The organism is Shewanella sp. MM_2022_3 (genome assembly GCF_022557375.1).
Taxonomy (GTDB): domain Bacteria; phylum Pseudomonadota; class Gammaproteobacteria; order Enterobacterales; family Shewanellaceae; genus Shewanella; species Shewanella xiamenensis.
Window position 1 is genome coordinate 57,672 of sequence record NZ_JAKZGV010000004.1, and the last position, 115,343, is coordinate 173,014.

General features: G+C 47.0%; 105 protein-coding genes (2 of these 105 cut by a window edge). 49 read left to right on the forward strand and 56 right to left on the reverse strand.

Annotated elements, in window-relative coordinates; genetic code table 11:
• From MMG82_RS03855 to MMG82_RS03870, 4 genes are all read left to right on the forward strand, one after another.
• Positions 1-229 carry the 3' end of an efflux RND transporter periplasmic adaptor subunit gene (locus tag MMG82_RS03855; protein WP_037423834.1) on the forward strand. The gene continues 920 nt to the left of window position 1, outside the view, so the window shows 229 of its 1,149 coding nt (coding positions 921-1,149); the start codon falls outside the window, past its left edge; it ends in the stop codon at positions 227-229.
• A 9-nt stretch (positions 230-238) separates the two neighbouring features.
• Positions 239-3,373: an efflux RND transporter permease subunit gene (locus MMG82_RS03860; protein WP_047535559.1), complete on the forward strand. Its 3,135-nt coding sequence runs from the start codon at positions 239-241 to the stop codon at positions 3,371-3,373.
• 134 nt (positions 3,374-3,507) lie between these two features.
• Positions 3,508-3,783: a hypothetical protein gene (locus MMG82_RS03865; RefSeq protein ID WP_172590706.1), complete on the forward strand. Its 276-nt coding sequence runs from the start codon at positions 3,508-3,510 to the stop codon at positions 3,781-3,783.
• A gap of 32 nt (positions 3,784-3,815) precedes the next feature.
• Positions 3,816-4,136, forward strand: a complete 321-nt coding sequence (locus MMG82_RS03870; RefSeq protein WP_229777818.1) for a hypothetical protein — start codon at positions 3,816-3,818, stop codon at positions 4,134-4,136.
• 97 nt (positions 4,137-4,233) lie between these two features.
• On the opposite strand, the gene MMG82_RS03875 is transcribed toward MMG82_RS03870, so the two are convergent.
• Positions 4,234-5,841, reverse strand: a complete 1,608-nt coding sequence (locus MMG82_RS03875) for an AbgT family transporter (RefSeq protein WP_241406487.1) — start codon at positions 5,839-5,841, stop codon at positions 4,234-4,236.
• 477 nt (positions 5,842-6,318) lie between these two features.
• On the opposite strand from MMG82_RS03875, the gene MMG82_RS03880 reads away from it, so the two are divergent.
• The 3 genes from MMG82_RS03880 to MMG82_RS03890 are packed head-to-tail and all read left to right on the forward strand — an operon-like array spanning position 6,319 to position 8,684.
• Positions 6,319-6,885, forward strand: a complete 567-nt coding sequence (locus MMG82_RS03880) for a LemA family protein (protein WP_037423819.1) — start codon at positions 6,319-6,321, stop codon at positions 6,883-6,885.
• Between the two features lie 48 nt (positions 6,886-6,933).
• Positions 6,934-7,962 (forward strand): DUF3137 domain-containing protein, encoded by a 1,029-nt coding sequence (locus MMG82_RS03885; RefSeq protein WP_172588792.1) that lies wholly within the window; start codon positions 6,934-6,936, stop codon positions 7,960-7,962.
• Positions 7,962-8,684, forward strand: a complete 723-nt coding sequence (locus tag MMG82_RS03890) for a lytic transglycosylase domain-containing protein (RefSeq protein WP_037423814.1) — start codon at positions 7,962-7,964, stop codon at positions 8,682-8,684. Before MMG82_RS03885 ends, MMG82_RS03890 begins: the two co-directional genes overlap by 1 nt.
• Positions 8,685-8,795: 111 nt before the next feature.
• Here MMG82_RS03890 and rlmJ read toward each other — a convergent pair whose 3' ends face one another.
• Together rlmJ and MMG82_RS03900 are read right to left on the reverse strand one after the other, a co-directional pair.
• Complete coding sequence (gene rlmJ, locus MMG82_RS03895) at positions 8,796-9,641, reverse strand: 23S rRNA (adenine(2030)-N(6))-methyltransferase RlmJ (protein WP_172590705.1); 846 nt, start codon at positions 9,639-9,641, stop codon at positions 8,796-8,798.
• Between the two features lie 92 nt (positions 9,642-9,733).
• On the reverse strand, positions 9,734-11,998 hold the full coding sequence (locus MMG82_RS03900; protein ID WP_241406488.1) for an EAL domain-containing protein: 2,265 nt from the start codon (positions 11,996-11,998) through the stop codon (positions 9,734-9,736).
• 271 nt (positions 11,999-12,269) lie between these two features.
• Here MMG82_RS03900 and MMG82_RS03905 point away from each other — a divergent pair, with 271 nt between their 5' ends.
• Positions 12,270-13,016, forward strand: coding sequence for a class I SAM-dependent methyltransferase (locus MMG82_RS03905; RefSeq protein WP_241406528.1), 747 nt, complete (start codon positions 12,270-12,272; stop codon positions 13,014-13,016).
• Positions 13,017-13,129: 113 nt separating this feature from the next.
• Positions 13,130-13,702, forward strand: a complete 573-nt coding sequence (locus MMG82_RS03910; RefSeq protein WP_241406489.1) for a hypothetical protein — start codon at positions 13,130-13,132, stop codon at positions 13,700-13,702.
• A 125-nt stretch (positions 13,703-13,827) separates the two neighbouring features.
• On the opposite strand, the gene cyoE (MMG82_RS03915) is transcribed toward MMG82_RS03910, so the two are convergent.
• From cyoE (MMG82_RS03915) to MMG82_RS03940, 6 genes are all read right to left on the reverse strand, one after another.
• Entirely contained in the window at positions 13,828-14,760 is a 933-nt protein-coding gene (gene cyoE, locus MMG82_RS03915) for a heme o synthase (RefSeq protein WP_241406490.1), read from the reverse strand.
• Between the two features lie 13 nt (positions 14,761-14,773).
• Positions 14,774-15,115, reverse strand: coding sequence for a cytochrome o ubiquinol oxidase subunit IV (gene cyoD, locus MMG82_RS03920; protein ID WP_241406491.1), 342 nt, complete (start codon positions 15,113-15,115; stop codon positions 14,774-14,776).
• Entirely contained in the window at positions 15,115-15,735 is a 621-nt protein-coding gene (gene cyoC, locus MMG82_RS03925; protein WP_241406492.1) for a cytochrome o ubiquinol oxidase subunit III, read from the reverse strand. Before cyoC ends, cyoD begins: the two co-directional genes overlap by 1 nt.
• Before the next feature lies 1 nt (position 15,736).
• Positions 15,737-17,716 (reverse strand): cytochrome o ubiquinol oxidase subunit I, encoded by a 1,980-nt coding sequence (gene cyoB, locus MMG82_RS03930; protein WP_241406493.1) that lies wholly within the window; start codon positions 17,714-17,716, stop codon positions 15,737-15,739.
• A gap of 2 nt (positions 17,717-17,718) precedes the next feature.
• Positions 17,719-18,747: a ubiquinol oxidase subunit II gene (cyoA, locus tag MMG82_RS03935; protein WP_241406494.1), complete on the reverse strand. Its 1,029-nt coding sequence runs from the start codon at positions 18,745-18,747 to the stop codon at positions 17,719-17,721.
• Positions 18,748-18,935: 188 nt separating this feature from the next.
• A complete protein-coding gene (locus tag MMG82_RS03940; protein WP_050991325.1) occupies positions 18,936-19,256 on the reverse strand; it encodes a hypothetical protein in 321 nt (106 codons plus the stop codon).
• A 664-nt stretch (positions 19,257-19,920) separates the two neighbouring features.
• Between MMG82_RS03940 and MMG82_RS03945 the strand changes: the two genes are divergently transcribed.
• Positions 19,921-23,505, forward strand: coding sequence for an EAL domain-containing protein (locus MMG82_RS03945; protein ID WP_342204192.1), 3,585 nt, complete (start codon positions 19,921-19,923; stop codon positions 23,503-23,505).
• Between the two features lie 74 nt (positions 23,506-23,579).
• Positions 23,580-24,056, forward strand: a complete 477-nt coding sequence (locus tag MMG82_RS03950; protein ID WP_241406496.1) for a cytoplasmic protein — start codon at positions 23,580-23,582, stop codon at positions 24,054-24,056.
• Between the two features lie 60 nt (positions 24,057-24,116).
• Here MMG82_RS03950 and MMG82_RS03955 read toward each other — a convergent pair whose 3' ends face one another.
• The 4 genes from MMG82_RS03955 to MMG82_RS03970 all read right to left on the reverse strand — a co-directional run bounded on the left by MMG82_RS03955 (position 24,117) and on the right by MMG82_RS03970 (position 28,128).
• Positions 24,117-25,622 (reverse strand): DUF3300 domain-containing protein, encoded by a 1,506-nt coding sequence (locus tag MMG82_RS03955; RefSeq protein ID WP_241406497.1) that lies wholly within the window; start codon positions 25,620-25,622, stop codon positions 24,117-24,119.
• A 149-nt stretch (positions 25,623-25,771) separates the two neighbouring features.
• Positions 25,772-27,136 carry an ATP-binding protein gene (locus tag MMG82_RS03960; protein WP_037427407.1) on the reverse strand — a complete coding sequence of 455 codons (1,365 nt, stop codon included), beginning with the start codon at positions 27,134-27,136 and terminating at the stop codon, positions 25,772-25,774.
• Positions 27,129-27,824 (reverse strand): response regulator transcription factor, encoded by a 696-nt coding sequence (locus MMG82_RS03965; RefSeq protein ID WP_047535591.1) that lies wholly within the window; start codon positions 27,822-27,824, stop codon positions 27,129-27,131. Before MMG82_RS03965 ends, MMG82_RS03960 begins: the two co-directional genes overlap by 8 nt.
• A gap of 1 nt (position 27,825) precedes the next feature.
• On the reverse strand, positions 27,826-28,128 hold the full coding sequence (locus MMG82_RS03970) for a PepSY domain-containing protein (RefSeq protein WP_241406498.1): 303 nt from the start codon (positions 28,126-28,128) through the stop codon (positions 27,826-27,828).
• 360 nt (positions 28,129-28,488) lie between these two features.
• Between MMG82_RS03970 and MMG82_RS03975 the strand changes: the two genes are divergently transcribed.
• From MMG82_RS03975 to MMG82_RS03990, 4 genes are all read left to right on the forward strand, one after another.
• Complete coding sequence (locus tag MMG82_RS03975; RefSeq protein ID WP_069453963.1) at positions 28,489-29,409, forward strand: choice-of-anchor H family protein; 921 nt, start codon at positions 28,489-28,491, stop codon at positions 29,407-29,409.
• Between the two features lie 308 nt (positions 29,410-29,717).
• The gene (locus MMG82_RS03980) at positions 29,718-30,647 is read left to right on the forward strand and encodes a DUF4238 domain-containing protein (RefSeq protein ID WP_069453964.1); all 930 of its coding nucleotides are present in this window, start codon (positions 29,718-29,720) and stop codon (positions 30,645-30,647) included.
• A gap of 183 nt (positions 30,648-30,830) precedes the next feature.
• Entirely contained in the window at positions 30,831-31,418 is a 588-nt protein-coding gene (locus MMG82_RS03985) for a hypothetical protein (RefSeq protein WP_241406499.1), read from the forward strand.
• A 90-nt stretch (positions 31,419-31,508) separates the two neighbouring features.
• Positions 31,509-31,985 carry a peroxiredoxin gene (locus MMG82_RS03990; RefSeq protein WP_037423763.1) on the forward strand — a complete coding sequence of 159 codons (477 nt, stop codon included), beginning with the start codon at positions 31,509-31,511 and terminating at the stop codon, positions 31,983-31,985.
• A gap of 108 nt (positions 31,986-32,093) precedes the next feature.
• Here MMG82_RS03990 and MMG82_RS03995 read toward each other — a convergent pair whose 3' ends face one another.
• The 3 genes from MMG82_RS03995 to MMG82_RS04005 form a co-directional block, all read right to left on the reverse strand.
• Complete coding sequence (locus MMG82_RS03995; RefSeq protein WP_037423760.1) at positions 32,094-32,483, reverse strand: NirD/YgiW/YdeI family stress tolerance protein; 390 nt, start codon at positions 32,481-32,483, stop codon at positions 32,094-32,096.
• A gap of 90 nt (positions 32,484-32,573) precedes the next feature.
• Positions 32,574-33,866 (reverse strand): HAMP domain-containing histidine kinase, encoded by a 1,293-nt coding sequence (locus tag MMG82_RS04000; RefSeq protein WP_241406500.1) that lies wholly within the window; start codon positions 33,864-33,866, stop codon positions 32,574-32,576.
• Positions 33,838-34,506, reverse strand: coding sequence for a response regulator transcription factor (locus MMG82_RS04005; protein WP_055646990.1), 669 nt, complete (start codon positions 34,504-34,506; stop codon positions 33,838-33,840). The genes MMG82_RS04000 and MMG82_RS04005 overlap by 29 nt, the downstream gene beginning before the upstream one ends.
• A gap of 89 nt (positions 34,507-34,595) precedes the next feature.
• Between MMG82_RS04005 and MMG82_RS04010 the strand changes: the two genes are divergently transcribed.
• Positions 34,596-35,873, forward strand: a complete 1,278-nt coding sequence (locus MMG82_RS04010; RefSeq protein ID WP_241406501.1) for a DUF5666 domain-containing protein — start codon at positions 34,596-34,598, stop codon at positions 35,871-35,873.
• 83 nt (positions 35,874-35,956) lie between these two features.
• On the opposite strand, the gene MMG82_RS04015 is transcribed toward MMG82_RS04010, so the two are convergent.
• The 3 genes from MMG82_RS04015 to ompR all read right to left on the reverse strand — a co-directional run bounded on the left by MMG82_RS04015 (position 35,957) and on the right by ompR (position 40,132).
• Entirely contained in the window at positions 35,957-37,933 is a 1,977-nt protein-coding gene (locus MMG82_RS04015; protein ID WP_047535604.1) for a methyl-accepting chemotaxis protein, read from the reverse strand.
• A gap of 116 nt (positions 37,934-38,049) precedes the next feature.
• A complete protein-coding gene (envZ, locus tag MMG82_RS04020; RefSeq protein WP_037423745.1) occupies positions 38,050-39,366 on the reverse strand; it encodes a two-component system sensor histidine kinase EnvZ in 1,317 nt (438 codons plus the stop codon).
• Between the two features lie 40 nt (positions 39,367-39,406).
• On the reverse strand, positions 39,407-40,132 hold the full coding sequence (gene ompR, locus MMG82_RS04025) for a two-component system response regulator OmpR (RefSeq protein ID WP_037423742.1): 726 nt from the start codon (positions 40,130-40,132) through the stop codon (positions 39,407-39,409).
• A gap of 375 nt (positions 40,133-40,507) precedes the next feature.
• Here ompR and greB point away from each other — a divergent pair, with 375 nt between their 5' ends.
• From greB to MMG82_RS04040, 3 genes are all read left to right on the forward strand, one after another.
• Positions 40,508-41,023 carry a transcription elongation factor GreB gene (gene greB, locus MMG82_RS04030; protein WP_037427391.1) on the forward strand — a complete coding sequence of 172 codons (516 nt, stop codon included), beginning with the start codon at positions 40,508-40,510 and terminating at the stop codon, positions 41,021-41,023.
• Positions 41,024-41,152: 129 nt separating this feature from the next.
• A complete protein-coding gene (locus tag MMG82_RS04035) occupies positions 41,153-43,519 on the forward strand; it encodes a Tex family protein (RefSeq protein WP_055646993.1) in 2,367 nt (788 codons plus the stop codon).
• 215 nt (positions 43,520-43,734) lie between these two features.
• A complete protein-coding gene (locus tag MMG82_RS04040) occupies positions 43,735-45,708 on the forward strand; it encodes an LTA synthase family protein (RefSeq protein ID WP_047537842.1) in 1,974 nt (657 codons plus the stop codon).
• Between the two features lie 57 nt (positions 45,709-45,765).
• Here MMG82_RS04040 and MMG82_RS04045 read toward each other — a convergent pair whose 3' ends face one another.
• Both MMG82_RS04045 and bioH read right to left on the reverse strand, forming a co-directional pair.
• Positions 45,766-46,320: a hypothetical protein gene (locus MMG82_RS04045; protein ID WP_047537845.1), complete on the reverse strand. Its 555-nt coding sequence runs from the start codon at positions 46,318-46,320 to the stop codon at positions 45,766-45,768.
• A gap of 61 nt (positions 46,321-46,381) precedes the next feature.
• Positions 46,382-47,173: a pimeloyl-ACP methyl ester esterase BioH gene (gene bioH / locus MMG82_RS04050; RefSeq protein WP_241406502.1), complete on the reverse strand. Its 792-nt coding sequence runs from the start codon at positions 47,171-47,173 to the stop codon at positions 46,382-46,384.
• 25 nt (positions 47,174-47,198) lie between these two features.
• Between bioH and MMG82_RS04055 the strand changes: the two genes are divergently transcribed.
• The 7 genes from MMG82_RS04055 to nfuA all read left to right on the forward strand — a co-directional run bounded on the left by MMG82_RS04055 (position 47,199) and on the right by nfuA (position 54,425).
• On the forward strand, positions 47,199-47,987 hold the full coding sequence (locus MMG82_RS04055) for a ComF family protein (protein WP_241406503.1): 789 nt from the start codon (positions 47,199-47,201) through the stop codon (positions 47,985-47,987).
• A gap of 171 nt (positions 47,988-48,158) precedes the next feature.
• Positions 48,159-48,905, forward strand: coding sequence for a helix-turn-helix transcriptional regulator (locus tag MMG82_RS04060; RefSeq protein ID WP_241406504.1), 747 nt, complete (start codon positions 48,159-48,161; stop codon positions 48,903-48,905).
• Positions 48,906-48,907: 2 nt separating this feature from the next.
• Positions 48,908-49,585 carry a response regulator transcription factor gene (locus tag MMG82_RS04065; RefSeq protein WP_088586358.1) on the forward strand — a complete coding sequence of 226 codons (678 nt, stop codon included), beginning with the start codon at positions 48,908-48,910 and terminating at the stop codon, positions 49,583-49,585.
• Positions 49,572-50,816, forward strand: a complete 1,245-nt coding sequence (locus MMG82_RS04070) for a HAMP domain-containing histidine kinase (protein WP_241406505.1) — start codon at positions 49,572-49,574, stop codon at positions 50,814-50,816. The genes MMG82_RS04065 and MMG82_RS04070 overlap by 14 nt, the downstream gene beginning before the upstream one ends.
• Positions 50,817-50,989: 173 nt before the next feature.
• A complete protein-coding gene (locus MMG82_RS04075) occupies positions 50,990-51,754 on the forward strand; it encodes an outer membrane protein OmpK (protein WP_241406506.1) in 765 nt (254 codons plus the stop codon).
• A gap of 92 nt (positions 51,755-51,846) precedes the next feature.
• On the forward strand, positions 51,847-53,595 hold the full coding sequence (urdA, locus tag MMG82_RS04080; RefSeq protein WP_241406507.1) for a urocanate reductase: 1,749 nt from the start codon (positions 51,847-51,849) through the stop codon (positions 53,593-53,595).
• Between the two features lie 251 nt (positions 53,596-53,846).
• A complete protein-coding gene (gene nfuA, locus MMG82_RS04085) occupies positions 53,847-54,425 on the forward strand; it encodes a Fe-S biogenesis protein NfuA (RefSeq protein WP_037423725.1) in 579 nt (192 codons plus the stop codon).
• A gap of 67 nt (positions 54,426-54,492) precedes the next feature.
• Here nfuA and MMG82_RS04090 read toward each other — a convergent pair whose 3' ends face one another.
• Both MMG82_RS04090 and MMG82_RS04095 read right to left on the reverse strand, forming a co-directional pair.
• Entirely contained in the window at positions 54,493-56,430 is a 1,938-nt protein-coding gene (locus tag MMG82_RS04090) for a S9 family peptidase (protein ID WP_144345314.1), read from the reverse strand.
• 77 nt (positions 56,431-56,507) lie between these two features.
• Complete coding sequence (locus MMG82_RS04095) at positions 56,508-57,875, reverse strand: MATE family efflux transporter (protein WP_241406508.1); 1,368 nt, start codon at positions 57,873-57,875, stop codon at positions 56,508-56,510.
• Positions 57,876-57,897: 22 nt separating this feature from the next.
• Here MMG82_RS04095 and MMG82_RS04100 point away from each other — a divergent pair, with 22 nt between their 5' ends.
• Complete coding sequence (locus MMG82_RS04100) at positions 57,898-58,944, forward strand: polysaccharide deacetylase family protein (RefSeq protein WP_241406509.1); 1,047 nt, start codon at positions 57,898-57,900, stop codon at positions 58,942-58,944.
• 14 nt (positions 58,945-58,958) lie between these two features.
• Here the strand turns inward: MMG82_RS04100 and MMG82_RS04105 are convergent, their stop codons facing one another.
• The 5 genes from MMG82_RS04105 to MMG82_RS04125 form a co-directional block, all read right to left on the reverse strand.
• Positions 58,959-59,588: an SCO family protein gene (locus MMG82_RS04105; protein WP_241406529.1), complete on the reverse strand. Its 630-nt coding sequence runs from the start codon at positions 59,586-59,588 to the stop codon at positions 58,959-58,961.
• 60 nt (positions 59,589-59,648) lie between these two features.
• The gene (gene cyoE / locus MMG82_RS04110; RefSeq protein WP_241406510.1) at positions 59,649-60,551 is read right to left on the reverse strand and encodes a heme o synthase; all 903 of its coding nucleotides are present in this window, start codon (positions 60,549-60,551) and stop codon (positions 59,649-59,651) included.
• A gap of 2 nt (positions 60,552-60,553) precedes the next feature.
• Positions 60,554-61,627: a COX15/CtaA family protein gene (locus tag MMG82_RS04115; protein WP_169547261.1), complete on the reverse strand. Its 1,074-nt coding sequence runs from the start codon at positions 61,625-61,627 to the stop codon at positions 60,554-60,556.
• Complete coding sequence (locus MMG82_RS04120) at positions 61,627-62,172, reverse strand: hypothetical protein (protein WP_169547260.1); 546 nt, start codon at positions 62,170-62,172, stop codon at positions 61,627-61,629. Before MMG82_RS04120 ends, MMG82_RS04115 begins: the two co-directional genes overlap by 1 nt.
• A 67-nt stretch (positions 62,173-62,239) precedes the next feature.
• On the reverse strand, positions 62,240-63,151 hold the full coding sequence (locus MMG82_RS04125; RefSeq protein WP_241406511.1) for an SURF1 family protein: 912 nt from the start codon (positions 63,149-63,151) through the stop codon (positions 62,240-62,242).
• Between MMG82_RS04125 and MMG82_RS04130 the strand changes: the two genes are divergently transcribed.
• Positions 63,096-63,326 carry a DUF2909 family protein gene (locus tag MMG82_RS04130; RefSeq protein WP_047537887.1) on the forward strand — a complete coding sequence of 77 codons (231 nt, stop codon included), beginning with the start codon at positions 63,096-63,098 and terminating at the stop codon, positions 63,324-63,326. The genes MMG82_RS04125 and MMG82_RS04130 overlap by 56 nt on opposite strands.
• A 28-nt stretch (positions 63,327-63,354) precedes the next feature.
• Here MMG82_RS04130 and MMG82_RS04135 read toward each other — a convergent pair whose 3' ends face one another.
• From MMG82_RS04135 to lexA, 6 genes are all read right to left on the reverse strand, one after another.
• Entirely contained in the window at positions 63,355-64,230 is an 876-nt protein-coding gene (locus MMG82_RS04135; RefSeq protein WP_241406512.1) for a cytochrome c oxidase subunit 3, read from the reverse strand.
• The gene (locus tag MMG82_RS04140) at positions 64,227-64,808 is read right to left on the reverse strand and encodes a cytochrome c oxidase assembly protein (RefSeq protein WP_241406513.1); all 582 of its coding nucleotides are present in this window, start codon (positions 64,806-64,808) and stop codon (positions 64,227-64,229) included. Before MMG82_RS04140 ends, MMG82_RS04135 begins: the two co-directional genes overlap by 4 nt.
• A gap of 1 nt (position 64,809) precedes the next feature.
• The gene (gene ctaD, locus MMG82_RS04145) at positions 64,810-66,402 is read right to left on the reverse strand and encodes a cytochrome c oxidase subunit I (protein ID WP_144345306.1); all 1,593 of its coding nucleotides are present in this window, start codon (positions 66,400-66,402) and stop codon (positions 64,810-64,812) included.
• 9 nt (positions 66,403-66,411) lie between these two features.
• Positions 66,412-67,953, reverse strand: a complete 1,542-nt coding sequence (gene coxB / locus MMG82_RS04150; protein WP_047537899.1) for a cytochrome c oxidase subunit II — start codon at positions 67,951-67,953, stop codon at positions 66,412-66,414.
• 405 nt (positions 67,954-68,358) lie between these two features.
• A complete protein-coding gene (locus MMG82_RS04155; protein ID WP_037423689.1) occupies positions 68,359-68,871 on the reverse strand; it encodes a SulA-like leucine-rich domain-containing protein in 513 nt (170 codons plus the stop codon).
• Positions 68,868-69,488 carry a transcriptional repressor LexA gene (lexA, locus tag MMG82_RS04160; protein WP_037423686.1) on the reverse strand — a complete coding sequence of 207 codons (621 nt, stop codon included), beginning with the start codon at positions 69,486-69,488 and terminating at the stop codon, positions 68,868-68,870. The genes MMG82_RS04155 and lexA overlap by 4 nt, the downstream gene beginning before the upstream one ends.
• A 285-nt stretch (positions 69,489-69,773) precedes the next feature.
• Between lexA and plsB the strand changes: the two genes are divergently transcribed.
• From plsB to MMG82_RS04175, 3 genes are all read left to right on the forward strand, one after another.
• A complete protein-coding gene (gene plsB / locus MMG82_RS04165; RefSeq protein WP_037423683.1) occupies positions 69,774-72,197 on the forward strand; it encodes a glycerol-3-phosphate 1-O-acyltransferase PlsB in 2,424 nt (807 codons plus the stop codon).
• Complete coding sequence (gene mtr / locus MMG82_RS04170; protein ID WP_037423680.1) at positions 72,197-73,453, forward strand: tryptophan permease; 1,257 nt, start codon at positions 72,197-72,199, stop codon at positions 73,451-73,453. The genes plsB and mtr overlap by 1 nt, the downstream gene beginning before the upstream one ends.
• Before the next feature lie 132 nt (positions 73,454-73,585).
• Complete coding sequence (locus MMG82_RS04175; RefSeq protein WP_037423677.1) at positions 73,586-74,368, forward strand: VOC family protein; 783 nt, start codon at positions 73,586-73,588, stop codon at positions 74,366-74,368.
• Between the two features lie 233 nt (positions 74,369-74,601).
• On the opposite strand, the gene MMG82_RS04180 is transcribed toward MMG82_RS04175, so the two are convergent.
• A complete protein-coding gene (locus tag MMG82_RS04180) occupies positions 74,602-75,771 on the reverse strand; it encodes a ribonuclease T2 (RefSeq protein ID WP_347154260.1) in 1,170 nt (389 codons plus the stop codon).
• Positions 75,772-75,960: 189 nt separating this feature from the next.
• On the opposite strand from MMG82_RS04180, the gene MMG82_RS04185 reads away from it, so the two are divergent.
• The gene (locus tag MMG82_RS04185) at positions 75,961-77,535 is read left to right on the forward strand and encodes a hypothetical protein (protein ID WP_055647314.1); all 1,575 of its coding nucleotides are present in this window, start codon (positions 75,961-75,963) and stop codon (positions 77,533-77,535) included.
• A gap of 72 nt (positions 77,536-77,607) precedes the next feature.
• Here MMG82_RS04185 and MMG82_RS04190 read toward each other — a convergent pair whose 3' ends face one another.
• From MMG82_RS04190 to MMG82_RS04215, 6 genes are all read right to left on the reverse strand, one after another.
• Positions 77,608-80,751, reverse strand: coding sequence for a CusA/CzcA family heavy metal efflux RND transporter (locus tag MMG82_RS04190; RefSeq protein WP_241406515.1), 3,144 nt, complete (start codon positions 80,749-80,751; stop codon positions 77,608-77,610).
• Between the two features lie 9 nt (positions 80,752-80,760).
• Positions 80,761-82,251 carry an efflux RND transporter periplasmic adaptor subunit gene (locus MMG82_RS04195; RefSeq protein WP_241406516.1) on the reverse strand — a complete coding sequence of 497 codons (1,491 nt, stop codon included), beginning with the start codon at positions 82,249-82,251 and terminating at the stop codon, positions 80,761-80,763.
• A 21-nt stretch (positions 82,252-82,272) separates the two neighbouring features.
• Positions 82,273-82,533, reverse strand: coding sequence for a heavy metal-binding domain-containing protein (locus tag MMG82_RS04200; protein WP_047537912.1), 261 nt, complete (start codon positions 82,531-82,533; stop codon positions 82,273-82,275).
• A gap of 218 nt (positions 82,534-82,751) precedes the next feature.
• Complete coding sequence (locus MMG82_RS04205) at positions 82,752-83,192, reverse strand: hypothetical protein (protein ID WP_047537915.1); 441 nt, start codon at positions 83,190-83,192, stop codon at positions 82,752-82,754.
• 107 nt (positions 83,193-83,299) lie between these two features.
• Complete coding sequence (locus MMG82_RS04210) at positions 83,300-83,755, reverse strand: DUF2057 family protein (RefSeq protein WP_047537918.1); 456 nt, start codon at positions 83,753-83,755, stop codon at positions 83,300-83,302.
• 90 nt (positions 83,756-83,845) lie between these two features.
• Entirely contained in the window at positions 83,846-84,208 is a 363-nt protein-coding gene (locus MMG82_RS04215; RefSeq protein WP_047537921.1) for a hypothetical protein, read from the reverse strand.
• 410 nt (positions 84,209-84,618) lie between these two features.
• Here MMG82_RS04215 and cymA point away from each other — a divergent pair, with 410 nt between their 5' ends.
• Positions 84,619-85,182, forward strand: a complete 564-nt coding sequence (cymA, locus tag MMG82_RS04220) for a NapC/NirT family cytochrome c CymA (RefSeq protein WP_037423641.1) — start codon at positions 84,619-84,621, stop codon at positions 85,180-85,182.
• Between the two features lie 68 nt (positions 85,183-85,250).
• Here the strand turns inward: cymA and MMG82_RS04225 are convergent, their stop codons facing one another.
• On the reverse strand, positions 85,251-85,787 hold the full coding sequence (locus tag MMG82_RS04225; protein WP_047537925.1) for a cysteine hydrolase family protein: 537 nt from the start codon (positions 85,785-85,787) through the stop codon (positions 85,251-85,253).
• An 84-nt stretch (positions 85,788-85,871) separates the two neighbouring features.
• Here MMG82_RS04225 and MMG82_RS04230 point away from each other — a divergent pair, with 84 nt between their 5' ends.
• Positions 85,872-86,885, forward strand: a complete 1,014-nt coding sequence (locus tag MMG82_RS04230) for a helix-turn-helix domain-containing protein (protein WP_052184073.1) — start codon at positions 85,872-85,874, stop codon at positions 86,883-86,885.
• Here the strand turns inward: MMG82_RS04230 and MMG82_RS04235 are convergent.
• A complete protein-coding gene (locus MMG82_RS04235) occupies positions 86,842-87,114 on the reverse strand; it encodes a DUF1145 domain-containing protein (RefSeq protein ID WP_047537927.1) in 273 nt (90 codons plus the stop codon). The genes MMG82_RS04230 and MMG82_RS04235 overlap by 44 nt on opposite strands.
• Position 87,115: 1 nt before the next feature.
• Positions 87,116-87,763 (reverse strand): 16S rRNA (guanine(966)-N(2))-methyltransferase RsmD, encoded by a 648-nt coding sequence (rsmD, locus tag MMG82_RS04240; RefSeq protein ID WP_047537931.1) that lies wholly within the window; start codon positions 87,761-87,763, stop codon positions 87,116-87,118.
• Positions 87,764-87,976: 213 nt separating this feature from the next.
• Between rsmD and ftsY the strand changes: the two genes are divergently transcribed.
• The 4 genes from ftsY to rpoH all read left to right on the forward strand — a co-directional run bounded on the left by ftsY (position 87,977) and on the right by rpoH (position 92,327).
• On the forward strand, positions 87,977-89,572 hold the full coding sequence (gene ftsY, locus MMG82_RS04245; RefSeq protein WP_241406517.1) for a signal recognition particle-docking protein FtsY: 1,596 nt from the start codon (positions 87,977-87,979) through the stop codon (positions 89,570-89,572).
• A 3-nt stretch (positions 89,573-89,575) separates the two neighbouring features.
• A complete protein-coding gene (gene ftsE, locus MMG82_RS04250; protein ID WP_037423627.1) occupies positions 89,576-90,277 on the forward strand; it encodes a cell division ATP-binding protein FtsE in 702 nt (233 codons plus the stop codon).
• Positions 90,274-91,239, forward strand: coding sequence for a permease-like cell division protein FtsX (gene ftsX / locus MMG82_RS04255; protein WP_047537939.1), 966 nt, complete (start codon positions 90,274-90,276; stop codon positions 91,237-91,239). Before ftsE ends, ftsX begins: the two co-directional genes overlap by 4 nt.
• Positions 91,240-91,469: 230 nt before the next feature.
• Positions 91,470-92,327 (forward strand): RNA polymerase sigma factor RpoH, encoded by an 858-nt coding sequence (gene rpoH / locus MMG82_RS04260; RefSeq protein ID WP_047537943.1) that lies wholly within the window; start codon positions 91,470-91,472, stop codon positions 92,325-92,327.
• Positions 92,328-92,395: 68 nt separating this feature from the next.
• Here the strand turns inward: rpoH and menE are convergent, their stop codons facing one another.
• The 5 genes from menE to MMG82_RS04285 all read right to left on the reverse strand — a co-directional run bounded on the left by menE (position 92,396) and on the right by MMG82_RS04285 (position 98,659).
• On the reverse strand, positions 92,396-93,886 hold the full coding sequence (gene menE / locus MMG82_RS04265) for an o-succinylbenzoate--CoA ligase (RefSeq protein ID WP_241406518.1): 1,491 nt from the start codon (positions 93,884-93,886) through the stop codon (positions 92,396-92,398).
• Between the two features lie 6 nt (positions 93,887-93,892).
• On the reverse strand, positions 93,893-94,942 hold the full coding sequence (gene menC / locus MMG82_RS04270) for an o-succinylbenzoate synthase (protein WP_241406519.1): 1,050 nt from the start codon (positions 94,940-94,942) through the stop codon (positions 93,893-93,895).
• A 50-nt stretch (positions 94,943-94,992) separates the two neighbouring features.
• A complete protein-coding gene (gene menH / locus MMG82_RS04275; protein ID WP_241406530.1) occupies positions 94,993-95,793 on the reverse strand; it encodes a 2-succinyl-6-hydroxy-2,4-cyclohexadiene-1-carboxylate synthase in 801 nt (266 codons plus the stop codon).
• Entirely contained in the window at positions 95,793-97,514 is a 1,722-nt protein-coding gene (gene menD / locus MMG82_RS04280) for a 2-succinyl-5-enolpyruvyl-6-hydroxy-3-cyclohexene-1-carboxylic-acid synthase (protein ID WP_037423610.1), read from the reverse strand. Before menD ends, menH begins: the two co-directional genes overlap by 1 nt.
• A 176-nt stretch (positions 97,515-97,690) precedes the next feature.
• A complete protein-coding gene (locus tag MMG82_RS04285; protein WP_037423608.1) occupies positions 97,691-98,659 on the reverse strand; it encodes a LysR family transcriptional regulator in 969 nt (322 codons plus the stop codon).
• A gap of 412 nt (positions 98,660-99,071) precedes the next feature.
• Here MMG82_RS04285 and MMG82_RS04290 point away from each other — a divergent pair, with 412 nt between their 5' ends.
• The 4 genes from MMG82_RS04290 (at position 99,072) to nrfD (ending at position 101,719) form a co-directional block, all read left to right on the forward strand.
• Positions 99,072-99,548 (forward strand): DUF2726 domain-containing protein, encoded by a 477-nt coding sequence (locus MMG82_RS04290; protein WP_037423607.1) that lies wholly within the window; start codon positions 99,072-99,074, stop codon positions 99,546-99,548.
• Positions 99,549-99,625: 77 nt separating this feature from the next.
• Positions 99,626-100,090: a nitrite reductase gene (locus tag MMG82_RS04295; protein WP_037423605.1), complete on the forward strand. Its 465-nt coding sequence runs from the start codon at positions 99,626-99,628 to the stop codon at positions 100,088-100,090.
• A gap of 4 nt (positions 100,091-100,094) precedes the next feature.
• Positions 100,095-100,781 (forward strand): 4Fe-4S dicluster domain-containing protein, encoded by a 687-nt coding sequence (locus MMG82_RS04300; RefSeq protein ID WP_047537960.1) that lies wholly within the window; start codon positions 100,095-100,097, stop codon positions 100,779-100,781.
• Positions 100,778-101,719, forward strand: a complete 942-nt coding sequence (nrfD, locus tag MMG82_RS04305; protein ID WP_047537963.1) for a cytochrome c nitrite reductase subunit NrfD — start codon at positions 100,778-100,780, stop codon at positions 101,717-101,719. The genes MMG82_RS04300 and nrfD overlap by 4 nt, the downstream gene beginning before the upstream one ends.
• 268 nt (positions 101,720-101,987) lie before the next feature.
• Here nrfD and MMG82_RS04310 read toward each other — a convergent pair whose 3' ends face one another.
• Complete coding sequence (locus MMG82_RS04310) at positions 101,988-102,419, reverse strand: Lrp/AsnC family transcriptional regulator (protein WP_037423593.1); 432 nt, start codon at positions 102,417-102,419, stop codon at positions 101,988-101,990.
• A 211-nt stretch (positions 102,420-102,630) separates the two neighbouring features.
• Between MMG82_RS04310 and yjeH the strand changes: the two genes are divergently transcribed.
• Entirely contained in the window at positions 102,631-103,899 is a 1,269-nt protein-coding gene (gene yjeH / locus MMG82_RS04315) for an L-methionine/branched-chain amino acid transporter (RefSeq protein WP_241406520.1), read from the forward strand.
• Between the two features lie 65 nt (positions 103,900-103,964).
• Here the strand turns inward: yjeH and MMG82_RS04320 are convergent, their stop codons facing one another.
• Positions 103,965-104,576, reverse strand: a complete 612-nt coding sequence (locus MMG82_RS04320; RefSeq protein ID WP_144345289.1) for an energy transducer TonB — start codon at positions 104,574-104,576, stop codon at positions 103,965-103,967.
• Positions 104,577-104,893: 317 nt separating this feature from the next.
• Between MMG82_RS04320 and MMG82_RS04325 the strand changes: the two genes are divergently transcribed.
• Positions 104,894-105,718 (forward strand): HDOD domain-containing protein, encoded by an 825-nt coding sequence (locus MMG82_RS04325; RefSeq protein WP_037423586.1) that lies wholly within the window; start codon positions 104,894-104,896, stop codon positions 105,716-105,718.
• Between the two features lie 89 nt (positions 105,719-105,807).
• Here MMG82_RS04325 and MMG82_RS04330 read toward each other — a convergent pair whose 3' ends face one another.
• Positions 105,808-106,266 (reverse strand): TerB family tellurite resistance protein, encoded by a 459-nt coding sequence (locus tag MMG82_RS04330; protein ID WP_037423583.1) that lies wholly within the window; start codon positions 106,264-106,266, stop codon positions 105,808-105,810.
• Positions 106,267-106,360: 94 nt separating this feature from the next.
• The gene (locus MMG82_RS04335; protein WP_047537971.1) at positions 106,361-106,888 is read right to left on the reverse strand and encodes a DUF2780 domain-containing protein; all 528 of its coding nucleotides are present in this window, start codon (positions 106,886-106,888) and stop codon (positions 106,361-106,363) included.
• Between the two features lie 190 nt (positions 106,889-107,078).
• On the opposite strand from MMG82_RS04335, the gene MMG82_RS04340 reads away from it, so the two are divergent.
• Complete coding sequence (locus tag MMG82_RS04340) at positions 107,079-107,786, forward strand: hypothetical protein (RefSeq protein WP_037423577.1); 708 nt, start codon at positions 107,079-107,081, stop codon at positions 107,784-107,786.
• A 36-nt stretch (positions 107,787-107,822) separates the two neighbouring features.
• Positions 107,823-109,277 (forward strand): DUF4145 domain-containing protein, encoded by a 1,455-nt coding sequence (locus tag MMG82_RS04345; protein WP_047537974.1) that lies wholly within the window; start codon positions 107,823-107,825, stop codon positions 109,275-109,277.
• Positions 109,278-109,279: 2 nt separating this feature from the next.
• Here MMG82_RS04345 and MMG82_RS04350 read toward each other — a convergent pair whose 3' ends face one another.
• Positions 109,280-109,630: a hypothetical protein gene (locus MMG82_RS04350; protein ID WP_037426678.1), complete on the reverse strand. Its 351-nt coding sequence runs from the start codon at positions 109,628-109,630 to the stop codon at positions 109,280-109,282.
• Positions 109,631-110,073: 443 nt separating this feature from the next.
• Here MMG82_RS04350 and MMG82_RS04355 point away from each other — a divergent pair, with 443 nt between their 5' ends.
• Entirely contained in the window at positions 110,074-111,945 is a 1,872-nt protein-coding gene (locus MMG82_RS04355; protein WP_047537977.1) for a methyl-accepting chemotaxis protein, read from the forward strand.
• Between the two features lie 62 nt (positions 111,946-112,007).
• Here MMG82_RS04355 and MMG82_RS04360 read toward each other — a convergent pair whose 3' ends face one another.
• Positions 112,008-112,973 carry a LysR family transcriptional regulator gene (locus MMG82_RS04360; RefSeq protein ID WP_047537980.1) on the reverse strand — a complete coding sequence of 322 codons (966 nt, stop codon included), beginning with the start codon at positions 112,971-112,973 and terminating at the stop codon, positions 112,008-112,010.
• Between the two features lie 115 nt (positions 112,974-113,088).
• On the opposite strand from MMG82_RS04360, the gene MMG82_RS04365 reads away from it, so the two are divergent.
• Both MMG82_RS04365 and MMG82_RS04370 read left to right on the forward strand, forming a co-directional pair.
• Entirely contained in the window at positions 113,089-114,297 is a 1,209-nt protein-coding gene (locus tag MMG82_RS04365) for a multidrug effflux MFS transporter (RefSeq protein ID WP_037423563.1), read from the forward strand.
• Between the two features lie 125 nt (positions 114,298-114,422).
• Entirely contained in the window at positions 114,423-115,016 is a 594-nt protein-coding gene (locus tag MMG82_RS04370; protein WP_172591312.1) for a tRNA-uridine aminocarboxypropyltransferase, read from the forward strand.
• 299 nt (positions 115,017-115,315) lie between these two features.
• Here the strand turns inward: MMG82_RS04370 and pdgA are convergent, their stop codons facing one another.
• On the reverse strand, positions 115,316-115,343 hold the 3' portion of the coding sequence (pdgA, locus tag MMG82_RS04375) for a diguanylate cyclase PdgA (RefSeq protein WP_088586315.1). It continues 2,090 nt past the right edge of the window; the window shows 28 of its 2,118 coding nt (coding positions 2,091-2,118); the start codon falls outside the window, past its right edge — the gene reads right to left on this strand; it ends in the stop codon at positions 115,316-115,318.

Sequence of the window (115,343 nt, forward strand, 5' to 3'; positions counted from 1 at the left end):
GCAAAAAGCCATTACCCGTAACGCTAAGGGTCAGGCCGTGGCGATGGTGGTGAACGATCAAGGTCTAGTGGAAGCAAAAATTGTTACCACAGCGGAAGTTATCGACAATCAATGGCGTATTACTGCTGGTTTAGAAGCGGGCGATAAGTTGATTGTGGAAGGATTACAAAAGATCCGTCCAGGTGCACCAGTCACCACCAAAGTTATTTCTGAAACCCAAGCAAAATAGGGCATAGCTATGGCACGTTTTTTTATTGATCGTCCCATCTTTGCGTGGGTGATCGCCTTAATCATTATGTTGGCGGGGATTTTATCGATCCGATCCCTGCCAGTCTCGCAGTACCCCAGTATTGCGCCACCGACAGTAGTGATCAGTGCGAACTATCCAGGTGCATCGGCCAAAATCGTTGAAGACTCAGTAACTCAGGTGATTGAGCAACGTATGAAGGGTATCGACCACCTACGTTATATCGCTTCAACCAGTGATAGCTTTGGTAACGCATCGATTACCTTAACCTTTAACGCTGAGGCCGATCCGGATATCGCGCAGGTTCAGGTACAAAACAAGTTACAGGGCGCAATGACCTTGTTACCACAAGAGGTTCAATCTCAAGGGGTTAACGTTAACAAGTCAAGCTCTGGCTTCCTTATGGTATTGGGCTTCGTATCGACCGACGGTTCTTTGGACAAGGGCGACATCGCCGACTATGTGGGCGCTAACATCCAAGATCCTATGAGCCGTGTACCGGGCGTGGGTGAAATTCAGATTTTCGGTGCTCAGTACGCGATGCGTATATGGTTAGACCCGCTGAAACTGACTCAATATAACCTCACTAGCTTAGATGTGGTGAGTGCTATCCGCGCGCAAAACGCACAGGTATCTGCTGGTCAACTCGGTGGTACGCCATCACTGCCAGGACAAGAGCTAAACGCGACCGTATCGGCACAGAGTCGTCTGCAAACGCCAGAACAATTCCGCAAGATTATTCTTAAATCCGATACGTCGGGTGCGAACGTGTTCTTGGGTGATGTGGCGCGTGTCGAGTTGGGTTCAGAAAGTTATGCCGTAGAGTCTCTGTATAACGGTAAACCTGCCTCGGGTATTGCGATTAAGCTGGCAACCGGTGCTAACGCCTTAGATACGGCGGCAGCGGTTCGCGCTAAAGTGGAAGAGTTGCGTCCCTTCTTCCCTGCTGGGTTAGATGTGGTTTACCCCTACGATACAACGCCATTCGTTGATAAATCGATTGAAGGCGTAGTCCACACTCTGCTTGAAGCGATCGTACTGGTGTTCGTCATCATGTACCTCTTCCTGCAGAACTTCCGTGCGACTTTAATTCCAACAATTGCAGTACCTGTGGTATTGCTGGGTACCTTTGCGATTCTGTCGGCAACGGGCTTCTCCATCAACACCCTCACCATGTTTGCAATGGTACTGGCGATTGGTCTACTCGTGGACGACGCGATTGTGGTGGTTGAAAACGTTGAGCGGGTGATGGCCGAAGAGGGCTTAAGTCCACTCGAAGCGACCCGTAAGTCGATGGATCAAATTACTGGCGCGTTAGTCGGTATCGGTCTGACCTTGTCTGCGGTATTCGTACCTATGGCGTTTATGTCGGGTTCTACTGGGGTAATTTACCGTCAGTTCTCGATCACTATCGTTTCTGCGATGGCGCTGTCTGTGCTGGTGGCCTTGATTTTAACCCCCGCACTCTGTGCGACGATGCTCAAACCGTTGAAGAAGGGTCATGGCCATATCGAAACGGGTTTCTTCGGTTGGTTTAACCGTGGTTTCGATCGCTTAACGAACCGTTACGAATCGAGCGTGGCTGGCATTGTGAAGCGTGGCTTCAGGGTCATGATGATTTACGCTGCATTAGTGGTGGCAGTGGGCTGGATTTTCATGCGCATGCCAACGGCATTCTTACCAGACGAAGACCAAGGTATCTTGTTCACGCAGGCAATTTTGCCAACCAACTCTACCCAAGAAAGCACCATGAAAGTGTTAGAGAAAGTCTCTGATCACTTTATGGCTGAAGAAGGCGTAAGGTCGGTATTTAGCGTGGCGGGCTTCAGTTTTGCGGGTCAAGGCCAGAACATGGGTATTGCCTTCGTTGGCTTGAAGGATTGGTCAGAGCGTGAAGCGCCAGGTATGGATGTTCAATCCATTGCTGGCCGCGCTATGGGTGTATTCAGCCAAATGAAAGAAGCCTTCGTATTCGCCTTCGTACCGCCAGCTGTAATCGAGTTGGGTACGGCCAATGGTTTCGATATGTACCTGCAAGATAAAAACGGCCAAGGTCACGATAAGTTAGTGGCGGCGCGTAATCAATTGCTGGGTATGGCAGCTCAAAATCCAAACCTTGTGGGGGTTCGCCCTAATGGCCAGGAAGATGCGCCAATTTATCAATTGCACATTGATCATGCTAAGTTGAGCGCATTAGGCGTTGAGATTGCTAACGTTAACAGTGTGTTGGCAACGGCTTGGGGTGGTTCTTATGTTAACGACTTTATCGACCGAGGCCGTGTTAAAAAGGTATTTGTGCAAGGTGATGCTCAATACCGTATGCAGCCAGAAGACCTAGACACTTGGTATGTGCGTAACAACAAGGGCGATATGGTGCCGTTTTCAGCCTTTGCGACAGGTTCTTGGGAATACGGCTCACCACGTCTAGAACGTTTTAACGGTTTACCTGCGGTGAATATTCAAGGCGCAACAGCACCTGGCTTTAGTACTGGTGCGGCCATGAATATTATGGAAGACCTAGTTAAACAGTTACCACCGGGCTTTGGCATCGAGTGGAACGGCTTATCCTATGAGGAGCGTTTATCGGGTAACCAAGCGCCTGCGCTATATGCGTTGTCGATTCTGGTGGTTTTCCTCGTATTGGCTGCACTGTATGAGAGCTGGTCAGTTCCGTTTGCGGTAATCCTAGTGGTTCCGCTAGGTATTATCGGTGCCCTGCTGGCGATGAATGGCCGTGGCTTGCCAAACGACGTGTTCTTCCAAGTAGGTCTGCTGACGACTGTTGGCTTGGCAACCAAGAACGCCATCTTGATTGTGGAATTTGCGAAAGAGTTCTACGAGAAAGGGGCGGGTCTGGTTGAAGCGACGTTACATGCTGTACGTGTGCGTTTGCGTCCGATTCTGATGACATCGCTCGCGTTTGGTTTAGGGGTTGTGCCGTTAGCCATTAGTACGGGTGTAGGTTCAGGTAGCCAGAATGCCATCGGTACTGGTGTACTTGGCGGTATGATGAGTTCGACGTTCTTAGGTATCTTCTTCGTGCCACTGTTCTTCGTTATTGTTGAGCGGATCTTTAGTAAGCGAGAGAGAAAAGCGAAAGACGAAAAGCCAACATCGGCGGAGTAATCTAACACTTTAATCAAAGCCCTGTATTTACAGGGCTTTTTGTTGGGCGAAAAATATTATCGTTATAAGGATGGATAGCTACCTTGAATCAATTCGGGCATATTAAATGAGTCAAGATAAAAAGGGAGCAGGTGATGTCGGCAGTCAGTAAGGATCAATTAATCAAATTAGAGGCATCTCTCGCAAAGGGAAAGTGGTATTTCATCTTGGTGATTGGCGTACTGTATTGGGGGAGTGTGACGTCACTTTTGGTGGCGGGGTTTCAATACTTCACCGCTGAGACGCCATTTTGGCAGGCAATGAAAGTCGCACTATATATTTATCCCGCGAGCGGCGTGCTATTTGGTTGGACGCTATGGATGCAGTTAAATCACAGAAGAGATAAACTGCGCGGCAAATGTTGTCCATAATCAATACATAGCGCTGGCGTAGGAGCAAAATCGTGTCATCGGTGAGCAGTCTTATCACTAAGCAACTTGTCGTAGCGATGATTTGCCATGCTATCGCTATTGGCATTTTGGCCTATGGTGCTTATGAGTTTTATCTTAAGCAGCTTGTCGTCCCCGAGCTCATCCGTAGTGTTGCCGTAGCGGTATTTTTTATCGGCATGGGACTCGAACCCAATATGTTTTTTACACCGTTAAGTCAGGTCATGACCCAAGCCGACGATAAGTCGCCTAAGTCGAAATTACAAACGATGGTATTTAACTTTGGGGTTTTCTTACTGATTTGTGGCTTTTTAATGGAATGGTTGTACGACTAGCCCGTTAAATCTGTCCATGAAAAAGGCGCCGAGACTAGCTGCGACGCCCTAATCAACCTCGCGAAAGTTAAACTTGTGCTTCAGGCATCACTCGTGCCTAAGGCGTATAGTAAGTTGCTGCCCCTGGCCCTACTGGTAAACCAAAACCGAATACCCACAGAAAGAAAAACGCCGTCCAGCCGATGAAGAACACTAAGGTATAAGGCAACATAGTGGCGATCAGTGTGCCTATGCCGAGGTTTTTCTGATAGCGACAGGCCACCGCTAAAATCAATCCGAAATAACTCATCATTGGCGTGATTAAGTTAGTTACCGAATCCCCAATACGGTAGGCCGCTTGAATGGTTTCGGGCGCATAGCCAACTAACATCAGCATGGGCACAAAAATGGGCGCGGTAATGGCCCACTGTGCTGAAGCACTGCCCAGCATTAGGTTGATAAAGCCGCACAGCATAATAAAAAACAGGAACAGGATTGGCCCTGTTAACCCTATGGATTGCAAGGCATCTGCGCCCAGCACGGCTAACACGGCGCCGAGATTACTCCAGTTAAAGAAGGCCACAAATTGTGCCGCAAAGAACACCAGTACTATATACAGTCCCATTGTACTCATACTGTGCGACATGGCATTGATAACGTCTTTATCGTTTTTAATGCTGCCAACGAGCTTGCCGTAGACAAAACCCGGGATTGCAAAACAGATAAAGATAAAGGCGACGATGCCTTTGAGGAAGGGTGAGCCCGAAACCAGACCGGTTTTAGGATCGCGCAGTGGTGCACCCTCTGGCACGACTGACAGCGCAAGGATTACCGCTAGCACCAGCATAGATAACCCCGCCCACTTGAGGCCGCGTTTTTCCAGCTCAGTGATATTGCCCATGGATTGATGCACGCTTTCATCGGCATCATCTCCCTGATACTTGCCCAGTTTCGGCTCGACAATTTTCTCGGTTACAAAGGCGCCGAGGAAAGTGATCACAAAGGTCGAGACAAACATAAAGTACCAGTTAACCTCAGGGCCGACGTTGTAGTCGGGGTCGATCATCCGCGCCGCCGCTTCAGTTATGCCCGATAACAGTGGATCGACAGTACCGAGCAGCAGATTTGCGCTGTATCCCCCTGATACTCCTGCAAATGCCGCGGCTAAGCCTGCTAACGGATGACGGCCTAAGGAATGAAAAATCATCGCCGCCATGGGAATTAATACCACATACCCAAGCTCTGCCGCGGTGTTTGACATAATTCCCGCAAACACGATAGTCACTGTCACTAAACGCTTAGATGCACCCATAACGAGTGCGCGCATGGCGGCGGATAATAGTCCTGAACGCTCGGCGATACCCACACCCAGTAGGGCAACCAGAACCGTGCCCAAGGGGGTAAAACCGGTAAAGTTAGTGACCAAGTTGGACACTATCATCCGCAAGCCTTCGGCATTCATCAGGCTGACCACATGGATAAGTCCATCGGCACCTCGGCCGTGGGCGCCCTCGGGGCGTGGATCGGCCACCGTCAACTCAAAGTAGCCAGCAATGCCAGACACCAGAATCACGGCGACACAAAATAGAGCAAACAGGGTAATAGGGTGTGGCAATAAATTACCTAACCGTTCGACAATATTCAGAAAGCGTACAAACCAGCCACTTGAGCTGATGTCATGTGGGGGCTGTGTCTTTATGGGAATATGATTGGATTTCAAACTCATGCCTTGCCTCTGTCGACCTTTGCTAGCGCATTTTTTATCCGTGAGCTGAATCGATGCGGCGTGACTTGGCTGAGGAGCCTCTCGCTCAAGTGATTGGATTAACGCTAAGGTAAAAGTGAAAAAATTGGCCGAAAAGTATGATGCTTGTGCTTTAAATAAAACTTAAATGTGGCTAGAGCAGTATGTAGGCAGATTTTGGATAAAAAAATGGACTCACGGGGAGTCCAGTATTCACGAGCAAAAAGGTTGCTCTAAACGTTGTGCAAATTAACTATAGCTTAGTTTTTCTGTATCCAAGCTGAATGTTTTCAATCAATTCGGGTTTAATCTTGTCACAAAAAATCTTGGGTCAGATGCTCTTACCTGTGCAGTAAAAGATAACATTTCATTGCACTAGCTAACGCTTTAGATGAAATTCTTGCTTATTTATGGTTAGCTGTAGCCATTAAAAACAATAATAAACACTAAGGATGGAAGATGGACAAACTGTTACTGGGATTAGCGCTGATTTTTATCGTGACCTATCTTTGGTATGTCAGCCTAGTCAAAAAGCGCAATACCGCCCTTGAGGCTCTGTCGGGGATCGATGTGCAGTTGGCTAAACGCGCCGATCTCGTGCCCAATATCCTCAAAATCGCCAAGCGATTTATGGATCATGAAAAGTCATTGCTCACTGAAATTACTGAGCTACGCACGCAATTAACCCGTCATTACAACAAGACTGACCCCAATGCGGTTAAAGAGCATATTGCACAAGCCGAGCAATTAAACGACAAAATGGCTACCTTGATGGTTAATGTTGAAAACTATCCCGAGCTGAAGTCCGACAACACTATGCTTGAAGCCATGCAAACCTATAACGAGGTCGAAGCACATATTTCGGCGGCTCGTCGTTTCTATAACTCAGCGGTGTCGGAGTTAAATACAGCCGTTGAAATTTTTCCTGGGTCGATTATTGCGTCAATGGCTAAGATTAAAGTGATGCCATTTTATGAAGTCAGTGAGGCATCTAAAGCACCAATAGACGCCGCAGATTATCTGTAATCTTTAATATTTGCGGGGGCAAAATGCCCCCGTAAAATAACGATCTCAATGAATATACTCACCTTTATCTTGGGTAGTCCCATCAAGGCCCAGCGACAGACGGTAAAACTGTCGGCAGAGCCTGCGGATAGGGAGTCGCTGCAACAGTATTATGATTCCCACCTTGCACCGCTTGCTGCCCGTTATGAAACCAAGCGCGTAGCAAGCCTGAAGGCAACACGTCAACGCTTGTATCTCAGTTTAGTGATTGTTGCAGGGCTCGTACTATTAACGATATTGGGACATAGCCGTGGGCTGGTGTTGTTTCCGCTACCAATCATTGCACTACTGTTATTAGGTTTTTGGAGTTTTACCCCGACAAGGCAGTTTACGCGTCAAGTGCAGCAAGAAATCTATCCCATCATGTTTAAGTATTTTGGTGAAGACTTTATCTACAATCGCGAGATGCGCCTTGATATAAATCGGCTCTCGGCGGCAAAAGTCTTACCTCATTACGACAAGGTGAGTTTTGGTGACTATATTCACGGTCAATACAAAGGCGTAGAACTAATCGTCAATGAGTTAACCCTGACCAAAGATGTGCGAGTGGAAGAGTGGGACGGTAATAAACGCAGAACCGTAACCCGCACTGAAACCCGTTTTCGCGGCACTGTGGTCGAGCTCAGTAGTCACAAGCAGTTTATCGGCCATACCGTGGTATTAAAGGATCGTGGCGGATTAGCGAATTTCTTATCCGACAGTCATTCGGGGCTGCAAAGAGTGCGACTAGAAGACCCCTTGTTTGAAAAAGAGTTTGATGTGTTTTCAACAGATCAAATTGAATCACGTTATTTGCTCAACACCGCTTTTATGGAGCGATTACAGCAACTGGCAAAGGTCTTTGCTGGTGATATCCAATGTGCCTTCTTTCGCAACCGGCTGATCCTATTTTTGCCCAATCGTAGGAGTCGTTTCCAAATGCGCTCTATCTTTGATAGTGCGAATTTTTCGACAGAATTTAGCCAGTTAAACCGTGAGATGAAGCAACTCTTTGCTATTATTGAAATACTTAAACTAAACGAATACACGGGACTTTGATGATAGCAATGCACCAACCACCTACTTACCTTAAGTCGATTGCGCTATATGGGCTCGGCTTATTGTTAACTTGGGGGAGCTTTGCAACCGTGTTCGCCGAAGAGGTCAAACCGACTAAGCCGCGCATTGTGGCGCGCTATTCTGACAGTGGCATCGTCAGCGCGGAAGGCCAAGAAAAATTTAAGGTTTATCAATATCAACAGGCCAATGGCGTAACGGTTTTTACCGATAAAGCGCCATCGAGCAGCGATTACCAGATCCTACTGTACGATTGCTTTGCTTGTCGCCCAGACTCGACTATCGATTGGAATGGTATTCGGTTGTTTACCCGTAATTACGAGAGTTTAATCAGCCGCGCGGCCCATAAACATCGGTTAGATCCTGCACTTATCCGTGCGGTTATCCATGCTGAGTCAGCATTTAATGCTAGAGCGATATCCCGCTCGGGGGCTATGGGGTTAATGCAATTGATGCCCGAAACCGCCAAAGAGATGGGTGTGACTAATGCCTTTTTGCCAGAGGAGAATATTCTCGGTGGCAGTAAGTATTTGGCGCAAATGCTAAAACAGTTCAATGGGGATATTGCGCTGGCCTGTGCGGCCTATAATGCTGGGCCTACAACTGTGACTCAGTACAACGGTATTCCGCCCTATCCAGAAACCCAAGCCTACGTAGAACGGGTGCAAATTCTGCTCAAGCGTTACCGCAGCACTAAGGTATAAGGTTCGCTGTAACTATCGATATTCTGCTTTAACAACAAACGCAGCGGGACAAGTAAAGTATCCGCTGCGCTATGTTGCAGCTTCATAATGTTGAAGCCAATCTGGCTGAGCTTATTCGCCAACTTCCCATTTTACGCTGACATGACCATCTGCTTGGCCTAAGGTTTTACCTAAGTAATCGAGCACTTCGGTTGCAATTTCATCCAGTTGCCAAGGTGGATTGATCACCCATAGTCCTGCGGCTGTCATGCCAAACTCGTTAGAATCGGGCTTGATGGCTTGCTCGATACGCAGTTGGCGCTTAATACCGCTAGTGGCTAAGCGGGAGAGCATTTCTTCTGTTTGCGCGCGGTTGACTACCGGATACCAGATCATAAATACGCCCGTGGCAAAGCGTTTGTGCGCCTTGATTAACGTGTCGGCCACTGTTTGATAGTCGGTCTTAATCTCATAACTGGGGTCAACAAGTACCAGTGCGCGGCGCTCTAGTGGCGGTACTGCGGCAATCAGCCCTTTTAAGCCATCGCCTTTAATCACTTTAACTTGCTTATCTTGTTCGAAATACTCATCCAGTAGCAGATGATCGGTACCGTGCAGCTCGTGTAGCAGCATACGATCCTTTGGCCCAAGATCCATATCGATAAAGGCTGGCGAACCTGGGTAAAAGTTCAGTTCTTCTGGATTGTCTTCATTAAAATGACGCACCGCATCTATATAATCTTGCAAGGATTTGGGCAGATCGGTTTTGTCCCACAGTTTTGCTACCCCGTCGAGATATTCACCTGTCTTTTGGGCAAACTCATCCGTTAACGCATAACCGCCTGCACCCGCATGGGTGTCGATATACACGAGCGGTTTGTCTTTTTTATGCATTAACTGCAAGGTTTGCAGCAACATAGCGTGTTTCAGCACATCGGCATAATTGCCGGCGTGATAACCGTGACGGTAACTTAACATGGGGGATCCTAGTTATTTGCAAACAAAGCAAAGGGAGGCAAATGCATGTCGGCAATTATACCTAGGATGCCCTATGGCGTAAAATTAATGCCTCACTTCGCCCGTTTTTTATGAGCTAGCCAATGTGAAGGGGTTTGCATCTGGAAGGTTTTTAGCCAAAGCCCAGCGGGGGCAGGTTTACCAAATAAGTAACCTTGAAACTGTTCACACCCTAGTGCGGTCAGTTGCATTAATTGCGTTTCGGTTTCGATCCCCTCTGCAATGACATTCAGATTTAAACTTTTAGCTAATAAAATTGCGGCGTTGACAATTTGAGTATGGCGCTCGCTAATACCTAGCTGACTCACAAAGTAACGGTCGATCTTAATGGTGTCGGCACTGATATCGATTAACTGGCTTAGTGACGCATGGCCAGTGCCAAAATCGTCAATCGCAATGGATACGCCCATACGAGCAAGAGTGTTTAAACGTCTGCCAGTTTCTTTATATGTTGAAAATACTGAAGTTTCTGTAATTTCAATTTCTAATAATGGGATGAGTTCAGGATGATTCATATAGGTTTGGATCAAGACTTTAAAGAAGCGATCCGACAGTATATCTTGCCCTGACAAGTTGAAAGCTATCCTGACCATAGGGACATTTTTTGGCCAAGAGCGGATCAGTTGGAGTAACTGTCTAAGCACTTTCATCGCAAAAATCGCCTGTAATTGTGACGACTCTATAATGGGGATAAAGGTGCTTGGCATGATCATGCTGCCGTCTTTATCGAACATTCTGGCGAGCGCTTCAAAGCTGACAATATGGCCATCGGCTAACACTTTTGGCTGTAGCCACATTTCGAGTCGGTTGTGTTTTAATGCATCGCGGATTTTGCTTTCTTGCGAGGAGGCTTCAAGTAAATTGTTAATCAAACCAACGTAATACACCATAACCGGGGTGGTTTGGGTGGTTTGTTTAATGGCAATCAAGCACTGCTCGGCGGCTTGCTGTGGCGCGGATTTATGGCCTGAACTGCAGCCAACGCGGCACTCTAAATGGTAGTCAATCTGTTGTTCTTGCTTAAGTTTTAAACTTGTTGGAATGCGAAGACGTAATTGCGGTGCGAGCGTCTCTGGCGAGATGAGTGGCTGTTCGGTAAATTCCAGGGCAAAGGATGCTCCTCTAAAGCGATATATTTTTGCTTGATGGCCGAAGCGCTCTTTAAGCTCTAAGGCAAAGGCTTTTAGGATAGCGTCCCCGACACTTATTCCAAAAGCAGCGTTGATTTGGCTCAGATTATCAATCTTAACCAAAGCTACCGTCATTTCTTGGTGGGCCACACTTGGCGTCGGGTTATACCAGTGGTTCTCGTTGGGTAAGCCCGTGACTAAATCATAAAAATGGGTGCTGATATGGTGTTTTTTGAGCCGATTAACTTCGAGCTCGTGGTTGGCCTGTGCCGTGATATCGTGGCAGTGAAATAGCAGAGTATCGTGGTGCTCTAATGACGCTTTTTGCAGGAGATATCGGCTGCTGTCATTATTTTTTAGACGGGTCTGAAATGATGCTGCAAGTAAATTAACGCTAGTGTCTTCGCTCAGTTCAAAAATATCACAGAGACGGGTGCAGTTGAGTTGGACATTCGCGGCGATATCTTTGGCAGCATTGTTTAGATTGAGGATCGTGCCCTCTTCATTGCAGAAGAAAGACGCTGTGCCATTGTTGTCAAATATTTCAGCATATTGGTCTAGGGTGCGTTGCAGTGCTTTTTGATGCCTAATCATCTGCTGTGCATGGATTTTTTGAGTTTTTAACAACCGCATTGCCGATAAGGGGATGCAGATATTAAAAAACATAAACAGCAGCCCGTTGAGATAGGCGTGGGTCGCGGGCAGGCTAATATCTACATCGACAATGGGCGGAAGGTTTTGGTTACGCAGCAACAATAAAAAAGGCAACACATTGAAGCACATCATCCAGCAGGCGACTTTTCTGCCAAACAAAAAGAGTGCCATTAAAGGCAGCGTGTACAGAAAAGTAATACCCGCCTGCGACAAATTGAAATTTGGCACAAACAATAAGATAGACAAACAGGCTGCAACCACCATTACCAGTAAGCTGATAGAACTCGCCAGTAAATATTTGCGCGTAAACCATAAGGCAAGAAATAGCACAGTTAAAAAACTGACCGTAATGCCAATAATAAAACTGAGGTTTAGCTGATAGGCGATCAACGAACTATGCAGCACTATGCTGGTGGTCAGAACGGCGCCACTCAGCAAAATAATCCGCAATAAACTGGTTTTTAATATGGTTCTATCGGGGTTTAAAAAATCTTGCTCCCTGATAAACAAAAAACCTTTCAGCCAGTTAAGCAAAGATTGTCCTTATTCCATACGGAAGTCGCTAAGGTTGACTGGGGATAAGACATATAACATAAATCGCTTAATTGTTACACAAATAGATTATAACCTCTATAAATCAGTAGATTACAATGTGATTCATGTTTGAGCTTATGTCGGATGAGTTAGACAAATTGACCAATAAGCAGAAACTCGTAAATGGGGGGATTTGCTTGCATGTTCATCAAGGCGGTTCTTTGGCATAATGGCCGCAATTTCTCCCCGTTAAACAGTGATCCCTTTGTCTATTCCAGTCTTTTTTAATCAGCAATTTCCAACTCTTGTGGACATCTGTGCCCGCTGGCAACTGGTGTTTGATGCCGATGCGCCATTCGAATTGCGTTTTGAATCAGACACCTTGACGCTACATAAGCGTGATGAGCCTAAGCTCGATGGCATAGTAGTGGATTTTGTGACTGGCGCGGTTGCCCATAGACGCAAGTTTGGTGGCGGTCGTGGGCAGTCGATAGCTAAGGCTGTCGGGTTAAAGCAGGGCGTTACGCCAAAAGTTGTCGATGGCACTGCGGGCCTCGGCCGCGATGCCTTTGTGCTGGCAAGTTTGGGCTGCACTGTGACTATGGTAGAGCGCCATCCTGTGGTGGCCGCATTATTAGAAGATGGCCTGCGCCGTGCCTATCAAGATGCCGAAATCGGCGACTGGATGCGTGAACGTATGCAGCTTTTCCATGGTTCCAGCCTCGAAGCACTCGCAAAATTGGAGCAAGAGGTCGATGTCGTCTACCTCGACCCAATGTATCCTCACCGCGACAAATCGGCCTTAGTTAAAAAGGAAATGCGGGTCTTTCAAACCTTAGTCGGTGCAGACCTCGACGCCGATGGATTGCTCGCCCCCGCCATGGCCCTAGCCAGTAAGCGTGTGGTGGTGAAGCGCCCCGATTATGCCGAAGATCTCGCCGGTGTTAAGCCCAGTATGGTTATAGAGACCAAGAAAAACCGCTTCGATGTCTATGTGAAATCGGCAATGAAGTCGTAAGTTCCATTCGTTTTTTATTCGATTGAAATCATTTAACTATTTGATGTGACTAATTTTGTGCATTCTTGGCGGATTGCACAATCTTATTTGTGCTTTATATAAAAGGAAATATTATGAAGTTAAAGACAATATCTGTCTTATTAATGTCCTCAGTTTTAACGGCTTGTGCAACTAGTGGCTATAAAGTTGCTTCAGGAAAGGAAACCGCCTCGCTTCGTGTTTTATCGACTGACAGCGCTAATACGTCTGTATGGATTGATAACACTGAAGGTTGTATCAAGCATAATTTCATTCGAGGTGGTGAAATTGCTGTATTGGGTATGAAAGCGAATTTATTGGCTGATCGCCAAGCTGGACGAAAAATCGGGATGCCATTGTATCGTTCTGATGTCCATGAAAAGCAACAAACTGAGTTAAAAGTAGAGGCGGGAGTGCCGCTTTCTTTCTATTTTGCTGGTGTATGGGTTGACGGCGCTAACACGCGAATTGATGGTTATACCTATTGTGTGAAAAAAGTCAGTTTTACGCCCAAAGCTGGAGCAAATTACGAAGCTCAGTATTTTGTGGATAAGATTAATGGAAAAGATCAGTGCACAATTAAACTGTTTGATATTGTTGAGGATAAAGGTAATTTTGTTAAGACCGAAGATCCAAACTATCAACTGATCACTGAGATCTGCAACTAGACATCATAAAGTCTGTGTATAACTGCGACGATGCTTTCATCGAGACTGCATGGTGCTTTCAAAAATGTTCTAATAAAAAAGCGCTAACCTAGGTTAGCGCTTTTGTTTTTGAATAAAGGTTATGTTTATCGCACTAAGGTAAACAGTGGGGTTTGACTGACCGCTTGAAAATCCAGCGCCATGGTTACACTGAGTGCTGTGATGGTAATAATTGAAAAACCAAACACTTGTCTGGCCCAACGTGGCATATCCACATCTTGACGATAACCTTTGAGGGCCATAGTTAGCCACCAGAGGCTGGTGGCACAGGTCACGGCCATAAAGGCTGTGCCTGTGTAACCTGCAAGTGGCAGCATGGTGCTGACCAAGGCGAACACTGCGATATAGAGCACTATATGGTGCTTCGCCTTGGCCATCCCTTCGGCGACGGGCAGCACGGGGATCTTCGCGGCTGCATAGTCATTAAAGCGGAAAATCGCGATGGCGTAGGAGTGTGGCATCTGCCAGAGACTGAACATCAGCAATAAAATCACTGCGCCCATATCCATTTGCCCCGTCACGCTGCAATAGCCCACCACGGGCGGTACTGCGCCCGAAAAGCTGCCGACTAAGGTGCCGTAAACCGAGTTTCGCTTCATATAGAGGCTATAAATCCCGACATAAACGACATAACCAATCGCGGCAAACAGCAGGGCTAAGGCATTGGTGAACAAGGCTAAGATGCCAAATCCAAGCACGCCTAAGGCGATGCCAAACAGCAAGACATGGCTTAGGGGGATTGCGCCCGTGACGGTGACGCGTTTGCAGGTGCGCTGCATTTTGGCGTCAATATCACGGTCAATACAGTTATTAATCGCACAGCCTGAGGCGACGACTAAGGATAATCCCACTAAGCTTGCCAGCATCAAGACCAGATCCACATCGCCCTTCGCGGCCAATAGGAAGCCGCCAGCAACGGAAATCAGATTCCCGAAAATGATGCCAGGCTTAGTCACCTGCACATACCCTTTGAAGCGTGCTTTCCATTGCGTCGATGTCAATCTAGCTTGTGTGTTCATTTGCTGTGTCTCGTTACATCATCAAAGCGTTAGCTTCGAGAATGATCCATACCGACAAGCCAACCACCATCACGATGATCAGTGTGGTAAATAGGAAGGAGAAGGTGTTGATCTTGCCTTCCTTAGAGAAGTCCAAGTGCAGGAAGTACTTAAGGTGTACCAAAATCTGCACCAGTGCCGTGACAACGACGATGGCGAGCGTCGTCGATTGCTCGAAGTGATGGGTCATTACCGCCCAGAATGGGATGGCAGTTAACACCACTGACAGCACAAAACCGACTAAGTAGGACTTGATGCTGGCGGCCAGATCGTCTGCGCCATGGCTATGGTCATGTGATTGAGTATGTGCGCCCATTACAGTGCTCCCAATAAGTACACAACGGTGAATACGCAAATCCACACGATGTCGAGGAAATGCCAGAACAAGCTTAAGCAGCTCAAGCGAGTGATGCTGCGGTTACCTAAGCCAGTTTTAGCGACTTCAATCATCATGATCGCCATCCAAATTAACCCCGCGGTCACGTGCAAGCCGTGCATGCCCACTAAGGTGAAGAAAGATGACAGGAAGGCGCTGCGTTGTGGGCCGTTGCCATGTTCGATCAGGTGATGGAACTCATAGACTTCCATGCCGATAAACACACAGCCCAGTGCAAAGGTAATGGCTAACCAAGTGAGGGTCGCCGCTTTGTTGTGGCGCTTAGCGAAAATCAAGACAAAGCCATAGGTAATACTACTGAGCAGCAGGGCTGCGGTTTCGATCAGCACAAAGTCCAGTTCGAAAATATCTTTACCCGATACACCGCCGTCGGTGTTCATATAGAGCACGGCATAGGTAGCGAATACCGATGCAAACAGGATGCAGTCGGTCATCAGGTAGAGCCAAAAACCAAACAGGGTGTTGCCACCCGTATCATGGTGTTCGTGGTGCTCCTCGGCGTGAGCAACTTCTAAATCAGCTGGGATTGCAACACTCATATCAGCCCCTTACTACATTGTTTAAGTGAGCATTTTCAATGCGTGCCACTTCATCGGGTTGAACGTAATAGTCGACATCGTTGTTATAAGCACGGAATAAGAACACGATAAACGCGCCCACCATGCCCACAATCGCGAGCCACAGAATGTGCCAAATTGCAGCAAAACCAGCGGCAGTAATCCCCAGCGCCATTAAGATACCGCTCGGGGTATTCTTCGGCATATGGATTGGCTGATAGTGTTTTTGGCGTTGATAGGCGGTGCCTTTTTCTTTCGCATCGGTAAAGGCATCGATATCAGACACTTGTGGCAACTTAGCAAAGTTGTAGAACTGTGGTGGTGATGCGGTTGACCATTCCAGCGTGTGGCCATTCCATGGGTCGCTCGTGGTGTCACGGTTTTGGTCGCGGTCACGGATACTCACGTACAGTTGCACGAATTGCAGAATGATACCGACCATGATGATGCAAGCACCCACGGCAGCGATATAGATCCACAGGTTCCATGCTGGGTTATCAATGTGGTTGATACGGCGAGTCATACCCATAAAACCGAGTACATACAGCGGCATAAAGGCCACGTAGAAACCAATCTGCCAGCACCAGAATGACGCTTTACCTAAACGCTCATTTAAGTGGAAACCCGTCGCTTTCGGGAACCAGTAAGCAAAACCGGCTAAGTAACCGAACACGGCACCACCGATAATGGTGTTATGGAAGTGAGCGATCAGGAACAAGCTGTTGTGCAGTACGTAGTCGGCACCAGGTACGGCTAATAGTACGCCTGTCATACCACCAATGGTGAAAGTCACCATAAAGCCTAAGGTCCACAGCACTGGCACTGTTAAGCGCAGGCGGCCGCGGTAAATGGTGAACAACCAGTTAAACAGTTTTACCCCAGTAGGGACTGCAATCACCATGGTCATCACACCGAAGAAGGCGTTGACGTTGGCGCTCGAGCCCATGGTAAAGAAGTGGTGTAACCACACGATAAAGCCGAGGATCGAAATCGCGCCACTGGCCCATACCATGGAGGAATAGCCAAACAGACGCTTAGAGGTAAAGGTTGAAATCACATCCGAGAAGATACCGAACGCAGGTAGAATCAGGATGTACACTTCAGGGTGACCCCAAGCCCAGAACAGGTTGATATACATCATGGCGTTACCACCACCATCATTGGTGAAGAAGTGGAAACCCATGTAGCGATCGAGTGTTAACAGCGCTAAAACCGCGGTCAGGATCGGGAACGACGCCACGATCAGGATGTTGGCCCAAGTACAAGTCCAAGTGAAGATAGGCATTTGCATCAGCTTCATGCCTGGAGCACGCATCTTAAGCACGGTCGCGATAAAATTGACCCCAGTTAAGGTTGTCCCTATCCCCGAAATCTGCAGCGCCCAGATATAGTAGTCGACCCCAACGCCCGGACTGTAAGCTAGTTCAGACAACGGCGGGTAAGCTACCCAACCGGTACGGGCGAATTCACCTAAACCCAATGAAATATTGATCAGCACGGCACCAGACGCGGTTAACCAGAAGCTGAGGTTGTTCAAGAAGGGGAAGGCAACGTCGCGGGCACCGATTTGCAGTGGCAGCACTAAGTTCATTAGACCGATCATAAATGGCATCGCCATAAAGATAATCATGATCACGCCGTGGGCAGTGAAGATTTGGTCGTAATGTTCAGGCGGCAGATAACCTGCGGCGCCATTGGTGGCTAGAGCCTGTTGGGTACGCATCATGATGGCGTCGGAAAAACCGCGGATCAACATGATGAATGCAAGCACTATGTACATGATACCGAGGCGTTTATGGTCAACCGAGGTTAACCAGTCGTGCCAAAGCACGCCCCATTTTTTGTGTTTAGTGATCAAGGCTGCGACGTACAGGCCTATCACGGCAACAACCGCAAGGGTCACCATGATGATAGGCTCATGATACGGGATCGCATCTAAGCTTAATTTACCGAGAAAAGACATGATTACTCCGCCTCCACTTGGTGAGTGGATGAGTGTTCTGTTGATGAAGTGTCAGAATGGGTTGAGCCTTCCATGTCGGCCATCTTCTGGTCGCTCGCCATATGCGTCATATCGTGGTGCATGCCAGCCATATTGTGGTCGGCACTCATGTGTTCCATGCCTTCATGGCCTGCCATGTGCTCGTTTGAGTCCATGTGCATGTATTGCATAACGATTTGATCGAACATGCCGTGACTCACTGAGCCAAAGTATTCAACAGGATTGTTTTCACTCTTCTGTGCTAAGGCTTGGTAAGTCGCAGAGTCTAAGGTCTTAGTCGCCTGTTGTTTTGCCTTGGCTACCCAAGCATCGAAGTCGGCGGCTGTTGGCGTGGCAATGGCTTTAAACTTCATGCCTGCAAAACCTGCGCCGCTATAGTTAGCGGAAATACCGTCATAGGTACCGGGTTCGTTGGCAATCAGGTGCAACTTAGTCGTCATCCCAGCCATTGAGTAGATTTGGCTACCTAACTGCGGGATAAAGAAAGAGTTCATGGCGGTATCAGAGGTGATCTTAAAGTTCACCGGTACGTTCGCTGGGAAAGCCAGTTCGTTTACCGATGCAACACCTTGTTCTGGATAGATAAACAACCATTTCCAGTCCATAGAAACCACTTCAACCGTAATCGGCTTGGCCTGGTGTTCGAGTGGTTTGTAAGGGTCGAGATCATGGGTCGAGCCCCAGGTAATCACCCCTAGAATCACGACGATTACTATCGGCACAATCCAAACCACGGTTTCAATCGCGCTTGAATGGGACCATTTAGGGGCGTAAACCTCCTGATCTCGGCCATCACGGTATTTCCATGCGAAGAACAAGGTCATAAAGATCACGGGGATAACCACAATCAGCATGAGTAGGGTAGCGATGATGATCAGGTGCTTTTCATCGGCACCGATCTGGCCCTTGGGATCCAATACGCCGCCATCACAGCCTGCGAGCATCAGGGCAAGCGCCGCGAATGCTACTTTACTTAAATTTCGAATTAACAAAGGAAGATTCCTCTAACCCTAAGGTTTACAACTCTGCCCTGAGAGATTGGCAGTAGCATTGAGCGGCGTTATCCGAAGGCAAATCCGAAAGTGGCTCGAGCGCGGCACAAAAATGCCTGCCACCCCAATGCAAGATCGAGGATCGACTTTCAGCGCTTAATGCTAAATTTGAATTTTAAAACAGAGGGTTACAATGGTGGGGCGCGACAACCGTGCGCAAGATGCTCGAGGGATTTTAGCCTTGGGGGTGCTAAAAACAGGGCAGCATTAGTTAAATCTAAGCTGTTGAAAAACTTGAAGCCATTGTCGAACAAATTCCACAATTGCTTAATAATCTGGGGATTGAGCAGCAAAATGCTCAGCAGCGTGGCGCCGAAGAACTCGATTAAAAAGCCATCACTTAGGGTGATTAATTCGCCAATATCGATGCAGCCGCCGACCATCACTGACACTAAGTCAGCTGCGGGCAGCACAAACAGTAACCCAAAAAGCAGGGCTAAGTTTGTCATACTGAAGTGGGAGAACCTCGCAACGAGATTCAATCCTTCAGCGCAAAATTGGCTGAGTGCGAATTTCAATTAACAGGTCCGGCGTTGAGCGAGAAGAATTGTTGGCTGAATAAAAATTCAAGCTGCAACTTTTTTGTGCGGGCGGGAGGATAACAAGAAGCGGGGATTGATTGAAAGTAGATCTAGGTCACAAAAGGGCTTTTGCATTAAAAAAACCTTAATTGAAACCATGACTAAACATTGTGGTTACATATTTAACTAAAAACAAACTGATTTCACTCACATTCTGTGTGGAAAATGTGATGGCGATATGTAAATGTCTTGGCTTTACTGTGAGTCGTTTTGCGCGCTTATTTGCCGAGTTGGTTGTTTATACTTTCTGATTTTAGTGATGCCTTGCCGATATTCAATGCTGAATCCTACAATAAAGCATAGCTATCACCCTAGGGTGTTTTGTGGCAGTTTAACTGGTTAGACAGCGTAAAAATAATTTTTACATCATGGTACCGCTTTGGTTTTCAGCCCCCAATGAGCTAACGGTTTGACTACTCTTGAGATTGATTTGTAGATTAAGGCATTATGGGCCCATTCTGATTATCAACCCAATTAATACAAGGGATTAAATATCAACGCATTTGCGCACTATTTTAAGGTCAATTTATTCATAGCCTTAGCCTACTTTATTGTCGGTAAAATGGGTTTGATGATTGCCTTACCTCCCGGATATTCTGCGGCAATTTGGCCTGCGGCAGGGATCGCAATCGCTGCTTGTCTTTTATGGAAAGCATATGCGCCTTGGATTGGGGTTTTTATAGGGGCATTGCTGATTAATATTAATATTGGTGGGCAACTACATCTCGGTTGGTTGCCCGTCAGTATTGCCTTGGGAACGTTACTACAGACCATTATTTCTGCTCGAATTATTCGATACATCGATCCTTTACTGACCTTTGATAAACCAGAAACTGTTATAAAATCAATGGTTAGTCTCAGTGCTGGTTGTATTATTGCCTCTCTATTGGGTAATGCTGCACTTGCTGTTTACGGCATGATTCCAAGTTCGGATCTCGTTACCAGTATGCTCAATTGGTGGATGGGCGATTTCCTCGGAGCGGTCATTTTTATCCCGCTAACCATATTAGTGTTTGATAGGCGACCCATTTGGCGCTCAAGGCGGATTCAAACAGGACTACCTTTGGTGATTGGTTTTTTACTTTGCGTGGGGATTTATTATTACGCAGATATGAACCAGCGGCAGCAACTGCAGGATAAGTTTCAAATTCAATCCAATGCGATTATCAGTAGTGTGGAAACTTTTCAGGGAACCAATCTACAACAATTAGTTGCCCTTGCCAGCCTGTTTGATAACAGTGAAATAGTCACGGAAGATGAATTTATTCAGTTCGGTAAACGTAATCGACTCCAATTAGATGGCTTCAAGGCTTGGGCTTGGTCACCATTGATTGCGGCGAGCGATAAACAGAGTTTTGAGTCTGCAACCACAGCTGAGCTGGGGCGACCTTTCAATATCAAATATTTAGAGGGGGGCAAACCAAACGCCGACGGCTGGCTTGTGCCTGTTAAGTATGTGCAACCTATGTATAGCAGTCGCGCCGTACTTGGATTAGATCTCAACAGCGAGTCTGCGAGGGCGGCAGCCATAGCAAAAGGGAGATCAACGCTTGCGCCGGTGATCACAGGCAAAATCCAATTAGCTGAAGATCCTCATGGCCTTGGAGGCACGCTACTATTGGTGCCTTCTTTCGATCGCGTCGGTAACATTAAAGGATTTTGTTCGGCGGTGATCGATATCCAAAGCATCATCAATAAAGTCGAACAGGTAAAAGGTTTGCATTGGCGGCTAATGGATATGAGTGCTGATGGAGCATTGCTCTATGCGAATAGTCAGAAAGAATTTCCTACCTTTTCTGGTAAGTTACATAGCGATAAAACAGGCCAATACTATCAGGCTCACTTAACGCTTGCCGATAGGCAATGGCATATTGTGATTTACGAGTCGTATGCTCAACTGATGGGTGAATCTTACAGTCTGTCACTGTTGCTATTACTTTTAGCCTTTATCACCTGTGCCGTTGTGAGTGGTGTGACATTAATCTCTTCCGGTGAGCGTCATCGGATTGAGGATAAAGTGGCAGAAAAAACTATGGCACTTTCGAAGGAGATTGCGCGTAATCAAGCATTTCAAGCCACCCTCGTCGAGAGCGAAGAAAAATACCGTAACCTATTCGATAAGGCACCCGTTGGCCATGTGTTAAAACGTCTTGAGGATGGGCACTTTGTCGCCATTAACCAAGCATTTACTGAAATTACGGGCTACACACTAGAGGAGCTTCAGGCGCTTGATCCTTGGGATCTTACCCCGATTCGTTACCAAGTGACTGAGGCTGAGCAGCTCGAACGCCTCAAGCAAACACGCCGTTATGGTCCTTATCAGAAGCACTATCGGCATAAAGACGGACAGCTAGTCGCCGTCAGACTGAATGGCTCCTTAGTGGCCGCAGCTAATGGTGAGCCGCTTATCCTGTTTATTGTGGAAGATATTACCGCGCAAGAGCGCACTATTGCCCGAGTTAACTTGCTGGCACAGGTATTCCAGCAAAGTGGGGAAGGTATCACTATTATTGATGCCAATGATGTCATCGTGGATGTTAATAGCGCCTTTAGCCAAATTACTGGTTACTCAAGGGATGAAATCATAGGTAAAAACTGTCGTTTTATTGAAGCCGCTCGAACCGATAAAAACATTGATGCTCAAGTGCGAGCCGCGCTTGAGCAAACGGGGTTTTGGCAAGGAGAAGTGTGGGATCGCCACAAAGATGGCTATGATTTCCCGAAATGGCTGATGATGTCTGTGGTTCGCGACGAAACTGGGGCAATCAGCCATTACATCGGCAGTTTTACCGATATCAGCGAACGCAAGGTGAATGAGGAACGCATTCACTTCTTAGCGCATCATGATTCCTTAACTTTGCTACCGAATCGTTTGAGTCTGCAATCGCGTTTGGAGATGGTTTTTCAGGAGGCTTTTGTCAGCCAAACCCAGATTGCCGTAATGTTTATCGATATGGATCATTTCAAAAATATTAACGACACCCTGGGACATCATGTCGGCGATATGTTGTTGCTCGAAGTGGCGCGGCGCTTAAAGAGTATTGTAAGCAGTGACGATATCGTCGCGCGCTTAGGCGGTGATGAATTTGTCGTGGTGTTGTCCGATACGGATCACGATAGCGTCGCTAAGGTGGCGGAAGCCTTGCGCAGCGGTTTGAATCAAGTCTACATCATAGATAACAAGCCCCTACATTCATCACCTAGCATAGGCATCAGCCTGTTCCCAACCGATGGTGACAGTGTTGAGGCATTGATGAAAAATGCCGATATGGCCATGTACCGCGCCAAGGCGGCGGGACGAAACAACTATCAGTTTTTCACCGCTGCAATGAATACCTTAGTGACTGAGCGCCAGCAAATTGAAACTGGGCTCAGGCAAGCCATTGCCCGTGATGAGTTACTGCTGCATTATCAGCCGCAGATCGATATCAACACCGGACAAATGGTGAGTGTTGAGGCGTTGATCCGCTGGCAGCATCCCGAATTGGGATTGGTTGCTCCCGATCGCTTTATTCCTATTGCCGAGGAGATCGACATGATTATCCCCATCGGCCAATGGGTATTAGAGCAAGCACTCGCACAACTGGCGCAGTGGCGTAAAAAGGGCGCGAAAGACTTGCGAATGGCGGTTAATCTGTCGGCGCATCAACTGCGTAAAGAGACCATAGTTGCTGATATTATCAATGTGTTAGCTCAATATGATCTTGGCAAGGGAGCATTGGAGCTTGAGATCACTGAAAGTGTCGCCATGCAGTATCCTGAGCAAAATGCCAAGTTGCTGGCCGAGTTGCGTCAATATGGGATTGAATTGGCAATTGATGATTTTGGCACCGGCTATTCGTCACTCTCGTACTTGAAGTTGCTGCCCTTAGATCGGCTTAAGCTGGACCGTTCCTTTGTCAAGGATATTGAAAATGATCCAAACGATGCGGCAATCAGCGCGGCCACGATTTCGATGTCCCATGAACTAGGATTAACCGTGGTGGCTGAAGGGGTGGAAAACGAGGCACAACTGGTGTTGCTCTCGAGCATGGGTTGCGATCTGGTGCAGGGATATTATTTCAGTAAACCCTTATCTGCGGATGATTGTTTACGTTTTATTGAACGCAATTTTTAGGCCGTTTTTTATCCATTTAGCACTATACTTGAGTCAGTCTGGCGATAGGACATGGATACATTAAGGACAGCGCTATGCAAGTTATCTTCACTAAAGGTTCGACCCGTTACGCTCAATTACGTTGTGTTCGCATGGATGGTAGTGCCACACAAACTCAGATGCCTGAGCAGGGGATTGCTCCCCACGATATGATTCACTACGTCGTTGAAAAACGCCTGCGTATTCAAGGCGCTTTTTTCGCGCAAATACGTGCTGGTGCCGATATCAATTTCACCCTTGAGCATAACGAAGCTTCTTTAGCGGTTGCTGATAAAACCGAAATTTGGCAAACCGAATCGATCGTCGAAGCATTGCAATCTCTGCTATGGTCTGCTGATACGCCTAGCTATGCGGGATTTATCTATTTACTCGAGCAGGCTTGCAGCAATCGAAAATTAGCCGTGCCTGAGATTTCACAATCTGATTTTGAACATATTCTCAACGAGATAATGGATCTTACCATCGAGTGGCAAGGCATGGGTGAAGGCCAGTCCTTGACCCTAAAGTTTTAACGACTGAGTTATCAATAAGAGCGCGAATCTTCGCGCTCTTTTGCTATATTTGATCTTTGCTTATTCCCGGTGGCGACGTTCTTGGCTCTGAGTTGAGCGGCCTTGATTACGCTCCACACTGCGTGATGCTTGCATATTTTGGCGGGGTTCGCTCTGCCTTACTCTCGTATCTTCCCGTTGTCTTGGCTGTGCTTGACGGGGTTGCTCCATACGTTGCGGTTCGGAGCGTCTCACCTCGGGGCGCGTTTCCTGTCTTTGTGGCTGAGTGCGAGTCTCGACGTTACGCGGCTGCTGGTCTCGACTCTGGTACTGCCTTTGTGAGATATCCTTAGCTTGTTCCCGCGATGCCTTAGCCTGCATTTGCCTTACCTGATTATCATTGCGGGCATTGTCGTTACGCTCTTTTTGGTAACCTTCCCTTTTGGTTTGCGCCGAGTTCGTCGGTGCCACGCGGCGCTCTTTTAACTCGGCTTGGGTATTTTGAAAGCTGGGCGCCCGCTCGCGGCTATAGTTATTGTCGCGGCTTAAGTTATTGCCTCTATCCTTATCATGGCTTTTATCATAGCCCTTGCTGTCTCGGTTATAACGTGTGTCTTGGTGTTCCCTTGATTTCGAGTACTGGCTGGTAAAGTGCTGGCTGCTGCCACTGGAGTGGGAGTCGCGGCCACGGAACTTGCTGTCAGCGTAGTAGCGTTCTTTTACCACGGGATTATGGTAAACCACGCCACGTCTGTGCTCGGGTTTATGCTTCCAAGGTTGAGCGCCATGGCTGACCGAGTATCTTTCCCGTGGACGATAATGGTGGGAGTGATGGTGATCTATCACGACGACTTTATGGCGATGCCAATGAAATGAGCTAAAGAAGTAGTTAAAGGAAATATGGATCCCAGGCGACCAGTAAAAGTAGCTATGGCTTGGGCGGTAAGGGTAGCCAACATAGCCGCCAAACTCCCAATATACTGGCGGATAGGCCACGCCCCAACGCCAAGTACCGTAAACTACGCGGGGGTCATAATAGGGCACATACACTACTTCGCGGCGTACAGGCTCGATGATGATCTGGTTATTGGCGCGAGTTACCGCCATATTCTCCATATTGGCTAAACTGTTGGCTTTATCCGCCTGTTGTCTGAGTGATTGAATACCGTCCATCACTTGCGCCTCATCGGCCAAGAAGGCTTCGCCAAGCCTTTGGGTCCAATCCAAATCTTCGCTCATTTTCTGTAAGACATTGGGGAAAGCCATGAGTGCTTTAACACTCGGGTCCCAGTCCTTGTCTTCGGTGCGAGACATAACTTGATCAGTCGACAACTTAGGATGATCTTCCAACCAACGTTGCGCTTGTACTACTTCGAGTGGATAGGTTGAGGCGATCAAAATATGGCTCAACAAACTATCGGGATAGAGGGCAATGGGCGCAAGCATCTGCTCGAGTTCGGCTTGGCTCAGTGAAGCACTTGAACCTTGGCTAACGGATACGCCCGCAGCTTGCGTCGGCGCGGTGAAAGGCAGAGCAACTAAAGCCGCCGATAACACTAGCCATTTCCATCGATATAATCTGTTCATGGTTCGCTCCAATAATCCTATTTGCGGATGTTATTGGCATCATAGGCGCGTGAATATGAACATAAGCTGAAAGTATATTGTGCGGCAAAAGCGTGTTGTAGATTTATTTTCTTACCAATAAAACGATATATGGCATTGAAAATAAAAGATTAAGCAGAATGGGTAAAGTTAACGGTAAACTTGGCGCCACCTAAATTTTCTGAGCGGGAAACAGAAATTCGACCATTATAGCTATCCACTAAATCGCGGACAATCGCTAAACCTATGCCGTTACCTTGATGATAGGAATCGGCGCGGATCCCGCGCTCAAAGATTTGCGTTTGCAGGGTTTCGCTGATCCCTGGGCCGTCATCTTCGATACAAAGTTGCAATTGATAAGCATCGCCGGTGACGGTTAATTTGACCGTTGATTTGGCGGCTTTGCAGGCATTGTCGAGTAAGTTACCTAAAATCTCGGTGAGATCGGCTTCATCGCCCTTAAAAACCGCTTGTTCAGCGATTTCGCCACCGAGGTTAATTTGCGGTTCTCGATAAATCTTGGCTAAGGTGCGTAGCAGTTTATTGGCCACCTCATCAACCTTAATCCCTAAATGCCATGAGGCGGCCGCCGCAGTTTGGGCGCGTTTAAGCTGGTGGCTGATGATGCGACTGATGTTAGACACTTGCTCACTCGAGGCTTCACTTAAATCCACCTGACTTTTAATCACCGCCAGTGGTGTTTTGAGGCTATGAGCTAAATCCGCAAGGGCGTTGCGGTAGCGCTTACGCTGGGTTTGTTCGGTATTGAGCAAGATATTGAGCTGCCTCGCCACCGCTTGTAACTCGCTGGGGTACTGGCTGCTCAGCTGGGTTGATTTACCTTGTTCCACATCGTGCAGCTCTTGGGTAAAGCGTGCCAGTGGTCTAATGGTCCAAATCAACCAGCTCAGCTGAAATATCAGCATCACGAGAATTAAGATCAGTAACCAAGTCCAAAGCTGTTGATTAAATTGAGCTATCTGCTGCTGAAATTCATGTTCATCTTTAATGATATGGACAGTCACTGGCACATTTTCATTCAGGCTGGCAAAGCTCACACTAAAGCTATAGATAAGGTGTGGCGCGCCCGCGAGGTCGATTTGATCGAAGGCACTTTGGCCCGTTGGCGGAATGGTGAACTGTGCTGGTGGCGTGATGCCCATAAAGGATTGCGAATGCCAGACGATGCTCTGTTTATGCTCCGCATCTTCGGTGGTGGCTATGGCATAGAGGCCTGATTGAATAAGGTTAAAGCGGTTCTCGAGCACTAACTCAGGGATAAAAATCCGTTTGTTTTCGACTTCAGTCACCGCTAATACTGAATATACATAGGCACTTAGCTCATTTTTAGCGGCACTCTTTACCTGTTCAGCAAAGGCATCATTGAGGGCGACCCCAATCAGCGGCAGCAGCACTAATATAAACAACAGCGCACTGAGGACGAGCCGAGTCTTTAAGGAGTTGAGCAACTGCCAGGCAAGCGCGCGCTTACTCATCAGTACCTTGCTCAGGAGCAATGACTCTTAAGCGATAGCCTTGGCCGCGCAGGGTTTCGATTAGATTGTATTGGTTATCGGGGTCGAGCTTTTTGCGTAAACGGCGGATAAAGACTTCGATGACGTTAGAGTCGAGGTCAAAATCCTGATCATAAATATGTTCGGTGAGTGCTGTTTTAGATTTCACTTCACCTTGATGCAGCATAAAGATCTCAAATAGCTTGTATTCAGAGCCGCTTAGCGTGACGAGTTCGTCCCCTTTGCGGACCTCTAAGCTACTGGTATTTAAACTAAAGGGGCCGTTAGTGATGATTGGGCTTGCCTTACCTGCCGAGCGGCGGATCAAGGCTTTGAGCCGAGCCACTAATTCTTCGGGATGAAAGGGCTTAGTGAGATAATCGTCGGCACCAGCATCGAGGCCTTCGACTTTATCTTGCCAGCTGTCGCGCGCGGTTAAAATTAAGATCGGGAAAGCGCGCTCTTTTTGGCGAATGCGGCGGATAAGGCTAATACCGTCGAGTTTAGGTAAACCGACATCGATAATGGCGGCGTCATAGTTATATTCAACGGCTTGAAACAAGCCCTCTTCGCCGTCACTGGCGGCATCAATGCTGTAATGGGCATCAAGCAAGTGTTGTTTTAAGTTGGCTTGCAGTGCTAAGTCGTCTTCAACGAGTAAGAGTCGCATATTAATTCCTCGACACGCGTCCTGTAGCGGCATCCACCGAAACTGAAAAAACCTGGCCATCATTATTGAGGATTTTGACTCTATAGCCCGAGACGCTCGACTGCACGCTGAGCACTTTACCTCGATATTGACGCTGTGCCATAGCCACGGCTTGGTCTGGACTATTCACCACAAGGCGGCGCTGCTCATTCTTAACGCCTTGGTCGCGCGATTGATTGCGATCATCGTGTTTATCATTGCCCGCTATGCAACCAAAGGAGGCACATAAACAAGCGACTAGGGTCAGTGTCAAACCAAGTTTCATATCTGTTACCCGTACAGGTTCGGCGATCTTAAGTAAGTGGCGAGCTTGATAGCTTATCGAGTCGACTAAGAATACCTCATCACCATAACAAACACATAGAGATCAGCCAATTGGTAAACACAATTCCTTTAAAATTCACTGTGATTCGTGAGATTTTATCGAGTTAATCCTCATCGAACCTCTTTACATATCAGGAGTCATATCCTGTGACATATTAGTAGTGTTAACCACAGCAGATGAATTAAGGCTGAACAGCATTGTTGCTCTGAAATAGAGCAGATTTTAATGTTCAGCTTATGTTCACCTTGAGTGCCCTCTAATGTCACCAATTTGAGCGGATTATCCAATGGGGTATTCAAGATGAACACAGTGAAACAACAAGTTATCGCAACCACGACGTATGTGAAGGCTGTGGTATTGGCCAGTGCATTTCTGGCATCGACAATGGTGAGCGCGCAGCCGAGCGACGAGTCAAACTTGGCGCCCTTTAGTGCAGCGAGTATTGGTATGATGAAAAAGACCGATGCCGAGCAAGCCGTCAAGCAAGAGCAGCAAGCCTTAAGCCTATTGCAACAGTCGGCTCCCGCCCAAAGTGTAGCGGAAGCTACTGCCGCTGCGGTTAAATCGCTGGCGCCGTCCTTCTCGGCACAAGGTGCGAATGTTCAGCGAGTACAATTGATGGGTGCAACCCCCATGACTCGCGAACAAGTGATCGCCAAACATACGAGTCAGCCGATCCCCAGTTCAAGCGCCGCCACAGAAGATCCCTATCGCGCCCCTATTTATCACAGCTTTGCGATTTTTGATGCCAGCAGCCGTTTGTTTGAAGACTTTGATTACGATGGGTTTTATCAAACCTTTAGCGTAACCTTCGATGTGGATGTGTTTGGCGCATATCTTAATGAGCGCGCCGACCTGTTTGCCGAGTTATACCTCAGTCGTAACGGTGGCCCTTGGGTGCATTACTACACCACGGACGTGTTTACCATCTACGGTGACTCGACTCAGGATGATTACGAAGTACTGACGACCCTCTACACTGGCTATCAAACGGATCACTACGATGTATTAATCGATGTCTATGAGGTTGGTTATAGCGATATTGTTGCGACCATTAGCGCCGATGATACCGATGGCTTATATGCCTTGCCGCTAGAAAGTCGTGATCGCGATAGCTCTGGTGAGGTCATTATTGTCGAAGAAGGCGGTGCTGTTTCTTTCTTTGCTCTGCTTGGCCTAGGACTGTTGGCGGTACTGCGTAAACGTGAAGAGTTTATTTAAGATTTGATTTTGATATGCAATTTGACTGAGTTTATCAAAGGCCATACTGACTATGCACGCAGAGTAAGAAGTCGGTCTCACCCTAACAAGGCAGCGTATCCATCGATACGCTGCTTTTTTATTTCAAAATGCACACCGCAAAACAAACAGCAATCATGCATTTGCGCACTTTCTACCCAGAATGATTTTTGCTATTGTGGAAATCAAAATTTAAATCAGTGAGTTGTGAATAATTTTGCCGAGTGTTTGGGGTGAGATTAGCCGTATGAACATGATAGAAATCGTTATTCTATTTATCGGAGTAGCCAGTGACAAAGAACAAACCTCTTTCTCATTATGTGCCAAAGTTTAGCAACAAGTACTGGGCAGATGAGTCGAACTTCATGTCCTACTTTTGGTGTGATTACACCTCATCAGTAAAGAAAGAATCCAGAGGCAAAAAACAATGGGGTCGAATGAGAGGTTTATATACTTGGGCAGTTGAAAATGCCCTCGATAAAGATCTAGAAACTAAAGTTGCTCCACTCTATGAAAAGCTAATCACTTATAACGAATTAAATAAAGATGAGCGGTTTTTATGGTCACAATTTATTTTGTCTCAATTGGTTAGAACTCCTAGTTACATTAAATATGAAAAGAAGTTGGTCGAATTAACAGGTGTGAAATCAGAGCCAATTTGCGATCGAGTGGGTTGCCAAGAATGTCTAGATTTGAACTTTGTAGCTAATAGAAACTGGTTGCTATTAAAAACCCATTGTGATGACTATTTAGTCAGAACTGATAATCCTGTTTTGCAAACGGGGTTTATTGAACTACCTAATAGCTACATTATCTACCCTCTAACGCCTCATTTATGTTTCGTTGCTACGCCAATGAGTGATAATTGGAACCCGTTGGAGTTTAATACTAACCCAACTATCGGTTACGAAATGCCCAAAGGATGGGCTCATATGGTGAATTTTTATCTTGCTAAATCTGCTTATCGTTCACTGATACTAAGCCCTGAACATGCCGGTGTCATTTCAGATATAATGTTTACGGATATATTAGGTTCATATACTCAGCCACCTTTTTCGCTACACGTTACAGAACAAGAGTTTGCTGACTCAGCTTTTGATAGTATCAGGCGAATAATGTCTATTACTGACGAGTATGATTATCCCGATTGGGAAATCGAAAGGTTAACCCCTAATTATCCAGAGAATACAATTGAAGAAGAAATTGGACATTCATCCTAAAGTGAATACTTTGCTGCGTCGATTTTTCGACTATGATATTGCCAAGTTTTTTAAATACACCTATTCAAGCCACTTTAGCCTGAGTAAGTTGTAGGTAAATCGAAAGTGTATTATGTGCTTGTTTTATCTTGGGTACTCTAATTTATTTTGGCGGACGTAAAATTTAGAAGCATGGAGTTTGCTTTGATTAAAAAATGGATATTACTCTCTTTTTGCTTTTCCCTTATGTCTTGCGGATATAAGGGGGATGGGGATTTTAAATCATATGGTTATTGGCCACTTATCACGTACGAGCTTACTTTGCCAGATTTTCCTTTTGAGACTGGATCAAAGCATAAGTTTGATTTAAAAGGTTATAAGTCTCATGAAACTTCGACTATAAGTATCGAGCTATTCAGTAATAATGAACATGATTTTGCTGAACTTGATACCGAAGTTGAGCTTAAAATTGTAAATGATTTAGGCGTTACCTTTTTTTACAGGAAATCTCCTTTAAATGCTCATTTCAAAAGGATGCAAGAACTTAAAGAAGCATCATGGGCTAATGAATATGAGTGGAATGGAAGATATAGCTATAAAAACCAAGATGTGAGTGATCGAGCTGTACCGTTTTCATCAATTGAAATGCCAGCTAAAACAAAAAGTATGCGATATTTTAATTTCTTTCCTAGTGATGCTGGTTCACTAAGCCTCACTATAAATATTGGTAGCGTTCCGTCACAGTTTGAGGATTTGAAGGTAAGAATCAATCTATCGTCTGGTTGGAAGTAGCAATGGTCAATCCCCCCTTTTTCTCTCGGTGTTTATCCTGTCGGATTCGGGCTAGTATGGGCGAGTTACGTTAACTAAAGGAAGAGAGACATGATTGCTCAAGGTCAAAAATTACCAGCGGCGACGTTAAGCCAATTAACAAAAGATGGCATGGTAAATCATCAAGTTACCGAGCTGTTTGCGGGTAAAAAAGTGGTGTTATTTGCAGTGCCTGGTGCTTTCACACCAACCTGTTCTGAAGCGCATTTGCCCGGTTATGTGGTGCTGGCCGATCAGTTTAAAGCCAAAGGCGTTGATTTAATTGCCTGCGTATCGGTAAACGATGCCTTTGTGATGAAAGCGTGGGGCGAAGCGCAAAATGCGTCTGAACTACTGATGTTAGCCGATGGCGATGCCAGCTTTACTAAGGCGCTCGGATTAGAGATGGATACCGCTGGCTTTGGTGGTGTACGTTCACAACGTTATGCGATGATTATCGATGATGGCGTGGTGACGTTACTGAATGTAGAAGCACCTAAGTCATTTGAAGTGAGTAAAGCCGAAGTGGTGTTGGCGGCTTTAAGTTAAGATAAGCGGATGCCCCTGAACTTATGGGGCTGATGTGTCGCTTGCTTGAGCGAGAACAATAGCCAGCCTAGATGAGGCTGGCTTTTTTATTCGGGCTTTTTTATACGGTTATTGAACGAGTTGAATGCTGTCGGCATCGATAGTGACTTCTGACCAGTCCTTATCCACTTCACCGCGAATAATGACTTGGGTTTCAGGCGTGACGGTATGTCCGAGCCACAGATCATCGTCAATTTCAATTTTAATCTCTCCCGTGCTGTCACGGAAAATATAATCATCGTGGCCAATTGAAGACATGATATGGCCGGTTAACTCCACTTGAGTGTCATCGCTGGCATTGAGCGCACTGACGACATCATGAATGATTTGCCGTGCACTAGGGCCTTGAAAGCCGCCACGTAATTGGGGTTCGCCCGTTGTTGGTTGAAATCCAGCTTGGCTGCACAAGGCACTCAATGACAATGTGATTGCTAACATGCTTAAGGTGATTTTATTCATCTAAATGTCCTCTTTCTAATCTTACGCCGCTGGGCGACTCATCTGCGGCGAGTATCATGCCAAGACGAGCGTGAAGCAGTTGTGAAGAATTTAAGCGGATTCATTTAGATGCTGTTGTGGCTCGCCGTTATCCATAAATTGGATTGTTGCCAGATAGTCATTCCCTAGGCTTTGGGCCGAAAAGTGCCACCCCATGCGCTCGCTTATCCGTTCAATAATAATCAAACCACAGCCATAGCCCGTGGGCTCGGCGCTGTGGTGGCTAAGCGGATTTTTTATGGTTAGTTGATTGTTATTCAGCGTGATTTCAATATCGCCACTGCTGTAGTTAAAGGCATTTTTAATTAAGTTGCCTATCACTATGTTCACAAAACTCACCGGTGCGCAAATGGCGGTATTTTCGTTAACGCTGAGCTGATAGCGGATTTCGTGTTTGGCAAAATGCTGCGCCATTTCACTTAATAGCTGCGTAAGGCGTGCGGCTAAATCAATTTGATCATAGTGTTGCGATTCAATTTGTTCCTTGCCTAATAACAAAAAGGTTTCGGTGAGGGTTTTCATCTGTTGTCCTGCGTAATCAATGCGGGCAATGGCTTTGTTGGCGATCCGCTGCTGGGCTTCGTTCCCGTTGTTTGGCAGTTTTTTAAGTAATTCTGTCGAGCCTTGGATCACCATAATGGGCGTGCGCAGTTCATGGGAGGCAAAGCGGCTAAACTCCTGCTCCCGAGTAAAATAGGCGGCAATTTTGGCTTTATTTTCCAGTAGTGTTTGTTCGATATGGCGGGTTTCACGGTAGGGTGTGCTAGGGATAAAGCTTGGCTCCTCTGGCGTCAGCGCATTGATTTTGCGTTCAATTTCAAAAAATGGTGCCGATAGTAGCCGCACAAAATATAAGCCATAGGCCATGATGAACAGCAGTAAACCTACCCCGAAGAAGGATATCAAAATATGCAGCCTGTCCTCATACCCATCGAGAAAGTCATCCGCATCATCCTTATACACCACATACAATAAACCTTGCCCTGATGGGTGCGGCGAAATCAAAAAGTGCTTATCTTCGGCGCCCAATTGGTGCTCATAAAAACCCGTTTGTTGATAAGCTTGCAGCCATTGCGGCACAAACTCTTTGCTCCAATAGGTGGTGAGTTCGTGGATATCGGGGAGCTGAGCTTTATCGCCAAATCGTTGATAGTTTTTTTGGTATTCGCGGGTTTCGGTCGCCAGTTTGTGTTCAAGGCTGATGACCTCAATTTGTTCTTCGGCGATATAAATCAAACCCCAGAAAATCGCGAACATTAGGCTCGTTAGCACTAAAAACGTTAGGCGAATTTTTTTGTATAAGCTCGGTAATGGCTTAGGGGAGGAGTCGGTAACCTTGGCCATGAATCGTCTCTAGTTTGGAATCTGTAAAGCCCTTATCCAATGCACTACGCAGGCCGTAAATATGGCTACGAAGCGCGTCGCTACAGGGGGCTTCGTCACCCCAAACCGCATCGATAACTTGTTCTTTACTCACAATGGCGGGGGCATGTTTGAGCAGTAGCGTCAAAATCGTGCGTTGGATTTTACTCAGCTTGATTTCCTTACCCGCGCGGCATGCTTGTTGCGTTGCGACATTTAAGCTGATTTCACCAAAGCGCAATATGCCTACATCTAAACGCGGCCCGCGGTTATGCAGTGACCGTAGGCGCAAACACAGTTCTTCCATGGCGAAGGGTTTATTTAAAAAGTCATCACCGCCCGAGGTAAAGGAGTCAATTTTGTCCTGCAGGCTATCTCTGGCGGTTAAAAACAAAATCGGCGTATTACAGAACAGCTCTTCGCGCAGTTTTTTGACCGTACGAATACCGTCTAATTTGGGCATCATAATATCCATAATGATCACGTCATAATGGTTTTGCTGTATTAAATTGATGGCGCTTTCACCGTGATAGGCGCAGTCAGCAATAATGCCTTCGAGGGTTAAATAGTCCATGATTGTTTCTATAACATCATGATTGTCATCAACAATTAATACTTTCATTCGTTATCTTCATTTCTTCACGTTTGCTTGACGTTTCCCATACTAAGATGCCAGCCGTTGATTTAACAAGGTAAATAAGGGAGAAAAAAATGAATAAGCACTTAGTAGGTATTAGCGCATTACTATTAACCGCTTGTGGTGGCGACGGTTCATCAACGGATGTGACGCCACCTCCCGCGAATTTACCCGCTAAAGTGATGGGGACTGTGACTCAAGTGTCCGCAGACCATCAACAGATCACTGTGAATGGATACAAGATTAATATCGCCAATGCAGATATTCGTTATCAACAACAACCACTGGATGCCAAAGCTATTCAAGTGGGGATGCGCCTAGATTTGGTTAACCAAGGTCAGCAGGCTAAAACGGTTGCTGTCGATCCTGCGCTGGTTGGTGAAATCAGTGCCATCAATCAAAATAATATTACGGTCAATGGCATACAGTTAGCCGTTGCATCAGCTAGCCAATATAAAAAGGGCGATTGGGTAGCGGTAAATGGCTACCCCACCGTGGTCGGACAATGGCAGGTAGAGTCGATTAACCTTTTCCCAAATCTCGCAATTGCTGAAATTGAAGGTCGAGTAACAGAGCTTGATCCTGTTGCGCAGCAATTCCGCCTGGGCTCAGCCTTGATCGATTACGCTGGTATCACCCCAAAGGGTCAACTCACCGAAGGTGTGTGGGTTGAGGTTGAAGGTCAACAGGATGGCGCCGTATTTAAGGCCCATGAAGTCGACGTAGAAGATGCGAGTGATGTGCCGACATTCAACGAGATGGAGTTAGAGGGCACAGTGACTTGGGTTAACCAAGACAAGAGCCAGTTTGAGCTTAATAGCCGCACACGACTCTATGTGACTGAACAGACTCAATTTGAAGATGGTAATCGCACCAATTTGCTGGAAGGTAAGCGCCTAGAGGTGGATATTCAATCTACTGCGCAGGGCCTGTGGGCCAAAGAGGTCGACTTTGAAAGTTCAGATGCGGGTGGTCCATTACCCGATTTAGGCAACAAGTTTGAGCTTGAAGGGCGAGCGACGCTCGATAGCAATAACCAGCTACAAATCAATGGCTTTACCTTTATTATCGACGCGAGAACCCAGTTTGATGATGGCTTAACCCTTGCAACCCTTGATCAAAAATGGCTGCAAATTGAAGGTGTTGAATTAGCCGATGGCCAATGGCTAGTGAAGGAAATTGATCTTGAACAGCAGAGTAATGAACTGGAGTTAACCGGAAAGGTGAGCCAGAACAGTCTGTGGGGTTACCATGCTAGTGATGCCTCATTAGCAACCTTTGATGGTAAATGGGTTAATGTGGAATGTCAGTTTGATGGCATGCAAATCCACAGTTGCCGCATTGACGACTAATGCTCGTTAACGACTAACGCTCGTTAACCCCTGCAAATGGCAGCGAGATTGATCTCTTGCTGCCATTTTTTATGTGCTTAAGCTTAAGCCGCGCGCATTGGCACGACACGACTGTCGGCAATACCTAAACTGGTTTCGATATTTTCCACGCTTTGCTGCACTTCTTGGGCGATGACTTCGCTCTGCTGCGAACTGGTTTGCGCTTGGTCTTTCAGGTTATCCATGCTGCGAACAAATTCATCGAGGTAATCCACCTGTTCCTTGGCGTTGAGCGAGCCTTGTTTGGCGGTATTGGCCATTTCACTCGCTTGATTTTGTACGGTTTGTGCCATTTGCCATAGGCTCTGTGCCCGCTGTTTTTGGCTATCGGTCGCTTGGGCAATGCCATCGACACTCTCGCCGAGAGCAAGGTTAGATTGGGTGAGCTGATGCAGGATTTTCACAATTTCATTTAACGATACCTGAGTTCGTTGGCTAAGGCTGCGCACCTCATCGGCGACCACGGCAAAACCGCGACCTTGCTCGCCTGCACGGGCGGCTTCGATAGCGGCATTAAGTGCCAGTAAATTAGTTTGCTCGGCGATATTGCCAATTACATCAATGATTTTTGCCACATCTGCCACTGAGTTATTCAGGCTTTCGAGCGAGGCATGGCAAAGGCCAACCGCCGTTTGGGTTTGCTCTGTGGCACTCAGTACCGCTTCGGCCTCGGCTTGGCTCGACTGCATTTGGCGCATGGTTTCGACCGCACTCTGCTCGACTAGAGCCGAGGTATGACTGACCTCATTGGCGAGGCTACGGATATGCTCGGTTTGCGACTGCGTGTCGGCGACTATGGTCTGAGTGTGTTCGGTGTGCTGCGACAGTTGAGTAATGCGCGCGACCAACTGACTTAAGGATTGAGAAACCTTAGTCATTTGTTGGCGTTGGAGTTCATCTTCCTGTTCAAAACGATGCAGTAGCTGATTAAAATGCCCTGCAATTTGGCCGGTTTCGCAGCGGCGATTGATGTCCAAACGTTCACGGCTGTTGGACTCGCTTAATTGCATAAAGGCTTGATTGAGGCGTTTAAGGGGTTTAACCACGCGGTTCTGTTGCAGGATTAAATAGCCGATCGCAAATAGCGCCATAATCGAAACCATTGCATAAAGAATGACTTGTAACTCATATTTGAGCTGTTGGTTTTTGGCGGCCTGTGCCTCACCGAGGGCAATGAGCTGCTGTTCAACTCTGCCAATCGCTTGAATTAATTGCGCTTGCATCTCCTGATTGGCTTGCAGCAATTGGTGGGTGTTGGCGACTTCTTTATTGTATCGATTGGCAAGGCTTAACAGCTCGTTGCGATCATTTTCGCCCACTTCAATTTGCTGCGGCTCACTTGCGCCGAGGGCAAATTCATCGGCTTCCTGTTGTTCATATACACCGATTAATGGCAGGGCGTTGAGTTGATCGCGCCATTGGTTAAGCGCTTTACTGGTGCTGTCGAGAATATTCTTAAGTTGCTGGTTTTTATCAATGAGATAGCCATCGGTAAGCTGCGACAGTTGATAAACAATACTGGGAAAGTCACGGCTTAATTGCAAATATTGCTCGGCTATTGCTGCATTAACGGCTAAGCCTTTGTCGGCATAGCTACCAAGCCTACGGTTATAGTCGAGCATTTCGGATTCTGCGTGAGCCAGCAGTTGTCTTGGGTTACCTGCTAGTTTGCCCGCCGCGCGGTATTTAGTGTCTAAGTCTTGAATGAATTGATTCAGGCCGGCCTGTAATTCCTCATCGGCATTACCTGATGCGGCAAGGTTGAGTTCGCTGAGTTGGTTTTTGATTTTGCTCAGCTTGGCTTTGGCTTCTTCGAGTTGGGTCGCGTTGCCGCTGGTTAAATAGCCATCAAGATCGCGGCGAACGCCTACGAGAAAGTCCTGTTGCAGGCCTTGGAGTACTTGGGTTTGTTGCTCAATCTGCTGTCTTTGATCGCTACTCCAAAGTACTACTGCTGCTAATAATCCCGCAAGCAATAACAACAGCGCCGAAGCAGTACGTGACAAGGTCGAAATCTTCATGATGCAATCTTCATTGGAAACTTAAGGTAAGTTAACTGCCTAAAGTTTATGAATTTCGCGTGACATAAATATGACAGAACCAATCAAATGTCAGCGTTGTCATTATGATTTTGGGATTATTCTAGCGGTAGCCAAACTTGGGCTTTTAAACCGCCTGCGGCGCGATTCGAGAGGGTAATTTGGCCTTGGTGGCGGTCGATAATCCGTTTGATGATGGCGAGCCCAAGCCCTGAGCCGACACTGCCTCTGGCAATATCACCTTGGGTAAAAGGTTGAAACAGTGTAGGAATTTGTGATTCATCTATCCCTGGGCCATTATCTTCAACGCTAAAGCCTATGCGTTTGCCGTCAAATTGCGAGCTTATCCGCACCCAGCCGGAGCCATAACGAAAGGCGTTTTCAACTAAGTTGCTCAACACCCGCTTAATCGCCAGCCCTTGAAATAAGGCCTCGGGGCAATCGCTCAGCACGACTTCAATTTCACCGTCGCGGTTGGCTTCGGCCTGGGCAATATCTTGAATGAGTTTATTAATTTGCCCGAGCTCGCGGCTGGCTTCCTGATCTTGGCGAATATAGGCAATAAATTGGCTGATAATGGCATCCATATCTTCAATATCGTTGACGATACCGTCTTTAAGATATTGATCTTCTTCAACCATCATCTCAGAGGCAAGGCGGATGCGGGTCAGCGGCGTGCGCAAATCGTGGGAAATACCCGCCATCAACAGTGCACGATCTTGCTCTAGCTGCTTCATGCTATGGGCCATCTGGTTAAAGGCGTTGGTCACTTCCACCAGTTCGCTGGAGCCTTTAAGCGGCAAAGGATCGGGAAACTCGCCACGGGACACCGAGATCGCGGCTTTTTGTAAGCGCCTTAATGGTCTGTTTTGCTGGCGAGCAAACCACCATCCGCCGGCAACACTGAGTGCACCGATCACCATCAAGTACAAGGTCAGTGGCGACAAGTCGGAAACATTTTGCCCAATCAGCGGCACTTTAATCCACACAGACGGCGCCTGCGGTGGGCGGATCCAAATTTGCAAAACACTGCCGTGGGTGACACGGACTTCGGCATCGCCACCGAGATATTCTGACATCTGTGATGACCAAAAACCGTAGTAGGTGGCTTGTTCGATGCCCGCTTCACGGGCTTGCTGTTGGTTATACACCTTCATACCATCGTCGCGGACTTTGGCATTGAGCGCATCGACTATGGTTAAGTGCTCGCGGCCGATATCGACACCATCGACAAATAACAGATTGATTTGGCGGGCAATTAACTGGTTAATTTGTTGATAGCTGGGTTTTAACACATACACTGCGACAGTGACATAGGACACCAGCTGATTGATCAGCAGCAAACAACCAATCAGCAGTACCGTTTGACTAAAGGCGCTGCGCGGAAGGAGTCGCTGCCACCACTTAAGTTTCATAGTCGTGCCAAAAAAGCGTCAACAACAGGCCAAAAGCAGCTCATCGACGGGCGGCACCGTCGGGCACAAATACATAGCCTAATCCCCACACGGTTTGAATGTAGCGCGGATTAGCGGGGTCTTTTTCAATTAAGCGCCGTAGACGCGATACCTGCACGTCAATCGAGCGCTCGAGCGCCGAATAATCACGACCACGGGCGAGGTTCATCAGTTTGTCCCGCGATAACGGTTCGCGTGGATGGGTAACTAACACTTTTAATACCGCAAATTCGCCACTGGTCAGCGCGATGGCCTCATCACCGTGGTACATCTCACGGGTAGCTAGGTCGAGTGAAAACTCACCAAAGCTAATTTCGGCTTCTTGCTGCGCGGGCGCGCCGGGCACATCCTGAATTTGGCGGCGCATCACCGCTTTAATCCGCGCCAATAATTCCCGCGGGTTAAAGGGTTTTGGCAGATAATCATCGGCACCGAGTTCTAAGCCGATAATGCGGTCGACCTCATCGCCTTTGGCGGTGAGCATCACAATCGGAATGGTGCTGCCCTGTTGACGCAGACGACGGCAGATAGATAAGCCATCTTCCCCGGGCAACATCAGATCGAGCACAATCAAATGAAAGTTTTCTCGCTCCAGTAAACGGTCCATCTGCTCAGCATTGGCCGCACTGCGTACCTGATAGCCTTGCTCCATCAGGTAACGCTCGAGTAGTGCTCGTAGGCGCATATCATCATCGACAACGAGGATTTTCGAGGTTTCTTGTCCCATGGGATGTCCTTAAATTGCTCGGATTATTGCTTTTATTTTTTATGCCGTCATACAACAAAGATTAACTGGCTGAAATTGAAAACGAATCTGCCAAGAATGCGCTTAATATAGCTGGATTCAATCTGAGCGACTAGCTCATGATGCAAGCCAACGACGGTCGAATGCGACAAATTGCCAACTCATGTTAATACTAAGCAAATGAAATTGCATGGGAATCGTTGAATATATTCACTATACATATGAAATTGTAACTAAATTGGCATTTCTGGCAGCGGTGCTTTTTGCTAGTCCTTAACTTTGGCGGCGACTCTGAGTATCATCAGTGCTATGCCTGTTTAAAATTATGCTCGTTTTAGTTAACTATAGAGTCTTAACATGAAAGCGCATTTGATCACCCGCCAAGGCTGGATGACCTTAGATAAAGAATTAAAATACCTGTGGAAGGAATATCGCCCGCAGATCACCCTCAAAGTGCAAGAGGCTGCCGCGCAGGGCGATCGAAGTGAAAATGCGGATTACACTTACAACAAAAGGCTTTTGCGTCAAATAGATAGTCGTGTTCGCTATTTGGTTAAGCGCCTCGAAGAACTCAAAATTGTCGACTATTCTCCGCAGCAGGAAGGCAAAATTTACTTTGGCGCTTGGTTTGAGCTTGAAAACGACGCGGGTGAGCGCGTGCGTTATCGGATTGTCGGTAAAGATGAGCTCGATACTAAACTGGGTTATATCACTATTGATTCCCCCATGGCACGGGCGCTTATCGGCAAACAAGTTGATGATGAAGTGGTGGTGCAAACGCCCTCTGGCCCAAAGACATGGTATATCAACGAAATCCGTTATACGCCGTTCGACACCTTGCTTGACTCGGCGCTCGCGGACGAGGGGGAATAAACCTCGCGAGATCAAACTCTCGGCGATTTTCAGCGGCAAATCGCTCGCATCATATGAAACAACGACTGCGCCTGTGGTATCTTGGGCGCAATTAGGATTAATCAAACCGTTAGGCACGATACTTTATTTATGCAGACTATTGCCCAAATTATTGCTCAGGAACTCAATGTTCGTGAGCATCAAGTCACTGCCACCATAGATTTGCTCGACAATGGTGCCACTGTTCCCTTCGTCGCCCGTTATCGTAAAGAGGCGACTGGTGGTTTAGACGACACCCAGTTACGTACGCTGTACACCCGTTTAGGTTATTTGCGTGAATTGAATGACAGACGTCAGGTGATTTTATCCAGCATTCAAGCGCAGGGTAAATTAACGCCTGAGCTGCAACGGGAAATCGAAGGCGCCGATAGTAAAACGCGTCTCGAGGATCTGTATCTTCCCTTCAAACCTAAGCGTCGCACTAAGGGCCAAATTGCCATTGAAGCGGGATTAGAGCCGCTGGTCGAAACCTTGTTAGCGGATCGCAATGCCGATATTGAAGCATTGGCTGCGGGTTATCTGAATCTAGAAGCGGGTTTTGCCGACACCAAAGCGGTATTGGAAGGTGCCCGTTATATCCTGATGGAGCGCTACGCCGAAGATGCGGAATTACTGCGTAAAGTTCGCGAACATTTAAGCCAAAACAGTGTGTTAGAGAGCCGTGTTATCGCCGGCAAAGAGAAGGAAGGCGCGAAGTTTCGCGATTATTTCGAGCACAACGAACCTTTGGCCAAAGTGCCATCTCACCGCGCCTTAGCTATGCTCCGTGGCCGTAATGAAGGCTTCCTGTCATTATCGATGAATGCCGATCCCGGTGCAGAGGCGGGTCAAGGCAGTTACTGTGAAGTCATTATTAGTGAGCATTTAGGCTTAAAGCTGGGCGATAGCAGTGTGGATCAGTGGCTCAAAACGGTCGTTACTGCCACATGGCGAATTAAAATTGCCCTGCAAATGGAAACCGAGTTTATCTCGCAAATGCGTGAGCGCGCCGAAGCGGAAGCCATTAACGTATTTGCCCGTAACTTGGGTGATTTACTGATGGCCGCGCCAGCGGGCGCCAAGGCAACCATGGGCCTAGACCCAGGTCTACGTACTGGCGTTAAAGTCGCCGTGGTGGATAACACGGGTAAGTTGGTGGCACACACCACGATTTTCCCCCATGCACCACAGAATTTATGGGACAAGTCGATTCGTACCCTCGCCAACTTAGTGCAAATGCATAAGGTAGAGTTAATCGCGATTGGTAACGGCACCGCCTCCCGTGAAACCGATAAATTAGCGGCTGAGTTGATCGCCAGCCTCAAGGACAGCCAACCACAGCTGACCAAAGTGATGGTGAGCGAAGCGGGCGCCTCGGTGTATTCCGCATCAGAACTGGCGGCATTAGAATTCCCTGAGCTAGACGTTTCGATTCGCGGTGCGGTCTCAATTGCCCGTCGTTTACAGGACCCCTTAGCGGAACTGGTGAAGATTGAGCCTAAGTCTATCGGCGTTGGTCAATATCAACACGATGTGAGTCAAAGCCAGCTTTCTAGCTCGCTCGAAGCCGTGGTCGAGGATTGTGTAAACGGTGTAGGCGTGGACTTAAACATGGCGTCTGTGCCTTTGCTATCGCAAGTTGCAGGTTTAAATAAAACCTTGGCCAAAAACGTGGTGGATTACCGCGATGCCAACGGCGCCTTCAAAAATCGTAAAGAGCTGTTAAAAGTACCGCGTTTAGGCCCTAAAGCCTTTGAGCAAGCCGCAGGCTTTTTACGTATTCGTGACGGCGATAATCCATTAGATATGTCAGCGGTTCACCCGGAAGCCTATTCGCTGGTCGAAACGATTGCCAAGACCAAACAAGTCGATGTGGCGAGCCTTATTGGCAATTCAGAATTATTACGCAACATCAAACCGCAGGAGTTTACGACTCCTGAGTTTGGTCTGCCGACAGTGACCGACATCCTTAGCGAGCTGGATAAACCTGGCCGTGACCCCCGTGGCGAGTTTAAAACCGCTAAGTTTAAAGATGGGGTTGAAGAGCTTAAGGATCTCAAGCCTGAGATGATCCTCGAAGGCGTTGTCACCAACGTGACTAACTTTGGTGCCTTTGTGGATATCGGCGTGCACCAAGATGGTTTAGTGCATATCTCGTCATTAACCGACAAATTTATTACTGATCCCCATACCGTGGTCAAAGCGGGTGATGTGGTAAAAGTGAAGGTGATGGAAGTGGATGTGGAGCGCCGCCGAATTGGCCTGAGTATGCGTCTGGATGAGGCGATTGATCAGAGTAAGTCGCAAACTCGCACGCCAGTGCAGGGTAAGCATCAGGGTAACAAACCGAATCAGCACAAAGCGTCACAGCACAAATCATCACAACCTCAGTCTGGGCGGTCAGCACCCAAGCCAGCCCCTGTCAATGCGGCGATGGGCAATGCCTTTGCTGATGCTTTCGCTAAGCTGAAAAAGTAAGTCATCTCGATGTGACTCGGGCATTAGCATGTGCCCGAGTCGACATTTTTTACCCCTCAATCACAAAATTGTTGCATGTTTGCTACGACAGGTAATATAAAGGCGGCAATTTAATGCAACCTTAAGCCAGATCGGTTGTCATATAGCAACTTCTGGTAATTTTTCAAATTGACACTCCAAAGCTGAGTGTGCGTTTAATGTTTTTGGGGTAATACATGCAGTCAGGTTTATCTGCTGGTGGACGCAAGGGCGCCCACGGGCCCTTTCGCGTCATTCTTATTTTCAGTCTGTTAGTACTGGCTATTGCTACCGCTAGCCGAATCGGTTTAGGCCTGTGGCAGGGCGAACGTGTAGCCGCTGTTGACGGTTGGTCGCATTTGTTGCTGCAAGGTATTCGTGTCGATATTGCAACCCTATGTTGGTTATGGGGTGTGGCTGCTTTAGGTACGGCGATATTTTCGGGCGATCATTTGATTGGCCGAGCATGGCAATGGATTCTGCGTTTATGGCTAACCATAGGCCTCTGGACTATCTTATTCCTCGAAGTGTCGACGCCCGCCTTTATTGAGGAATATGGCATTCGCCCTAATCGTTTGTATGTGGAGTATTTGATTTATCCCAAAGAAGTGCTGTCGATGCTGTGGGCGGGACGCAAGCTTGAGCTGATTTTTTCTGTGGTGCTGAGTATCGCAACCCTATGGGGCGGCTGGGTATTGAGCGGTAAGTTGTGTAAAAACCTGCGTTTCCCCCGTTGGTATTGGCGCCCGGTGTTAGCCGTGCTGGTTATCATTTTGACCCTATTGGGTGCGCGTTCAACCTTAGGTCATAGACCGATTAACCCTGCGATGGTGGCATTTGCCGATGATCCATTAGTAAACTCCTTAGTGATTAACTCCGCTTATTCTTTAGTATTTGCGATCAAACAAATGGGCAGTGAGGAAGATGCTTCTAAGGTGTATGGCTCCTTGGACAAAGATGAGATTATCAAGGTCATTAGGCAGGAGAGCGGTCGCCCTGAGAGTGCGTTTACCTCAAATGAACTTCCCTCTCTGAGCTTTAACCAAGCCAGTTATACCGGAAAGCCTAAAAATTTAGTGATCCTGCTGCAAGAAAGTCTGGGAGCCCGTTTTGTGGGGAGTTTAGGTGGTTTGCCGTTAACGCCAAATATCGATGCCCTCTCACAGGAAGGCTGGTATTTCGATAATCTCTACGCCACTGGCACACGCTCTGTGCGCGGAATTGAAGCTGTTACGACTGGTTTTACCCCTACGCCAGCCCGTGCGGTGGTGAAATTAGGCAAGAGCCAGACGGGTTTCTTCAGTATCGCTGAATTGTTAAAAAATCACGGCTATACCACCCAATTTATCTATGGTGGTGAGAGCCATTTTGACAATATGCGTAGCTTCTTCCTCGGGAATGGTTTTAGCGACATTATCGATCAGAAGGATTATAAATCTCCTGCGTTTGTCGGCTCTTGGGGTGCTTCTGATGAAGATTTAATGCGTAAGGCAAATAGTGAGTTTGAGCGTCTGCATAGCGAAGGTAAACCGTTCTTTAGTTTAGTGTTTAGCTCGAGTAACCACGATCCATTCGAATTTCCCGATGGCCGTATTGAGCTGTATGAGCAACCAAAACAAACCCGTAATAACGCGGCAAAATATGCCGATTATGCGATTGGTGAGTTCTTTAAGCTGGCCAAAAATGCCGACTACTGGAAGGACACCGTCTTTATTGTGGTAGCTGACCATGACAGTCGAGTCGGTGGTGCGGATCTGGTGCCAGTATCGCGTTTCCGTATTCCTGGGTTAATCCTTGGGGATAATGTTGCACCAAAACGCGATCACCGTATCGTGAGTCAAATCGACTTACCGCCAACCTTGTTATCTTTGATTGGTATTTCAGACTCTTACCCTATGTTAGGGCGTGACTTAACTCAGGTCAGCGATGATTGGCCTGGACGTGCACTGATGCAATACGACAAAAATTTTGCGTTGATGGAAGGCAAGGATGTGGTGATCCTGCAGCCAGAGAAAGCGGCGCAAGGTTTCCAATATGATGAAAAAACTGAGCACTTAACGCCTTATGCGCCAGCGGCGCAGGCGCTGGAGAAAAAGGCCTTAAGTTGGGCTCTGTGGGGCAGCCTAGCCTACCAGCAAGAGCTGTATCGCTCGGGTAACTTGAGCAAATAACCGCATAAAAAATGCCGCTTAATCAGCGGCATTTTTATTTCTACACGCCATAACCCATCAAATCCATGACGACATGGCGGGCTCGGCCTCTGGTTGAGTCTGTTGCGCATAATATTGGCTAATACGTTGCCCAACTTGTTGATAAAACTGAGGTGACTCCCCTTGTATAGGTTGACGAGCGGCGCTGGTATTGGTTTTTGCATTAGTATTTGTTGGCGGAGTATTGTTTTGGCCAACCTTTAAGCGAATATCCTTGCGTTGCAAGGCCGCAGGACCTCGGACTGGCACCCTAAGCGTTTTAGGAAGTGCGCGATCAGCAGCCACAACTGGAGCTTGTTTTTCTTGCTGTTGTTGACTCTGTTGCTGCGAGGATTGCTGTTGCTGCTGCTTTTGTTGAACTTGTTGCTGATTTTGCTCAAGTAATCGAGCCTGTTGCTGAGCTTGGTCAGCAGTACGTTCATTTTGCGGGTTAAAGGCGCGTTCTTCATGGCCTTTAGTCGCAGCCTGAGGTGGGATTACCACTGGTTTTAGCTGATTGTCGACCCGAGCCGAGTCCGTCGCGACATTCGTGGTCGCTAGCGGAACTTGGGGGTAGTTACTGACAAGCAGCATGAAAAATTCCTTGTAGCCTTAATGGTTAAATACTAGCCACTAATTGCACAAAGATAAAGCATTAGTCCTTGAATTGTGCCAACCAAGGTAAGAGTGCTTGTAAGAATTCTTGCCTATGTGACACGAATGGCGCGTGGGATGCTTTGGCGAGCATCACATCGGTGATGTGGCTTGCTGTTGGCATTTTAGGTTGGACGCGTTTGGGCACGAGTCCATCAAGCCTGCCCCAAATCCGTAGCCAAGGTTGGTTGATGCTCGATAACTGCGGTCTCAGATCAACTTGATTCAGCATATCAAGGCCTTGAGTTAATGCCGCAGCATCGGGAAGTGGGCGAGCTAAGACTAAATCCCGTAGCTGTTTGATATCGTCTTTGGCAGTTTCACTGCCCATGGCCTGAATTGCTAAGAAGCGCTCAATGGTTTTTGGTAAATTTTGCCCAAGCTGTTCGCCAAACATACTGAGTACTTGTGGCGGGATACCGGGCCATGCTTCTTCCTCCCTTGCCATAAAACAGGGCGAGGACGCGATAGTTATTAATCCTCTGACATGGGAGGGATAGCTTATGGCGGCTTGAGTGGCGACTAATCCGCCTAGTGACCAGCCAGCCCAAATTGCATTGGCGGGCAAGGCATTGATCAACGCATCGACCCAAGTCGATAAATCGCCCGCTATCGGTTGGCTTAAGCCAAAACCCGGCAGATCGACATAGTGCACTCTATACTCAGACAGTTGCTCATGCAGCGGCGTAAACACGGCGCTATTAACCCCCCAACCGTGGATCATCACCAGATCTGGCCCTTGGCCAATGGTTTCGATATGGAGTGGATGATGAGTAGACGTTGTAGCGTTCACTAAAATACCTCAAATAGGATGTTGTATGTCGGGCGATAGCAAATGGATTTGGTCGCAACAGGGGGCGAAGCTATTACGCTTAGTCTCGCATTGGGTGCATCGTTGCTTGGCAGGCAGTTTACCTAACCGCTGCTTACTGTGCCACCAATCCCTAAATTCAACGGAAGCAGGATTTTGCCAGGTATGCCTGCAAACTGGCTTGTATCACAGCCCCATTTGCTTAGGTTGCGGCAAATCCATGCAACTTGAGCTGGAATATTGTGGTCAATGCCAAAAGCATCAGCCGCGAAAAGTCATCGCTCCTTGTAGTTATCATCAAGGCTTTGGCCCTTGGATAGCCGCTATCAAATATCAGGGACAACTTGCCGCCTTACCCCTATTGTGCCAAGCCTTAGTGGCGCGCGTTGGTCAGCTTGAACAGCAAGGATTAATCACTCTACCACAGGCCATAGTACCAGTACCTTTACACCCCAACCGATTAAGGCAACGCGGATTTAATCAAGCTTGGCTCATCGCACATGAATTATCGAAGCAGCTCTCGCTCCCTCTGATCAGTGACGGATTGGTTCGGTTGCAAGATACCCGCCCACAAGCTGGACTCAATGGCGCGCAGCGGCGACGAAATCTACAGGATGCCTTTGATTTAAATGCCGATTTTGCCTATCAACGGATTGCGTTAGTGGATGATGTGGTGACGACAGGCACGACGGTTGCGGAAATCGCCCGTTTATTTGAAGCGCGATACGTGCATGTTCAAATATGGTGTCTTGCACGAGCCGAAGCGCCAGGCTTGTTGGAGGCAATCGACTTATAGTTAGCAAAGATCGTTGCAGTTTAGCGTTACGAACGTCAAAACTATGTCAAAAAAACGGGATGTAAAAAATAACTTTTAGTTTTGAGATCAAATGTAAGTATATGTATCTATAAGTTTTGTTTGTTGCTTGTATTGAGATACCTTCTAATCATATTTTGTTTGGGGGTATTTATGGACGCTAAACGGGCGCTATCAAATGCCAATACGGCATCGACATTACAAGACGTTATTCAAGCGATAAGTACTGCTTTGAAACCGCACGGTTTTAGTGGATTCTGGTTTCAAGGGGTCGCACATTGTGCGTATGAAAACTATCACTTTCCAAAAGAAACCAACCTGTTCTCGCAAGCCTCGCTGCGTAAACCCACTGCCAGCGTAGCTTCATCCCCAAAAGTTGCCCAATTGCAGCGTTTTTATTTAAGTCAGATTGCCGCTAGTGACTTTAATTTTGGTTTTTCGTTAGATACATCAAAATCTTATATGTATCGCTTGTCGTGTGAGAAAAGTGACAAGGCCCGCCGACTTTTCAATAAACACCATATTCAGACCGTATTAAGTTGGCCCGTTGGATGCCATAGCAATCGACATTGGGTGGGTCGCTTTATCCTGCTGAGTCATCTGGATGATTCGGATATCCAATTAACGGATTTGAGCGCGACCTTAAAGGATGCCCAAAACAAGCTATTTGAATGTAATAAGTCATTGTTTAATCCGTTTCTTCAAAGTTCTCTACTGAAAGATAATGCGAGAGATATCTTAGTTATGGTCGCAAACGGCCTGCAGAATGATGAAATTTCAATCCAGCTCCCGATAAGTATTAGGGGAGTTGAATACCATATGGAATCAATGCGTAGGAAGTTTGGGGCGACGAATCGAGCAAACTTAATTCATCTCGCCCATCAATATGAGTTGATCTAAATATGTTGGTATTACTGGTTGAAGACAATCGGCTTCTTTCTAACAACATCATCCAATATCTTGAATTGAGTGGCATAGAGTGTGATTACGCGTTCAACCTAGCGCAAGCCGAAATATTGATCAGCCAGCAGCAGTTTGACGCCATTATTCTCGATCTTAATTTACCGGATGGTGATGGCATTGAGGCGTGTGAACGCTGGAAAGCACAGTGCATTCCCTCACCAGTAATCATGTTAACTGCACGTAGTAGTCTGAATGATCGCTTGAGTGGTTTTGCTGTTGGCGCGGACGATTATTTAGTCAAACCCTTTGCGATGGAGGAGCTGGTCGCGCGGCTAAAGGTGGTTGCCCAGCGTCGTCCCGCGCCCCAAAGGTTGGCTATTGGTGACCTAGAAATCGATTTTGCAAACCACATGGTGTATCGGCAAGGGCAACTGCTGGTTTTGTCTAAAACCGGATGGCAGATCCTGGCTTTATTAGCGCGTCGTAGTCCAGAAACCGTGAGTAGAGAAGAGATTGAGCGAATGCTTTGGCCCGACTGTGCACCAGATAGTGACAGCTTGCGCAGCCATATTCATCTTTTGCGCCGAGTGATCGATCGCCCCTTTGAGCGGCAAATATTACATACAATTCGTGGCGTTGGCTTAAGCCTTAGGGATGACATCAATGCAAGCGCCTAAATTTAGCCTTAAGCGTAGCTATCAAGTGTGGGGAGTGATTTTTCTATTAATAACCTTAGGCGTGAATAGTTTTATCCCGCTTTGCATGATGTGTGCAGGTATGATTTCTATGCATGAAGTCACAATGCATAATGCAGGGCAAGCAGCCGAAGCATTACTGAAGGTGGCGCAGCCAACTCAGCAACCATTACAGCATCAGCCGATTCTAAAAACCGATAACTTAACCGTCTATTCTCATTGGCTAGATATTCCGCCACACATTCGTGAGTTAAGTCACAATGAAGTCTTAACAGATGCGAGCAAAATTCGCTATGAGCATGCAGAAGGCCCCATTGTTAACGCGCTGAGTGTGTACTACCCCCAAGCTGGCCAGCCGCTCTACGTTTGGCTGCAGTTTAGTGTTACCCATGACTTGCAATTTGCCCCTAAAAACATGACGGCCATTTTGCTGCTAGTGCTGATAACCTTCTGTGCCAGTGCAAGCTTAGCGTTTTATATGCAAAGCAAAGTGATTACGCCTGTGCATCAAATTAGCCATGCGATTAAGCAGCATGACTGGGAAGCCGGAGGCAAACTGAGTTTGCCGCAACAAGAATATGCTGAATTAAAAGCTATTGTTGATGCTTTAGATAACTCGATTTTACAGCTTCAAGAGGCTCAGCAACGCGAACTTAATTTTTTACGCTTTGCTAGCCATGAGTTAAGAACGCCAGTTGCCATATGCCAATCTTCATTCGAAATCCTCGCATTACAACAAGGTGAGCTTACAGGGCCAACGCTGTATGCTTCCCAAGCGACCAATCAAATGAAGTCACTTATTGAAACCTTACTGTGGTTGACTAATAAAGAGTGTTCCAGCTTAGAAAAGGAAAACGTCGCGTTATCGCCTTTACTTGCCAGTATTATCGATGAGCAGCAACGGGTTCATGGTCATGAGCAAAAAATTCAATTATTTTCTGACGATACTTGTTTGCCCGTTCAACTTCATCCGCTAAAAATAATATTAAGCAATTTATTAAGGAATAGTATTGAGCATGGTGGGATGGATATTAGCATTACTCAAGATGGTTATTATGTAGAAATAACTAATTCCTATAATAGTAATGGTCACCATGGATTTGGTTTAGGACTTTTACTGGTGAAGCGCCTCGCAAATCAACTGGGTTGGATTTTTACTAGCTCATCTAAAAATAATTTATTTGTCGCTAGATTGGAAATATCTAACAGTTAAATAATAGGAGCTGTAAATTTACTGCATTAAACCACACACTTTTAAAAGTCAAAAGCACCGTCGTGCTTAGATCACATAGTCATCATATTATTCGTAGTAACGTTATTATATAAAGTTTACTGGTTGGCAGGTATTTAAAAATACTTCCTAGAATACATGGTTGAGAGGGTTCTATGTGTACAAAAAGTGTGGCATCTATTTTAGTTAGTACAATAGTATTTAGTGGTTCAGTATGTGCTGATGTGAATAAAACTAGCGTGGATTTAGGTTATAAGTTTTATACCAGTGACGCCAAACATGATAACCCAGGTGTTTTTAATCAGCCTTTTGTAAAATTGAATCATTTGGGAATTGCTGATTGGGGGACTTACTTTGCTAATCTTAAGCTCGAAAATCCTGCTGAAATCGCGGAAAATCAGAAGCACCTTGATGGCAAAACTACCATTAAGTCATTATTGATACTTGAAAATAAGCTCGGAGAATCGCAGTTCAACTTTTGGACTCAGAACTTTATCTCTGCGAGTGAAACGCTAGTTGAAGATAATCTTTATTTAGGTGTTACCCATAATGCGAAAATTCAAAATCTATCACTCAACTATGGGGTCGGTTTAAATTATACCATAGGTAGCTTTTCCCCTACCTCTGAGAAGTTTAACGACCTGTCAGGTTATGCAGTAGTTTTAAATGCAAAGTATCCGTTTGAATTACTAGGGTTTAAACATAGCTTAAGTTTGAATTATGAGGCGCAAATTGATAGAGATAAAGCGCATCAAGCATTATTTTCATATGACAGCTATGGCCATCAGATAATCACAACATTACAAACAAGCCTCACTGATTCAATTTTTTCAAAAATATATGTCACTCATTATGATAGCTGGGGTTCACAATATAATGATGGGATTGAATACGGTGTATCTGTTGGTTATCAGTTTTAACGGTTTGTCAAATAGATTGAATTTTTAATAAGTAGAATATCATTTAATTTGGTGTTGTTCTATTTTTCATCAAAAATAATAAGGGAATTGTAATGCAATATAAAAAATCCATCATTGGTATTGCTGTCACTGCAACAGTAATTATTGCTGGCTGTCAAGTGACCCATAAAATAGTAAAAAGCCAGGGAACTGCTCAAGGTAAGCATGGCGAAGTGCAGGTCGAAACCACATTTAAAGACGGACATATTGTTGCGATTGATGTACTCAAGCAAAAGGAAAATAAAGTCCTTGCTGGCGCCGTATTTAAAGATGTTAAACAGGCAATTATTGATAATAACTCTATCGAGGTTGACGGTATTGCTGGCGCCACCGTAACGTCTAAAGCGCTTAAAGAAGCCGTGGGGAAAAGTATTGAAGCCGCGGGAGTTACTCTTGTTGCAACGGCTTCTGCTAAGAAAAGTGAGGCGTTAACCCCTGCAGAATATACCTATGATGTGGTGATTATTGGCTCGGGTGGAGCAGGTTTTAGCGCGGGTTTAGAGGCGAAAGCTGCGGGTCGCTCCGCTGTTATTATTGAAAAAATGCCAATTATTGGCGGTAACTCATTGATCTCTGGTGCTGAGATGAATGTGGCCGGTAGTTGGGTGCAAAAAAATATGGGGATTACCGATAGCAAAGAGCTGTTTATCAGCGACACGCTAAAAGGTGGCGATTTCAAAGGTGATCCAGAAATGGTTAAAACCATGGTCGATAATGCCGTCGGTGCAGCAGAATGGCTAAGGGACTACGTCAAAGTAGAATTCTACCCAGATCAATTATTTCAGTTTGGTGGACACAGCGTTAAACGGGCATTAATCCCTAAAGGTCACACTGGGGCTGAGGTCATTAGTAAGTTTTCGATTAAAGCTGATGAAGTCAGTTTACCGATCCATACCAATACTAAGGCTGAAAAGTTAATCCAAGATCAAACGGGTCGCATTGTGGGTGTAGAAGCGACACATAATGGCAAAACCATCACTTACCATGCTAAACGCGGTGTTGTGATTGCGACGGGTGGCTTCTCCTCTAATATGGAGATGCGTAAGAAATACAATCCAGAACTCGACGAGCGCTATGGTAGTACAGGCCATGCGGGCGGCACTGGTGATGGCATTGTAATGGCAGAGAAAATTCACGCAGCGGCTAAAAACATGGGATATATCCAGTCATATCCTATTTGTAGCCCAACCTCGGGCGCGATTGCCTTGATTGCAGACTCTCGTTTTTTTGGTGCGGTGCTAATCAACCAGAAGGGTGAGCGTTTTGTTGAGGAATTGGAGCGCCGAGATGTGATTTCACAGGCCATTCTAGCCCAGCCTGGCCGCTATACTTATGTGCTTTGGAATCAAGATATTGAAAACGTTGCCCATACAGTTGAAATGCATCAAGGTGAACTGAAGGAATTCACCAAAGACGGGCTAATGTACAAGGTCGATACCCTAGAAGAAGCCGCTAAAGTCTTTAATATTCCTGAAGATAAGCTGTTATCAACGATTAAAGACGTTAATCACTATGCCGCAACAGGAAAGGATGAGGCCTTTAATCATCGCTCAGGATTAGTCGATTTAAGTAAAGGACCTTATTGGATTTTAAAAGCGACACCTTCTGTGCACCATACGATGGGCGGCCTTGTGGTTGATACACGTACTCGTGTACTGGATGAACAAGGAAAGGTGATCCCGGGCTTGTTTGCTGCGGGTGAAGTGACGGGTTTAACCCACGGAACCAATCGTCTCGGTGGTAATGCTTATACAGATATCATTGTTTTTGGCCGTATCGCGGGACAAGAAGCTGCAAAATAATTTGTCTTTTATAGGATCTTTTTAGCGACTCAATTGAGTCGCTTTTCTTTTTATTAATGCTTGTTTACTCATGCATAATGCTGATGTTTAAGTGTTATTTATAAATTGCTAAATAAGGCTTGAATCGTGATCACTATGGCAAAAATCCATAAACTTGCGCCCAAGGGGACTACAAAGCGCGAGTGACTAGGAGTATCATACGGCTAATTCTTACTAAAACACTCAGGTATCCCCTGACGGAGCTGGTTTCCATGATTACGATTTCCGATGCGGCTCAAGCCCATTTTGTAAAGTTGTTAGCAGATCAACCTGAAGGCACTCATATTCGTGTATTTGTGATAAGCCCAGGTACCGCACAAGCTGAGTGTGGCGTGTCTTACTGTCCACCTGATGCCGTTGAGAGCGATGATATTGAATTAGCATTCAATGGCTTTAGCGCTATGGTAGACGAAAAGAGTGCACCTTTCTTAGAAGAAGCCTCAATTGACTTTGTGACCGATCAATTAGGTTCGCAATTAACCCTTAAAGCGCCAAACGCGAAAATGCGTAAAGTTGCGGGTGATGCGCCTTTAGTGGAGCGTATCGAATACGTGATCCAATCAGAAATCAACCCACAATTAGCAAGCCATGGCGGCAACATTATGTTGGTGGAGATCACCAAAGAAGGCGTTGCAGTATTGCAGTTCGGCGGCGGTTGTAATGGTTGTTCGCAAGTGGATATCACCTTAAAGGATGGTATCGAAAAACAACTGTTAGATATGTTCCCAGGTGAATTAACGGGTGTGCGTGACGTAACCGATCACCAACACGGTGAGCATTCTTACGCTTAAGATTTTGAGTTGAGCTAAATATAAAAAACGCGACCTTGAGTCGCGTTTTTTATATTTGGCTTTGATGCTACAACTGAGTTTTTAGGTTATCTGCTAAAAACTTATCCAGCGCCTTAAAGGTGGTTAATCTGTGGTCATTGTTACTCAAATAATGGTCACCATTTTCAAGCTCAATATATTCGACGTTTTTCTTACGAGATTTTAGCTCGTCAAACATTTCGCGGCTGTGTTGTACCTTGACCACTCGGTCCTTATCGCCATGCAGTAGTAATACTGGGATGGTGATCTTATCGGCTTTGCTGATGGGCGAGCGTTCATAGAGGACGTTAAAGTCATCGCCAATTTGTTCTTTGACGACTTCATAATTGGTAAAACGGCGACTGGATTTTACTAGGTAAGCTACGTCTGTCACCCCAGCAACACTGACTGCGCAGCGATACAGTTCGGGTGTCATTGCGGCGCCCATGAGTGCTGCATAACCACCATAACTCGCGCCGACAATACAGATACGTTGCGGATCGCTAATCCCTTGATTGATTAGGTAACGCGTGCCATCTTCCACATCGTTTTGCATTTCGAGCCCCCAGCTTTTTAGGCCGGCTTTCATAAACTCATAGCCATAGCCTGCTGAACCCCGAAAGTTCATTCTGAATACTGCGTAGCCACGGTTGGCAAAAAACTGTGCCCAATAATCGAAGTCATTACTGTCGTAACTAATGGGGCCGCCGTGGGGGAAGATAATGGTTGGCAGTTGCTTGGCTTCGAGGCCCTTTGGCACTGTCAGGTAAGCATCGATTTTGAGTTTATCCCGCGCTTCGTAGCTTAAGTATTGCGTGTCGGCGAGTTGCTCGCTGCTGAGCTTGCTATATCTCTCAGCAATCGGAAACAGCGCCTTCTCATCCCTATCGCCAAAGTAATAAGTGCCGGGCTGAGTCGAGCTGGTGGAGTAGACGATATAGCGGCGTTCATTGGCGCTAAATTGGGTGATGTAGTTGTGAGCATTGGGTAATACCGCTTTCAGCCCATTTTGTAGGCCCGCATATTCAGGATCCCAAAAAGTATACTCTTCGCCATCACCCTCACTGATCCCAATAACTTTTTTCTTTAATTCTGAATAGATGAGATCGCCTTCGACATCGGTATTTTCGTTGGCGTACACCAGCTCCTTGGTGAGCTTAGGATCGGTTAAATTCACCTTAAAGATAGCTTCAAATCCTTGGTGATAGGCGCGTACGTACAGAATATTCGGGTCGGCATCAAACCCCAGTGGCCAGACACTCTCTTCAGAGAAAGCTTTAAAGCTCCAAAGCAAGCGAGACTCTGCTTTTTGTTCGGGCTGTTCGTAGATTCGGTACTCAGTATCATCGTTATAGATGGAAATTCGGACCTTGTGCTGCCTGTCGGTAACCCAGCCGATGATATTACGCTTAGCATTTTGAATGTAGGAGGACTTTCCCTGTGACAGATTGACTTTGAGTACGCTGTCTTCCCCTACATTTTGGCCCATGCCATCAAGGGATAGCAGAATATGTTCCGAGTCATCTGGCATCAGATCGATAATTTGCCCTTGATGTTGGGGGATCCAACTGAGTCGATCGATAACACTAGGAGCAAGTACACTCGAAGTCTTTCGAGTGGTTAAATCGTACTTAACTAGGCGGGTTTCGGTTGTTGGTGTTCCATAACGATTTGCTGGAAACTGAGCTTTTATTAACAATGTAGTATTGTTTGCCCACCTTAACGACAGCATTACAAATTTTTGGTTATCAGTATGAACTGCAACGCCTTTTTCACCCGTTTCTAAATCGAGAATGCTGACAACGGTTCCCTTGAGTTTAGGTTGTTCGACACGAACAATGGAGGCAATTTTTTTACCATCGGGTGACAATTGCACAGAGCTGACATCGGGAATACTAGCAAAAGCCTCGACGGGAAGTTGTGGTACCGTTTGGGCAAGCAGTGGCAGGCTTAGCCACAGGAGCAGTAGAGGTAAAATCCTTTTCATTTTATATCACATTTATATTACAAAAGTTGTGCGTATATTAATCGGTCAAACCTAAGTAAGCTACTGTCTTTACTGAGTTAACTAACAATAAATGTCTTACTAAAGCGATAATGTGCAGCAAGGGTCAGGCTACGCGTTAACATAAAGGCTGTCATGGCCGCCCACAGAGCATGGTTAGCCTGCTCAGAAGGCAATAGCGATTGTAGTAAATACCATGTCGGAAAGAAGGCGCCAAATGTCGCGATAATCATGCTATTACGCATCACTTTACCCTGCGCCGCACCGATATAAACACCATCGAATAGGTAAGAGCTAAAAGACCAAAGCGGTAGCAATACCAACCAAATCAGATAAGTCTGTGCTGTGGTTCTGACCTTATCAATACTAGTCAACAGTTCGATAATATGGCTTCCCCAAAGGCTGAAGATCAGTGTAAACCCAACTGCTGTGATGGCAGACCAACACCAAGCCAGCACCACGGCTTCATGCAATTGCTGCGCACGCTTTTGACCATAGGCTTTGCCCACTTCCGCCTCGGCATAATAGGCGATGCCATCGAGGGCGTAGGAGATTAATAGCAGTAAATTTAATAACACTGCATTGGCTGCGACGGTATTGTCCCCAAGGCCTGCACCGTGAAAGGTCATAAAGGCGAAGGCAGCTTGCAGGCATAGACTGCGGATAAAAATATCGCTATTGAGTTTGAGCAGTTTGCCGTAACCGGCAAACGTCAGATGGACACGCAATTGGTCAAATTTAAATTGAGACGACAGCTTAAGCTGTTGTAATACCATGTAGAGCGCAACGCTAAAGGCGGTGATATCGGCACATACTGAAGCGAGTGCTGCGCCTTTTACGCCCCAGCCGAATCCCATTACAAACAGTACATCGAGGATAATATTGGCTAAATTGGCGAGGATAAGCTGCCACATCGCCGCCTTGGGTTGTTGCCGGCCAAGGAGCCAGCCGAGCATAACTAAATTGAGTAGGGCGAATGGCGTCGACCAAACGCGGACTTGAAAATATTCTCGGCAATAACGCTCCACTTCCATACTCGCCTCGGAGAGGCCGAGCGCTAAATTCAATATCGGGAGCTGCAATAGGATCACCGCGATACCCAGTCCAGTCGCCAGCATCGCGCCTTGAACCAGCAATTTTAATTGGCTCGCGGTATCGTTTGCGCCATAGGCCTGTGCGACTAAGCCTGTGGTAGCCATTCGTAAAAAGCCTAATAACCAAATGATTAATGTGATAATCGTTGACCCGAGTGCGACGCCCCCTAAATAATAGGCGTCACTCAAATGCCCTATCACAGCGGTATCCACTAATCCCAATAACGGAACCGTGATATTGGAGAGGATCATCGGCAGTGCAAGCGCGAACAGTTGGCGATTTTTGGTGCCATTAAACAGCAGCGCGAGTGCGGTAGATTTTGCAGTAGTCATTGATATTGGAGGTATTCACATTATGGTTAAACGTGCGTTATTGGCACTCTTCGGGTTGATGACTTTTTCGGCCAATGCCGTGGTCATTTTACAGTATCACCATGTGTCAGAAACCACGCCGGCGGCGACGAGCGTCACGCCTGCACAATTTCGTGAGCAAATGCAGTTCTTGGCGGATGATGGCTTTAAGGTGATTCCGTTATCGCAGGTGGTCGAAGCGATAAAAAACAAACAAGATTTACCCGCCAAAACGGTGGCGATTACTTTCGATGATGGTTATCGCAGCATTGCGACCACAGCGCATCCCATCCTAAAGGAATTTGGTTTTCCCTACACCTTATTTGTGGCAATTGAGCCTATTAAACAAAAGTTTACTGAGATGATGACTTGGGAGCAGCTCATCACGCTCTCCAAGGAAGGTGCTGATATTGCTAACCACAGCTGGGCCCATGAGCATCTGATCCGTAGGCTGGACAATGAATCTCAAAGCCAATGGCTAGCGCGAATTAAAGCCAATATTCAGGACACCGAAAACGCGATTCGTGAGGCGACGGGGCAGAACTTTAAAATGCTGGCCTATCCCTATGGCGAATACAATCAGGCGATTCAGGATATGTTGAGCGACAATGGCTTTGTCGCCTTTGGCCAGCAGTCTGGTGCGGCGGGGCCTTATTCGCCACTCACGGCGCTGCCGCGCTTCCCTGTAGCGGGGCAATATGCAGATCTAAAAAGCCTAAAAGCCAAGTTATACAGTCTCAATATGCCAGTGCTTGAGCAAACGCCTACCGATCCTGAGCTTAAGGGGGGACATTGGCGCCCCGAGCTTAAGGTTAAACTCGATATGAGCGATATTTCCGCCAAGCAAGTCATGTGTTATATCCAAGGGCAAGGCGCTAAATCGCCGACTTGGAGCAGTGATAATGAATTTAGTATTCAAGCCGATTTAGCCCTGCCAGCGGGGCGTTCACGCTACAATTGCACGGCGCCAAGTAAGACGCGCAATGGTTATTACTGGTTTTCGCAGGCATGGGTGAGACCCAAAGACGACGGCACTTGGGTTAAAGAGTAACACGTCAGCGGCGGCTATTTAGGTTTGTAGCTTTTGACGATTTTATCGAAGTCGCTGATCAAGGCTTGGTTGAGTACTTGAGGGGCTTTACCTAAGGCAGCAGTGGGTTTAAACACCGCAACCCGCGTGCCTTGGGGAGAAACCAGTACATAACCAGCGCTATGATCGACTTGATAATTATCCCCTTCGCCGACCATGGCGTAGATCAGTCCTAGGCTGCGGGTGAGTGGGAAGATTTGGGCTTGCTCACCCGTCACCGCCTTAAACTCAGGATTAAAGAAATTCACGTAGGTGAGGAGTTTCTCTGGGGTATCCCGCTTCGGATCAACGGATAAAAACACGATTTGAATGGGCGCAATTTTTTTCAGCTCAGGATAGGCGGCGGCGAGTTTGTTTAAGGTGGTCGGGCAGACATCGGGGCAATAGGTAAAGCCGATAAAGAATAGGCTCCATTGGTCCTTCAAACTTGCATTGGTAAAGGGTTGTTGATGTTGATCGACAAGCTCAAAGGGCGCTAGCTCGAACGCCTCGGGAAACAAAAAACCACTCTCTAACTCAACGGGCTTAGGTGGATTGAACTTCACTGCAAATAGTCCGCCCAATCCTATTAGTAGAATCGCTATCACTAAGATCTTGTTGGAGATTCTTTGTTGCATATTTTGTCCTCAGGCCATGCCCGTCCTATGCCCATCGAGCGTTGCACATTACGCCCAAAGATAGTGGTCGAGCAGTAATGCCATAAATAACAACATTAAATGATAAATCGAGAAGCGAAACACTTGCATCGCCAGTCCTTCACGATCCTGATACTTTAATTGCCACGCCTTATAGATAAATCCGGTGCTTAGTATGCTTGAGCACACAAAGTAGAGCGGTCCACTCATCCCGACTAATACGGGCAATAGACAAGCCATCGCCAGCAAAATCGTATAGAGCAAGATACAGGTCTTAGTAAATTCTACCCCATGGGTCACGGGCAGCATGGGAATATCCACTTTGGCATATTCTGCGCGTCTGTGAATCGCCAGCGCCCAAAAATGCGGCGGCGTCCACAGGAATATGATGATCACTAGCAATAGCGCATGACCATGGAATTGATTCGTCACCGCTGTCCAACCCAACAAGGGTGGCATCGCGCCCGCTAAACCGCCAATTACAATATTTTGCGGGGTGGCCCGTTTTAAATAGGTGGTATAAACCAAGGCGTAACCAATCAAGCTGGCAAAGGTGAGCCAAGCGGTGAGCGGGTTAGTAAAAACATAGAGGATCACAAAACTTAGGCTGCCTAAGAGTGCCGCGAACAACAACGCCCTCGTCGCCGAGACCCGTCCTTTGGGGAGTGGGCGATTGTAAGTGCGTGCCATCATGCCGTCGATTCGCCTATCTATCAGGTGGTTTAAGGCTGCGGCTGACCCCGCCATCATGGCGATACCTAAAAGTCCTGCGACCAAAGGTTGTACGGGTAATATCGTTGGCATGGCCAAGCACATGCCGACTAAGACGGTGAGCAGCATTAAAGCCACTACCTTAGGTTTGGTCATCTCGAAATAGGCACGCCAAGCCACATTAACACTAGGGTGACTACTGATTGAGAGCGGTTTTGCCATGGTTAAACCCTCGATGTTGAAGATGGCTTATGCCAAAGAAAATAGTTAATTGCGACTAGGGCGAGTAGCAATAATGCCGCGCCGCCATTGTGGGAAACGGCAATCCCTAGTGGTAAATGCATCACCACGTTTGAAATCCCTAAACTGACTTGCAGTATCACTAAGGCGACCAACAACAGGCTTAGGGCCTTGAGCTGAGTGCTGAAAAATAATTGATAGGCGAGCAACAACAATAGGCTGGCGGTAATGATGGCGCCAATGCGGTGGGCGATATGAATGGTCATGCGGGCATGGTAATCCAATACGCCAAATTCAAAGCTTGGGTGTTGCCCTTGGAAAGGGGAAAACGCATCGGCAATAGCGAGGTTGTCCATCCAATTACCTTCACAAATCGGTAAAGCTGTGCAGGCGAGGGCCGCATAGTTGGAGGAGGTCCAAGCGCCGAGCATGATTTGGCCGATAAGCACCAGCAGACTCAACAGCGCCAGTTTCGGCAAGTGTTTACTCTGGCCAATGAATTTAAGGCTCGTGCCAATCCGCGAACCATGGGAGCCATTAAATCCTGCATCCGCAACACGCTGACTGTGAATATCAGCGGTTTCGAAAATTCGCTTGGGTCGTGTTCGCAGATACAGCAATAGCAAGAGCGAGAGTAAACTAAAGCCGCCAATTAAATGGGACATCACGACAATCGGCATTAGTTTCATCGTCACAGTCCACATCCCCAACGCTGCCTGAAATATGATGAGTAACACTATGGCCAAAGGTAGTTTTTTGGGAGCTTCGGATGTTTTTAGGCAGAGAATAAAAACCAGTAAGACGAGGATGCCCAAGGCACCCGCAATATACCTGTGGATCATCTCGAGCCAAGCTTTTTCGGGATGGATATCGTGGTCGGGAAATAGGGTTTGGGCATGGGAGATCTCATGGTCGTGGGTGGGCACTTTGATATGGCCGTAGCACCCTGGCCAATCTGGGCAGCCAAGTCCAGCGTCCGAGAGCCGAGTGTAAGCTCCCATTAAAATCACTAACAGGGTAAAGACTATGGTGACGCGGAGGAGCCAAGTCAGTTGCATTAGTCTACCCTCGATAGTTTCAATAACTTACGGAGATCCGCGACCAAGGCCTTACCCTGAGCTAAATGTGCCGCCTTGCCTTGCACTTGGGGGTAACGCAGCACGAGTGCGCCGAGTGGATCGACAATAATCAGCTGTTGTTGGTCAAGCCATTGGCTGAGGCTTTGGCTGGCGGGCTGAGTGTTAAAGTTAAAGCTGCTTAATGCGTTTAAGTCACTGTCTGGATTCACCAGAATAAGCGGTTCGACACGAGCCTGATCTGGCCCTAAGGCGGTATGACTCTGACGCAGGATATACAAGCGTTCGCGGCAAGCTTCATCGCACTTTGCGGGCAATAAATACAGCAGTTGCCATTCCTTAGGCTGAGGATTGTTAAGGCCAAGACTGGTATAACTGGTTTCTGGGCTGATGAGCTCACCGTGGTTGGTGGAGCCGCCTTGATACCAATGCATGCTCAGCACTAACTTAGCGATGACCACAGGCGCGATAAAGGCCAGTAGCAATAACCCCAATGCGCGGTATTTGGCTGTTTGTTGGGAGTCCATATTTGCTCCTCTTATTGTTCCTAATGCTTTGTTTTATTGTTTTTTATTAACATCTTGCTGGTATCTGTTACTCGGTCTTAGTCGCTTCCTTATCGGCTTGATGCCGGTGTCGTGATTTTTTGAGGTATTTCATTGTTTGCCAACCCATCAGCCCCACAAACACAGTTGCCATGGCAAACCATTGCAATGCATAACCCCAATGTTTTTGGGCCGAGAGCGGGAAAGGCTGCCAAGGATGAGGCAAGGTCTGCGCTGGTTGTAATTGGGGTAAGACATCGGGTTGTAGCACCACCGGCAGAATGGCATGCCCTAACAGCTGTGCCATCTCGGGTAGATTAAGATTTTGAAACCGAATCCGTTCGCCTTGTTCCGTGGTAAAGGGTTCTGCCAGTAAGTGATGGCTCAAGGGATTAATCTGTTTTTGATAGAGGCGGCCTGTAAGAGCCAGTTCACCGACTATGGGGCTGACTTCGGGCAAGGCATCTCGGTGGGATTTCGCGGCAATAAAGCCGAGTTCGAGTAACAACCAAGGCTGCTCGGCATTACTTGCCTGATTTGCTGACGTTATTTGCAGTAATTGAAAGGCGAGATAGCCCACTTGCCCTTGATAGACCTGATTGTCGAGCAACCAGATTTGTGGATTCGCGGGTTTTGCTTGAACTTGTAAGCGGTAGCCCGTGACGCTGCCTTTAGCCAATTCAGCGATGAGCTGTTCAGGATTGAGTGTGGCAGCGGATTGTCTCGCCTCCATTTGTGCTAACAGTTCGGTTTTTTCAACTGCCCTATCCATTTGCCACAAACCTAGCTTGACCAAAACCACGAATACCACCACAGTCAATATCAGTAGTAACGACACTCCCCTATGCAACCAAATAAATCTTGGTAACCAAATCAATTTGGCGAGCAAAACATAAGGATAGCGTATGAACATCCCGCTCATTTTTAAGTGTGTTTTAGTACTGCTGTTGCTGTTTATCATTTTTAACCTAGGCAGAGCCTTAATTATTATGGTTAAAGGTGACGACCAAACCGCTGAACACCCGGTGCCAATGAGCCGCTATTTGGGCCGTAGGGTGATGTTTTCTGTACTGGTTATCCTGCTCTTGCTGGTGGCTTTAGGGACTGGACTGCTTGGTCTCAATCCCACGCCTTAAGTTTTCAACTTATTGTTTCAACGAATATTTAAAGCACATAAACAAAGACGAACAGGCAGAGCCAAACCACATCGACAAAGTGCCAGTACCAACTGCCTGCTTGGAAGGCAAAATGTTTATCCGCACTAAAGTGGCCTTTTAACACTCTGAAAAACAAGACTAATAGAAAGATAGTGCCCAAGGTGACATGCATGCCGTGGAAACCCGTCAGCAGGAAAAAGGTGTTGCCATACACGCCCGAGGTGAGCGTTAGCCCCATCTCATGGTAGGCATGGCTGTATTCCTCTGCCTGCAAAGCAAGGAAGCTAATTCCGAGCAAAATCGTGAGTCCCAACCAGAGGGTGATGGCCGAACGCTTACCCTTTTCTAAGCTGGTATGGGCAAAATGCAGCGTGACAGAGGAGGTTAGCAGCACAATGGTGTTGACCAGCGGTAGTCCATTCCATGGCATGGCTTCGGTTTTGGTGCCATCTGGCGTGGTGAGGAGTGGCCAAACGGCCTCGAAGTGCGGCCACAGGACTTCGTGGGTCATGGCGTTATTAGACGCGCCGCCGAGCCAAGGTACTGCGACCATGCGGGCGTAAAATAAGGCGCCGAAGAAGGCGGCAAAGAACATCACCTCGGAGAAGATAAACCAGCTCATGCCTTGGCGAAACGATCTGTCCATTTGATGGGAGTAAAGGCCCGTCATCGATTCCTGAATAACGGTTCTAAACCAGCCTATCAGCATAAACAGGATGACGGCTATGCCTGCTAGTAGAATATAGCCGCCACCGGAAGCGCCAGATTTGAGTTGATGAACAAAATGTCCCGCCCCAAAGGCGATTAAAAACAAGCCGATAGCACCAACAATCGGCCAAGCACTCTGGGCGGGGACGTAGTAAGTCTCATGTTTAGTGGTCATTTTGCAGCTCCTTGCTCTATGGCAGACGCTAACTGCTTGTCGGTAATGTCGTAGAGGGTGTAAGAGAGGGTTAAGGTGTGGATAGACTCGGGTAATTGAGGATCCACGAAGAAGATCAACGGCAGCTCGGCGCGACTCGCGGCGGCTAAGTGTTGTTGGTTAAAGCAAAAACATTCGGTTTTATTGAAATAAGCTGCGCCTTGGCCGGGCGAAATAGAAGGAATCGCCTGGCCCACGATTGCTCTATTCGAGACATTTTGCGCCAGAAATGCCGTGTGGATGAGTTCTCCCGGATGCACTTCGAGCCGTTTCGTTTGTGGCTCAAATTTCCACGGCATGCCCGTCTGCACCTGCGAGATAAACTCCACCGTTACCACCCGGTTCTTATCCACAGTGATCGCCTGATAACTGCTGGGAGTATTAGAGGTTTTTCCATTAATACCCAGTTTTTCGCACAGCACATCGTAGAGCGGCACTAAGGCGAACCCAAAGCCAAACATCGCAAGGCAGCCCAGCACCAACAGGCTAATGAGCTTACGGTTGGACTTGATGTTTTGCTGATGGGGTTGGCCTTGCATGTTATTTCACCTCGGGTGGCGTGGTGAAAGAGTGATAGGGCGCTGGGCTTGGTAGGGTCCACTCTAAGCCTTCGCTGCCTTCCCAAGGTTTGGCGGGCGCCTTTTCGCCGCCCCGAATGCACTTAATTACCAGCACGAGGAAAATCAGCTGAGATAGCCCAAACGCAAAACCCCCAATCGACACGATTTGATTTACATCGGCAAATTGAATCGAGTAATCGGGAATTCGCCTTGGCATACCCGCAAGACCTAAGAAATGCATCGGGAAAAATAACACATTGACCGAAATCACCGAACACCAAAAATGCCACTGGCCGAGCTTTTCGCTGTACATATACCCGGTCCATTTTGGTAGCCAGTAATAGGCCGCTGCCATGATGGAGAAAATCGCACCCGTGACCAACACGTAGTGGAAGTGAGCCACCACAAAGTAAGTATCGTGGTATTGGAAGTCGGCTGGCGTGATGGCGAGCATCAGGCCAGAGAAGCCGCCAATAGTGAACAGAATAATAAAGGCCACCGCGAACAACATTGGGGTTTCAAAACTCAGTGAGCCGCGCCACATGGTCGCTACCCAGTTAAACACTTTTACCCCTGTCGGCACGGCAATCAGCATAGTGCAGTACATAAAAAACAGCTCGGCAAACACAGGCATACCGGTGGTGAACATATGGTGCGCCCACACGAGGAAGGACAAAATCGCAATACTCGCCGTGGCATACACCATGGATGCATAGCCGAATAATGGTTTACGGCTGAAAGCAGGAACTATGGCAGAGATAATGCCGAAGGAAGGCAAAATCATGATGTAGACTTCGGGGTGACCGAAGAACCAGAAGATATGCTGGAACATCACAGGATCGCCGCCGCCTGCCGCCTCGAAGAAGCTAGTACCGAAAAACTTATCGGTTAACACCATAGTGACGGCACCAGCGAGTACGGGCATAACGGCGATCAGCAAGAAGGCGGTAATCAGCCAGGTCCATACGAACAGTGGTAACTTCATCCACGTCATGCCGGGAGCGCGCAGGTTGACTATGGTTACGATCACGTTGATGGCACCCATGATCGAACTTATCCCCATGATATGGATCGAGAATACAAATAATGCTGTGCTGTCGGGGCTATAAGTGGTCGAGAGTGGTGCGTAGAAGGTCCAACCAAAGTTAGGGCCGCCGCCTTCCATAAACAATGAACTCAACAATATTGCAAAGGCGAAGGGCAGGATCCAAAAACTCCAGTTGTTCATACGTGGAAGCGCCATATCAGGCGCACCAATCATCATCGGGATCAGCCAGTTAGCTAGTCCGGTAAAGGCTGGCATCACTGCGCCGAATACCATGATTAGCCCATGCACTGTGGTCATTTGGTTGAAGAAGTTAGGCTCAACGAGTTGTAATCCGGGCTGAAAGAGTTCGGCGCGGATCACCATGGCCATCGCACCACCGGTTAAAAACATTATGAAACTAAACCATAGGTACAGGGTGCCAATGTCCTTGTGGTTAGTGGTGAGTAACCAGCGCATGATGCCTTTAGGTGCACCGTGATGGTGTTCATCATGGGCGGCAATTTGATCTTGAGTCAGTGTGCTCATCTTAATCCCCTACTGTCCATGGCGTGCAATATCAGCGGGTTGCACTGTATCGCCGGTATTGTTGCCCCACGCATTGCGCTCATAGGTAATGATGGCAGCAAGTTGTTGTGGTGTGAGTTGGTTGCCAAATGCCTGCATCGCCGTGCCCGGTTTACCGTGCATCACTATATCGATGTGATTGGCGACTGGGCCTGTTGCAATAACGCTACCAGCAAGGGCGGGGAAGGCGGGAGGCATACCTGCACCCGTTAGCTGGTGGCAGGCGGCGCAAACTGTGGCATAGGTCTTTTCTCCTTCGGCCATCAGTTCATCATGGCTAAGCGTGGGAAGACTCGCGGGGTCGACACTGGCGATGGGCTCTGTCGCCGCTTTGGGCGCATCGGTGGTTGAGGGGGGCGGAGTCGTTGTTACTGGTTCGCTATTGGTGCCACCGGATTTATGGGCATCAACGTCTTTGGCTTGCACCGCATCCCCAGTGTTATTGCCCCACGCATTACGCTCATAGGTAATCACTGCGGCAATTTCTTGGGGCGTTAATTGTTTACTGAAGGCTTGCATGGCCGTACCCGTTTTACCATTGAGCACGATTTCAAGATGACCGCTCAGTGGCCCAGTAGCGATGGGGCTGCCTTTGAGATGTGGGAATACGCCTTTGAGACCTTCGCCATTAGGTTGATGGCAGGCTGCGCAGTGACCAAGGTAAACTTGCTCACCTTGAGTCATCAGCTCTTCTTTACTCAGTGTTTGTGATAAGGCGGCTTGTGCGGCTTGCGCTGCGGCATTGGCAGCTTGTTTTTGTTCTGCAACCCAAGCATCGAACTCGGCTTCGGGCAGTGCCTGAACCACTATCGGCATAAATCCATGATCTTTGCCGCAAAGTTCGGCACATTGACCACGGTAAATGCCGGGTTTATCGATACGGGTCCACGCCTCGTTGATAAACCCTGGGTTAGCATCTTTTTTCACTGCAAAATCTGGTACCCACCATGAATGGATAACATCTTCAGAAGTCATCAGAAAGCGGATTTTTCTATTTACAGGCAGGACAAGGGGCTTATCGACCTCGAGTAAGTAGTGCTCTCCCTTGGCCTCACTACCTTCGATTTGAGGTCTTGGTGTGGCGAGAATACTGTAAAACTCAATATCTTGATCGAAATAGCTGTAATGCCACTTCCATTGCGATCCTGTGACTTTTACCGTGAGATCGGCATTGCTGGGGTCTTCCATGGCAATCAGAGTTTTAGTTGCCGGAATCGCCATTAAGATCAGAATGATAAAGGGAATTATCGTCCAAGCGATCTCAACTTTTGTACTCTCATGGAAGTGTGACGCGACCGCGCCCTTGGATTTTCTGTGGTTGATCATGGCATAAATCATAACGCCAAAAACCACTAAGCCTATCGCGCAGCAGATATACAGAATCGTCATGTGCAGGTGGTATACCTTGCCACTGATTTCTGTTACGCCAGGCGTCATATTGAACCGCATGTCTGCTGCGGCCAACGGTGGGGCGAATAGCACCACGAGTAAACAATACAACCATTGCTTCACAAGACTTCTCCTCTGCTAATTGCAAATAGCAACTACAAAGAAGAGCAACACAGTAAGTCTCAACTCTATGCAAACTCTTCAGTTCCCAAAAAAGTGTTTCTGACTTCAACGTGCGTTGGCGGCTTACTTATGATCAAGTATTGTTACTGCTGGTATTAGCCACACTGGCACATACTGCTGAATAAACCCATTATTCTCAATTTTTGTGGGCGAGCGATATTCGAAAATAACGCGATATTTCTGCCTAAACAGGCGATATATCATGTGCGCCTAAATCAAACATACTTGCTGTTTAAAAATTGATCAAGATCACTTCTTTTTCTAATTGTCTGAAAAATTGCCAAAAAAAAGCCTCACATTCACAGGTGAGGCGGCTTTCAAGGCTAAATACGGTGTGAAAAATTTTTAATGAACAGAGCTGAAAAATGCGGGTTGAGTAAATTTAGCCGATTGTGTGAGATTGATGCTAGAAGGTTGGTCATTCGTTGAACCTTCAAGCACGATACCCATTGCACGTGCGCTCTTTGCTACAATTTGTAGGCGACGATTATCGCGAGTATCTAGGGCGTTAATCCAAGTAATCACTGCGCTAGATGTGCCACTGGTTAAGGCTTTTTCCATCGCCCAAAGGGTTTCGACCTCATCTTTTGCGTGAACCAATAGTACGCGATCCATACGCACACCTGCGTTTGCTAATAGCTGCTTGTAGCCAATACTAGGTGGGTTGATGAGCACTATCCATCTTCCCTGTTGGCTCAGTTGGGCAAGTTGTTTGCTCAGCTGTGTCAGCTCTTGGCGCCCTTGGCTCTGAGTTGGCATAGTGACTATTGATGTATGCTGCCAGTCGGTCTCTGTATCTCGAACCGTATCGAGCCATAAACCGGGGTGACGCGGGGCATTACCTAATAGTTTGTTCATAGCCAATCTCCATTGCGGATCACCCCTACGGCGAGCCCTTCAATTGTTAGACTTTGGAAACTCAAATCGACTTTAATCGGTGAATAGTCTTCATTCTCGGCATGTAGGTAGACTAAATTACCTTTTTTTTCAAAGCGTTTTACGGTTACATCATCATCAACGCGAGCAACAACAACTTGTCCATTGCGCGCTTGTTGTACTTTATGAACGGCAAGCAGGTCACCCTCAAGGATGCCGATATTCTTCATACTGTCGCCTTTTACGCGCAGCAGGAAATCGGCAGCAGGGTGGAACATGCTGGGGTCGACTTGGTAATACTGTTCGACATGCTCTTGGGCGAGAATAGGTTCACCCGCTGCCACTTGGCCAATCAGTGGCAAGCCTGTTTCGCGGTTATCTTCTTCCTCTACAGGGAGACGGATCCCGCGGGAAGTACCAGGCATGATCTCGATGCAGCCTTTTTTCGCCAATGCCTTAAGGTGTTCTTCTGCGGCATTTGCACTTTTAAAACCCAAACGGGTGGCAATTTCGGCCCGAGTGGGTGGCATGCCAGTCTCGGCAATATTACGTTTAATCAGCTCTAAAATTTCGGCTTGGCGTGGCGTCAACGGTCTCATGGTATTTCCTGTTTTTCTATACAGTTACTGTTATTATATACAGTATTATTGGTAGTGCAAGTATTAACCACTTTTAACTTGGTCAGCTAGATCTGCAAATAACCATAATCGTCATCTATGGGGTGAATGCCATTTGCACGGTATCAATAAATGGTGTTGCCTAAAGTGCGTTACTAAGTCATTAAAATCAGCCGCTGAATCCTGCATCTTTAGGTTGTTTGGGTATATTCTCTAGAATCTGGTATTCTATGGGGCTAATGAACGTACTTACATTGCATAAGAATAATGCCTAAACAAGACTCTCTTTGGTTGAAATCATTACGTTGGATCCAAAAGCACTTAGTGCACACTATTGTTGTGCCACAGGATCCCTTTGCCGATCTGAATCTGGATGCCTCCAGACCGCTTGCTTATGTAATGAAAACAGAATCCCTGAGTGATATTGCTGCGTTAAGCGAGATCACCACGAAACTTGGTTTGCCAAGCCCTTACGAGCCGCTGGTGGTGAATGGCGTTGTGGCGCCACGGGTGGTATGCCTTGAAGGTCGTAAGCCCTTATTTGGTGAACGCGCCAGCAATGAGCCATTCCTCGAATGTTTTATGCGTTTGTTGGCCGTCCATAAGGAAAAGCCAGAGTTAGATATACAGCTGGTGCCTGTGAGTCTGTATTGGGGTCGTACTCCGGGTAAAGAAGACGACACCATGAAGGCGGCAGTGCTTGAGCGCGAGAACCCTACTTGGTTACGTAAGTGCTTGATGATCCTATTTTTGGGCCGTCATAACTTTGTGCAATTTTCTAATGCGGTATCGCTGCGTTACATGGCCGACGAACATGGTACCGATATGGGCATTGCCCATAAATTGGCTCGAGTAGCGAGAGTACATTTCCGCCGCCAACGTAAGGTGATGACGGGGCCTGTGTTGCCTAATCGTCAGGCGTTATTCCATTCCTTGCTGAAATCTGAATCCTTACGCAAGGCGATTCAGGAAGAAGCCGCGAGCAAGAAGATTTCTGAAACCCAAGCGCGTGAAACGGCAATTGAATATCTTGATGAAATTGCGGCGAATTATTCCGATAGTCTCGTACGTATTGCCGAGCGCTTTTTAACGTGGTTATGGAACAAGCTCTACAGCGGTATTAACATCAAAGGTGCCGAGCATATTCGGCAGTTACACCACGATGGTCATGAGATTGTGTATGTGCCCTGCCATCGCAGCCATATGGATTACCTGCTGTTATCTTACATTCTGTATTACCAAGGTATGGTGCCACCGCATATTGCTGCGGGTATCAACCTAAACTTCTGGCCTGCGGGGCCGCTGTTCCGCCGTGGCGGGGCTTTCTTTATTCGCCGTAGTTTTAACGGCAACAAACTCTATACGGCAGTGTTCCGTGAGTACCTCGATCAGCTGTTTGCTAAGGGATATTCGGTTGAGTATTTCTCTGAAGGTGGCCGTTCTCGTACCGGTCGTCTATTGGCGCCTAAAACGGGCATGATCGCTATGACGATCAACAGTGTGCTGCGTGGTATCGAACGCCCAGTCACCTTAGTGCCTGTGTATTTAGGCTACGATCACGTGATGGAAGTGGCGACCTATCACAAAGAGCTAAGCGGTAAGAAAAAACAGAAAGAATCTGTATGGCAAGTCTTTGGTGCTATTCGTAAATTAGGTAATTTTGGCCAAGGTTATGTCAACTTTGGTGAGCCGATTACATTGCAAAATTTCTTGAATGAAACGGCACCTAACTGGCGCAGTGAAGTGGCTGATGATCCTGAGCAAAAACCGACTTGGTTAACCCCAGCGGTGAACGTGTTAGCAAATCGGGTGATGACGCGGATTAACGACGCCGCTGCCGCCAGCTCTATTACCTTGACCAGTTTAGTGTTGTTGGCGTCGGAGCAAAATGCCTTAGAGCGTTGTTTGCTCGAGCGTCAGTTAGATTTATACCTGACCCTGCTTAAGCGTGTGCCTTACACGTCGTTTACGTCGGTTGCCGAAGGTGATGGTAAGCACTTAGTACAACAAGGATTAGAGCTGAACAAGTTCTCCATCAACGCCGATCCTTTGGGTGAGATAGTGTCAATTGATGAAAAACAAGCGACGTCAATGACATACTATCGCAATAATATCATTCACTTATTTATTATTCCGTCATTAATTGCCAGCTGTTTAATCAATAATAAACAGATTTCAAGAGCGCAAATCCTTGGGATAGTGAACGACTTTTATCCGTTATTGAAGGCGGAGTTGTTTATGGGGATCAAAGATCTCCCAAGCTACGTGAATCAAGTGCTCGAGCTGTTTATTGAGCAAGGTCTAGTGCAGGAAAGCGATATGTTGTCGGTTGTGACCGAGCACACCAGCCAAATGTTATTGTTGGCTGGCAGCGTTAGTGAGACCTTGCAACGCTATGCCATTATCTTCAATCTGCTGGCCCACAGACCTAAGATGGAGCGTTCGGATCTCGAGTCTGAAAGCCATCTGCTTGCCCAACGTTTAGGGGCGCTGCATGGAATTACCGCACCAGAATTTTACGATAAGAAACTCTATAACACCTTGAGTGTTAAGCTAAAAGAGTTGGGTTATTTCTCTGGTAAGGAAGATAAATCTGATGTTGAGCGCATTCGCGATCAAGCTAATAGCTTACTCAGAGCCTCTGTAAGGCAGACGATTGTCGCCAGCGTGACCGCGGAGCATATCGCTTAATGGCTAACCATATGAATGCGGCGAAGAATAAGCCGGTGGGCAAGTCTTTGCTTGGTGGTGCCATGATTATTGCCGGTACCACAGTCGGGGCGGGGATGTTTTCTTTGCCTGTCGTGGGCGCTGGCATGTGGTTTGGTTACTCGGTACTGATGTTACTCGGTATTTGGTTTTGCATGTTGATGTCGGGACTGTTACTGCTCGAAACCAACCTGCATTTCGAGCCGGGAGCGAGTTTCGATACCCTGACCAAGGAAACTTTAGGCCAGTTTTGGCGCATCGTGAATGGGGTGTCCATTGCCTTCGTGCTCTACATCTTAACCTACGCCTACATCAGTGGCGGTGGCTCGATTGTTAACCATAGCCTCCAAGGTATGGGGATTGAGCTGCCTCAAAGTGTCGCCGGATTAGTATTTGCTGTCGTGCTCGCCTGTATCGTGTTGATCAGTACCAAGGCGGTGGATCGTATTACGACCATTATGCTCGGCGGGATGATCATCACTTTCTTCCTCGCGATTGGTAATTTGCTGATCGAAATCGATGTGACTAAGTTGCTCGAACCGGATGGAAAGCAAAGCTTTATGCCTTATCTGTGGGCGGCCTTGCCATTTGGTCTAGCCAGTTTTGGTTACCATGGAAATGTGCCGAGTTTGGTGAAGTATTATGGCAAAGATTCATCGACCATTTTCAAAGCCATTTTTGTCGGGACTTTTATCGCGCTGATCATTTATGCCTGCTGGTTAGTCGCCACTATGGGCAATATTCCCCGCAGCCAGTTTAGTGAGATTATTGCCCAGGGTGGCAATATGGGCGTGTTAGTCGGCGCCCTGTCAAAGGTAATGGAAAGCAGCTGGTTAAACAGCATGTTAACCCTGTTTGCTAATTTAGCTGTGGCGTCTTCTTTCCTCGGTGTGACTTTAGGTTTATTCGATTATTTGGCCGATTTATTCGGATTCGACGATACGCGCTCTGGCCGGATGAAAACGGCGATTGTCACCTTTGTGCCGCCCACCATATTTGGTTTGCTGTTTCCCGATGGCTTTTTAATTGCCATTGGATTTGCAGCCTTAGCGGCAACCGTGTGGGCTGTTATTGTGCCAGCGCTGATGGCCTACAAGTCGAGACAACTCTTCCCTAACCATCAAGGTTTTAGGGTCTTTGGTGGCACACCGTTAATTATCCTTGTGGTGTTGTTTGGTGTCGTGACGGGTGCTTGTCATCTACTCGCGATGGCGAATTTATTACCGCAGTTCTCCTAAGTATTTCGCTCGCAAATCAAGCCCTCAAATTGAGGGCTTTTTCTTTGTATTCATCTTTTTACCGCCAAAACTGGACAGTTGCATAAACTCCAGCTTAACTCGAACACATTATCTGTTTGATTGGAGTCTGCAATGAGGATTACTCAGTACGCACAGGGACAGGCCTGTTGGGTCGAATTGGCGAGCCATGACTGGCAGGGTGCACAGGGGTTTTACCATGCGCTGTTTGGTTGGAATGCGGTGGAAATGGCAATTCCTAATGGTCATTTCTCGCTGTTCAATCTGGAGGGGGACGATTTAGGGGCCATGTATCAAATCCCTGAGTCGGAACCACAGATCCCTAGCCATTGGCGGATTTATTTTGCGGTTAAGGATATCGAAGCGACGGTTGCCGCCATCTTGGCTGCGGGTGGGCAATTGCACATGGGACCGCATGTGGTGGGTGATGCGGGCGTGATGGCGCAGGTGAGCGATCCCGAAGGAGCACGCTTTGCCCTGTGGCAAGCTAAAAACCACTCGGGCTCACGTCGCCAAGGTGAAGAAAATACCCTGTGTTGGGTGGAGCTGGCTTGCCGTGAACCTAGCGCCGAAGCCAGTTTTTACACTCAAGTGTTTCCTTGGACCGCGCTCCCCAGTCATGTGCCCGGCATCGATTACACCGAGTGGCAAATTGACGGTCAGTCTATGGGGGGCATGATGAAAATGATGCCGGAATGGGGCGAGATCCCCGCCCATTGGATGCCTTATTTTGTGGTGGCGGATTGTGATGCTTTTGCCGCTAAGGCGCAGGGGCTGGGCGCACAGCTATGCGTGCCGCCAAGCGATATCCCTGATGTGGGACGTTTTGCGGTGATTGCTGACGCCCAAGGTGCTACTTTCGCGGTAATACACCTATCCCAAAATGAAAACCAATAAGTTAACCTGAGCAGGGATAAGTAGCGCCGCTGAATAGGCCTCTTTTCGGGCCTCTCTGCGTTGCTCTGTCTAACCATAGCTCGCTATGGCATACGACAGAGCGCCTTGATATGCACAAAAATCTGCGCATTCAGTCAGAAAATATTGTCTTTTAAAAACAATCTGTTATGACATTAGTTTGGTTTGTTAAATTTAGATTTTTTCGACACTCGTTACCCCAAGTTCAGGTTAAGTTAGTTTGGTTTGTCGATAGAGAGTGGGTCTGGGCAGTTAGTCTTTTTCGCCTTGGGTGCTTTAGCAAGTAGGCTCGGAATTGAGTCTGATAGCTTGATCTCTTGTGGAAGATTAATCCGGATTTCGCTTAAGAGTCCCTTGGCGCAATCAAGCGTGATCTTAGTGTGTGCACCTTTACCGAAGCTAGTATCAAAGCTTTGATTCAACTCTTGTTGTGTGACTTTTTTACCAATTCTTTCATGGATAAATTGTTGTACCCATGTCGAGGCATTGACTTCCTGCGTCAGCTGAGTCGCCAGTAAAAAATAGTCATTGGGGTCTTGATTACGACAGGTACCGTGCTTCCACCATTCATGGCGTTCTAAACAGGTGCCGTAGCGAGCACTAGGCATCACTTCTTCCAGATTCTTTTGCACAGAGGCATTGAGTGGTACTTCAGGATAATCGCAAAAGTCACTCGGTTGTTGTTTTACGCTGCTGCAAAAGCCGTAACGAGTGCCACATTGCTGGCGATTAGGCCAGAGGCCATGCAGGCTAAAGTGTTGCCATTGAGGCGCATCACTGGTTTGGCTTAAGGCGCGGCATTCTGCTTTACGACTGCCATAGAGTTCACAAAAGGTGCTTTGCCAACTTAAGGCGAGCACATGGGAGTCGTAGTTATCCTCGATTTGACACACATGGCCTTGGCGTTTCTCTGGCGTACCTCGTTCTTTTAGGCTTTCACGATTGATGGCTTTGATATCAGAGGCTGTAGTGGTTTGCGCATGCTCTTTGGTTGAGTTTGGCTGATAAGTCTCTGCCGCTGCTACATTGGTATTGTATTGTCCACAATCACCTTTAATCCAGCGTAACGGTGAACTGATGGCATTGGTGCGGACGCGAATCCAGTCAGGATTGACGCTGTTTCCTAAAATCTCCGTAACGGGATAACGTTCACCGATATTGCTCTGCCAATCATCGGGATTGGTTTGTTTATTTTTAGACTGAAACAACTCACAGCGTTTATTGGCAATAAATTCCCCTGTGGCGGGGACGGCATATGCGGGTGCTGCTGACATGATTAGTGCAGAGCATAAACTGAACGAAGCGAGTAAAACATGTAATCTTTTTTTAAGGAAAAGTCTTTTTGGCCATATTTGGCTGATGATTAAACAAGATGGCTTAGTCATGTGATGGCATCCTTTCTACAGCAGTGAGTCGAGTCAATTCTGTGGTGCGCTGCGTTAATGGTACATATAAGCGTTGTAAACTGAGAGGCTTATTTTATGGATCGTAAACATCAGTGTCATTAGGGTGTCATGCATTCGACTTATATTCGGGTTTTATTGCTAAAACTTTTGAATATAAAGAGGTTATTCATGCATAAGGTCATAAATCTCAATGTTGTTTTATTATCGTCTCTAGTAGTGCTATCTGGTTGTAATTCTGACTCTGATAAGACTGATCCTACACCCATTGAGCCCAGTGGGCGTTGGCTAAAAGGTGACTTACACGTTCACACTGCGGTTTCGCAGGATGCTCGTGAAACCCAGTCTGATATTCTGAAATGGGCCTTTGGTGACTTCGGTTTAGACTATGTTTCATTATCAAATCATATGCGTAACAACAGTCAAGATAATGATGATAACGACGTCGGTGGATTACTGTTTTACGATGCGTTAACTCAGTATGAAATTCCCGGTTTAAAGAAGAACATGCCTAACTATGAGGGCAAGATTGCTTATTCAAGTTTTGAGTGGGATATGCCAACCCATGAGCACTTTAACATTGGTATTTTAGGTGATGAAGCCAAAGTTCTGTCTGCGGTTAAGACCTTTGAGTACAGATTTAGCAGTAAAAATGATATTACGAACTTTGATCCCAAAGATGTTGCTGCATGGACGGCTGCGGGGGATACCCGTCAAAATAAGACTCATGAGGATGCTATTGCTGCTTTGAAGTGGTTAGAGACTCATTATCCAGACAGCAGCTACGGGATGCTAAATCATCCTCGTCGTTATTTATCCAGTTATACGATTCAAGATGTTAGAGAGCTGAACGATGTTGCTCCGAATGTTTTCTTTATGGTTGAAGGTCTTGTCGGTGGCCAGTTCAGTGGTAACCGTGGTGACTATGGTGAGCGTAGTAGTGGAGTGTACGGCGGCGTCGATCCGGTTGTTGCTGAGGTCGGTGGCTGGTGGGATGCATTATTGGGTGAAGGTCGTCGAATTTGGAACATGGGTAACTCGGATATCCACTTCAAAACACGAACTCCCTACGCTAGTAGTTATTATCCCGGTGAATATGCGAAAAGTTACACTTGGGTCGATGGCAAAGATACTACAGCGCTTTTGAAGGGATTACGCTCGGGCAATAGCTTTTCTGTGTTTGGTGATTTGATCGATGCCTTGGATTTTAAGCTTGAAAATGGCAATAAGAATAGTGTCACCATGGGACAAACTTTAGTGGCTAAACCTGGCGATAAGTTAACACTCACTATTCGCTTTAAAAGTCCGGCGTTGAATAATAAAGAGTCCGATATAGGTAATGAAATTTATGCTGGAATTAACCCTGGTGTAAACCATATAGACTTGATTGCGGGTAACGTGGGTCAGCGTGCTGAGCCTGGGACCGCGGCCTACAGAAAAGAAACAAACGATTCAACCTTAGTCGTTAAAACCTTTACTCGTGCCGACTGGCATAAAGATGCCGATGGCTACTACAGTATGAGTTACAGTTTTATCGCGGATCGGCATCAATATTTCCGTCTGCGTGGGACTAATTTAGATTATAACCAAGCTAATTTGACGGAAAGAGGCAATCCTTTGAAGTCAGCTGTGATTAATCAAGCTGAAGGTGAATCGGTACAGTCTTGGTATAACAAGATTAATGATCGTAACTATAACGACCTGTGGTTCTATTCTAACCCTGTGTTTGTTAACACGGTTCAATAACCCCTTTTAAATGCGGTTGAATAAAAATCCCCCAGACTATTATGGTTTGGGGGATTTTTTATGCCTGTGCTATCAGTGAACTGCGTCTTGCTTTAATTTACGCGAGTAAATGAGAAGATACAGTGCTGGCAGTACAAACAACGACAGTATTGGTGCTGTTACCATTCCACCGACCATTGGGGCGGCGATTTTTTGCATCACATCGTTACCCGAACCTGCGCCCCACATAATGGGGAGTAGGCCGAAGAAGATGGTGGCAACTGTCATCGCTTTAGGACGTATCCGCATGACCGCACCTTCTATCAAGGCTTCTTTTAAGTCTTCAACGCTGTGGTAAAGGTTTTTCTCCTGTCGATGTTTGATGGCGTTATTTAAATAGACCAACATAATCACCCCAAATTCTGCTGCTACCCCAGCAAGGGCAATCATACCAACAGCGACGGCAACAGAGATGTTGTAATCCAGTAGATACAATAGCCAAGTGCTGCCGACTAAGGCAAAGGGTAGACTCAGCATGATCATGCTCGCTTGCATGGTAGAGCCAAAGGTCATCATCAGTAGGATAAAGATGACTCCTAATGCCATTGGGATGACTTGCTTTAGTTTGGCATCGACCCGTTGCATATACTCGTACTGGCCCGCAAAGCTGTAGCTATAACGGGGCGGCATTTTGAGTTCGGCATTTAAAGCTTGCTTCGCGGTGTTAATGTATTCCCCAATAGAAGTGCCCTCAATATCGATAAATACCCAAGAGATTAAGCGCCCGTTTTCGCTGGTGAGCATTGGTGCACCATCGGTGATTTCGATATCGGCTAAATTGCGAAGTGGTAAGTAATTTCCCGATTTAGTGATCACAGGTAATTCACGCAGTTTCTCGATATTGTCACGCAGCTCTCTTGGATAGCGCAGGTTAATAGGGTAACGCTCAGCACCTTGTACGGACTCGCCAATATCCATACCACCGATGGCGTAACGCACTACATCCTGAATATCTTGTAATGACATACCATAACGAGCGGCAACATCCAGTTTTGGCGTGATGTCGATGTAGCGTCCACCACCGCTCCGTTCTGCATAGGCTGATTTAGTGTGTGGGACCTTGCTTAAGATAGCCTCAATTTTGCTGCCTAGGGCTTGCAGCTCATTGACATCTGCACCGGTAATTTTAATGCCTACGGGGGTTTTAATGCCCGTTGATAGCATATCGATACGTGTCTTAATTGGTTGCACCCAAGCATTTGTGAGGCCAGGCACTTTTACCGTCTGCTGTAACTGATTAATGATGCCATCTAAGGTCATGCCTTCACGCCATTCGTTGTGGGGTTTTAGCATGATTGTGGTTTCGAGCATGGTAAGTGGCGCAGGATCTGTCGCCGTTTCGGCCCGCCCCACCTTACCAAATACGCGAGCGACTTCAGGGACGGTTTTAATCAAACGATCCGTCTGTTGTAGCACTTCGGCGGCTTTGCTGGCGCTAATGCCTGGCAATGCCGTTGGCATATAGAGTAAATCGCCTTCTTCGAGCGCAGGCATAAACTCGCTGCCCATACGTGTCATGGGATACCAAGCACTGGCCAGTGCCATTAAAGCAATTAGTAGGGTTACTTTTGGAAACTTCAGCACCAGTTTCAACGACGGTTGATACAGAGCAATTAGCACTCGGCTGATGGGATTACTGCGCTCGCTAGGAATTTTTCCACGAATAAAGTAACCCATCAGAATTGGCACTAGCGTAATGGATAATAATGCCGCTGCCGCCATGGCAAAGGTTTTAGTGTAAGCCAGTGGCGCAAATAAGCGTCCTTCCTGCGCTTCTAGCACAAATACGGGTACAAAACTTAAGGTGATAATAATCAGTGAGAAAAACAGTGCAGGGCCCACTTCGATAGAAGCTGCGCTAACAATTTCCCAGTGTTCTTTAACCGACGGTTCGCGTTGATGTTCGGTTTTAAAGTGCTCTAAATGTTTGTGTAGGTTTTCGATCATGACGATCGCACCATCCACTACAGCACCGATGGCAATAGCGATGCCACCAAGACTCATAATATTGGCATTCACCCCCATTTTATTCATTACGATAAAGGCAATAAGAATCGACAGCGGTAAAGTAATCACCGCGACCAATGTTGAGCGTGCATGCAGTAAAAATAATAGGCAAACCAAGCCCACAACCAACATTTCTTCAATGACTTTGCTGAATAGGTTGTCGACAGACTTTTGAATTAATTGAGAGCGGTCATAGGTTGGAATTATTTCCACCCCTTCAGGCAGACCTGTTTTTAACTCTTCCAGTTTAGCTTTAACCGCATCGATAGTGGAAAGCGCGTTTTCACCGTACCGCATCACCACAATGCCGCCCACGACTTCGCCTTCGCCATCAAGCTCGGCAATGCCGCGGCGAGCAGCGGGACCTTTGCGCACGGTAGCGACATCTTTGAGTAGTAAAGCTGTTCCGGAAGGGCTAGTAATCCCTAATGGGATTTCACGAAAATCAGCTAATGTTTGACGATAACCTTTGGCGCGCACCATATATTCGGCTTCGGCCATTTCGACCACTGAACCACCAGCTTCGCTATTGGCTCTTTCTATCGCCTCTTTGACGGTGGCGATATCGAGTTTATAGATCGCCATATTGTCTGGCTCGAGCACGATCTGATAGGTCTGCTCCATACCGCCGACGGTTGCGACTTCGGAGACACCGGCAACACTTTGTAGCTCAAGTTTGAGATACCAATCCTGTAGGCTTTTAAGTTGCGAGAGATCTAAGTTGCCAGAGCGATCGACCAGCGCGTACTCAAACACCCAGCCCACGCCAGAGGCATCGGGGCCGAGTGAGGGTTGTACCCCTTTAGGTAAGCGACTGCTGATCTGGCTTAAATACTCCAACACCCGTGAACGCGCCCAATAGATGTCGGTGCCATCTTCGAAGATCACATACACATAAGAGTCACCAAACATCGAGAAACCCCGCACGGTTTTTGCACCGGGTACGGCTAACATGGCGGTCGATAATGGGTAAGTCACTTGTTCTTCAACCAGTTTTGGCGCTTGCCCTGGATAAGGGGTCTTAATGATCACCTGCACGTCGGATAAATCCGGCAGGGCATCGAGCGGCGTTTTACGCAACTCCTGTACGCCCCAGACAGTAACCATTATGGCGATAATTAACACCATAAGTCTTTGTCTGATCGAGGACTCGATAATATATTTCAACATAATGCGCTCCTAGTGCTGATGACCGCTGCTTAAACGCATCAGGCTGCCCTTGAGGCTGGCCTCGGAGTCGAGCAGGAATTGCCCTGAGGTGACGACACGTTCACCTTCGCTTAGGCCCGAGACTATCTCGGCTTTGCCTTGGCTCATCATGCCTACAGTGACAGCTTTTGCGATAAAGCTGTCATCGGCTTGTTTGACTATTACGCGATTTTCTTTACCCGTTTGGATGAGCGCTTCCTGTGGGATCACGAGTACATCCTTATTTGGGCCGCCAAAGAGCGAAACCTTAGCGAGTGTCTTGGGTCTTAAAGAGACATCGGTATTATTCAGTACCACGCGCACCCTCAAACTACGGGTAACAGGGTCTAGCTCGGGATAGATATAGTCAACCGTGCCTTCTATACCGTTGATATTCATCGCGGGCACAGAGACTTCGGCTTTTTGCCCAACCCTAATCCAGCTTTGTTCATTTTCAAACACATCGGCGATGACCCATACCTTAGAAAGATCGACCAATGACATGACTTCAGTAGAAGGCTCAATATACATACCGTCACGGATGGAGAGTGTTTCGACAACACCTTCCTGTTGCGCGTAAAACGGTACTCGATATTGGGTTTGGCGTGAGCTGGCTAATTGTTTGATTTGTTGTTCGTTAAACCCTAAGAACGACAGCCTTAAGCCTGCCCTGCGAACCAGATCTTGGTATCTTTGGCTACCGGAGGTTTTCGCTGTATCTAAGGCGAGCAGATAATCATCCTGAGCATTGACTAAATCGGGTGAGTAGATCTCATAAAGTAGCTGCCCCTTTTTGACGGTATCCCCCATGGATTTAACCATTAGCTTTTCAACCCAGCCAGTAACGCGGGCATGAATATGGCTGATCTGGCTCTCGTCATAGTCTATTTGACCCACGGTTTCGACAAACTTCCATAGGGTATCGCGCTCAACGTTGGCGACTTTAAGGGCAAGTGCTTGTTGCATACCGCCAGAGACATTAATGTTAATTTCCTGCGTATTGCCGCCTGTTTCGACCTTCTCTAAATTCATCCCACAAATAGGGCAAGTGCCTGGAAAATCACTAATGATGTGGGCATGCATTGGGCACACATACTTAATCGTTGCGCCAGAATTTTGATTTTTGACTAAGTTATTGGCTTTAGGCGTTGGAGTATCAAACACTTGAGCCGCGTTGGCGTTTTGTGTATGTGCTTGATGTTCCTCATGTTGTGCTGTATTGCTTGTTTCTTCCTTCTCAACGAGGAACATATTGCACTTAGGGCAGCGGCCGGGTTCATGGCTTTCTACTTCAGGGTGCATAGGGCAAGTATATGTTTTGACTTGATTGGCGCTATTGCTGTTATGCTGATGCCCCGCCTCTGATTGAGCCGCAGGATCAGCAAGCTGAGCCTGGGTTAACCAAGGTGTGCCCAGCAGAAGGCTACTGAGTATCAACACAGCCTTAGTGCACGGTTTTTTTACTTTGTAAAATTGGTTCATATGCCTCATCTCCAGCCTAGCTTAGTGGTGTGCGTGATCTTTGTGCATTGCACCGTCAGCCATTTTTTCTGTCGTCGCTTTAGGCTCTAAATTCATGCCACATTTAGGGCAAGTATCACCTTTGTTACCTGTAACTTCGGGATGCATTGGGCAAACATAGGCTACAGCTTGTTCCTGTGGCGCGGCATTGTTGTGGTGATGCTCATGGGGTGTTGCTGTAGCAAACACACTGGTGCTGGTCATTAAAAATGCAACTAAGGCAAGATTAGTTAAGGTTTTCATATTATTCACTCCATCGGGTTTTAGGGCCGAATATGAGTGCAAAAACGTGATTGAGCTTATTTCTTGAGTGCATACTCAAAATTGATGCCATGGGTAGCATCGTGCACAGTCAACGTTTTAGCTTTACTCTGGGTGCTTGATAAGAGGGCACCACAATAAACGGCAAAATAAATAGTTAGCTTGGTTCGCCCTGAAAAAAGGGCACAATGAGGCTAGGACTAGGCTATCGGTGGCTTGAAGGCCGACGATAAAGAGATAGAGTGGAAATGAGGCATAGGAGTGGCCATAGGGGTATCACTCAGACTCACACTGGGCCAAAGATGTGGACTGAAAAGCGTACCAGCAACTGAGATCGTCAAGCAATGTCCACAATCGTTAAGACAGGACGTGGTGCCATTACAACAATGCTGTTTTGCGCCGGGAAGCATTTGATCGTTACAGCAATTTGTATTGGCCATTGCACTGGCGTCAGCGTGGTGCTCGGTGTTCATTTGCATCATTGCCGCGTGATCCATTCCTTGGTTGGAAAGGCTATGAACCATAGCGCCCATTTCCATTGAGCGCATCACCATAGCGTGTCCATTAGACACAACACCTTGCCCGACCAATGCGAGTAAAGTGAATATGACTAATAAATAACGACTAAGTGTTTGATGCATAATAATTCCAGATAATGAACGCTTGGATTCTAGCACAGAGGCATTATGCTGCAATGCGTTAACTCACATTTTAGTTAATGCCTCCGCTCATCGCTCCTAAGGTTGGATTATCTAGCGACCTGATTTCGCAAGATCTCTGCCATTAACTGACTGTGATTTTGCAAGACGAGTGGCAGTGGTGTGGCACCATCTACACTGAGCTGTATACGAGGGTTATTGATAAAACGTTTGGCATCAGCCTCGCTAGTTAATGTTGGAGTGCTGATCTGGTAATTCGACTGCGGTGCAACATCTAGGGTAAAGAATAGAGGCTCAGACTTCACCCAAGTGCCACTATCATCGGCGCGATAACTGAATAGATCTTGATATTTTACTTCAATTAGCACTTTACCTTCAGGTAGTTGTACTGGTTTAAAGGATTTAGTTGCTTGGCCATTAATGCTGACCACATTGAGTGTATCAGTGCCTTTCAAGGTCGCAGCACTCGCCGTCATGCTGATAGCAATAGTACTGATGACGAATGTAACGCCAACGAAAATTTTACTAAATAAGGTCGTTTTCATAATAAACTCCAAAATTTGCGTGTTCGCGTGAGCGCCAAATCGTGGTGGCAGCTTCGCGAGCGATTGAATCGATTTAATGATTAAGATCGGTTACAGCAAATCGGAGTTGGGTGGTGGTGTGGTCAACCCAAGGTCGGCGGTTTGAATCGCCCAGCTTTTGTTCGTAATACGATTACTAGCATGACTCATCAACGCGAGTTGTGGTTGTGATGTTGAGAGGTAAAGCTGTGCAACGCAATGAGTTTTGCAATGGTTGGTAAGAGAGTCTTGGCAATGCAACATGCATTCGTCTGGGGGACAATCGGGCATAGTGCAATTTATTTTGCCATCAACCATTTGCATGCTGGATATATCGTGAAAGTCATTCATCGCTGAAGTTGGCATAGCATTCACCATCGCCGACTGAGCGATAAGTGAAAATAACAGTGCTATGGTGATCCAAAACTTAGCCATAAAAAAACCGTTGCCAATGTACCTATCCTTAAAGACCAACAAATTGCATAAAAAGTTTCATTTTGAGTTTAGTTTTAGGCGTCAGGCTTTTATAGCAAAGGTTAAATGTCGTCTTGATCACATTTTTGTATTCTAAAAATGATTTCATTGCCTTAGCTTCTTAAGGTAGTACTTAATCATTTGTCGCTTAGCATAATGATGAATGTATTAGTGAGAGTTGAAGTACCCTAATGCTCTGCTAAGCTGGTTTTAGCGAGTCGTATTATTCAGAGTTAGAGCTAAGTCTCATTTTGCGCTTTTAAGTTTACATTAATCGGCATTTTAGGCTTGAAATCAAATTTCTAATAAATGAAAAAATATAAAATAGTCTTATAAAAACTAATTTTGACCATATTTTCGGAGATAGAGTGATGAACTGGCGTGCACTATTTAAACCCAGCGCGAAATATTCCATCCTAGCGCTACTGGTTGTTGGTATCGTTATTGGTGTTGTGGGCTACTTTGCAACCCAACAAACCTTACATGCGACGAGTGAAGACGCATTTTGTATGAGCTGCCATAGCAACCACTCATTGAAAAATGAAGTGTTAGCTTCTGCCCATGGCGGTGGCCGTGCTGGTGTGACCGTACAATGTCAAGACTGCCACTTACCACATGCTCCAGTGGATTACTTGATCAAGAAAATCATCGTATCTAAGGACTTATACGGTTTCTTAACTATCGATGGTTTTAACACTCAAGCTTGGCTAGACGAAAACCGCAAAGAGCAAGCTGACAAAGCTTTAGCTTACTTCCGTGGTAATGACTCTGCTAACTGTCAACATTGCCATACTCGTATTTATGAAAATCAACCTGAAACAATGAAGCCAATGGCTGTGAGAATGCACACCAACAACTTCAAGAAAGATCCTGAAGCAAGAAAGACCTGCGTGGACTGCCACAAAGGTGTTGCTCACCCCTATCCAAAAGGATAAGGTTTAGCGCTTCAATAGCTTGATATTCAAATAAAAAGCCCTCTTCGAGGGCTTTTTGCTTTCTCGTCTTATAAGTCTTGGCTATTGATTAATGCCACTCTGCGGGACAAGGCGCTTAGCGAAATTTGATGCACCATTTGCGTGGGAGCTGTGCAGGCATCGGCAATCACTTGCACTGAATAGGCTTGTGCCGCGGGTGATAGCGCTGTATGGGTCACGCAGTTTTGAGTCATGATACCGCATAAGAGTAAATGCTTGATTTGCATATCTTGGAGTAAGTTGGCTAGCTCTGTGCCATCGAAACTGTCGGCAAATTGTTTTACCACAATTGGAGCATTGGGTAGCTCAGCTAAAAGCGCTGGATGGATTTCAACTCCTTGAGTGTGTGAGTTAAAAAAGGGGGCGTCACCCTGAGCAGTATCGGCGATATGCTGCACGAGAATAATCGGTATTGCCTGTTGCTGGGCACATTGCACTGAGTGCAAGGTGCGCGCTAATGCCTCATCGACTTGCCATTGTGGGTAAGCCCCATGGGGAAAGTAGTCATTTTGCACATCAATAATCACTAAGGCGCTGTTCGCTGGGATCTGGTTTAAGCTCGACATATTTTTCTCCTGTTCGTTTCTCTTGCAAAAGATGTCTTCGAAGGAGAGTTTGCGGTAGATTCATTGCCATTAAGAGTGGCAGAAATGACATCTATGGTGCTTAAATTGACAAACTTTGCCGAGCCATCCCCATTAAAAGTGGCGATATTAGCCATACCCGGTTGCTTAACTTCAGCCGTATTTGGCTTAGAAGAGATGTTGCTGGTGGCTAATAAGCTGATGTTAGCTGACGAAAATAAATCCCTAAGCTCAAGCAGTTTTGCAGTGACTCGATTATCCCTAGAGGAGATGAATCTCGAAGAGTGCTATCAATTAGTGATTATCCCGCCGAGCATCGAGACTGAGCTTTACTTCAATGCAGCGCCTTCATTGCGATTATGGTTACAGCAGCAACATGCCCGAGGAGCTATTCTCTGTTCTGCCTGTGCGGGAGCATTTGTGCTGGCCGCAGCGGGTTTACTCAATGGCCGCAAGGCGACAACCCATTGGGGATTAGTGGAAACGTTTGAAACCCAATATCCACAGGTGAAACTCGAGATCGAAAAAATAATGGTTAACGAGGGCGATATCATCACGGCTGCTGGCATGATGTCCTGGCTCGACTTGGGGCTAGAGTTAGTCGCGCAGTTTTGCCATGTGAAAGTCATGCGCCAACTGGGTAAGTACCTTGTTATCGATACCGGTGGGCGTGAACAGCGTTATTACCAACAGTTTTTACCTAAACGAGATCATGGGGATGCTGTGATCTTGGGTCTGCAAAATCGCCTACAAACCGACTATGGTGAGCCGATGAATGTTGCGGTTTTGGCGCAGCAGTGCTGTATGGGCGAGCGAACTTTTTTGCGACGTTTTGTGAAAGCGACAGGGCATAAGCCTAATGAATACCTACAAAAACTCAGGATCCAAAAGGCCTGCGACTTACTCGAAAATAGTCCACTGAGTTTCGAGACCATAGCGCATCAAGTTGGCTATGAGGATGTGAGCGCCTGTCGCAAAGCGTTTACTCGTATTACCGGTTTAACACCGAGTGCCTTTCGACAAAGGTTTAGTGCGCTTACGCCTGCGCTAACACCTGTCGACGATAGCTCAATAAACTAAATACGCCGAAGATAAACACTTGCAGATAATCTTGTTTGCGCAGCGTCAGCAGATTTTTAAACAGCATATGGAAGATGGCAACCTGGAAGCAATGCATCAAGCAAGTAATGCCGAGCAAGATATTGAGAATAATGCCGATATTGCCAGCAAAAGGCATAACAAGGTTATAAGCCATCATCAGCCACGCTATTAGGGTGATGGCTTTGCCCATATTGATCAGTAACGACATGCTATTCCTTGGTGTTAGCCGGAGAGTCTTCGGCTTGGTATTGATATAAGCGATAGCTAACTTGCCCTGCGGTTTTGTCTTTGAGCGGTTGCCAAGTCGCAGGGACTGCCATGTGAGTTAATTCCGACTCAACCTCCACATAAATGAGCGCGCCATCATTAAGCCAACCTTGGCTGTCCAACAGTTGAATGGTTTTTTCTGCTAAGCCTTTGCGGAAAGGCGGATCGATAAACACCACATCAAACCCTTGCTCGCAGCCATTTTGCAGCACGACTAAAGTATCGGCGTTGAGTACCTCGGCATTGTCGCACTTGAGGGTATTGAGATTCGCTTTAAGTTGCATGGCAGCTGGACGTTGCAACTCGATAATCTTGGCGTAACTGGCATAGCGTGAGAGGGACTCAAGCGCCAAGGCGCCGCTGCCACCAAAGCAGTCGAGCACCCTTGCGTGGGCAATATCATTGGCAAGCCAGTTAAAGAGGGTTTCGCGGACTCTATCTGTGGTCGGCCGCAGGCCGTCTAAATCATGGATGGGCAGTTTGCGCGAACGCCATTGTCCTGCAATGATCCGCACTTGGCCGCTACCGGCTTTCTTATTGGCCGTTTGACTCTTGGTCACTTGCTTGTTGTTTGCACGATTATTAGCCAAAGTGCCCCCGTGATTTTGCCTGAAGAAAGAAAGTGGTAGACTATGCCACCTTTATAAAGGCCACTATTTTATATCAAACTCCTAGTAAAAGGTGAGAAGGCTGATAGAGCAGAACTAATTGCCGACTTTTTGGGCGTAATTGCCGCGGTAATCTGGTATAACGGCAGGGTCTTATTTTAAATTCAACACTGAAGTAGAGCGCTGGAATTACACATGGCAAAGAAAGGTTTTTTCTCCTGGTTTCGTAAAGATAAATCACAAGATGAGGTTGTCGAGCAAACCCCAGTCTCTACTCCATCGCAAACCGAGCAAGCCGAAGCATTAGCAAAGCAGCAAGCTGAAGAAGCCCGTCTCGCGGCTGAAAAGGCGGCCGCCGAACAGGCTCTAGCCGACAAATTAGCGGCCGAAAAAGCAGAAGCGGAAAGAGTTGCAGCAGAACAAGCTGCAAAAGCTCAAGCAGAAGCAGAAGCCCAGCGTGTTGCCGAAGAGCAAGCTGCACGTATAGCCGAACAACAGGCCGCCGAAGCCGCGCATTTAGCGGCGGAGCAAGCTCTAGCAGAGCAGTTAGCCGCTGAACAAGCGCAAGCGGAAAGAGTTGCAGCAGAACAAGCGGCAAAAGCTCAAGCAGAAGCGGAAGCCCAGCGCATTGCCGAAGAGCAAGCTGCGCGTTTAGCCGAACAACAGGCGGCCGAAACCGCGCGCTTAGCAGCGGAGCAAGCGCAGGCAGAGCAGTTAGCCGCTGAACAAGCACAAGCCGAAAGAGTTGCCGAAGAACAGGCCGCTGAAGCCCAAGCAGAAGCAGAGCGACTTGCCGCTGCACAGGTCCAAGCTGAACAACCCCTTGAGCAACAACCCGAACCTCAGGCAAAACCCGCCAAAGAAAGCTTCTTCGCGCGTCTAAAACGCGGCTTAATGCGTACTAGCGAAAATATTGGTAGCGGTTTCATCGGTTTATTCCGTGGTAAAAAAATCGACGATGAACTGTTTGAAGAGTTGGAAGAACAGCTTTTAATCGCCGACGTGGGTGTCGAAACCACTTCACGCCTTATCCAGAGCCTGACTGAACACGCGTCGCGCAAGCAATTAAAGGATGCCGAAGCACTCTACGATCTGCTGCGTGATGAAATGCAAAAGACACTCGATCCTGTGGCAATCCCATTAGTGCCTGAAAATACCAATGGTCCTTTTGTGATTCTTATGGTCGGTGTTAACGGTGTGGGTAAAACCACCACGATTGGCAAACTGGCAAAGCAATACCAGCGCCAAGGTAAGTCTGTGATGTTAGCGGCGGGCGATACCTTCCGCGCAGCAGCGGTGGAGCAATTACAAGTTTGGGGCCAACGCAATAATATCCCTGTGATAGCCCAACATACCGGCGCCGACAGTGCCTCGGTACTTTTTGATGCGCTGCAAGCTGCTAAAGCCCGAAAAATTGATGTATTAATTGCTGATACAGCGGGTCGCTTACAAAACAAGTCGCATCTGATGGAAGAGTTAAAGAAAGTAGTGCGAGTGATGAAGAAACTCGACCCAGAAGCGCCGCACGAAGTGATGCTGACCTTAGATGCGAGCACTGGCCAAAATGCGATTAGCCAGGCGCAGCTATTCCAAGAAGCCGTTGGCGTTACCGGCATGACCATCAGCAAGCTCGACGGTACCGCCAAGGGCGGCGTGGTGTTTGCGATTGCCGACAAGTTTAAAATCCCGCTACGTTATATTGGCGTGGGTGAGCAAATTGATGATTTGCGTACCTTTAATTCTAAAGAATTTATTGATGCCTTGTTCACTCAAGAGAAAGCGGATAGCTAATTTATGATTGATTTTCAGCAGGTCAGTAAGATTTATCCTGGTGGCCAAATGGCGCTGGAGGAAGTGAATTTTCATCTACAAAAAGGTGAAATGGCATTCTTAACCGGCCATTCGGGTGCGGGTAAGAGTACCCTGTTGAAATTAATCACAGTGATCGAGCGCGCCACCACTGGCCGTGTGGCGATTAATGGCCACGATATTGCCAAAATCAGCCCCAAACACGTGCCCTATTTGCGTCGCAATATTGGGATGATTTTCCAAAACCATCATCTATTGATGGACAGAAGCGTATTCGACAATGTTGCCTTACCATTAGTGATTGAAGGTTTCTCCCATGGCGAGATCCGCAAACGGGTCGCTGGCGCATTGGATATGGTGGGTTTATATGGCAAAGAGCGCCATAACCCCATCATGTTATCCGGTGGTGAGCAGCAACGTGTCGGTATCGCCCGCGCGATCGTTAATAAACCGCCACTATTGCTGGCCGACGAACCGACGGGCAACTTGGACCCTAAATTGTCGATGGATATTTTGCGCCTATTCGAAACCTTTAACGATGCAGGCACGAGCGTGCTCATTGCCACCCACGATCTGGGACTGATCGCGCGGATGAAATACCGCACTTTTACCTTGAAGCAAGGGCGTATGCTCGGTGCCCAGGAATTACATCATGGACACGCGACTGCTCGAGGTAATGCGCTATGAGTGATAACGCCAAATTAACGCGCAGTAAGTTGCCCATTTCAGGGCGCATCGTGATGTTTTTTATTCGTCATGTGCAGCAAGCCATGGCGAGTATGGGCGAGTTATGGCGCAGTCCCGTTTCTTCTTTGATGACGATGGCTGTGCTTGGGGTGAGCTTAAGCTTGCCCGCAGCATTGCAAGTGCTAGTTAAAAATGCCGAGACTATTACCACTTCTTGGAATAGCGCGGCGGAGATTTCACTTTTTATCGATGAAAATCGCAGCGAGCAGACTATTCAAAGTTTGTTAACGCGTATCCGCGCTTATCCCGAGGTAGAAAAGGTACAGTATATCGACCGCAATCAAGCGCTTGAGGAGTTTCAGCGTCTATCTGGATTTGGTGAAGCGTTAGCCTATCTTGATAAAAATCCGCTTCCCGCGGTAATTACCGTGACACCAACCCAGCGCTATTCCACGCCAGTGGGAGCTCGCGAATTATTGACTAAGCTTGAGCGCGAGCCTGAAATCAGTTTTGGTCGCTTAGATATTGAATGGTTAGAGCGGCTACAGGCTGTGGTGCGTTTACTCGAACGCACGGTAATGGCGATTGCGGCGTTACTCGTCTTGGCGGTGGTATTAGTGATAGGTAACACGATTCGCTTAGCCATTATGAATCGCCGTAGTGAAATAGAAGTGATGAAGTTAGTCGGGGCAACTGAGGCATTTATTCAACGTCCCTTCCTTTATACCGGTATTTGGTACGGAGTGATTGGCGGTGTATTAGCTTGGCTTATCATTAACTTGTTGGTTTGGTATCTCGATTCTGCCCTAGCCGAATTGCTCGGTTTGTATGGTAGTCAGCTAGAGATGAAGTCTCTGACCTTTACCGAACTGCTACAATTAGTGGGCTTGGCTTCTTTTTTAGGTTGGCTAGGTTCTTATCTTTCGGTAAGGCAACATTTAAGAACGATTGAACCTTCCTAATGATCAATCGCTTATAGTTTAAATACCTTGATAAATATGGCTGGCGATGAACTTTTGTTCACTTGCAATGTCTATTCAACGGGGTTAAAAGTAACACCCCAGACGAGCGAAGGTTGACATACTCTGTCAATTAGCCGATAGTTCGTCAGCTCATCCTTAGGGTGTTTTGAGTGAAACCACAGGATGAAATCGACTTATATTTGATAAGTAGCAAGAAAGTAGGAGCGCGAATGACCTTTCAAACGCAATCAATGGCACTAACAGTCCCTCAGGGCAGCAGTAGTTTAGAAGCTTATATCCATTCAGTGACTAGCATGACAATGTTAGACGCTGAGACTGAGTATGAGTTAGCCAAGCGTTTGCAGGAAACGGGTGATCTGCAAGCAGCGAAGCAACTGATTATGTCGCACTTACGTTTTGTGGTGCATGTTGCTAAGGGCTACTCAGGTTACGGTCTGCCGCAGGCGGATTTGATCCAAGAAGGCAACATCGGTCTGATGAAAGCGGTTAAGCGTTTCGATCCCGATGTAGGCGTCCGTCTAGTGTCTTTTGCTGTGCACTGGATTAAAGCTGAAATTCACGAATATGTGCTGAAAAACTGGCGCATTGTTAAAGTCGCTACCACCAAAGCGCAACGCAAGTTGTTCTTTAATATCCGTAAAGCGAAAACTCGCCTCGGTTGGTTTAGCGATGATGAAGTCGCAATGGTCGCAGAAAACTTAGGTGTCTCTAAGGCCGATGTGACAGAGATGGAATCACGTATGGCGGCGCAGGATCCTGCGTTTGATCTGAGCAGTGATAACGATGATGAGCAGGATTTTGCCCCAGTGCAATATCTTGAAGATCATTCATCGGATTTAGCCGAAAACATCGAAAACGATAACTGGGAATCTAATGCCCAAGGTCGTTTATTGTCGGCCATCAAAACCTTAGACGAGCGTAGCCAGCATATTCTGCGTGCCCGTTGGTTAGACGATGATAAAACTACCCTTCAGGAATTGGCAGAAACCTATCAAGTGTCAGCTGAGCGTATTCGCCAGTTAGAGAAAAACGCCATGAATAAGCTTAAGGCTTGTATGGAAGCCTAATTAAGCTACGTTTTCTTTCTAGACAACAAAAAAACCTGCTTCGGCAGGTTTTTTTGTGGCCGAAATCATCAAGACTTGGATTGGATGCTGGCAATCAACGGTTGCCGATTCACTTTTAAGCCTGTTTGCGCGGCATTTTCTGGCCAAGGGTAATAGCGGCGTGGTCTTTTAAAGCGGGCGATTTTGTCGGCGAGAAAGACTTCAAGCTCGGCCTCTATCGCACTCATCTCTTGGCTGGTGTGGCTGCGGCTTATATCGCTGCTGATAGTCTTAGCGTGGAAAATGTCACCGCGAATAATAGCCGCGGGGAGCTGGCCGAAGAGGGGATCGGGCTGAGGGAAGACGATTGCCTCATCTATTAGCGGATGAAGTTTGAGTGCCGCTTCAATCTCTTCTGGTTGAATGTTTTCGCCGCCGCTAATAAACATATTATCGACGCGGCCAAGGATCTTAAGATTGCCGTTAGCATCCCATTCGCCTCTGTCCTTGGTATAAAACCAACCGTCGGCATCAAGTGGCTTTTCTATTCCCTTATCAGTGAGATAGCCCATAAATAAGCATTCGCCCCTAACCCAAATCACCCCATCAACAATCTTAAGCTCACGCCTTGGGAGTAATTTACCGCTGCTACCATCGCTCAGCGCGGGGCCAGTGGTGATTTGCGAGCCCATTTCCGTCATACCGTAGCTAGTAAAGCTGGCAATATGGCGCTGTTCGAGTTGCTTAAGTAAATCGATAGAAACTGCACCGCCACCGAGTAGCAGGGCTTTAATACTGTGGAGCGAGGCCTGTTTGTCAGTGAGCAAATTGACTAACTGGGTCGGTACGAGGGACATATGGGTTAACGCATCGCGCTCGATTTGTACCTGTAGCGGGAGCGCGAGATCTGGCAGCACCACAGTCGCCGCGACTAGGGCGCAGCGGTTGAGTATTGCAAGGCCGCCAATATGAAACAGCGGTAATGATAATAACCAAGCATCACCAGCTACCAGCGGGATCAGGCTGCGGGCGCCCTCGGCATTGGCAATGTGATTCGCAAGATTGTGTACGGCCGCCTTAGGAAAACCGCTGGAGCCAGAGGTTAAAATCACATTACTAGGACGATAAATATCAAAAGCTGTCGCGGTTAGGCCAGCGTTTGGAGCCACGCCTAGACTAAAATCTAGCGTGAGTTGATGACTGCCTAATAAAGCCAGCTCATCTTCGCTCCAATAGAAAGGGATTTGGTGGCTATCGATAAGCCCTTGAACTTGCGCCAGCGGAAAGCGCGGTGAGATAGGAAAGAAGATGGCGCCAATATCCACGCAGGCCCAATACAGGCAAATCATCTCTAGATTATTACGACTGATACACGCCAGTGGTTGCCCTTGACCAACGCCGATGCGCGTGAGCTGCTCACCTAATCCCAGCACCATTTGGCTTAAGCTCGCGTAGCTGATGTCTTGCCCATTGCACTTAACCGCGGTTTGTTCAGGGAGCGTGAGCGCGGCGCTATGTAATGGCGAAATACCTTGCTGTGAAATAGATTGGGATGAGGCCAATGTTTTAGATTCGGACATTAGCAATTAATCCTGCTGCGTACTGGCGACAAGTTTAAGGCATTTAAGCGTAAGAGTTTGGGGCTTGCCGCTTGGTACGATTAAGTCTTGGCTAAAGGCGGCTAACGTATCGAGCCCAGGAATTTCATCGGGCGTCAGTATGGCGGCTAAATGGGCCAAATCATTGATACCTAAGCTGGCCTCAAGGCTGGAACTTAAGATACAGCGCACGCCATGGCTGTTCGCCTCGTCGATAAGGCGCTGAAGTTTTTCAATACTGCCCAGTAGCATGGGTTTGATGACTAATGCCGTTAATCCCTCATGCATCACAAATTGATAATCTGGGTCATTGAGGGATTCATCTAGGGCATAGGGCAGGGGAATGGCGCGATACAGAGTGTGATTATCCTGCGGCTTTTGGCAAGGTTCTTCAATATATTCAATGCTATCCAGTGGCAAGCAAGCGGCAAAGTCGAGAGCCTGTTCTAAGCTAAATCCATGGTTGGCATCTAAGCGCAGCTTGAGTTCCGGTCTTTGGCTTAAGATGCCATAAATCAGGCTCAACTCATCTTCCATGGAGGTTTGTGCAACCTTCACTTTAACTGAGCGCACACTGCTATCGAGCTTGGCGATTTTAGCTATCAACTCGGCTTTGGGCGCATCTGTTGGCTGGTAAATCAACGGTACTGTGGTGGTAACTGGGCGCACTGTATCGAGTTTTCCGCTGAGTTTGGCATGTAGCAGGCTTAAGCCAAAGGCAATGGATGGATAGGGACTCGCTTCGGCCTGCTCGAGCAAGCAATCAATTGATTGGTTTTGAAGCTTGGGTAATAGCGCCACTAAGGCCTGTTGAACCTCATCGAGGCTTTCACGGCTAAAGCCTAATAATGGCTGTTGGTCGATATCGAACCCTGAGAGTGGCGCGATTTCAACATACTGCTCACGCACTTCACCTTCGGCTTGCGCTTTTGCCTGTAGTACCAAGCCTGCTCTGTGGTCAATGCGTTGTTTACCCACGGGCAAAAAGCGGTCTAAGGGCAGGCGATATAAATACAAGCTAAGTGAAGTTAAGATCATATTTTCCTTAACGCTTTATCGATTTAAAGGCGGTCTGTTTGCGTGTATCTCTACGTCAAGCGTTCGACGAACAAACTTCTTATACAGGCCAGTAATCCCGCAGGATTGGCTTGATGTATGTTATGCCCCGCCTGTTCAATCTGATGCAAGATGATGGGTTGTTGTGCTTGCCAGTCCTTTGCTATTGCGGTGAATTTAGCATCCTGGCTGCCGGCAAAAAAATGGCATTCGCAAGCAAGGCTTGCAGGTAGATCCCAAAGTGAAGTTTGGCGGGCAAGTGAGGTAGCCAAAAAGATTTGCTTGAGTATGTGTTTGGGATGTTGGTCGAGCTGCGCCACGCGCTTTGCTATCAAGGCATTGCGCGCCTTGTCCGATATATCGGCAAACACGGCCTGTTGATACCAAAGCTGTAAAAAATCCACGCTACTCAAGCTTTGCAGCCGTTTGGCCCACAGGTTGTCGCTCTTGCTGCGCGCGGCTTGTTCTTCGGTATTTGTCAGCCCGGGATGACAGGATTCTAGCCACAAACTCAACACTCGCTGCGGATAAGCTTGGGCAAGATGTAAGGCAATCCGGCCACCGAGGGAATACCCATAGAGGTAAAACGCTTCAATGCCGAGGCGATCGAGGCGGCTGATAATGTCTTGGACACAAAAGTCGAAGCCATCAGTGAGCGTCGATGCGATTTCTGGTTGATTGTCGCCGTGGCCGGGTAAATCGAGGCAGATGCAGTGAAAATGTTGGCTGAGTTTAGGGATCAGCGGTAGCCAATCGGCCTTCGATCCTAAAAAACCATGGATCAGGACCAAGTTTGGCTGTGCTGTCTCTCCATAACGGGCCACGGTCGGCATTAGCTTTGTTTCACCCATAAATTCAGCGCGGCGATCTGCTCGCTGGCTTGGTGTTGGCTAACGGTGACTTCGATGACAGAAGCACCCTGATAATCCAGCGCTTCATTATAGCTATTTTGGAAGTCGGCTAAGTTATCCACTTGGTTATAAGGAAGATTAAACATAGCGGCGGCATAACCAAATTCCAGACCATGGCTTAACCGATAGTAATCACTGCGCAGTTCCTCATTGGGGACGGGCAAGAGATTAAAGATATTACCGCCATCGTTGTTGAGGATAATGATCACCAGCGGACTGGTTAAATTGCGGGCGATGGCAAAGGAGTTGAGATCATGCAACTGGGATAAATCCCCAATAATCAAGCTGGTCGGTTTACCTTGGTGCGCTGCAATACCGCAGGCGGTGGCCAGTAAGCCATCGATCCCCGAGGCGCCGCGATTAGTGTAAGTGGTGGCAGTGCAGCAGCTCACTGGCGCGTACATATCGTACAAACGTACCGGCAGGCTATTGCCGATAAACAATTGCTGCTCCAGTGGTCGTGTATTGGCAATCGCGCGGATAACCTGAGCTTCACCAAACTCACCTTGATCAATATTGCGCACGAATAAACTATGCAATTCATCGTTGTAGCTAACTAAGGTATTAGCCCAATTCGCCGATGAAGAGCGATACCAGTTAAGCGATGCAAATTGGGCGGCGTTGGCGTGCCAAATGTGTTTAGCGTTATGGCTTGGGTCGAGCCTGTCCTGCTGCGGCAGCACTTGCCAGTAACTGTGCCAGTTTTGTTCGGCAAGGTAAGCAATCAAACGCTTAGACAATAAGCGTCCACCAAACACCAGCACGCGGTCAGCCTCTTGTAACAGATTGCGCGCCTTGGGATGTTGCAGTAGTTGGTCAATATTACCAATCGCCGCCGGATGTTGTCGCAGTTGGGACTGAGCATCGGTTAGTAACGGCCAGCCAATTTTTTGAGATAGCGCAATGAGTTGCTGTGGATCTTGCTCTGGCGTGAGCGTACCCGCGATGATGACGCCCTTACCATGGACGAAACGCATAATGGCATCTTCGCTCGGGCTGCTTAATTGTTCACGCTTACCATAAAGAGTGTAAGGACGTGCTTGTTGCAGCCATGTTTGCAGCGGCTTGAGGTATGGCGATTCGCTATCGAGAATTGTGGCAGTTAATTCACTCGGATATAGCGGCTCACGGTACATACAGTTGATATGCACAGGGCGTGTTTGATTGGCCACGGCCTCATCAAGCGTGGTGAGCAACATCTGCGGTGCAATGTGCACATCCGGCGTGGGGAGATTCACCTGTTGGGCATAATGGGCAAAAATGGCTGGTTGCACTATGGCTTGGTTAGCGCCACAACCGAGTAATTCTGGCGGTCTGTCACCACTGAGGACAATTAAAGGCACATGGGTGAGCCACGCTTCGACTATTGCAGGATAAAGATTAGCGACGGCCGTGCCAGAGGTGGTAATAATGGCTACGGGCGCAGAGCTGGCTTTGGCTAATCCAAGCGCCATAAACCCTAAGCCGCGCTCATCGAAATGCAAATGACGTTTCAGCTTGGTTTGCTGGGCTGCTGCAAGAGTTAACGGGGTTGAGCGTGAGCCTGGTGCCATGCAGACATGCTGCACACCAAGACGTGCTAATTCTTCCAGAATCAGTGCGCCCCACATGAGATTAAGTGTGGCTGTGTTTTCGGTTCGCATAGCAAGATCGATCAGGATAAAGATGGGCCTAGTGTAACGTGTTTGACGATTAAGATGTATGCCCGTCTTAACAAAACTTGGGACGACACGGAGGAGCGGTGAGGTGGAGCCTAAGCTAAGGCACAATATGCCTATCACCTCGAATAATAAGATGAAAACGTGTTAAGTATTTATCGCTAAATAATGCTATCAACAATTTTCTTTATTTGTTCACTGAGCCACGCCAGCTCTTCGCTAGCGCGATTGGGCTGATTCTTTTGCACCAAGAAGATCGTCGGAGCTTCGGTGTCGGCGTATAAACGTTCTGCCTCAAGTTGTGATAATTGACAGGTATGCAGTTCGGGTATTTCTGCCACCATTTCATAAACCACTCGGTAGGGTAATAAAGAAATAGTTTGGCTCTCTCCTAAATATTCAAACAAACTAGAAATACTGGTAATGGTAATTTCAGTATTGAGTTTTATACCATTTTTTATACAGAATTCTTGATATGGGCTAAGGCGAGTACTGGGATTACCGAGATCAGTATTGACATAGGGATACTCTGCAATCGTCTCTAAGGTAATTTCTCGCTTAAAAATGGGGTGATTTCGGCTAGCAATAAGATACACCTTACCCATACGTTGCAGTGTTGTGGTTTGTAACTTGTCTCCATAGGCTGCGACATCTGCGGTACTCTTATTGCAACAAATACCGAGGGTGGTATCACCATTGATGATGTCCTGCGTGGTATGCAGTGACCAAGGGGTAATATTGATATGGATAGATTTTTGCTCTTCTTTGATAGCTTGCATTAAGGCTTTAGGGAAGGCATAGGCAATAAGGCCTGGGGCGGCAATCTCAACATGTGTTTTAACATGATTGACATTGGCTGCTCGTACCTTTTGAAACTTCTCCGTACATTCAATGGTTTGTTTCGCTATCGGGTATAAGTGCGTGACAAATTCATTGGGGAATAAGCCATATTTCTTACGGATAAAAAGTTCATCACCAAATACTTCTCGCAGGTTTTTAAGGCTACGACTTATTTTGGGGGCTGGGATATCTAATGCCTTTGATACATAGGTTGCAGACTTGTTCTCATATAATGAAACAAGTATTTTTAAACTCAGAATATCGAGGCCATCCATGTTACTAATATGCATTTTTTATATTCCTTAATATTGAGTAAATACTTTAAAGAACACCTAATTATGGTGTTATTAATTTAATTTAATGTGAAATCCATCCCAAGTTTTGCACCTTAAATTTATCTATATGTAACAATAGGTTTAGAATTTGATTTTTTATATTTCAAAAAATATTATTAAACTAATTTGAAATTTTAATTTTTGATATTCAGTTACGCCAATTTCATTTTTTTAATTAACTATTATCAATATGTGCATTTTAGATTTACGCTATACAGCAATGTGTGCTGTATCCTAACTTGTTGTTTATGTTTAATTTTGAATTTAAACATGTGATCCAGATCAAAAAAATAAATCCCGTCTGCAATAATACTGAAGGTGCTTTAAAGGAGAAAACAAAAATATAATTGTGTTATTGGAGGCGTATATGAATACTTCAGTCATTCTCAGCTATGCGTTTATGTACTTCGTACTATTCGTAGCGGTGCCATTTGTGTTTGTAATGTTTGTCATGACTTGCATTAAGTTTTTTAGGGCGGATCCCGAGGAGGCTGCACATCATGAAATGAAACTCAAACCAGTGTTATTTGATGAAGATAGTTTCAACTTTTTTAAATCATTAAAAACTGTCGTTGAAGGCAAATACGATGTCTGCTGCAATGTTCCACTCGACACTGTATTTGACATGGACCAGCACGATGCTGATTTAAACCATGAATGCCGTCTCGACTATGTGTTGATTGACCATGATTCTTCAGAAGTCAAAATGGTGATCAGCGACGCCGGTAAGCAAATCAATTCACCCATGAAAAAGCTATTCAGCAAATTCAATATTGGTTTTATTGAAATGAATCAGCATAAACAGTGGGATGCAACAAGTCTCAAGCAAGCGCTAGCCGTTTGACCACGCTCGTCGGGTTCGGAGTTCTCCGAACCCTGACTTCCTCTTTATTTCCCAATGAATTGATATGAGGACTCGCTATGTCTACACGACAATGGCTGTGGTCATTACGCTTGGGTGCAATGGCATTGCTGCTCAGTTTTTCCGCAACAAGTGCTGAACCCGCTAAGCAAATTAATAGTGATGCTTGCATGAAGTGTCATAAGCGTAATGGTCAAATGTTAGGGCATCACGGCCAGGATGCCATGAAAATGACCTGTTCAAGCTGTCATGGTGAAAAAGGTGATCATCCCAAAAAACCAAATGATTTAGTGGTTTTTGGATTAAATGAGGCATCCGAAGCTGCTGTGCAATTAAAGGTGTGCCAAAAATGCCATATGCCAGCCAAACTCAGCTCCCAAGAGTGGACGCATAATGTGCATGCCCAAAAAGTGGCCTGTGCCGCTTGCCATAAATTACATAGCCCAACCGATCCTATGGCAGAGATGACGCCTAAGGTTCGTAGTGAGCTGTGCCGTACTTGCCATACAGGCCAGCAGGAGTAAGGTTATGGAAAATTCAAAAAGAAGATTTCTCAAAGGAGCATGCGCCTTATTGGCAGGGGCATCGGGTAGCACATTACTGGCTACTGTGAATGCCTCTAATGAGGCTAAAGCCGAACCTAGTGTGAAATACGCACTGATCCACGATGAAACTAAGTGTATTGGCTGTCGAGCTTGCGAAGTTGCCTGCCGTGAAACCAACCAAGTGCCCGAGGGTGTTGCCCGATTAAAAATAGAGCAAACTGGACCCTATGGGGAATATCCGAACCAGTTTTATCACTTCAGTCGTAAGTCTTGCCAGCATTGTGAAGACGCGCCCTGCGTCAATGTTTGCCCGACGGGTGCCGCCTTTATCGATAAAGAGACTGGCATTGTGGCGGTAGATGCTTGGAAGTGTGTGGGTTGCCAATATTGCATTGCAGCCTGCCCATACAAAATTCGTTTTATTAATCCTGTTACCCACGCTGCGGACAAATGCGATTTTTGCCGTGAGACAAACCTCGCCCAAGGTAAACAACCTGCCTGTGTAGCGGCCTGCCCGACTAAGGCATTGGTCTTTGGCAACTTAAAAGATCCCACTTCTCAGGTGGTACAAGTGCTAAAGGCTAACCCAACCCAAAGGGCTAAGGTCGACCTCGGCACTCGGCCAAAACTGTTCCGCATTGTGGCTAAATCAGGGGAGGTGGCAATATGAGCGCCCTACATTTTGATACGCTAGTGTGGCATTGGCCAATTGCAATTTACCTGTTTTTAGCGGGGGCATCTGCTGGCGCCATGTTCTTTGCGGTGTTACTCAAGCATTTTGTGTTGAAACATAATGCGTACCAGTCTGGCTTTGTGCAGGCAGCCTGTATTGTGGCGCCCGTGGCAGTGATGGCGGGTCTAGGCATCTTGGTATTGGACTTAACTAAGCCTTTCGATTTTTGGAAGATATTAGTCTTCTACAATCCTAAGTCTGTGATGTCGATGGGTGTGTTGATCCTGCTCATCTACCAAGTCTTTATGTTTATGTGGATTGGTTTGTTATTCCGTAAACCCATTGATGCATGGTGTGAGAGTCGCTTTCCCATAGTGCTGAAGTTGACAGCTTGGCTTAGCCGCTTCGAAGCCACGATTACCGGTTTATTGGTGATCTTTTCCCTCGCGCTGGGGGCTTATACTGGCTTTTTACTCTCGGCTTTACCCGGCTATCCGATGTTGAAAAACCCCGTATTGCCACTGCTGTTTTTGGCTTCGGGACTCTCATCCGGCGCGGCATTTTCTCTGCTGGGTGGGGTGTTGCTTAATGCTAATCCTAACGCCAAGGAAGTTCACTTTATCCATAAGGTTGAAATCCCATTGATTTTGGTGGAGATAGTGCTGATTTTTACCTTCTTTATGGGCTTAGTGTTGTCAGGCGGTCAAAGCAAATTTGCGGCTTTCAATGCGATAGGTTATGGCTTCTGGGGATGGGTTTTCTGGATTGGCATTGTTGGGATCGGATTATCTGGCCCCTTGGCAATGAACCTGTTTATGACAGCCACGTCAAAGCGTAAGTGGGCCTATGTAGCAGGCACCGCATGCTTAAGTCTGATTGGTGTGCTACTGCTGCGTAACTTTATTCTCTACACGGGGCAAATGACGGTCGTTTGATTGAGCATGGTTGGCTCAATGTTATAGATAAGAAGGAATTACGGTGAATGGCGAAGCGGTGTCTAAGGAAGCACCGTGAGCTAACTCCCTTTAATAACGCTGGCTGAAGTGATTAAAGGTGCGTTGTCTTGTCGCGATTTGCTGTCACAGGGAGGTTATTGGGAAGGGAAGCCATATTTGATATTTAGGTATTGTTTGCCCTGCCTCCACAAGGGCCTCGCCACCTTTATTCCTTAGGGGTGGCGTTTCTTGTTTGGGGCAAGCAAGATTACTCGCCAGTATTATTAATCCACTCGCTCATCACCACATGGGTTTTAATCTTGATGATATCGGTGTGAGTATCGATATATTCGCGGATTTCATGCAGACGACGCATTGATGGGGCATGGACATACACCAGCAAATCCATATCACCGGAAATACCACGGCAGGTAATTACTTCGGGGATTGCATGGAACACGTGTACCACATCGGCGCAGCGGGGACATTTATGTTGGATTTCGAAGTAGGCCGACACTCCCTCTTTTTGCGATTCGCTCAGCAATACTTGATAGCCACGGATCACGCCACCTAGCTCTAGTTTTTTTATCCGCTCGGCAACCGCGCTTCGGGAAAGGTTGACCTGCTCTGCAATACTGGAAACACTTTGGCGAGCATTTTGGCGCAAACAATTGATGATGGCGGTATCAAACTTATCCAACGTAGACTCCGATAAAAATGGGTATAACAAGTGAGGCGGCCTAAAAGTACAACTCAGTATAAGGCCTTGAGTTACACCGTCATTTTGCCTGAAATAGTGCTTTTTACCGTCATTGTGCTGGCGTTTACCACTAAGAACACCGAAATTGACGGCAGATTGCGGCGTAAAATCTCACTATACTGACGGCTTCAAAACCATTGAATGTTAACAGATGAACTCACATAGCGGAACTATAGGACGTTGGCAAGGTGCAGGCTTGATGGCCACCACTTTGCTGGGCACTGGGGTGTTTATTCTCCCGCAAATGACAATCGACAAGGCCCATGCTGGTGCGCTTATCGCTTGGTCACTCCTCACCTTAGCCATTATTCCGGTGGCGCTGATTTTTGGGCGGCTGGCGAGTGTCTTTCCCCATGCTGCGGGCCCCGCTTATTTTGTGGAAAAGGCTTTTGGACGTACCGCAGGCCGTACTATCGGACTCATTTTTTTGTTGGTCGTGCCGATGGGCGCGCCCGCCGCGATTTTGATGACTTTCCAGTTTGTTAATGCACTCATTCCCCTCGATGGCTGGCCCAAGGTGGGCGCTGAGGTGTTCGTTATTTTTGGCTTGTTCCTGCTCAATCTTCGTGGCATTCAAGTGTCGGCCAAACTGCAATTCGGCTTAACCCTTTGTATTGTCGCCATTGTGGTGGTGCTCTTTGGCGCAAGCAGTCTTCAGCCTGGGCATTTAACCTCACTTGCCAGCTATGGCTCACCAGAAATCTCTACCATGATGATTGCCGCAGGTATCGCTTTTTGGAGCTTTTTAGGGATAGAGGCGATGACTCATCTCGCCGATGATTTTCGTCGCCCACAGCAGGATATGATCCCAGCCATGATGATGGGCACTGTGCTGGTGGGGGTTATTTATGTGGCCTGCACACTGATTTTACTGTTAGTGCCAACTGACAAAAGCGTGGCGATGATTGGTGTATTCGATACGCTTTTAGGGGGATACGGTGCGCAAGTGATTGGTGTGTTGGGAATTGCCAGTGGCCTTGCCACAGTAAACGTCTATGCCGCCAGCGCTGCGCGTCTTGTATGGAGTTTTAGTTGTGAAGGTATTTTACCGCGCTGCTTTGTGGTTAAGAATCGTCATGGTGTGCCGATCCGTGCCTTGGCGGCCTTACTTGGCGTGATGGCGAGTGTGATAGTGCTGACTCACATCACGGGTCAGGAACTCGAACATCTTATTGCCTGGAGTAACGGGGTGTTCGTCGTGATCTACTTAATGGCGATGTTAGCTGCTGCTAAATTATTGCCCCGTCGCAACTTACCTTTAGTGGTATTAGGTTGTGGCTTCTGCTTAGCGTTAGGTATCGCGCTTGGGGCAAGCATGGCCTATGTATTTGCGTTAATCCTATTTGTTGCCCCATTCTTGTGGTGGCAAAAGAGCCATATTAGTCGTAAGCGGGCCTTGGCGGTTAACAAGGTTGCTTAATCCCGATGTCATTCAAATAATGACAGATCAGCACGCAAGGTTTTAAGCGTGCTGATCTGCGAGTCTTAAATCTGTTGATCCAGTTTAAAATCGAGTTGTACTTGTTGATTTAATTGGGGTACGGCTTTGCCCGCATCAAACTTAGGTTTGTATTTCCAGTTTTGCACTGCTGAAAGCGCTGCCTTATCAAACACTCGCTTCGGGTTAGCATCGAGCACGCGCACATTGCTGACCGTACCATCCGCAGTAATATCAAAGCCTACGACCACATAACCTTCCTTACCATTTTGTGCTGCTTCAATCGGATAACGAGGAGACACTTGCACCACTGGCAAGGCTTCTGCTGACATGGCCGATTGAGTAAAGAGAGTCGTTTGAATCGGCATTTCGGGAGTAAAAGTCTGGGGGCTAAATTCGACCACTTCAGCACTTTCGCCCGGCGTTGTGACCCGCTCCCTTGTTGGGATGGGTTTAGGCGGTTCGGGTTGGCGACTTTCCTTCGGAGGAATGGGTGTTCGCTCGCTCATCAAAATATTGATTTGCGGCGCATCTGACGTTTGTCCGCTCAATGGCTGTGGATGATGGATAAGTTGCGCCATAAACACGAACAAACCTAAGGTGATCAGTGCGCTAACGATAATAATCCCGGTGCGATTAACCAGTGCATTTTGGCCCATAGTGCTTCCTTACAATTGATGAACAATATTTAATCTATAACATCCACTGCTTATTATTTGAAATATTTATTTACAAATAAGGTTAACTATTGAGCAAGTCTAATATCTTTAACTATAACGCAAAGCGCGAATTGCTGTGATTTTTGCTGTGTTGCAGAGGCATTCTTATGATTGGCGGGCTGAATTTTCACTAAGATTGCGATTGCTAAATACTGACTGAAAAGCTGCACATTCAACTCATAAGTGTTCATAAGCTTAAGAGCGAGGCGAGATTTTGTGTTCTATATTTTGATCATTCATCTAGAAGGAGAATAAATATGGATTCTGCTGCGCTACTGAGTCGAGTTGATGAGTTGCCCCGTTTACCTAAAGCAATCAGTGAACTGCTTGATGTCGTTAACGACGACAACGCTACAGTAAAAAATATTGCGACTAAGGTGTCCCATGATCCCCTGATCAGTGCCAAGGTACTCAGATTAGCTAACTGCGCCTATTACGGCCACAGTCGCGAGGTGGGCAGTATTGATGAAGCCGTAGTACGCCTTGGAATGCAAACCTTGCGTACCTTAGTGTTAGCATCTGCCGTGATGGGGGCGGTGCCTAAATGCAATGGTGTTGATTTAGCGCAGTTTTGGGGACAAACCTTCGAAATTGCACTCTACAATCAAGAGATGGCCAAACGGTGCGGCGTTCAGCCCGACGAGGCTTTTACCTGCGGCATCCTTCACCGTATTGGTGATTTATTGATTGCGGCAATTTCCCCTGAAGATGCTGAAAAAATTAACGAAGCTGTCGCACAGGGTAAAGATAAGCATGCTTTTGAGCGAGAACTCCTCGGTTATGATTCCCCCGATATTGGTGCTTTGTTGGCTCAAAATTGGAAATTTACCCCTGCATTGGTGCAAGGCATTCTCTACCAAGATCATCCTAAGGATTCGAATCCATTTTCTAAATTGGCAGCTTTGTTGTGTTTATCCCACAAAGTATTAGCGGACTGGGACACTATTGAGGATGACGATAAAACCAGTTGGCTATCGCAGCTTGCGACTAAAAAAGGCTTAAAAATGGAAATGGGTGGGCTTCGGTCTAAGTTAACGGAGCTAAGAGGCGTCGGTTTTGAAATTGGTAAGGCGCTTGCCTAAGCCAGCTGGAACAGGAAACGGCAATCTACAACCTTGATTCAAAAGCATGAATGGCAGTACTGCGATTCATGCTTTTTTATGGCTTGCTTTTAGCGTGCCACTTGGGCTTCGATGGCCTGATTACGCATCTGAATAAGCTCGCTGTGTTTGAGATACAGCAAATCAGCAGTACGGCGAATGATTTGATCTTCGTACTGGGAGAGTTGTCCATCGGCATAGGCTAATTGCCACATGGCTAGTAATAATTGCTGTTTTTGCTCCAAGCTAAATTCGGCATTAATGGTATTGGTAAACTCAAATAATGAGGTGGCATTACCTTGGGCTTTTTTGGCTTCTTCAATTAAATCATTAGCATCCTGCGCCGACATCGATAGGGTCTCTGTCAGAAGCTTAGGCAATAGTGCTCTTTCTTCTGCGGCGAGGGTTTCATCGGCATATACCACTTCGAGCAACATGCTCGCCGCCGCTAATTTTAGCTGGTGGGCTTTCTCCTCTGGAGAGATGGCATGGGTGTGAGATTGAAGGAATCGTTTCAGCTTCGCAATCATAAAGTGGCACTGCTCTGGCAAGAAGGAATAACTAGATAGAGTGATTTTTCACGTTAAAGTTCACCCTAAGCATAGGCTTAGGGTGGGGCGACATTTATAGCAGAGTATTTAAACCCTTCATCAGCAGATCTGAGCTGCCTTCGGCGCCATTTGTCTCAAGATAAGACTTGGCAATATTGATCATTGGCATGGCTAATTCTTTAGAAATACCCAGTTTTTCAAAGGCATCTAACACCATTGCGCTACCTTGCAGAGAAGAGCCAATATTGCCAGCCTTAGACAACAGGCCAGAAACGCCTGAGTTCGCATCAAGTTTAGGTGCTGCGGCTAATAGGCTGTCGGCATTAGGGATACTGGCAGCTAGTTTGGTGTAATCATTCGAACCTAGACTCGATTGTGCTAGACCTAACAGACTACCTAAACCGCCTTCGGCTTGGGTTTGGTTCAGTCCGAGTTGCGACATCACGCTGCCAACTAATGCGTTGGATTGGGTGACGCTACCAGTGGCCACTTTCTCTGTTTTTGCTGGTGTTCCTGCAAGGTTATCTAACCAGCCAGCACTGGTGGGTGTGGCTAAAAGTGTGGCGCTAATCAGAATAGAGAGTGTGAAAGTGTGTTTCATAGAGTGGCATCCTTTGACTGTTTGCGCGCAATAAAGTGGACAGTGTAACGGCTTTGAGACTTTTGTTGCAGCCCTTTTCTGTGATTTACGGTTCACTCAGGTGATTTGTGTTGTGCATTGGGGCGGGATTTTGGGTATCCTTAGCGACAATTCACGGTGTTAATTTACTTCAATTATTTTGGAAAGGCGCATGTCACTATCCGCAATTTTGACCGAAGCTTATAACTTTTTCCGTAATCATCTCACTCAGCTTGCCATGCTGACGGTGCCACTGTTATTAGTGCAGGTTGGTATTCAGCTATGGCTTGGCACAGAGATGAGCAAAGTTGATCTGGAAAACCCGCAGTTTGGCGCATCACACATGATCGCTATGATGCTCCTTCTGCTGCTCTTCTCGGTATTGATTGCGGCGTTAACGCTGTTTTTAGAACTGAGATCCCAAGGGCATAATCCATCGGCTGGTATGGTACTGAAAGCCAGCTTACCCTTTGTGCCACCTTTACTCTTGGCTGGCGTATTCTCTGGACTGGCCATTTTAGCGCCAGTGATGCTATTTGCAGCGTTTGGCCCTATGTGGTTAGTGGGACTCGTTATTAGCTTTTATCTGTTTGCTCGCCTAGCCTATGTGAACTTTATGGTGGTAGTTGAGCGTTTAACACCGCTGGAAGCGATTAAGGCAAGCTTTAGCTTTAGTGGGCCGATTGTGTTAAAAACCATTGCGTTATTGATGCTTTACTTACCGCTTTCTGTGGTTGGTAGCCAGCTTTCTGCAGCGGCATCTTTTGGTGGCTTGCCTGTGCAATTGCTCGCGGATACCTTTATGGCGTTTATTGGGTTATTCGTAAACTTGGCATTGTTCCGTTTGTATATGGTGTCTAAAAAGCCAACTGCGGAATAATATCAACTGAGCACATTCAATTTGAGGTAAGGATTTATGGGGACTGAGGCTGAGTTACTGGATAGTGAATTTATCCAAGGGTTTTCGGCCTCGCTTCTTGATGATTACCTCAATGCTAAAAACTATGTGCAGGATGTGCCTACTCAGTCATTACTGCATATTCGCAGTTTTACCCATAGGCTGACTGACTTGCTAGGGCAGAGTAAAGCGGTGTCCTTTGCTAGCCCCAATCTCTATGATCGTATTGAGCTGTTAAATCAAAAACGGCTGATCGATGTGAAGACCACCAGAGCGTTGCATCGCCTGCGCGCTGATGGTAACCGTGGCGCTCACCCTGAAAAATATCATCTTACCCAAGAGCAGTTACTCGCCTTAGCCCAAAAAGCCATTAAAGATGTACTCGCTTTAGTCGAGCATCTGTATCCGAAGGTGGTTGGCTGCGAGGCGCCTGCATACCGCTTTCAAGCCAGCGATGCGATAACGGTTAAAGATCTCTGTTACCGCGCGGTGATGGAGGATGATCCCAATGCGCAGTATCTTGTGGGGATCTCTTTTAAAACCAAAGCATTAATGCTTAAGGAGCAGGAGCTTGCCCTCGTCGATCAGTACTATGGTACTGAAGACGATAGCCCAGTAGTAAAAGCTGTCGCACAAAAAGCCAGTGATACTTTTGCTAAGGCTGCCTACTGGTTTGCCCTTGCAGCCCCAACCCATATGCAAGCCCTCTATGAGCATGGAGTGAGTTTAATCCATGGCTATCAGGGAGAGGCCGATGCCATTAAAGGCGAGGCTGCGATAGCTACTGCGGCTGAGGCTGGCGTGGTCAATGCGATGGCGCTGCTTGGCTATTTCTACCTAGTGGGCAGTGAGTCATTTAAGCCGGATTTAGCCCAAGCGAAACACTTTTTACAGCTGGCGGCCGAAGGCGAGCAAACCGAAGCCATGGCGAATTTAGGCGTGCTTTACTATCAAACCAAGGATTTACTGCAAGCCTATCATTTTATAAGTAAAGCGGCGCAGGCGGGTTATCCTCATGCCCAATATCATTTGGCCTTAATGCTCGCCAATGGCGATGGTTGTCAGCGAGATCCTATCGCGAGTGAGTATTGGATGGCCGAAGCGGCAGAGCAAGGTCAGCTCGATGCCATGCTTACCCGTGCGCAACATATGCTAAATGATGAAAGTGGCTTGGGTGGCGATGTGAGCCAAGCTGAGCGCTATCTGCGTGAGGTCATTAAATATGGTCACAGTGTGCCTGCCATGATTGAGCTGAGTATGGCATTGGCCGACGGCATTTTGGGGCGCATTGATGTGGTGGGTTCTGCGGCGCTGCTAAATCTAGCGCGCCGTCATGCCAATAGCAAAGAGGCTGAGATCATCGAGCCTCTTTGGCAATCGCTTGTTTTACAAATCGATACTGTACTGAAGATCACTCAAGATCCCGGTGAAATTCATACCCTTAATCGCGCCAAGGATCTGCTAAGCGCTTAGGGCTACTCTTCCTCTTTTTGATGTTCAAAGATACGACCTCGGTACTGAGTTGCATGGGGTTCACGCACAACATTCGCGGTTTGATTAAACGTTGACGTTTGGCTAGTCGCCTCGCTCGCTTGTGCCTGCGCTCGGCGCGCTTGCTCACGATTAAACTTACTCAATTGGCGCGCTACATAAATACGACTAAATAGCACTAAGCAGCCTAGAGCAATTGCGCCAAATAAAAGCACAAAAGGTAATAAAAACAGAGATAAACAGATTAGACTGACACTGATTGCCATCGCTAACCAAGCCCGTGCTCCTGAAATGCGTGGCTGAAATGGGCTCTGTTGAAATTGTTGATAAATCATAAGAACTCCTAATCAAAATGGGTGAGGCTGAAGGTGAGTCGCCCAGTATTTGATAACGGGCTTGGCCAAATTGCTATGTTAGAGAAGCCTCTTTCCCCAATGTTATGGACGTTCAGTGTGCAATAAATAAACGGATTGGGTCACGTTAATTTGGGTTAATTTACGTTCTTTTACGTCCATGACTTTAGTTTGTTGGTGGCTTGTGGTTGATGTGAACTTTGGGTTGTTATTTGGTGTTTCTCAGGTTTTAATTGGTTATCTTTATGTTTTTGCTTAATTATTTATTAATTTGGTGACGAGTGATTCTTTGTTTGCGCTGTAACATGTGCGAAAATTTAGCCGAATTTTTGATTGGTTTTGGCTAACACTGTAAATTTATTACAGTAAGTGCCAGCCAGTCTTACCACTTCTTCCTTCAAAGCTGTAAAACCGTAGATACCAACATGAACTCATACTCGCTTAAACAAAAGATCCTGATTTCGGTCGTGATTGCGCTTTCCCTCGTGATTGGCTTGCTGTCGTGGCAAAGTTATTCCAGTCAAAAGTCATTGTTGTTGCAAAATAGTTTGGAGCAGGTGCAGCGACTGGGTGATCAACAGGCTGAGCGCATTCAAGAGTGGTTAGCTGGGCGTCAGGATATCGTAGGGGCGTTAGCCGTTAAAGTTGAAGGTGACAGTTTAAACGCATTGCAGCAGGCGCAAGCTTCTGGGCGATTCCAACTCACTTACTACGGTACGCAAGCGGGGCAGATGCTGGACTCCGATCCAAGCATAGACCGTACGGGTTACGATCCGAGAGCGCGCCCTTGGTATAAACAAGCGATAAATGAGCGCGGTCTTATTCTCACCAAACCTTATGTTGACGTAGCTTACAATGTGTTAGTGGTCACTATGGCACAGGCGGTTTCACAAGGTGTGGTTGGGGGCGACCTGTCGATTGCGAGTTTGGTTGAAAGTGTCAATCGCATGACCTTACCAGCCAATGGTCATGCAATCATGCTGCACAAAGATGGTACTGTCATCGCTTACAAAGATGCCTCTAAGGCGATGAAACCCGTTAGCGATATCGACAACGACCTTAATCATAATTTACCCCAGCAGAGCCGTCAGGCCAGCACATGGCTGCCAATGTATTTCGAAAACGAAGGCCGCGATAAGTTAGTTTGGGGTGTCGATATTCCCAATACCGATTGGGAATTAGTGATAGTACTGGACAAAGAGACGCTTGAGGCGCCATTAACTAATTTACTGCTGACCCAATTGGGGCTGTCGGCCGTGATGCTATTACTGAGCGTATTGGCCATTTCTTGGTTGGTGAATCTATTGCTAGGTCCGCTTGGGCGTGTATCGCAGGCGCTCGCGCGTATTGCCGATGGTAATGGCGATTTAACCCAACGTATTGAGGTTGATACGCAAGATGAAGTGGGCGTACTGGCCGACAGCTTTAATCGATTTGTCGGCAGTCAGCATCAGCTCATCAGCCATATTCGTCAGTTGGCTAGTGAACTGGATGCGGACGCAGAGCGTAGCCTCAAAACTAACCATATTGCCGTGGCCGAATTACAGCGCCAGCAACAAGAAGTTGCCATGGTCGCGACCGCAGTAACCGAAATGGCAAGTGCTACTAATGAAATTGCCGCGAATGCGGAAAATACCGCTACAGCTGCGCAGCAATCAGCAGCGAGCAGCTTCCAAGGGAAAGAGTTAGTTAATAAGACCCGCAGTTCGATTAATTCTTTAGCGGATGAAGTCACTCAAGCAACTGAGGTCATTGAAGATTTAAGTCGTCACGCTCAGTCGATTTCTAGCATTTTAGCGACAATTCAAGGGATTGCTGAGCAGACTAACCTGTTAGCCCTCAATGCGGCGATTGAGGCTGCCCGTGCGGGTGAGCAGGGCCGTGGCTTTGCTGTGGTGGCCGATGAAGTGCGGGTGTTATCACGCCGAACACAAGATTCGACCCAAGAAGTACATGCGACCATTGAAACTCTGCAACGTACAACGACGAAGGCGGTGAGTTTGATGGAAAGCAGCCAAGTGTTAGCGGGTCATAGTGTTGAAGACGCTAATGCCGCAGCGAAGGCACTGGAGGAGATTACTCAAGCCGTACATGTGATTTCGGACATGGCAGGCCAAATTGCGACCGCGGCTGAAGAGCAAACCCAAGTAACGGGTGAAATCACTCAAAATACGGTGGCCATTAAGGATGTGACCGACGAAATTACCGAAGCAGCGAAGTCGGATCTGACCCAAGCTCAGGCATTAAAGGCGCGTGCTAATGATCTCAATGCGCAGGTCGCGACGTTTATTCTGTAAGTTTGCTTGAATAAAACAGCCCAGAATACGTCAGTGTTCTGGGCTGTTTATTACTCACTCAATTAACCCTGCGGCAGCATCAGCTTTTCGACACTCTGGCAGATAGTGTCGCGCATCCATTTATGGCCTTGATCTTCATCATTACGTTGATGCCACAGTAACACATAGGCCATTGGCATAAACTCAAAGGGTAAAGGCAACAGCTTTAATGGATAGAGTTTACAGGCATGTAGGGCAAAGCTAGAAGGTAAGGTAAAAATCAAATCACTGTGGGCGCAAACACTCGCCGCGCCATAAAAATCTGGCACAGTGGTGCTAATTTTGCGCCTGTGCCCTAGCTCTGCCAGAAAATAATCCAGCGCCCACCAATCACTCCCTTCACAGCGCACTTGCACATGCGCCATCTCTAAGTACAAGGATAAATCCCATTGGGGCGAGGTGAGAGCGGCCATCAAGGGATGAGCTTGGCGCACCAAACATACCTGTCTATCGGTAAACAGGGTTTGGCAGGCAATGCCTTCTGGTAGTCGGTCAGTGTGTGAATCTGAGAGTGGGTGTAGATCCCGTCCTGAAATCCCAAAGTCAATTTGCCCTTGCTGCAAGTCATGCATAGATTTTTCGGTCCAGACATAGGAATCGAGCTTGATATTGGGCGCACTATTTAATAGTGGACCTATAAAATAGGGGATCAAGGTTTCGTAGGCACTTTCGACCATGGCAAAGGAAAACTGCCTATTACTGCTGGCTGGAGTAAACGTCGGTGGCTGAGTCAGTTGATATAAGTCCTGCAGAATATTCGGCAGCTTTTGTCCAATATTGAGCGCATGTGCTGTGGGTTTTAGGCCATGGGCAGTACGTTGGAATAGGGGATCATCTAACGTTTCTCGCAGGCGATTCAAGCTCTTGCTCAACGCCGACTGGCTAATGTGTAATCGGCTCGCTGCGCGGGTGACACTTTGCTCTTCGAGCAAAACCTTCAATATCACCAGTAGGTTGAGGTCGATTCTGGCTAAGTTGTCGAGATTCATAGATATTCCTCAAAGGAAATTCACTTTGGAAATTATACCATTTCTGTTCATACCTTGAGTTATTTAAACTACCGCCCACTGAAATACCTTTTACTGTTAAACCGAGATACATGTTATGCGGCGCAATCTGTTACCTATTTTGATGTCTTTGGTGCTACTCAGCCCATTGGCAATTGATATTTACTTACCTTCTATGCCCACCATGGCGGCAGAGTTCGCCGTGTCTGCCAGCGAAGTACAGTCCACATTAGTACTGTTTTTATTTGCTATGGGTGTGGGCCAAATTTTGATTGGCCCCTTGGCCGACCGTTACGGACGTCGACCTGTGGCACTCTTTGGCGTGCTGCTCTATGGTGCCAGCAGTTTGCTTGCGGCCGCTGCGATTGAATTCCATTGGTTACAAATTGCCCGGGTATTACAAGGTTTGGCTGCCTGCTCGACCTCTATTGTGGTCTTTAGTGCAGTGCGCGATTGTTACTCACCAAAAGAAGGCGCCAAAATTTACAGTTACTTAAATGGGGCTATCTGCGTGATCCCTGCACTAGCGCCAACCTTAGGGGGTCTATTGGCTATGCAATTTGGCTGGCGCTCAACCTTTGTGTTTATGACCCTATACGCGATTTTGATGATGCTCTTGGTCGGCTATCGTCTACCCGAAACTCGTCCAGCCAATACCGTTAGTACTGGCCCTCTTTATCGTTGGAGTCGCTATAAACCTGTGTTAAGTAATACGCATTTCTTGTTTTATGCTTTTGCTTGTATGTCAGCTATGGCGGCGATTTTAAGTTATGTGTCCTACTCACCCGTGTGGCTTATTGGCCATTTAGGGGTATCCGAGCTGGCCTTTAGTGGGTTATTTGGATTGAATGCATTGGTCAATATTGCCGCGTGTTTTGTTGCGCCAGTAGTGATCCGTAAATTAGGTAATCGTCCCACCGCGATCTTCGCATTAGCACTGCTGGTGCTCTCGGCGATATTAATTGTCACAGCGCAAGCCTTTGGCCCGAGTGTAGGAATGGCTGCTGCTTTTGCCTTTATGTTACCTATGATGTTGTTGTGTATTGGTTTTGCATTCTTGTTAGGCCCAGCAACCAGTATGGCGCTCTCTGCCTTTGGCGAGCGAGCGGGAACAGCAACGGCAATGTTAGGTTTTATCCAAATGAGTGGCGCATCAGTGATTGCAGGCCTAGTGCAGCAAACAAGCCTGACTGCACCCTATGCGGTGGCGTTAGTGATGGGATTTTTCTCTATCGGCTTACTGTCAATGATGGCGTTAAGCCGATTCGACCACTGGCACCAAGAGCAATTAGCCGCAGAACATTAATACGCCCTAAACGGCTAATTAAAGAAACACCCTTTGCCCGTAGCTTATTTGACCATCGCTACGGGCATTTTTTATGGATAATTCAAGTTGCTATACTACTGGAAATTATTTATCGAGAACTCGCTTTGAGCCGTCAATATTGTCCTATTTGCTGTTATCCGATGAATGCTTGCTTATGCTCCCATGTGCAGCAGATAAAACCGCAGACGCAACTAGTGATATTGCAGCATCCCTCCGAAGTCGAGCATAAAAAGAATAGCGTCAAGGTGTTAAGTCTAGTTATCCCTAAGACCCAAGTGTATGTGGGCGAGACGGAAGCGGATTTTGCCTCGCTGCGGGAGCAATTAAGCCGATGTCAGCGCCCTGTTTATCTTGTATATCCCTCTGAGCAGAGCGCGAGTGTTGAAAGTCAGTCTATATGCGCTGATTGTGTGTTGCTATTAATCGATGGTACCTGGCGAAAAGCCTTTAAAATCTTGCAATTAAACCCATGGTTAACACAATTTCCGGCAGTGCATTTGGCCGAAGGCTATACGTCAAGATACAAGATCCGCAAATCAAGCCGCAGTGATAGTCTTTCAACATTAGAGGCGTGTGCTTATATGTTAAAAGCGCTTGATGAGGGTTTAGATGTGAACCCGTTATTGGTCGCCTTTGATGCTATGGTTGCGATGCGATTGCAGGCGATGCCCGCAGAGGTGAGGTTGCGCTATGATTAATTTCACTTTTTAGAATTGCGGGAAGTGATTTTCATTTTTTGCATTTTTGAGACTCTGTACGAATTAAAATAGTTAAAATCTTATTCAGATCACGCTAACGTAACGTAAAACAAGGTTTAATAGTGACGATTCATTTGCACGGCAAATGATGAGATAGCTTTGCCAGCCAATTGCTTTGCAGGGGAGTGATTCCATATTTTATGGTGTGCTGGCAGGGCTATCGAGCCTATCGATAGCCAATCCATATTATCTTAATAAACAATCAGTCACTGTGTTTAAGCGCCTTTAATCGTCTCTATTTAAGCAATGTATTTCTCGGCTAAATAG

Excerpts from the sequence above, each read along its gene's own strand:
- MMG82_RS04320 (WP_144345289.1), bottom strand. The coding sequence starts at position 104,576 with ATGGGCCAAAATGCACTGGTTAATCGCACCGGGATTATTATCGTTAGC.
- yjeH (WP_241406520.1), top strand. The coding sequence starts at position 102,631 with ATGAACTCACATAGCGGAACTATAGGACGTTGGCAAGGTGCAGGCTTG.
- mtr (WP_037423680.1), top strand. The coding sequence starts at position 72,197 with ATGGCTAACCATATGAATGCGGCGAAGAATAAGCCGGTGGGCAAGTCT.
- MMG82_RS03955 (WP_241406497.1), bottom strand. The coding sequence starts at position 25,622 with ATGAACAGATTATATCGATGGAAATGGCTAGTGTTATCGGCGGCTTTA.
- plsB (WP_037423683.1), top strand. The coding sequence starts at position 69,774 with ATGCCTAAACAAGACTCTCTTTGGTTGAAATCATTACGTTGGATCCAA.
- menH (WP_241406530.1), bottom strand. The coding sequence starts at position 95,793 with ATGCCGACCGTGGCCCGTTATGGAGAGACAGCACAGCCAAACTTGGTC.
- MMG82_RS04365 (WP_037423563.1), top strand. The coding sequence starts at position 113,089 with ATGCGGCGCAATCTGTTACCTATTTTGATGTCTTTGGTGCTACTCAGC.
- MMG82_RS03965 (WP_047535591.1), bottom strand. The coding sequence starts at position 27,824 with ATGCGACTCTTACTCGTTGAAGACGACTTAGCACTGCAAGCCAACTTA.
- MMG82_RS04330 (WP_037423583.1), bottom strand. The coding sequence starts at position 106,266 with ATGATTGCGAAGCTGAAACGATTCCTTCAATCTCACACCCATGCCATC.
- MMG82_RS04345 (WP_047537974.1), top strand. The coding sequence starts at position 107,823 with ATGGGGACTGAGGCTGAGTTACTGGATAGTGAATTTATCCAAGGGTTT.
- MMG82_RS04125 (WP_241406511.1), bottom strand. The coding sequence starts at position 63,151 with ATGATAAACAGCAACAGCAGTACTAAAACACACTTAAAAATGAGCGGG.
- MMG82_RS04200 (WP_047537912.1), bottom strand. The coding sequence starts at position 82,533 with ATGAAAACCTTAACTAATCTTGCCTTAGTTGCATTTTTAATGACCAGC.
- ctaD (WP_144345306.1), bottom strand. The coding sequence starts at position 66,402 with ATGAGCACACTGACTCAAGATCAAATTGCCGCCCATGATGAACACCAT.
- cyoE (WP_241406490.1), bottom strand. The coding sequence starts at position 14,760 with ATGAACACACAAGCTAGATTGACATCGACGCAATGGAAAGCACGCTTC.
- ompR (WP_037423742.1), bottom strand. The coding sequence starts at position 40,132 with ATGGGACAAGAAACCTCGAAAATCCTCGTTGTCGATGATGATATGCGC.
- MMG82_RS03910 (WP_241406489.1), top strand. The coding sequence starts at position 13,130 with ATGAAGTTAAAGACAATATCTGTCTTATTAATGTCCTCAGTTTTAACG.
- MMG82_RS04230 (WP_052184073.1), top strand. The coding sequence starts at position 85,872 with ATGACATCTATGGTGCTTAAATTGACAAACTTTGCCGAGCCATCCCCA.
- envZ (WP_037423745.1), bottom strand. The coding sequence starts at position 39,366 with ATGAAACTTAAGTGGTGGCAGCGACTCCTTCCGCGCAGCGCCTTTAGT.
- MMG82_RS04120 (WP_169547260.1), bottom strand. The coding sequence starts at position 62,172 with ATGGACTCCCAACAAACAGCCAAATACCGCGCATTGGGGTTATTGCTA.
- MMG82_RS04040 (WP_047537842.1), top strand. The coding sequence starts at position 43,735 with ATGCAGTCAGGTTTATCTGCTGGTGGACGCAAGGGCGCCCACGGGCCC.
- MMG82_RS03860 (WP_047535559.1), top strand. The coding sequence starts at position 239 with ATGGCACGTTTTTTTATTGATCGTCCCATCTTTGCGTGGGTGATCGCC.
- MMG82_RS04210 (WP_047537918.1), bottom strand. The coding sequence starts at position 83,755 with ATGAAAACGACCTTATTTAGTAAAATTTTCGTTGGCGTTACATTCGTC.
- rlmJ (WP_172590705.1), bottom strand. The coding sequence starts at position 9,641 with ATGTTAAGTTACCGTCACGGTTATCACGCCGGCAATTATGCCGATGTG.
- MMG82_RS03940 (WP_050991325.1), bottom strand. The coding sequence starts at position 19,256 with ATGACAAACTTAGCCCTGCTTTTTGGGTTACTGTTTGTGCTGCCCGCA.
- MMG82_RS04225 (WP_047537925.1), bottom strand. The coding sequence starts at position 85,787 with ATGTCGAGCTTAAACCAGATCCCAGCGAACAGCGCCTTAGTGATTATT.
- ftsX (WP_047537939.1), top strand. The coding sequence starts at position 90,274 with ATGAGTGATAACGCCAAATTAACGCGCAGTAAGTTGCCCATTTCAGGG.
- MMG82_RS04340 (WP_037423577.1), top strand. The coding sequence starts at position 107,079 with ATGTCACTATCCGCAATTTTGACCGAAGCTTATAACTTTTTCCGTAAT.
- MMG82_RS04005 (WP_055646990.1), bottom strand. The coding sequence starts at position 34,506 with ATGAAAGTATTAATTGTTGATGACAATCATGATGTTATAGAAACAATC.
- ftsY (WP_241406517.1), top strand. The coding sequence starts at position 87,977 with ATGGCAAAGAAAGGTTTTTTCTCCTGGTTTCGTAAAGATAAATCACAA.
- cymA (WP_037423641.1), top strand. The coding sequence starts at position 84,619 with ATGAACTGGCGTGCACTATTTAAACCCAGCGCGAAATATTCCATCCTA.
- MMG82_RS04300 (WP_047537960.1), top strand. The coding sequence starts at position 100,095 with ATGGAAAATTCAAAAAGAAGATTTCTCAAAGGAGCATGCGCCTTATTG.
- menC (WP_241406519.1), bottom strand. The coding sequence starts at position 94,942 with ATGATCTTAACTTCACTTAGCTTGTATTTATATCGCCTGCCCTTAGAC.
- nfuA (WP_037423725.1), top strand. The coding sequence starts at position 53,847 with ATGATTACGATTTCCGATGCGGCTCAAGCCCATTTTGTAAAGTTGTTA.
- MMG82_RS04015 (WP_047535604.1), bottom strand. The coding sequence starts at position 37,933 with ATGAAGATTTCGACCTTGTCACGTACTGCTTCGGCGCTGTTGTTATTG.
- cyoB (WP_241406493.1), bottom strand. The coding sequence starts at position 17,716 with ATGTCTTTTCTCGGTAAATTAAGCTTAGATGCGATCCCGTATCATGAG.
- MMG82_RS03865 (WP_172590706.1), top strand. The coding sequence starts at position 3,508 with ATGTCGGCAGTCAGTAAGGATCAATTAATCAAATTAGAGGCATCTCTC.
- MMG82_RS04295 (WP_037423605.1), top strand. The coding sequence starts at position 99,626 with ATGTCTACACGACAATGGCTGTGGTCATTACGCTTGGGTGCAATGGCA.
- nrfD (WP_047537963.1), top strand. The coding sequence starts at position 100,778 with ATGAGCGCCCTACATTTTGATACGCTAGTGTGGCATTGGCCAATTGCA.
- MMG82_RS04095 (WP_241406508.1), bottom strand. The coding sequence starts at position 57,875 with ATGACTACTGCAAAATCTACCGCACTCGCGCTGCTGTTTAATGGCACC.
- MMG82_RS04100 (WP_241406509.1), top strand. The coding sequence starts at position 57,898 with ATGGTTAAACGTGCGTTATTGGCACTCTTCGGGTTGATGACTTTTTCG.
- MMG82_RS04130 (WP_047537887.1), top strand. The coding sequence starts at position 63,096 with ATGAACATCCCGCTCATTTTTAAGTGTGTTTTAGTACTGCTGTTGCTG.
- MMG82_RS04075 (WP_241406506.1), top strand. The coding sequence starts at position 50,990 with ATGTGTACAAAAAGTGTGGCATCTATTTTAGTTAGTACAATAGTATTT.
- MMG82_RS04205 (WP_047537915.1), bottom strand. The coding sequence starts at position 83,192 with ATGCATCAAACACTTAGTCGTTATTTATTAGTCATATTCACTTTACTC.
- MMG82_RS04010 (WP_241406501.1), top strand. The coding sequence starts at position 34,596 with ATGAATAAGCACTTAGTAGGTATTAGCGCATTACTATTAACCGCTTGT.
- rpoH (WP_047537943.1), top strand. The coding sequence starts at position 91,470 with ATGACCTTTCAAACGCAATCAATGGCACTAACAGTCCCTCAGGGCAGC.
- MMG82_RS04325 (WP_037423586.1), top strand. The coding sequence starts at position 104,894 with ATGGATTCTGCTGCGCTACTGAGTCGAGTTGATGAGTTGCCCCGTTTA.
- MMG82_RS03950 (WP_241406496.1), top strand. The coding sequence starts at position 23,580 with ATGCAAGTTATCTTCACTAAAGGTTCGACCCGTTACGCTCAATTACGT.
- cyoD (WP_241406491.1), bottom strand. The coding sequence starts at position 15,115 with ATGGGCGCACATACTCAATCACATGACCATAGCCATGGCGCAGACGAT.
- MMG82_RS04290 (WP_037423607.1), top strand. The coding sequence starts at position 99,072 with ATGAATACTTCAGTCATTCTCAGCTATGCGTTTATGTACTTCGTACTA.
- MMG82_RS04235 (WP_047537927.1), bottom strand. The coding sequence starts at position 87,114 with ATGTCGTTACTGATCAATATGGGCAAAGCCATCACCCTAATAGCGTGG.
- MMG82_RS04285 (WP_037423608.1), bottom strand. The coding sequence starts at position 98,659 with ATGCATATTAGTAACATGGATGGCCTCGATATTCTGAGTTTAAAAATA.
- MMG82_RS04045 (WP_047537845.1), bottom strand. The coding sequence starts at position 46,320 with ATGCTGCTTGTCAGTAACTACCCCCAAGTTCCGCTAGCGACCACGAAT.
- MMG82_RS03990 (WP_037423763.1), top strand. The coding sequence starts at position 31,509 with ATGATTGCTCAAGGTCAAAAATTACCAGCGGCGACGTTAAGCCAATTA.
- MMG82_RS03995 (WP_037423760.1), bottom strand. The coding sequence starts at position 32,483 with ATGAATAAAATCACCTTAAGCATGTTAGCAATCACATTGTCATTGAGT.
- MMG82_RS03960 (WP_037427407.1), bottom strand. The coding sequence starts at position 27,136 with ATGAGTAAGCGCGCGCTTGCCTGGCAGTTGCTCAACTCCTTAAAGACT.
- lexA (WP_037423686.1), bottom strand. The coding sequence starts at position 69,488 with ATGAGACCGTTGACGCCACGCCAAGCCGAAATTTTAGAGCTGATTAAA.
- MMG82_RS03890 (WP_037423814.1), top strand. The coding sequence starts at position 7,962 with ATGATAGCAATGCACCAACCACCTACTTACCTTAAGTCGATTGCGCTA.
- MMG82_RS04350 (WP_037426678.1), bottom strand. The coding sequence starts at position 109,630 with ATGATTTATCAACAATTTCAACAGAGCCCATTTCAGCCACGCATTTCA.
- MMG82_RS04195 (WP_241406516.1), bottom strand. The coding sequence starts at position 82,251 with ATGAACCAATTTTACAAAGTAAAAAAACCGTGCACTAAGGCTGTGTTG.
- MMG82_RS04155 (WP_037423689.1), bottom strand. The coding sequence starts at position 68,871 with ATGAACAAACTATTAGGTAATGCCCCGCGTCACCCCGGTTTATGGCTC.
- MMG82_RS04060 (WP_241406504.1), top strand. The coding sequence starts at position 48,159 with ATGGACGCTAAACGGGCGCTATCAAATGCCAATACGGCATCGACATTA.
- MMG82_RS04215 (WP_047537921.1), bottom strand. The coding sequence starts at position 84,208 with ATGGCTAAGTTTTGGATCACCATAGCACTGTTATTTTCACTTATCGCT.
- cyoE (WP_241406510.1), bottom strand. The coding sequence starts at position 60,551 with ATGGCAAAACCGCTCTCAATCAGTAGTCACCCTAGTGTTAATGTGGCT.
- MMG82_RS03975 (WP_069453963.1), top strand. The coding sequence starts at position 28,489 with ATGAACACAGTGAAACAACAAGTTATCGCAACCACGACGTATGTGAAG.
- MMG82_RS04360 (WP_047537980.1), bottom strand. The coding sequence starts at position 112,973 with ATGAATCTCGACAACTTAGCCAGAATCGACCTCAACCTACTGGTGATA.
- MMG82_RS04180 (WP_347154260.1), bottom strand. The coding sequence starts at position 75,771 with ATGACTAAGCCATCTTGTTTAATCATCAGCCAAATATGGCCAAAAAGA.
- MMG82_RS04185 (WP_055647314.1), top strand. The coding sequence starts at position 75,961 with ATGCATAAGGTCATAAATCTCAATGTTGTTTTATTATCGTCTCTAGTA.
- urdA (WP_241406507.1), top strand. The coding sequence starts at position 51,847 with ATGCAATATAAAAAATCCATCATTGGTATTGCTGTCACTGCAACAGTA.
- MMG82_RS03970 (WP_241406498.1), bottom strand. The coding sequence starts at position 28,128 with ATGAAACTTGGTTTGACACTGACCCTAGTCGCTTGTTTATGTGCCTCC.
- MMG82_RS03875 (WP_241406487.1), bottom strand. The coding sequence starts at position 5,841 with ATGAGTTTGAAATCCAATCATATTCCCATAAAGACACAGCCCCCACAT.
- MMG82_RS04135 (WP_241406512.1), bottom strand. The coding sequence starts at position 64,230 with ATGACCACTAAACATGAGACTTACTACGTCCCCGCCCAGAGTGCTTGG.
- MMG82_RS04070 (WP_241406505.1), top strand. The coding sequence starts at position 49,572 with ATGCAAGCGCCTAAATTTAGCCTTAAGCGTAGCTATCAAGTGTGGGGA.
- MMG82_RS04055 (WP_241406503.1), top strand. The coding sequence starts at position 47,199 with ATGTCGGGCGATAGCAAATGGATTTGGTCGCAACAGGGGGCGAAGCTA.
- MMG82_RS03885 (WP_172588792.1), top strand. The coding sequence starts at position 6,934 with ATGAATATACTCACCTTTATCTTGGGTAGTCCCATCAAGGCCCAGCGA.
- ftsE (WP_037423627.1), top strand. The coding sequence starts at position 89,576 with ATGATTGATTTTCAGCAGGTCAGTAAGATTTATCCTGGTGGCCAAATG.
- MMG82_RS04000 (WP_241406500.1), bottom strand. The coding sequence starts at position 33,866 with ATGGCCAAGGTTACCGACTCCTCCCCTAAGCCATTACCGAGCTTATAC.
- MMG82_RS04090 (WP_144345314.1), bottom strand. The coding sequence starts at position 56,430 with ATGAAAAGGATTTTACCTCTACTGCTCCTGTGGCTAAGCCTGCCACTG.
- MMG82_RS04175 (WP_037423677.1), top strand. The coding sequence starts at position 73,586 with ATGAGGATTACTCAGTACGCACAGGGACAGGCCTGTTGGGTCGAATTG.
- MMG82_RS04355 (WP_047537977.1), top strand. The coding sequence starts at position 110,074 with ATGAACTCATACTCGCTTAAACAAAAGATCCTGATTTCGGTCGTGATT.
- MMG82_RS04335 (WP_047537971.1), bottom strand. The coding sequence starts at position 106,888 with ATGAAACACACTTTCACACTCTCTATTCTGATTAGCGCCACACTTTTA.
- MMG82_RS04140 (WP_241406513.1), bottom strand. The coding sequence starts at position 64,808 with ATGCAAGGCCAACCCCATCAGCAAAACATCAAGTCCAACCGTAAGCTC.
- MMG82_RS04065 (WP_088586358.1), top strand. The coding sequence starts at position 48,908 with ATGTTGGTATTACTGGTTGAAGACAATCGGCTTCTTTCTAACAACATC.
- MMG82_RS04190 (WP_241406515.1), bottom strand. The coding sequence starts at position 80,751 with ATGTTGAAATATATTATCGAGTCCTCGATCAGACAAAGACTTATGGTG.
- greB (WP_037427391.1), top strand. The coding sequence starts at position 40,508 with ATGAAAGCGCATTTGATCACCCGCCAAGGCTGGATGACCTTAGATAAA.
- menD (WP_037423610.1), bottom strand. The coding sequence starts at position 97,514 with ATGCGAACCGAAAACACAGCCACACTTAATCTCATGTGGGGCGCACTG.
- menE (WP_241406518.1), bottom strand. The coding sequence starts at position 93,886 with ATGTCCGAATCTAAAACATTGGCCTCATCCCAATCTATTTCACAGCAA.
- MMG82_RS03880 (WP_037423819.1), top strand. The coding sequence starts at position 6,319 with ATGGACAAACTGTTACTGGGATTAGCGCTGATTTTTATCGTGACCTAT.
- cyoC (WP_241406492.1), bottom strand. The coding sequence starts at position 15,735 with ATGAGTGTTGCAATCCCAGCTGATTTAGAAGTTGCTCACGCCGAGGAG.
- MMG82_RS04035 (WP_055646993.1), top strand. The coding sequence starts at position 41,153 with ATGCAGACTATTGCCCAAATTATTGCTCAGGAACTCAATGTTCGTGAG.
- MMG82_RS04115 (WP_169547261.1), bottom strand. The coding sequence starts at position 61,627 with ATGCAACTGACTTGGCTCCTCCGCGTCACCATAGTCTTTACCCTGTTA.